The organism is Pseudoxanthomonas sp. 134C1 (assembly GCF_057773065.1).
This window is the reverse complement of the sequence record NZ_JBYMTH010000002.1, coordinates 108,904-224,246: the sequence shown is the minus strand read 5'-3', so window position 1 is coordinate 224,246 and position 115,343 is coordinate 108,904. Positions and strand designations below refer to the sequence as shown.

Genomic DNA, 115,343 nt, shown 5'->3' with positions numbered 1-115,343 from the left:
GCATCGGTGGTTCCGATTTGGGCCCGCGCCTGGTCGCCGATGCCCTGCGCGGACCGTTGCCTGGTCGCTTCCGGGTGCATTTCCTGTCCAATGTCGACGGTGCCGCCGCCCAGCGCGTGCTGGCCCCGCTGGATCCGCGCAGGACCGCGGCGATCCTGATTTCCAAGACCTTCGGTACCCAGGAAACCCTGCTCAACGGCGGCATCCTGCGCGACTGGCTGGGTGGCAGCGACCGGTTGTACGCGGTCAGCGCCAATCCGGAGCGGGCCGCCGCCGCGTTCGCGATCGACGCGACGCGCGTGTTGCCGATGTGGGACTGGGTGGGCGGCCGTTATTCGCTGTGGTCGGCGGTCGGCCTGCCGATCGCGCTGGCCATCGGGTTCGAGCGCTTCGAAGCCCTGCTGGCCGGCGCCTCGGACTTCGACGCGCACGTGCTGAACACCGCACCCGCGGACAACATCGCGGTGCGTCACGCGCTGACCGCCATCTGGAACCGCAATGCGCTCGGCCACGCCGCGCACGGCGTGATGACCTACGACCAGCGCCTGGCGCTGTTGCCGGCCTATCTGCAGCAACTGGTGATGGAAAGCCTGGGCAAGTCGGTGAAACTCGACGGCGGTCCGGTCGGCGTGGACACCGTACCGGTGTGGTGGGGCGGTGCCGGCACCGATGTGCAGCACAGCTTCTTCCAGGCACTGCATCAGGGTACCGGCATCGTGCCGCTGGATTTCGTCGGCACCGTCCGCAACGACGACCCCTACGCCGAGAACCATCTGGCGCTGATGTCCAACCTGCTGGCGCAGACCGAAGCGCTGGCGAACGGGCAGGGCAGCGATGATCCGCACCGCGTGTATCCGGGCAGCCGTCCCAGCACGCTGATCCTGCTCGATGCGCTGACCCCGCAGACCCTGGGCGGCCTGATCGCCATGTACGAGCACAGCGTGTACGCGCAGGCGGTGCTGTGGGGCATCAACGCCTTCGATCAGTTCGGCGTCGAGCTCGGCAAGCAACTGGCCAACGGCCTGCTGCCGGCCTTGAAGGGCGAAGCGCAGGCCAGCGACCCGGTCACCCGGGTGCTGCTGGACGAGTTGCGCAAGCGGAGTTGATTTCTCCGCGCGACCTTCCGTCTTGTGGGAGCGACGTCAGTCGCGAATCGGGCATCGAGAATTTCGCGACTGACGTCGCTCCGACAGGTGGGTGGGCTCAGCCGAGTCCATGCCGCCGTAGCGCCCACATCACGTGTTCGCGCACGAGTGGCGATGGATCCTCGCGGCGTGACGCCAGCGCCGCCAGCACGTCCGGCGTGGCCGGTGCGTTGCCCAGCGCGATGGCGATGTTGCGCAACCAGCGTTCGTGGCCGCTGCGGCGGATCGCGGATCCTTCCGTGCGGCGCAGGAACTCGGCTTCATCCCAGGCGAACAGTTGCGGCAGCGTCGCGGTATCCAGATCGTTGCGCGCGCGGAAATCGGCTTCATCGTGGCGCTTGGCGAACTTGTTCCAGGGACAGACCAGTTGGCAGTCGTCGCAACCGAAGATGCGGTTGCCCATCGGCACGCGCAAATCCTCGGGAATCGCGCCGTCGTGCTCGATGGTCAGGTAGGAAATGCAGCGCCGCGCATCCAGCCGGTAGGGAGCGGTGATCGCCCGGGTCGGGCAGATGTCGATGCAGCGCACGCAGGTGCCGCAGTGCGCGCTGGCCGGCGCATCGACGGGCAACGGCAGATCGACATAGATCTCGCCGAGGAAGAACCAGGATCCGCCGTCCTTGTCGATGAGGCAGGTGTGCTTGCCGATCCAGCCGAGCCCGGCGTTGCGCGCGAGCGCGCGTTCCAGCACCGGCGCGGAGTCGACGAACACCCGGTGGCCGAATGGTCCGAATTCCTCCTGCAGTCGTTCGGCCAGCCGCTGCAGGCGATTGCGCATCAGCTTGTGGTAGTCGCGCCCCAGCGCGTAGCGCGCCACGTAGGCGCGTTCGCCATCGGCCAGCGTCTGCCAGGCGTCGTCACTGTCGTTACGGCCGTAGTCCAGGCCCACCGAAATCACCCGCAGCGTTCCCGGCAGCAATTCCTGCGGCCGGCTGCGCTTGTCGCCATGGCGCGCCATCCAGTCCATCGACCCGTAGAGCCCCTGCGCCAGCCAGTCGCGCAGGTGGTCCTCGTCCGGTCCCAGCTCGATGCCGGCGATGCCGCAACGCTGGAAGCCGAATTCGCGCGCCAGCCCACGCACCCGCGCGGCGAGCGCGGCGGGATCGGGCAGGCGGGCGGGCGCGGTGGAAGACATGCGGCAAGTATAGAATCGCCCGCATGTCCGGCAGCTTTCCCCTGTACGACACCCGTGCCGCGCGCGAACTGGATGCGCGCGCCACCGCCCGCCTGGGCGGTGACGCGCATGTCCTGATGCTGCGGGCCGGGCAGGCCGCCTGGCGCTATCTGTTGGCGCAATGGACGCAGGCGCAGCGGATCGTGGTGGTATGCGGGCCCGGCAACAACGGGGGCGACGGTTATGTGCTGGCGCATCTGGCGCGCCGCTCCGGGCGCATGGCCATCGTGGTGCATCTGGAGGAACACGCGCCACGTACGCCATCGAGCCAGCGCGCCTGCACGGACTACATCGCCGCCGGCGGCAAGGTCGAACTGTTCGACGGCGCTTTGCCTGCAGCGGATCTGGTGGTCGACGCGCTGTTCGGCATCGGCCTGTCGCGCGCGCCGGATCCGGCCACCGCGCGCCTGATCGAGGCCATCAACGCCCAGAGCGCGCCGGTGTTCTCGCTGGATGTGCCCAGCGGCGTGGACGCCGATCGCGGACACGTCCCGGGTACCGCGGTGCTGGCATCGCATACGCTCCAGTTCATCGCCGAACACGCCGGCCTGCGGACCGGCGACGCGCTCGAATACACCGGCGCGTGCGCGCTGGACGAACTCGATGTTCCCGACGAGACCTTCACCGACGTCGCGCCCGTGGCGACCGGCCTGGGCCAGGGCGCGCTCGCGCGCTGGCTGCTGCCACGGCGGCGCAATACCCACAAGGGCGAATCCGGACGGGTGCTGTGCATCGGCGGCGATCATGGCAGCGGTGGCGCGATCGCGTTGTGCGCGGAAGCCGCCTTGCGCGCCGGCGCGGGACTGCTGCGCGTGGCCACCCGCGAACGCCACGTAGGGCCCATCCTGGCGCGTCGGCCGGAAGCCATGGTGCGCGCGGTGGAATCGGGCGAGGAACTGGCGCCGCTGCTGCTGCAGGCCGATGTCATCGCGCTCGGGCCCGGGCTCGGACAGGACGATTGGGGCCAGGGACTGTTCGAGCTGGCGCTGCGTGCGGGAAAACCCTGCGTGCTGGATGCGGACGCATTGAATCTGCTGGCCATCCATCCGCACGAACTGGATGACGCGATCCTGACGCCGCATCCCGGCGAAGCGGCGCGGCTGCTGGGCGTGGAGACACGCGAGATCCAGCAGGATCGCCTGGCCGCCGCGCACGCGCTGGCGGAACGTCATCGCGCCGTGATCGTGCTCAAGGGCGCGGGCACGATCATCGCCGCGCCAGGACAGTTGCCCTGCGTGCTCGATGCCGGCAACCCCGGCATGGCGGTGGGTGGCATGGGCGATGTGTTGACCGGGATCATCGCGTCGCTGCGCGCGCAGGGCCTGGCGGCGTTCGACGCGGCCCGCGCCGGTGCGCTGCTGCATTCGCTGGCGGGGGATGCAGCGGCCGAGGACGGCGAACGCGGATTGCTGCCTTCCGATCTGATGCCGTTCGTACGCCGCCTCGCCAATCCCTGAGCGGATGCGACGAAGGCTAGAATCGCGGCATGGAATCCTTGTCATTGTTTCTTTCCGACAGCGAAGCGACCGATGCGCTCGGACGCACGCTCGCGATGAGTCGGCCGGCGAACGCCGTGGTCCATCTGCAGGGCGATCTCGGCGCGGGAAAATCCACGCTGGCGCGCGCGCTGTTGCGGGCGCTGGGCGTGCAGGGCGCCATTCGCAGCCCGACCTACACGCTGGTCGAACGCTATCCGCTGACGGACGGCGAGGCCTGGCACCTGGATCTGTACCGCATCGGTGACGCCGGAGAACTGGATTTCCTGGGCCTGGACGAGGGCAGCGCCACGCTCTGGCTGGTGGAGTGGCCCGAGCGCGGTGGCGCCGGCCTGCCGCATTGCGACCTGCGGATAGGGCTGGCGGTGGACGGATCCGGACGGTCGGCGAGGCTGGAAGCGGTCAGCGGACCCGGCCAGGCGTGGCTGGCCCAGTTGGCCAAAGATCCCCAGTTGCCTCGATCACCTATCCCGGCGGTGTAGGAAGATCCGGCAGGTCACGGATTATTAAGGGAAAACTTCTTGCATTCCGGCGCAGTTGGTGCTTGAATCCGCCGCATGCGCCTGGGGAATCCTCCATTCCAACGCCTTCGCATCGCCGCCTTCGGGCTGGCGGTGGCGGCAGCGTGCGCCGGAACCGCGTCCGCCGGTGAGGTCAGCGCGGTCCAGTTGAGCAACGGCGCGACCGGCACCCGCGCGGAAATCCAGCTGCAGGGCAAAGGCGAATTCAAGACCCTCGCCCTGCACGGCCCGGAGCGTCTGGTCGTGGATCTGCCCGCGTCCAGCGCTGCACGCGGCCTCAAGCTGCCCCCCGGACAGGGCGTGGTCACGGCGGTACGGACCGGCCAGCCCAGCCCGGGAACCCTGCGCGTGGTGTTCGATCTGGCCGGCCCGATCACGGCATTGAAGCCGCGCGTGGAAAGCGCGGCCGGCGGCGCGCGCCTGATCCTCGAATGGCCGGGCGACGGTCCCGCGAATCCGGTCGCCAAGGCGCCCGCCGCGACGTCTTCTTCGTCCGCGCCCGCGCCCGTGCCCTCGTCCGCGTCCCCGGTGCCGTCGCCGACGGCGGTCACGCCTTCCGCGGGTCAGGCGACCGCCGCATTGGCGGCACAGGTCGCGCAACAGGCCAATGCGCCCGCGGCCCGGCCGCCTGAGCAGACACCGCCATCGCAGGTCCCGTCCCCGCAAGCGATCCTCAACGGCCAGCCCACGACCCAGGTCGCACCCGCGCAGCCGAACGCCGCGGGCGTGACGCCGGGCGGCGTGCCTTACACCATCGCCACCGGGAAACCGGCCACGCCGGCGCCGGAAGCGCTGGCGTCCACGAACGTCGCCCCGCAGGAACCCGCGCCCAAGGTGGGCATGCGCGCGGGCATGCGCCCGCTCATCGTCGCCATCGATCCCGGCCACGGCGGCCAGGATTCGGGGGCGGTCGGGCAGGGGGGCACCTACGAGAAGAACGTCGTGCTGGCGATCGGCCGCGAACTGGCCCGCCAGATCAATGCCACGCCGGGCATGAAGGCCTACATGACCCGCGACAGCGATGTCTTCATTCCGCTCAACATGCGCGCCCGCAAGGCCCGTGCGGCGGGCGCCGACATGTTCGTCTCCATCCACGCGGACGCGGCGGAAAACCGCTCGGCGCGCGGTTCGTCCGTGTACGTGCTGTCGCTGAAGGGCGCGTCCTCGCAACGCGCGCGCTGGCTGGCCGACAAGGAAAACGCCTCCGATCTGATTGGCGGCGTGGCCCTGCAGAAAGTCGACAACACGCTGGGTTCGGTGCTGCTGGATCTGGCTCAGAGCGGGCACATGCGCGCGTCGGAAGACGCGGCCAACCACGTGCTCGATGGCCTGAAGCGGGTCGGCAACAACCACAAACCGAACATCGAACGCGCGAACTTCGCGGTGCTGCGAACCTCCGACATGCCGTCGATGCTGGTGGAAACCGCCTTCATCTCCAATCCGGACGAAGAGAAGCGGCTGAAGGATCCGGGCTACCAGCGCAAGGTCGCCGCCGCCGTGCTGGATGGCGTCAACACCTATTTCACCCGCCAGCCGCCGCCGGGCACGCTGTTCGCCGCGCGCGCGCAGGCCGAAGCCGAAGCGCGCAGCGCCGCCGCGGGCGGAGCCGCCGGCGCGCCCTGAGCGCACCGCGCCGGCCCACCGCTCGGCTATCATCCGCACTGACTTCCCGCGACGGCCAATGCGCCGCCCCGACGTGCCGATCCGCCAACTGCCCGACACCCTCATCAACCAGATCGCCGCGGGCGAGGTGGTGGAACGCCCGGCGTCGGTGGTCAAGGAACTGGTGGAGAACGCGCTGGACGCGGGCGCGCGCCGGATCGACATCGACCTGGAAGAGGGCGGCATCCGCCTGATCCGCATCCGTGATGACGGCGGCGGCATTCCCGCCGCGGAGCTGCCGCTGGCGATCTCGCGCCACGCCACCAGCAAGATTGCGTCGCTGGACGATCTGGAGGCAGTGGCCACGCTCGGTTTCCGCGGCGAAGCATTGCCGTCGATCGCCTCGGTGAGCCGCTTCCTGCTGACTTCGCGGCGCGCGGACGACGCGCATGGCGCGGCGTTGCGCGTGGATGGCGGCCAGCTCGGCGAAGTGGCGCCGGCACCGCATCCGCCGGGCACCACGGTGGAAGTCCGCGATCTGTTCTACAACGTGCCGGCCCGGCGCAAGTTCCTGCGTGCGGGGCGCACCGAGCTGGGCCATATCGAGGAATGGCTGCGGTCACTGGCGCTGGCGCGTCCGGAGATCGAACTGCGGGTGGGCGTGGACGGCAAGCCATCGCGCCGCTATCGCCCGGATGGCATCGATCCGCTGGCGCGGGTGCGCGAAACCCTGGGCGAGACCTTCGTGGACCAGGCCCTGCGCATCGAGCACGCCGCCGCCGGCCTGCGCCTGCACGGCTGGATCGCGCAGCCAGACTATTCGCGGGCGACCGGCGATCAGCAATACCTGTACGTGAATGGCCGCGCGGTCCGTGATCGCAACATCGGCCATGCCGCCAAGAGCGCCTACAAGGAAGTGCTGTTCCATGGTCGGCAGCCGGCCTATGTGTTGTTCCTGGAACTGGATCCCACCCGCGTCGATGTCAACGTGCATCCGGCCAAGCATGAAGTGCGCTTCCGCGATGCACGCCTGATCTACGACTTCGTCCTGCGCACCCTGCACGAAGCACTGGCCGAAACCCGGGCCATGATGGAACAGTCCCTGGCGATGCCGCGTGGCGCCGAAGGACTGGCCGGACACGCGTTGCCGGCGGCGCAGGTGCGTGAAGCGCGTGCCTTCTACGAAGCGCTGTATGGCGATCACGGCGCCTTGCCCTCGCAGACGGCGATGCCGCCACTGCCGGCGTCCCAGGACGGCGCCATCCCCTTGCTCGGGTTCGCGGTGGCGGTGCTGCACGGGCGCTATCTGCTCGCCCAGGACGAGGCGGGTCTGGTCATGGTGGATCTGCCCGCCGCGCATCGTCAGTTGATGCTGGCGCGCCTGCGCGCGGCCCGCGCGGGGATTGGCCTGCATGCGCAGCCGCTGCTGCTGCCGCTGGAACTCGACGTCGCTGTGGAGCATGCGCACTGGGGCGCGCGGCATGCGGCATGGCTGGCGTCGCTCGGGCTGACCGTCGAACCGGTGGGCGGGTCGCGGCTGCGCCTGCGCGCGATACCCGCGCTGCTGGTGGATGCCGAGCCGGAAGCCCTGCTGCATGATGTGCTGGCGGCTTGCGGCGGCGATGACGCGCCGGGCGATGCGCAGGTGGAGCTCGCGCTCGCGGTGATGTCGCGGCACGGTGTGCCGGCGCCGCGGGGCATGACGCTGGCGGAAATGAATGCCTTGCTGCGTGAAGTCGAGCGCATCGAGGCGCGGGAAGGCGAGGCGGGGGGCGTGTGGCGACGCCTCGGTCTTTCGGAGATCGAACAAGGGTTCAAGCGGGGGACGTGATGGGCAATTGGCAACGATATGCCGGCATCGCCGGACTGCTGTGGCTGGCCGCGTGCCAGCGGACGGCGCCGGACAGCCAGGCGACGGCACACAGGACGCAGGACCCCGTCTTCGTGGCGGCGGAACAACAATGGCGCGGCGAGCGGCGCGACGATCTGCTCAAACCGGATGGCTGGACCAGCCTGGTCGGATTGCATTGGATCCAGCTGAAGGCGCACTACATCGGCAGCGGTCCGGACAGCGGCATCCGCCTGGCGGCGGGACCGGCCAAGCTGGGCATGATCACCGACGAAGACGGACGCATCCGCTTCACGCCGGAACCCGGCGTGGCGGTGACCTTCAACGGCCAGCCGCTCAAGGGCGAGGTCGAGATTCCTGGCGATCACGACGAATCGCCCGGCGTCATCGGCTTCGACGATGGCAAGGGCTGGCTGACCGTCATCGAACGCGGTGGCCGCCATGCCCTGCGGGTGAAGCACGCCGACGCGGCCAGCCGACTCCGGTTCACCGGCCTGACGTACTGGCCGATCGATGCGGCATGGAAGATCCAGGCACGCTTCATCCCGCATCCGCCCGGCAAGACCATTCCCATCGTCGACATCATCGGCACCACCACGCCGTCGCCGAATCCGGGCGCGGTCGAGTTCGAGCGTGAAGGACGCCGTTATCGGCTGGAGGCGCTGGGCGATCCCGCGAGCGGCCTGTTCTTCGTGCTGGCCGATCGCACCAGCGGCCATGGCAGCTATCCGGCCGGCCGTTTCCTGGATGCGCCGGCAGTGGCCGACGGCAAGGTGTGGCTTGATTTCAACCAGGCCTACAACCCGCCTTGCGCATTCACCCCGTTTGCGACCTGCCCGTTGCCGCCACCGGAGAACCGCCTGGATCTGGCGATCACGGCCGGCGAACAAACCTACAAACCGGCACCCGTTGCCGCAGCGCTCCCCTCGAAGGCGACCACTCCATGAATCAGAAATCCCGCGGCATGGTGCGCCGCTTGCGAACCGCCGGCCTGGTCCTGCTCGCGGGCCTCGCCTGGCCGGCATTGGCCGATGCGCCGAAAGCGCAGGCGGATGCACCGGTGCCGCTGCTGTGGAAGGTCTCCGACAGCGACAACGCGGTGTACCTGCTGGGGTCGTTCCACATGCTGAAGCCCGCGGACTACCCGCTGGCCAGGGATGTGGACGGCGCGTTCACCGATGCGGAATCGCTGATGTTCGAACTTTCGCCGGAGGAGATGGGACCGGCGTTGTCGACGCAGATGTTGCAGGCGGCTTTACGCAGCGACGGCAAGAGTCTGCGCGATGATCTGGACGAGGCCACCTGGATGAAGCTGGAAGCGTATGCCGGCAGGAACGGAATGCCGATGGCCAATCTCGCCGCGCTCAAGCCCTGGTTCGTCGGCCTGACCATCAGCGTGACGGAGATGATGCGGCAGGGGCTGGATCCCAAGATCGGCCTGGACGCGCACTTCATGGAACAGGCCAAGGCGGCAGGCAAGCCCACCAGCGGCCTGGAGCGCGGCATGGATCAGATCAGCCTGCTGGATGGCATGGACGCGGTGGAACAGCGGCAGTTCCTCACCGAGGTTCTGGAGCAGGCGGAGAAAGGGCCGGGACAAACGGAAAAACTGCACGCCGCCTGGCGACGCGGTGATGCGGCCATGTTGTGGGAGGAAATGGCCGCGGAGATGAAACGCGAGTATCCCCGCCTGTATCAGCGCATCAATGTCGATCGCAACGACGACTGGGTGCCGAAGATCGAGAAGCGGCTGACGGAATCCTCCAGCGACGACACGCTGGTGATCGTGGGAGCGCTGCATCTGCTCGGCGCCGATGGCGTGGTCGAGAAACTCCGGGCCCGGGGTTACCAGGTGGAGCGCGTCTGCTCGGCGTGCAAGGCGCCGCGGAAGTAGCCGGGCGGCAGCGTGGACATCCCGCGCGGTGCAGGGCGCCGGCTACGGAGCCGGCGTCATCACGATGCAATCGACCGGGCAGGCCGGCACGCACAATTCGCAACCGGTGCATAGCGGATCGATGATCACGTGCATGTGCTTGGCGCCACCGATGATGGCGTCGACCGGACAAGCCTGGATGCACTTGGTGCAGCCGATGCAATCGGCCTCGATGACCACCGCGACGGCAGGCGCCTTGTGTTCACCGCGATTGCGGTCATAGGGCAGCGCCGGGCGATCGAGCAGGCGCGCCAGCGCGCGCGCGCCGGCGTCGCCACCGGGCGGACAGCGATCCACATCCGCCTCGCCACGCGCCATCGCTTCGGCATAGGGCCGGCAACCGTCGAAACCGCACTGGCCGCACTGGGTCTGCGGCAACAGCCGATCGAGCCTTTCCACCAGCGCGGGAACGGGTTGGCTCATGCGAGAACGGATGCCGGCCGCGACGGACGGGTCGGGTCGCGTGGACGCGTCTCAGCGGACCGGCATGCCCGGCTGCGCGCCGCTGTCGGCGTCCAGCAGGGCCAGCGCGCCGCCGTCGAAGCCGGCCGACAGGATCATGCCTTCGCTCAGGCCGAAGCGCATCTTGCGCGGGGCCAGGTTGGCGATGAACACCACGTTGCGGCCGACCAGTTTTTCCGGCTCGCCGTAGCTGGCGCGAATGCCCGAGAAAATCTGGCGCTTGCCGAGATCGCCCGCATCCAGTTCGAAGCGCAGCAACTTGTCCGAACCGTCGACGAATTCGCAGGCCAGCACTTTGCCGATGCGCAGGTCGAGCTTGGCGAAATCGTCGATGCCGATGGTGGCGGGCGCGCCGCCGGCGGCTTCTGGTTGAGTGGACGCGGCAGCAGTCGCGGTGGCCTTCGCCGGAGCGGGGGCCGCGGCGGCGGGAGCGAGGGTTTCCTTGGAGGCTTCGGTCATGGCGTCGATCAATTTCGGGTCAATGCGGGTGAACAGGGCGGCGTACGGCAGGATGTTCCGGCGGGTGAGCGGTACATCCAGATCCGGCCAGGCGGTGACGGGCGATGCGAGGAAGGCTTCGGCCTGTTCCGCGGTGCGCGGCAACACCGGCTTCAACGCGGCGGCCAGCACCCGGAACAGGTTAAGGCCCTGGGTGCAGACCGCCTGCAGCTCGGCGTCGGCGCCTTCCTGCTTGGCGATCACCCACGGCTTCCGGTCGTCGATATAGCGATTGGCCTCGTCGGCCAACGCCATGGTGGCGCGGATCGCGGCCGCCGGATCGTTGCGCTCGTAGGCTTCGCGCACCGGTGCGAGCGCGGCGACAAAGCGGTCGTACATCGCGGGATCCGGCAGCGCTTCGGCCAGTCGGCCGTCGAAGCGCTTGTCGATGAAGCCCGCGCAGCGGCTGGCCAGATTGACGAACTTGCCGACCAGATCCGCGTTCACCCGGGCGGTGAAATCGCCCAGGTTCAGATCCAGATCGTCGACGCCGCCGGAAGACTTGGCGGCGTAGTAGTAGCGCAGCGCTTCGGCTTCCAGGCCGGCGTCCAGGTAGGTGCGGGCCTTCACGAAGGTGCCGCGCGATTTGGACATCTTGGCGCCGTCCACGGTCAGGTAGCCGTTGACGTGCAGCCGGGTCGGCGCGCGGTGGCCGGTGCCGTGCAGCACCGCCGGCCAGAACAGGCCATGGAAATTGACGATGTCCTTGCCGATGAAGTGGTGCAGCTCGACCTCGGTGCCGGCGCGCAGATGGGCGTCGAAGTCCAGGCCCTTCTGTTCGCACAGCACCTTGAAGCTGCTCAGGTAGCCGATCGGAGCGTCCAGCCACACGTAGAAGTACTTGCCCGGCGCGCCCGGAATGCCGAAGCCGAAGTAGGGCGCGTCGCGCGAGATGTCCCAGGCGCGCAGGCCGCCTTCGGCATCCAGCCATTCCTTCAGCTTGGCCTTCACGCCCGGCAGCGCCACGTCACCGGCCAGCCACTCGCGCAGGAACGCCTCGAAACGGCCGACCTCGAAGAAGAAATGTTCCGAGTCGCGGATTTCCGGCGTGCTGCCGGACAGCACCGACTTCGGCTCCTTCAGATCGGTCGGCGCATAGGTGGCACCGCACACCTCGCAGTTGTCGCCGTACTGATCCGGCGAACCGCAGTTGGGGCAGATGCCCTTGATGTAGCGATCCGGCAGGAACATGCCCTTGGCCGGATCGTAGAACTGGGCGACGTTGCGGCGCGCGATGTGGCCGCCCGCATCCAGCTTGGCGTAGAACGCTTCGGTCAGCTCGCGGTTGATCGCCGAATTGGTGGAGTCATAGTGATCGAAGGCCACGCCGAACGCGGCGAAATCGCGCTCGTGGCCGGCCTGGACGTCCGCCACGAAAGCCTCGGGCGTCGTGCCGGCTTTTTCCGCCGCCAGCATGATCGGGGTGCCGTGGGTGTCGTCGGCGCAGACGAAATGGGTGGTGTTCCCGGCCAGTCGGCGGGCACGGACCCAGATGTCGGCCTGGATGTAGCCCACCAGATGGCCCAGGTGCAGCGGGCCGTTGGCGTAGGGCAGGGCGGTGGTGACGAGGGCGGTGCGGCTCATGGCGGACGGCTTGCGGGGAGTCAGTCATTATCGCATGGCCCAAAAAGGACAGCCCGGCGGGGCCGGGCTGTCGCGAACGCCGGATGTGACGATGCTTATTCGCGCTGCCAGGTCTGCGCGCGGCAGATGAAGGCGATGCAGCCGGACACATCCAGCTTCTGGCCGCCGGCCTGCAGTTCCATCTTGGATTTGTAGGTCTTGCCGTTGGCCGGATCCAGGATGGTGCCGCCGCTCCACTCGTTGGCGCCGTCGGCCTTCAGGCCCCACAGGATCACCATGCCCTTGACCGGCTTGTCCTTGCGGTCGCCGGTGCACTTGTCGCAGGTGGGGTTGGGGCCGCGATCCGAGTGCAGCACGTCGACCACCTTGCCGGCCAGCGAGCCGTTGGTGGTGGTGTAGATCTCCACGATCGACTTCACCTTGCCGGTCTTGTCGTCGATGGTCTTCCAGCGGCCCACCGCGCCGTCGGCGGCGGAGGCGGCCAGGGATGCCGCCAGCAGCGGCAGGGCCAGCAGGGTGGCGGTCAGGATCTTGCGCATGTTCCCCTCCCAGGGAGTTTGGACGAACCGGCGGAACCCGCCGGAATGGCCTCCTTTATACCGCATCCGGTGGCGTATGGAAGCGGGGCGGGAACGGCGCCCGGATGGCGGTTCAACCGGCCTGCAGCATTCCGCGCCACGCGGACGCGGCCGATGGGTCAGGGCGTGGAGGCATCCGCGCAGAGCGGGCCGAACTTCACCGCTTCCCGCGCGGGTCCAGCGAAATCGATGGACGCCAGCAGTCCGTCGTCGGCCACGTTGTACCAGACCAGGCCATTGGGAAAGAGCGCCACGGTGATTCCGCCGAAGCCGGACATGAAGGGAATCCAGGTGGCGTCGCGGCAGCCCAGCTCCGCCTGCAGGTCGCGGGCCCAGAACCCGTGCTGATAACGATACCGATCCAGATGGGCGACCGGCAGCCCCGGATGCGCCGGGTCGCGTTGCAGGGCCTCGGCGAGTAGAACCGGATCCAGGATCGGGCGACCCGCGACACGCCCACGATCATTGGCCAGGAACCGGCCGAGTTTGGCGATGTCGTCGGCATGCAGCGTCAGGCCCCAGCCCGAGAATGGTTGGCGCGCGGCGTCATAGCTGCGTCTTGTCGCGCGCGCGGTGGGGCTCAGTCCCAGTGGCGCGAACACGTCGCGCCAGAGCAGATCCTCGAACAGATCCGCATTCGCGCGTCCGGTCTGCGCGCGCAGCCGTTGCTGGAGCGCGGTGCCAAGCAGATAGGTGTCGGGCGTGTGATAGACCCAGCGCATGCCTGGCGCCTCGTGGCGCGGATACGCCTCGCAGGCGTAGGCCACGCGGGTGGCGTGATCGGTGGCGCCGAAGAAGGCGTGGATGCGCGGGTCATCCTCGTCGGCCATGTAGGCCGGCGAGTCGTACTGGCCCGTCGTCATGTCGAGCAGGTGCTGGAGGTTCGCGCCAGCCCACTTGTCCGTGCGGCAGCCGCTTGCGGGAATCCAGTCCCTGACCGGAAGGTCGCGGGTGCCCGGGTGCAGCGCTTCCATCCGCATCAGCGCAAGGCCCGCCACCACCGATTTGGCGACCGAGTACGACGGCAGGTCCAGCACTTCGCAGTAAGGGTAATCGCCGTGTCGCGTGGCGCAGGCGGAAAGGTAGTGCACGCCATCGACGACCAATCCGTAGGCGGTGCGGCCCCGCGCCGCGCCGATGGCGAACGCGGCGGGATCGACGCCGGGATGATCGCCGGCGAGTGCCGTCAGCGGCCGGACCGGAAGACGCCCGGCGATTTCGCCGGCGTGTGCCGCCAGAAGGGCGTCCCGCCCGGGTACCGGCTCCGGCAGATAGTCCGCGTCCAGCAGTCCCCACATGTCCAGTTGCAGGTAGTGGCAGGTTTCGCTGCTCACCTGCATCGCCGCCCGCGAAATACTTCCGTCACTCGTGAACAGGAATGTGAGCACGCCGTTGTGGGTGCAGTTGGCGTTCTTCTGCACCAATGCGAACGGAATCGCCGCGCGGCTGTAGCCGTGGTCACCCGGTTCGTCCCACACCCGTCCGGGTTCGAGCACGAATTCCCACCATGGATGGCGGCTCGCGATGGGACCACGGACGACCGGCACGAGCCGGTCGCCGTCCTGGACGAAGGCATGATCGAAATCCTCCGGCAGGGTGCGCGCCTGGGCCGCATCCCGGGGGCCGAGATAGTCGTCCAGCGCGGTCAGCGTCCGCGTCCGCGGCTGGCCGCGCAGCCGCAGGCGCCCTTCGAAGCGATTCGTCGGCGCTCGCGCGTCCGCGCCTGGCGCATAGGCGGACAGATCGATGCTGTGGCGGTAGCGCCCGGAAGTGAGCATGTCGTAGTCGAGCGCGGCGCGCGCGCTCGCGTCGGCCGCCGCCGCCGCAAGGATCAGCAGTCCGATCATCCGCCAGGCGAGGCGGACCAGGATGTCATGCGGCGTTTGGCTCATGCGGTGTTCCTCGAACGATATGGCCGGATGGCCCGGCGCCTGATGGCGCCGGGCCCGTGTGTCACGGACACATCGGCGCGATCTTGTCCAGTTCGATGGCGCTCTTGCCCCAGGTGAGCTGGCCGTTGTCACTGAAGTTGTAATAGACCATGCCGTTGGGGAACAGCGCCACGCTGATACCGCCGTAGCCGGACATGTAGGGCACCCAGCGCGCCGCGCTGCATCCGTAGTCGTGGGTGTCCTGCTTCAGGTCGTAGTACCAGAACCCGTTGTTGTAGCGATCCGCGGCGGAGCCGGCCTGCAGGCCACCGCTGCCCAGATTCAACGTCGCGGCGACCATGCCGCTGTCGAGCGTCTGCACGCCCTGGATCTTGCCCTGCGCCTGGTTGAGGAACTCGGCCAGTTTCACCACGTCGTCGCGCACGTAGACCAGGCCATAGCCGGTGTAGGGCTGGGCGGCGGTGTCCTGGGTCCGCGAACTGACGTAGACCGTCGGGCTGAGTCCCAGAGGGCGGTAGATTTCGTCGACCATCACGTCGTTGAAGAAGTCCGCGCCGCTGCCCGCCAGCGACTTGTGGTACTGGTTCATCGCACGGCCGAGCAGGTAGGTATCGGTGGTGTGATAGACGAACTTCGTGCCCGGCGTGGTCTTGTAGGGATACCCGCACGCGAATCCCGCTTTCTGGGCATGGGTATTGACCCTGAAGAAGCCGTCGGCCATGGCCTGCGAGGCTTCGTCCACGTGCGCGTCGCCGGACGTGTAGTTGCCGGTCGCCATGTCCAGCGCCTGCTCGAACGTGGGCGCGTCCCATTGGCTGCCGGTGCACTCGGAGACCCACTCGTCGATGCCCAGCCCGCGCTGCGTACCGGCGTACTTCTGCTCCAGCCGCATCAGGCCGTAACCGCCGGCCACGGATTTGGCGGTGGAGTAGGAAGGCACGTCCATGACTTCGCAGAACGGATAGGTTCCGTAGCGGGTCTGGCATCCCCCGGAGTAATGGACACCGTTGTAGGCCACGCCGTAGAGCGTCATGTGCGCCGCGGTGACGTCGCTGCCGATGTTCGCGACGACCACGCCGCTGCCCGGGTAGTCCGTCGCCAGCGCCGAAATCGGCTTGACCGGCATGCGGCGGGCGACTTCTGCCTCGTAGCCGGTGCGGATCGCGGCGGCGCCGGTGATCGCCATCGGCGTATATGCCGCGTCCAGTCGCCCCCAGAAATTGACCTTCAGGTAGTAACAGGTCTCGGCCGCCACCTGGTATGCGAGATCCGAGACCGAGCCGTCATCCTTGAACAGGAAGGTCATCACCCCGTTCCACATGCAGTCGCTGCCGCGCTCCTGCAGCGCGAACGGGAAGGCGACGCGCGAATAGCCGTTGTCGCCGTTCTCGTTCCAGACCCGGCCCGGTTCCAGGATCAGCGACCACGAAGGATGGCTGCCGGCGATCTTGCCGCGGGTGACCGGAATGAAATGGGTGCCGTGCTGGATGAAGTCGAATTCGAACTCGGGCAGGTGTTCGGCCTGGGTGTAGTACTGCAGATTGTTGTTGCCGCCGACCTCCGTCGCACTGCCGCTGGTCGCCTCGCCGTAGAGCGTCAAGCGACCCTGGAAGGTGTTGCTCGGGTTGGCGGCGCCGGCGGGCAGGGCGTAGTGACTGTAGTTCATCAGGTTGAGCGTGCCGCTGCCGGTGAGGAAGCTGGCGCTCAGCGCGCTGCGACTGACCGCGCCATTGCCCGTCAGCGGATCGTAGGGCGTGCCGGCGCCGGTGCCGGTGCCGCTGACGGCCACGGCGACGCTGGGGTCGTCCGGGTCGTTGGACGGAATGTTCAAGGTGTCGGTGAAATTGCCGGTCGCGGTGGGCGCGAACCGCACCCCGACGGTGCACGATCCGCCCGCGGTGACGGTCTGGCCGGAGCAGGTGTTGTTGACCAGGCTGAAAGGCGCCGCCAGCCCCGCGAGCGTGCCCAGGACGAGGTTGGCGTCGCCGTCGTTGTGGAGGGTGAGCGTGTTGGTGGCGTTGCTTCCCGTCGTCACCGAGCCGAAGGTTCCGGAACCGGTCACCGCGATCGCGGGGAACGTGCCGCCCGAGACCGGCGTTCCGGTCAGCACGACGTTGTCGCCGTAGCAATAGTGCCCGTACAGCGTATAGGCGCGCAGCCGCACCCGCAGGTTCGGATTGTTGTCCAGGCCTGTTGATACGCTGCCGTGCTTCAACGCGCCGCTGTCCTCGCCGTCACCGACCACGACGACGGTGCTCCAACTGGTCCCGCCGTTGGTGGAGACCTCGGCATGGCAGTAGTCGCCGTAGACCAGGTACAGCGCCGCCATGTCCATGGACAGGGACACGTTGGTGTATCCCTGCGATGAAACGGCCTTGGTACCCTGGCGCAGGCCGTCGATGCGCATCGACCAGTTGCCCTGATAGAGATTGGCGGCATCGTTGCCGGTGCCGCTCAGGGTCCAGCCGGAATAGGTCCCGCTCTGGAAGTTGTCGCTGAAAATCGTGGTGGTCTGCGCCGTGGCATTGATCGCGAACAGGCAACCCCATGCACAGATGGCGCTCAACAACGCGCGTATCGCTTTCATCCTGATGCCCTCCCTTACGTTCTGGTTGATGGCCCGACGGCAGTGCTGGCGGGAGAATCGGTTGACGACATGAACGGTTGAGACAGAAGACCGGTGCGGCGAGCGATATCGCCGGCCGCACGCGGCCGTACGGGCCGGTGCGGGCCCGTGGAAAACGGATGGGGTACGCCCGACGTGGGTCAGGCGCGGGGGATCACGGCGACGAAGGATGTCTTCGGATCATGCGATGCCCCCCAGGCAGACGTACTTCAGTTCGGTGTAGTCCTGCAGTCCGTACTTCGATCCTTCGCGGCCCATGCCGGATTGCTTCACCCCGCCGAATGGCGCGACCTCGGTGGAAATCAGGCCGGTGTTGACGCCGACGATGCCGCATTCCAGTGCTTCCATCACCCGCCAGACGCGCGCCAGGTCGCGGCTGTAGAAGTAGCCGGCCAGTCCCGCTTCGCCGGCATTGGCCAGGGCGATGACCTCCTCCTCGCTGGCGAAGCGGAACAGCGGCGCGACCGGCCCGAAGGTTTCCTCGCTGGCGATGCGCATGCGCGGATCCACATCCAGCAGCACGGTTGGCGTGTAGAAGGTGCCGCCCAGCGCATGCCGCTGTCCGCCGGTCGCGATGCGCGCGCCCCTGGCGACCGCGTCGCTGACGTGCGCTTCGACCTTGTCCAGCGCGTTGGCGTCGATCAAGGGGCCTTGATCCATGGCCCCGGCCAGGCCATCGCCGACGCGCAGCGCGGCGACCCGCTCGGTCAACCGGCGCGCGAACTCGTCATAGACCGCCGTGTGGACGAACAACCGGTTGGCGCAGACGCAGGTCTGTCCGGTATTGCGGAATTTGCTGGCGATGGCGCCCTCCACCGCGGCGTCCAGATCGGCATCGTCGAACACGATGAAGGGGGCGTTGCCGCCCAGTTCCAGCGATACCCGCTTCAGACCGTCGGCGCATTGCGCCATCAGGCGCTTGCCGACCGCGGTGGAGCCGGTGAAGCTGATCTTGCGGACTTTGGGATGGGACGTCAGCTCGGCGCCGATGGCGGCGGCGTCCTGGCCGGTGACGATGTTCAGCACGCCGGCCGGCAGGCCCGCGCGTTCGGCCAGCACGCCGATGGCCAGGGCGGAGTAGGGCGTCTGCAACGCGGGTTTGCAGACCACGGTGCAACCGGCGGCCAGCGCCGGGCCGATCTTGCGACCGAGCATGGCGGACGGAAAATTCCAGGGCGTGATCGCCGCGACGACGCCGACCGGCTGGCGCAGCGTGAGGAGGCGCTTGTCGTCGGCGTGACCGGGAATCACGTCGCCGTACATGCGCTTGCCTTCCTCGGCGAACCATTCCAGGAACGAGGCCGAATAAGCGATCTCTCCCTTGGCTTCGGCGAGGGGTTTGCCTTGCTCGGCGGTCAGCAGCAGCGCCAGATCGTCCTGGTGCTCCATCATCAACTCGTACAACCGGCGCAACACCTGCGCCCGTTCGCGGGCCGTGCGGCGCGACCAGGCGGGGAATGCGCAATGGGCGGCCTCGATGGCGCGGCGGGTTTCGGCCGCGCCCATGTCGGGCACGCTGCCCAGCGATTCACCGGTGGCGGGATTGAGGACTTCGCATGTCGCGCCGTTGTCGGCATCCCGCCATTGGCCCCCGATCAGGCACTGCGATCGCAGCAGCGTCCGATCCAGGATCAGGGGAAAGAAGGAAGATTCCGGCAGGGCATTCACGCGATGGGCTCCAGGAGGTCGATGCGGCGCGCCGCCAGGAACATCGCGACACCGGCCAGGGCCAGTGCGACGATCGCGGCGGCGATCAGGGGATTGAAATCGTTGGCGCGCAGGACGTAGCCGGCGAACAGCGGACCGGATCCCAGTCCCAGCTTGGAGACGAACCCGCCCAGCGTGGCCAGCCGGCCGGAGGCGTCCAGGCGCGACAGCATGCCGAACAGGTAAGGCACGACGAACGACCAGGTGATGGCCGTGCCCACGTTGGCGATGAAGAAGACCGCGCCCAGATCGCTGCGGAAGAACGCCGCGGTGCCCGCCAGCGTGATCAGCGTGGCCACGCAAAGTGGCCGCAACCGGCCGAAGCGGGTGCCCATGACGATCACGAGCACCGCGCCGGCCGCGCCGATCCAGGTGGCCCAGCCCAATGCGTGTCCGATGAAGCCGCGATCCAGCTGGAAGTGTTCTCCCAGCCGGATGATGAACGCGGTGAGCGCCATGTTGCCGGCCTGGAACAGGAACAGTGCCAGCAACGTGAGCGCCGCCGTGTTGCGGGCGGAACGCGTCAGCGGTGCGGGACCGTGGCGGGTGTCCGAATCGGTTCCCGCCAGCCTCGGCAGCGTGAAAGTGACGACGAGCGCGCATGTGCTCAACGCCGCCAACGAGAGGAACAGCACCGCGGTGCCGTAGGTGGGGACCAGGGTCGGCAGGAACATCACGCCCAGTCCGCCCAGTCCGAACTGGACCAGCAGCAGCATGCCGAACGCGCGGTCCGGCGAACGGGTCCGGGCCATGACCGAGTAGGTGACGCCGACCGCCATGCCGCCGAACACGCCATGCAACGCGCGAACGCCGGTGAGCAGCGGTGCCGACGGAACGACCAGGGAAATCAGATCCAGCAGCACCAGCAGTGTCAGCAACACGATCAGCGCCGGTCGCCAGGGCAGGCGACGGACCAGCAGCACCGCGATGAAACTGCCGACACTCGCGCCATAGATGTTGGCCGCGCCCACCATGCCGGCCTGCGGATTGCTGAAGCCCAGTCCGGTGACCAGTCCGTCGACGATCGCCGACATGATGTTGACGTAGAAGAAGCCGGCGGTCGCCAGCAGCGCCAGTCCGGCATACAGCCACAGACTGCCGGATGCCGGGACGACGCGCGGCGCGGGCGTGGCGGAAGCCGCGCGGGTCATGCCTCCACCTCCACGCCGGCATGGGCGAATCGCCGCCGCAGCGGCTCCAGCTCTTCGGCGTAGCGGCGCCACAATCCCACCGACGAGCGATAAATCGGCTGGCGTACCTGCGCGGCGCTGGCGGTGAGGGTGGGGTGCGGGTTGTGCTCGAACGACAGGCACGCGGGTTCCCACGGCAGCCCCGCGTGCGCGATCAGGCGCCGGCTGGCGGCTTCCTGCCCGGTCACCAGATGTTCGTAGTCCAGTTCCAGGAAACGATCCGCCGGCAACCAGCGCCGCCAGTGCGCCATCAGCTGCTGGTAGCCCAGCCAATAGCGGCCCAGATCGTCCAGGTCGTAGGAGAACGGATAGGCCATGCGGAACAGCGTCTTGTACATGGCGTAGCAGGCATCCATCGGGTTGCGCCGCAGGTGGACGATGCGCGCCTGCGGCAGTGCGGCGGCAATCAGCGCCAGGTAGAGGAAGTTGGCCGGGGTCTTGTCGACGATGCGCAGCGCGGGACCGGGGGCGAGCGTGTCGCGGTAGGCGCGCCCCAATGCCGGGAAATCCAGCCGCGCCGCGCGCCGCACGAGTTCGGCCTTGTCGCGGGCCGGGCCGGCGATGCGGGTCAATGCCTGTGCGAGATCGCTGCTTTCGCCCCGGCTGGCGACGGCGCTGTGCGAACCGAGGATGCGATCGACCAGGGTGGTGCCGCTGCGCGGCAGACCGACGACGAAAATCGGCCGCGCGTCCGGATGCCCTTCGATCGGCCGCTGGAAGAAATCCTCGTCGAAGACGCTCTCGATCAGGCGCATGGTCTCCAGATCGTCCTCGACGCGATAGCGCAGGCGCCGGCGCCTCGCGTCCGCGCCCGCGCGCAGCGCGGCGAACGCGGCGGTGTGTTCGCCGAGATCTTCCAGTTCCTTGGCCAGCGCGTACTGCAACGGAATCCGTTCCGGATCGGCGGGCGCCATGCTCGGCAACGCCTGCCGGAGCGCATCCACATGGTTGCGATCCCGTGTCTGCCGACGCAGCGTCGAACGGTTGTACCAGGCGGAACCATCCCGGGGCGCCAGCCGGATCGCCTGATCCAGCGCGGTTTCGGCGTCGTCGACATGGCCCAGCGCGAGCAGGGCGGTGGCATGGTTGTACAGCGCGTCGGGATCGGCCGGAGCGAGACGGACCGCCTGCGCGTAGCAGGCCCCGGCCTGCTCGTGCAGGCCCAGGGCGGTGTAGCGCAGGCCGAGCGCCTGCAACAGCGCCGGATGATCGCCGGCGCCGGCATGCAGCGCGTGGAGCGCCTGACGGCAGGCGTCCGCCTCCCCGCGGGCCTGGCACGCATCGATGCGTGCCAGGGCGTCGCTGGCCTCCACCGGCAGGCGCATGTCGGGCGCGGAGCTCACGTCAGAAGCGGTAGCTGACGGTGAAACCGACGGTGCGCGGCATCGTTATCAATGCCTTGGATCCATTGCCGTAGTACTTCTGCGCGGGGGAGCTACCCATGTATTCCTCGGTGTAGACGCCGGTGATGCCTGCTTCGTTGCCGAGGTTCTTGAGCCACAGGGTCAGATCCCAGTTCTCGATGCCATAGGTGGCCGACAGGTTGAACAGGCTGAAGCCATCCAGCGTGCGCCGGAACTTCGGGCTGAGACTGAGCGCATTCTCGGTCTCGGACTGATAGTAGGCGTCGCCGCGCAGCGTGAGCAGTCCCGCACCCAATGGAATGCCGTAGCTGGCGGCGGCATTGAAACGGTGTTCCGGCGCGCCCGGCAGCGTGGTTCCCTTGTAGCCGTAGACGTAGCTGCCATCCACGGCCACCGCGTCGGCCTCGAGTCGGGCCTTGGTGTAGGTGTAGCCCAGGCTGTAGTTGAAACCGGCCCCCACCGCGCCGGACAGTTCCAGTTCGACGCCGCGCGTGCTGGCCTTCTGCGCGTTCTGCACGGCGAAGAAGCCCCAGACCGTGGTCGCGCTGTTGACCTGGGGATCCTTCCAGTCCACGTAGAACACGTCCGCGTTGTAGGTCAGCGAACCGATGCGGCCCTTCACGCCCAGTTCGTGGTTGCGCACCGTGTCCGCCTTGTAGCTGACCCAGGCCGGATCCTCGGCGAAGTTGCCCGTGGTCGGCGTGCCGTTGGTGCCGCCGCGGCGATAGCCCTCCGACACGGTCGCGTACAACTGGTTGCGCGGGGAGAAGGACCACGACACGTTGCCCTTGAACAACGTGCGGGTGTCGGATTCGTCGCTCTCCGATACCGAACTGTCCACCAGCGCGGTCCAGAAGCCGGTGGTCTGTTCGACCCGGGTCCGGGCTTCGTCGCGGAAGTGGCGGAGGCCGCCGGTGAACTGCAGCGTGTCGGTGGCGTGCCAGGTCAGTTCGCCATACAGCGCGGTTTCCTTGAAGTTCTCGGTCTGGCGGTACTGGAAATCCCGGTCGCTGACCACGGCCGCGGCGAACGCCGGGAACGCGGTATCCCACCAGCGCTTGAAGCCGCGCAGGTAGCTGTTCTGGGTGGAGAAGCGATCCTGATCCTGGTAGTAGGCGCCCAGCACGTAATCGAAGCGCCCGCCCTCGCGGGAGGTCAGGCGAAGCTCCTGGGTGAACGCGCTTTCGCCATAGCCGCGCACCGCCGAGGCCATCGGGCGCGGATAGTTGTAGTAGAAACCGCCGAGCCAGCCGTTGCGCGCGTAGAAGCCGGTGTTCTCGCTGGTGATGTCGCCTTCGTGGTTGTAGTCGGAGGTGCTGGAGGTGAGGGTGGCGAAACCCAGATCGATGTTGGCCTCGAGGCTGGCCAGGTTGACGTGCCGCGCGGACGGTTCGCGCTGCACCGAGCCCAGTTCAAGATCGCCATAGGGATTGCCCCAGCCGTCGTTGCCCAGACTGGTGCCGCGTCGGCCGCCGAACTTGTCGGCCTGCGCCATGTAGCTCAGGGTCAGATCGAAACGGTCGTTGGGCTTCCACAGCAGCGAGGCGCGTCCGTAGGACTGGCGGACGAAATCGGCGTCGCGGACCTTCCGGTATTCGGCGGCGGGATCCAGCACGCCGTTGGGCGCGACCGGGATGCCGTCGTCGTCCAGCCGGTACACGTTGCGGTAGTCGGTGGCGCCGGGGAAGTCGTTGAGGGTGGCGTTGACGCGCAGCGCGAACGTGCTGCCCACGGGCGCGTTGAGGGTGAACGATTCGGACAGGCCGAGGCCGCCGGAGCCTTCCACGCTGGAAACACTCAGGCTGGTGCGCGCTTCCCAGGTCTCCAGTTGCGGCTGGCGCAACAGGAAACGCACCGCGCCGCCCAGCGCGCCGGAGCCGTAGAGCGTGCCCTGCGGGCCGCGCAGCACTTCCACCCGATCGACGTCCGACAGCAGGAAGTTGGCGAACAGCGGCGTCTTGTCGACATAGGTGGCGACCGTTGACGCGGCCGATACGGCGTAGTCGCCCAGCGCCGAGCTGTCCACGTTCAGGCCGCGGATGCGGATGCCGCTGACCACGCTGGAATTGCGCGCGCCGCGATCCACCACGCCGACGCCGGCCACGCCGCGCATCAGTTCGGCGGTATCCAGGATGTTGCCCTGTTCGATGGCCTCGCCCGACACGGCGCTGATGTTGTAGGGCACCGCGAGGATGTCCTGCTCGCGACCCTGCGCGGTGACCGTGACGGTTTCCAGTTGGGTGGCCGCCGGGTCCTGCTTGTCTTCCTGTGCCGCCTCCTGGGCCAGGACCGGCGCGGCCTGCGCCAGCAACCCCGCGACGATGGCGCCTGCCAGGCAGGAACGGCGGGACAGGCAGTGGTGTCGCGGGATGGTGTGATGCGTGTTCATTGTGTGGCTCTCTCCCCAGAACGTATATCAATGAAATGGCGGGTTGTGCGCCGTGCTCACCCGGCGTCGGGCAGGCGCAGCGGTCCCAGTGCCTCCAGCGCCGGCGACGGCGCCCGCGCGGCGCCGTAGGCCGGAAACACCACGGCGTGGTCGCGGAAGCTCTTCAGCGGCTGGCCCAGGCCATGCCAGCCGCGTTCGCGGCAGCGTTGCAGATAGGCGAAGTCGACCTCGAACGCGATCACCTCGCGGCCGGGGCCGGCGCGATGGATGATTTCGCCGCCGGGGCCGCAGATGACGGATTGGCCCACACCCAGATCGCCGGCCACGTTGACGTCGACGAAGTAGCACTGGTTGGTCGCCGCGTTCGAGCGCGCGATGGCGATCTCGACGTCGCGATCGATCGTGTTGGTCATGGTCGGATGCAGGATCACCTCCGCTCCCAGGCTGACCAGCGAACGGGTGGTCTCCGGGAACCACATGTCGTAGCAGATGGAAATCCCGAAACGGCCGGCATCCGGCACGTCGAACACCACGAACTCGTCGCCATGGGCCACGTTGCGCTCGTAGGGCGTGAACGGAAAGATCTTGCGGTAGCGCGCGATCACCTGGCCCGCCGGATCGATGACCGGCGTGGTGTTGTAGACGACGCCGTCGCGGCGTTCGTACAGCGAACCGGGCACCAGCCAGAGCCCATGCCGGCGTGCCAGTTCGCACAGGAAGGACTCGGCGTCGCCGGGCATGCACTGGGCAAAATCCGGATTCGCGCCGAAGCCGCAGAGCTCACCCAGCAGCACCATCCGTACCCACGGGAAACGGCGGGCGACGGCGCCGACCTCCGCGGCAATCCGCTCGAGGTTGTCGCCGGGCGCGTGGGCCAGCTGCAGGCCGGCGATGCCGAAGCTGCGGTTGCGTTCCTTGAGTTCCAAGACGGGTCCTTTGCGACCAGGGCGATGTCTTGACGGTAGTCGCAACCCGTTTTTCCGATTAGGGCCAGTATGGGAGATTCGATGGTGCCAGTCGGGTCATTCGCGGCGGCGGACCGTTGGGGGACGGGTCAACACCGCGGCATCCACCAGGAACCCGTCCTCGCCGTAGAAACGCACCTGCCCGCCGTCGATCACCACCGTGTAGCCGGCCGCCTCGCCATAGGCCCATTCGCGCCATTGCCGGTACCAGCGGTCACCTTCCAGCCACCAATGGCCCTGGTCGCAGTCTTCGCCCGCGTAGCCGGCCACGCCCACCAGATCGCCGTTGGTGCGGATTTCGAGCGTGCAGGGTTCGCCGTACACGGTGCTGTAGAGCAGCGTGGCGCCGGCCATCGCGCGACGCAGCGCCTTGCCCTGCAGGAACGGCACCGCCTCTTCCTCGATGCGGCGGGACGCGGCGGACAGATCGCCACGTATCAGGCGCGACAGATTGCGCACGCCTTCGCGTATCCGCGCCGAGGAAATGCCGGTCACGCCCATGCAGATGGCTTCACGGCCATCGCCACGGCGCATCGGTTCGACCAGGACGCCGATCGCCGCGGCCTGGCGGGCAAGTTCGCGCGCATCCACCCCGTCCGGCATGCTGACCCAGTAAGCGCTGGCGCCGGGAAAGGTCTCGATGCTGACCCGCTCGTGCAGATAGTGATTGAGCGCGTCGCGCAGCGCGGTGCGTCGCTCCGCGAGGATGCGCCCGGCCCGCACCAGCCCGGCCGAGTAATGGCCCAGGCCGATGAAATAACCCCATGCGCGTTGCAGGACCCGCGGCGGCGTCGTTCCCTGGCTGCGTCGAAGCTGGCGCGCGCGTTCGATGAACGCGGCGGGGCCGACCAGTACGCCGGGCGGTTCACCGCAGGTGGCGGCGGGTGCCAGCCCGCCGACATAGACAACCCGGCCTTCGTGGTCGAAGCCCCGCAGCGCCGGCGCGACCCGGCCACCGTCCTGCACGCCCGCGGGCACGTCATGCTCGATCAGCAGGCCATCCGCGGCGACCACCCGTGCAAGCAATTGGCGCGGATAAGCCGAATCGGCGGCGGATCCATGCCTGCCGCTGGTCACCACCACGGCGCCGGCCGGCAGTGGTTCGGCCAACGCCGGATCCAGCATCCGCACGTCGGCCTGGCGCTCGCGCATGCGCCGTTCGAATTCCGGATCCGCGGGATGTTCCAGCAACAGCGGGGTTCCCTTCCGGACCAGCAGCTCGCCGGCTATCTGCAGCGCGTGCCGGCTGGACAGCGTGATCAGCAATTCGTCCGCGCCCGCGTCCACGCCGCGCATCGGCAGGACCTTGCCGCGCATTTCCTCGATCAGCATCGGGTCGTCCACATCGCCGCTTTCCAGCGGCCACTGCATCACCTCATGGCGCGACCCGGCCAGGCGGATGGCCTCGCTCCACTCCGACAGCGGGGTGAGTTCGGCGTCCGCGCGTCCGTCGATGAAGGGAAAGGGATACCGGTGCCAGTGTTGTGGACAGCGGAAGCCGCCATCCTCCATCGGTGCGGGCGGCAGGCGGATCGCCAGCGGTGAATCCGCCGCCAGCTGGCGCTGGGCACGCCCGAGGCGGATGCCGGACGGCGTCGCGGCGACATAGATGCCGCTGCGCGAGCGGCTGGCCAGATGCCCCTCCGCCAGCAGCGCGTCGTAGGCCAGACTGACGGTATTGCGGGACACGCCAATCCGGCTCGCCAGCAGGCGCGAGGAGGGCAGCCGCTGTCCCGGTCGCAGCACGCCGCGATGGATCGCGTTGATCAGCTTCTGCCGCAGCTGATGTTGCAGGCTCAGCGGCGCGGACGGATCCAGGGCGAGATTGAGAAGGTCGGTGGCGCGGGACTCACGTTTCATCGGCCGGCGGGGAATCTGTCCTGACGTCCCAGTATGGCGCATGCGTCGCGTGCGTGGACCGCTTCAATCCGGTCGGCGCAAGGCTTCTTCCAGCAGCGCGAATCCCTCTTCGAAGACGGTCTCGGGAATGGTCAGCGGGAACAGCAGGCGAATCGATTCGCCCAGCCCGCCGCAGCCCAGCAGCATCAATCCGCGGGCGTGCGCGCGCTGCAGCACGTCGCGGGTGGCGGCGGGATCCGGCCCCGCGTCCGTGCCGCGATCCGCCAGCAAATCGAAGGCGATCATCGCCCCCGGGCCGCGCACGTGCCCGATCGGACGCAGGTCCTCGCGCTGCGCGAACGCCTGCAGGCGTTCGCGGGCGCGTGTCCCCAGCAGGTTTGCGCGCTCGATCAAGCCTTCATCCTCGATGACATCCAGCACCGCGAGCGCCGCCGCGCAGGCCACCGGCGAGCCGGCATAGGTGCCGCCCAGTCCACCGGGTTCCGCCGCGTCCATCACGGTCGCGCGGCCGATCACCCCCGACAGGGGAAAACCACCGCCCAACGACTTGGCCACGGTGATCAGATCCGGTTTGACCGCGTGATGCTCGATGCCGAACATGCGTCCGGTCCGCGCGAAACCGGTCTGCACCTCGTCGGCGACCAGAAGGATGCCGTGCCGATCGGCGATGTCGCGCAACGCGGTGAGCAGTTCCGGTGGCGCGGGCAGGAAGCCGCCTTCGCCCTGGACCGGTTCGATGATGAGGGCCGCGACGTCTTCGGGCGGAACATCCGACTTGAACAGGGCGTCGAGCGCTTCGAGCGTATCGCTGACGCTCACGCCCTTGTGCGCGGCAGGGAAGGGCAGGTGATAGACGCCGCCGGGCAGCGGGCCGAAACCGCGCTTGTACGGTACCGTCTTGCCGGTCAGCGCCATGGCCATGAAGCTGCGTCCGTGGAATCCGCCCGAGAACGCGATCACCGCGTGGCGCCGGGTCGCGGCGCGCGCGATCTTGATCGCGTTCTCGACCGCCTCGGCGCCGGTGGAGAAAAGGATGGACTTCGCCGGGCCCTCGATGGGAGCGATCCGGTTCAGACGCTCGGCCAGCTCCAGATAGGGCTCGTACGCAGCCACCTGGAACGCGGTATGCGTATAGCGGTCGAGTTGCGCGCGCGCGGCGTCGAGCACGCGCGGATGCCGGTGACCGACGTTGAGCACCGCGATGCCGGAGGCGAAGTCGATGTAGCGGTTGCCCTCGACGTCCCAGATTTCGGCATTCTCGGCGCGATCCGCGAACACGCCCAGGGCGGTGCTGATGCCACGCGGAATGGCGGCGGCCCGTCGCTGGACGAGGTCTGAATTCTTTTTCATGGAGGACTCGGGGCTGGGAACGAGGATTCCCCCAGAGTGTCGTCCGGCCACCGCCGGGCATAGGGCCAGATGGCGCGGCTTGTTGGTGCCAGATACCCGGCCCCGATGCGGGCGCCAACAGTGTTCGCTTCGGCCCGGGCCGGCGCGGCACGCCCAAAGAAAAAGCCCCGCCTTGCGGCGGGGCTTCCGGTACTGCTGGCGTCCGGCGATTACTTGCCGAACTTGTAGCGCGCTTCCACGAAGAACGAACGACCGTACACGTTGTACAGGGCATTGTTGTACGGCGTGGCTTCGTTGCCGGGGTAGCTGCGGGCCTGGTCTTCCGGGGTCTTGTCCAGGAGGTTGTTGACCATGAACGAGAATTCCAGGTTGTCCATCGGCGCGTAGTTCACGCTCATGTTGTACGTGATGTACGGCGCCCACCAGCCGGCACGCGGATCGGTGAAGCCACGGGTGTTGTACGCGACCCAGTTCGGCGTCTTGCCGATGCGGTTCGCGTAGACCGTGGTGGTCCACTTGTCCTTGTTCCAGGCCACCGACAGATCGGCGCGGGTCTTCGCGTACGCGTCGTACACCCACATCGAGTACGGATCGCGCAGCAGGTCGATCGCGGGATCGCCCGGCAGCGGGGTGACCGTGTGCTTCAGCGTGTTGGTGTAGTTGCCGGCGAACTTCAGCGCGCCGAAGCGGCCGATGTCCAGCAGGTAGTTGACGCTGGCGTTGACCGCGCGCAGCTTCTGCTTGGCGACGTTGACCTTCGGGGTGAAGACGGTCTCGATCGCGCCGGTGCCGTCACGCGTGATCCATGCCATTGCGTTCTGGCAACCCTGCGAACCGGTGTCCATCTGGCCGGTGCGGCAGTAGTACTCCATCAGCGACAGCTGGTCGGTGCTCTGCAGGTCGACTTCGTTCTCGATGTCCCACGCGAAGTAGTCCACCGACATCGACAGGTTGCTGCTCGGCGCCCAGACCACGCCGGCGCTCCACACGTCCGCGGTGATCGGTTCCAGCTTCCGGTTGCCCGCCTGCTGGCCGAAGAACTGCGAGTCGTCGTAGGCGCAGTCGGCGGTGTTGCCCGGCAGATAGCCTTCCTGGGCGCAGCGGTAGTAGTCGGTCACTTCGTCGTAGTAGCCGCTGACACCCTGGAAGGTGTCGGACAGGGTCGGCGCGCGGAACGCGGTACCGTACTTTCCGCGCAGCAGCAGGCTTTCGATCGGACGGTATTCCAGCCCGATGCTGTAGGTCGGCTTGTCGACGGTTTCGCCATAGGCGTCGAACGCGTCATAGCGGCCCGACAGGGTCACGGTCAGCGGTTCCAGCACCGGCAGGCGCAGTTCGCTGGTGACCGCGTAGCGGGTGCGGTGACCGGCGCCGCTGACGGCGGTGGTGCCCCACACCTGCGATTCCAGGGTTTCCGGATCGGCGATCAGGCGGGCGTCGGGCGTGTAGTCCCAGCCCTGGTTGCCACCCTCGACGACCACGGCCAGACCGGCGTCACCGCCCGGCAGCGAGAACAGCGAGCTGTTGGTCACCTGCGCGCGCAGCATGTTGTCCCAGGTCTTGCTGCGCGAAGTCGCGAAGCCGGTGAAGCTGGCGAAGTCCGCCGGCGACATCGGGCTGTAGAACGCCGCATAGTCCGGCCGGAACACCGGGTACAGGCCCTGCACCGGATCCAGGCCCAGCTGCGGGCCCAGCACGTTCTGCTCGAAGTAGTCGTTGATCGGATCCGCCCAGCGGGCGAAGCGACGCTGCTTCAGGCGGTACTCGGTGCGGGTCAGGCCGAGATCCCAGTCCCAGTTGCCCAGCACGCCGTTGGCGCCGAAGGTCACCGAGTAGGAACTGCTGCGATCGGTGTTCATGATGTCGCGGTAGCCCTCGCCACCGATGTCCTCGGGCGAGAACGCGCGCTGCAGGTTGACCAGCGCATCGAGGTCAGGATCGTAGAAGTAGCCGTACTTGGCGCTGGTGCTCCACCAGGTGTAGGCGGAACCGGTGGCGTACTTCACCTCTTCATGGCTGTACAGCACGTCGCCGTAGAACTGCAGGCTGTCGCTGACGTCGAAGGTGGCGTGGCCGTAGGCCTGCGCGGATTCCTTGCCGTTGGTGATGGTGCGGTAGCCCGGCGTGTTGAACGAGCCGCAGTACTGGCCGAAGCCCGGACGGTTCTGCAGGCCTTCGCTGCCGCCGAACTGGCTGCCGACGGTGGAGCAGTTGTTCGGATCCTGGAAGAAGTAGCCGTTGTTGGCGGCCTTGATGCCGCCCTCGGCCGCGTAGTTCTTGTAGCCGGCGATCAGGTAATCGCGGCTGGCCAGCGGCGCGGTGTAGCCGCGGGTGTTGTACTGCCGGGTCAGATCGCGCTGGTAGCCCCAGATCGGATCCTTGGTTTCGGCCTGGATGCCGGCCAGCACGTTCAGGCGGCCGTCGTAGCCGGTGAACCCCTTGGCCAGGCTGAAGCGGAAGCTGTCGCCGCCGCCGTCGCCATAGGCGCCGCCGCGCACGCTGAGCGCGCCGCCGTCCATGTTCTTCTTCAGGATGATGTTGATCACGCCGGCAATGGCGTCGGAACCGTACAGGGAGGACTGGCCACCCGGCAGGATCTCGATGCGCTCGACCAGATCGATCGGAATGCCGCTGATGTTGTTGAAGGTATCGCTGCCGTTGTACAGCGCCGGATAGTTGGCCATCGGACGGCCGTCGATCAGGTACTTGGTGTAGCCCGGATCCAGGCCGAACATGCTGACCGTCTCGGCGCCCTGGGTGAACGAGGCGGAGGTCTGGCCACCCTGGACGCCGCCGGTGGAAAAGGCGGATTGCTGCAGGGCATCGGCGATGCTGGTGAAACCGCGGGTCTTGATGTCCTCGGCGGAAATCGTGGTGACCGGGGTGAAGTTTTCCAGCTGGGTCTGGGGGATCAGCGAACCGGTGACCGTGACCTTGTCGAGGTTGGTGGTATCGCCGGCGGGAGCGGGGGAGGTGTCTTGAGCGAAAGCGGCGGCCGGGGCCAAGAGGACGGCGACCATCGCCGCGGTCAGGCGGCTCCGCTTGATGTTGCGAACTGGCATTGCTTGTTATTCCTTGGAACAGATTGCAAAAGGTGCGGCCCTTCGCGCTGTTCCCTCAGCCAGACCACAGAACTCCCCGAATTCCAGGGGGGCGGCGAACTTAACACGTGTTTAACCTGCGCTGTAACGTTTGTTACGCTTTGTGAAGACGCATGGACAGGCTTGGTTAAGCGGTACCGAAAAGAAGAAAGCCCGGCTTGCGCCGGGCTTTCGATGGTGCAGGTACTTCGATTGGCTCAGTTGAACTTGTAGTCGAACTGCAGGAACACCTCGCGACCGATCGGGCTGTAGGCGCGCCAGAAGTAAGGATAGGTATTGAAGGTGTCGTCGCGCGGATGCAGCTTGTCGAACACGTTGTTGACGTAGACACCCACCGTTGCCTTGTCCGTGATCTTCTTCGCCACGTTGAGGTTCCACAGGATGTATGGCGCGATGCGTCCGGTTTCGGCCCAGTTCGGCAACGAACCCCAGCGTGTGTAGTACGCCGCGGCGCGCCAGTCGTTCTTCTCCCAGCTGACCGTGCCGTTGATGCGGCTGCGGAAGTTGAAGTACTGGGGATGGTCGCGGACATTGATCATGTCGCCACCTTCGAACTCCTGGAAATCGAGCTTCAGCACATGCGTCCAGTTCAGCTGGAAGCCGAACGAGCCCCAGCGATCCGTATCCAGATCGTAGCGCCATGCCGCATCGATGCCGCTGGTCTTGTTGAGCGATTGGTTGATGGGGAACGAACGGAACTGCTCGACCTGCTCGTCGGCCAGTCCGCCGGATCCGGCGCGCTCCACCAGCGCGGTGTAGAACTGGCAGGTGGTGGAGTTGGGATCCACCGGCTGCCCGTCGCGCGTCTGCCCCAGCAGGCAGTCGGCTTCGTTGCGGAACAGCAGGCCGGAGATGTCACCCACCGCATCCTTCAGCTCGATGTTGTAGTAATCAACAGAGATCGACATCTGCTCGCTGATGTCCCAGACGAAACCGACGGTGGTCGATTTGCCGGTTTCGGCCTCCAGGTTCGGATCGCCACGGCGGGTGCCGAACACCTGGTAGTTGTAGTCAGCGCCCGCGCAGGGATTGGGACTCACGCGCGGATCGAAACCATCGCGACGGCACTTGTACTCGTCGAAGATCTGGGTGAAGAAGCCCGATTCCTCGGCGAAGATGTAGTGCATGTCCGGTGCACGGAAGCTGGTGGCGTGGCTGGCACGCAGCAGCAGGCTTTCCACCGGCCGCCATTCGAGGCCGACCTGCCAGGTGCTGGCGCCATCGATCTCGCTGATGTCGTCGAACTTGTCGTAGCGGCCCGCCAGGTTGGCCTTGAAGTTGCTGGTGATGGGCACGCTGAACTCGACGCCGAGCGCGTAGCGCGTGCGATCGCCATGCCCACCGGAACTGGTCAGGTTATAGATGGGCTCCGGGCCGGTATAGGTGGGCGAAGTGCGCGCATCGGGCTTGACTTCGTACTTCTGCTTGGCGCCTTCCAGGACCGCCGCCATGCCGACCGCGCCGGCCGGCAGCTCGAACAGATCGCCCGACAGCACGAAGTTCGCCTGGGTGACGCTGGATTCCGCGCGATCCCTGACCATGGTGTTGAGTGAAGCGAAGGTCGCCGGGTCGATCGGATTGAAGAAGCGGTCGAGGTTGAGCTCGAACGAATCGTAGGCGCCAAAATACGGATCCGGGCCCAGGGAATCGCCCAGGAAGTAGTCGTTCAGCGGATTGGCCAGGAAACGCGGCTGGGACGTGTTGAGTTTGTACTCGGAGCGCGAAAGCGTGGCATCCCAGTCGAAACGGCCATTGGCGAAACTGCCCCGCAGGCCGGCGGCGAAGTCGAGCGACTTCTCCTCGCTGGTGGTCACGAGGTTGCCGCCCGTTTCCGAGGGCGTGAAGATGCGCTGGGGCTGCACGAAGGCGCCGAAGGGAATCTCTTCGGAGGTCACGTTGGGCGCGAAGATGTAGTCCGGCGTGGTCCAGAACTGGGTGCCGGAGGTGAACTGCGCCTTCGCGCGGGTGTAGTTGAACTGCGCCCAGCCTTGCATGCCGCCGTCGAAGTCCCAGGTCCCGTACAGATAAGCCGACTGGTTGCTGTCGGAATTGCGGATCGACTGGGTGGCCGGATAACCGGGATAGCCGCAGCGTGGGCCGGTGTAGACCGAGGATGTCTCGAAGAAGTAGACCTCGAAATCCTTGAAGCGGTCACAGGTCGCCTGGGCGCCATCCGGGAAGATGCGCGAGCTGTTGAAACCGTCGAACAGCAGCAGACCCTCGGTGGGGTTGATGTCGTCACGGGAGCGGCCGGGCTCGTCGTAGAAGGAATCCATGAAGCTGCGCTGGGAGGCGAAGACCTCCTCGCGTTCGAGCGCCTCGAAGGCGTAGGTGAGGCTCCAGTTGTCGCCGGTCTTGCCGCCTACCCACTGGAGCCGGCCGGTGTCGCCGCCGCCACGGGTGGTGGCGCCGGCACGCACCGAGATCTGATCACCCTCGAAGTTGGTCTTCATGATGATGTTGACCACGCCGGCGACCGCGTCGGAACCGTAGATCGCCGATGCGCCGCCCGTCAGTATCTCGATGCGCTCGATGGCCGCGGCCGGGATGTTGGCCAGATTCACCGCGTTGGACTGGCTGTTGTACGGCAGCGGGTAGTCGGCCGCGCGCCGGCCATTGATCAGGATCAGCTGATAGCCGGGACCCAGGCCGCGCAGGTTGAGGAAGCTGGCATTCGGGGTGAAACCGTTCTGGACCAGTTCGTTCTGCACGCTGCCGGTGAACTGGGTCAGGGTATTCAGCGCGTCGTAGACGGTGGAGAAACCTTCCTTCTCGATGTCCGCCGCGGTCACCACGACGACCGGTGCGGGACCTTCGACATCCACGCGTTTGATGCGCGAACCGGTCACCGTCACCTTGTCCAGCGTGCGGGTTCCTTCAGTGGTGGCAGGGGGGCTGGATGACGAAGGAGGCTCTTGCTGGGTCTCCTGGCCATGGGCCAGCACCGGAGCCATCAGGACGGCGAACATGGCAGTCGCGAGACGACTGCGCGGAAAAGAGCGTGTATTGCCATTACGCATAGCACCTACCCCCAAAGCTGATTGAGTGCGAAAAGCGGTTTTTTTTCAGAGTTCCCCAACGGAATTGTTCCGTTAATTCGACGTTAACACGACTGAAATCACATTTCTAGATTCTCAACTTGTTGATTAGAAAGAGTAATTTCAGTTATCTGACGGCCGGTACGCGCGAAAAGTCCCCCGGGCGCCGGTCAGGCTCCGGATTTCCGGTACTTGAAAGTGCCGGGGGCAAAAAAAAAGCCCGACCGGAGTCGGGCTTTTCCTCGAACTGACGTTCGCGCTGGATCAGAATCTCCAGTCGATACGGGCGTACAGCGTACGACCCACCGGATCCGCACCCTTCCAGTAATCGTAGAAGGGGTAGTCGGTGTGCGTCTTGTCGTCGCGGTAGTGCTTGTCGAGCACGTTGTTGACGATGAAGCTCGCCGTTACGTCCTCGCCAAACTTCTTGCTGACCACCCAGTTGTACATCATCAGAGGCTGGATGCGGTGGCTCAGGTCGCGTGACCATGCGGTGCCGTAACGGGTACCGAACACGGTGGTCGACCAGTCGCCCTTGCTCCAGCTCAGGCTGCCACGGGCGCGGCTGCGCTGATTGGCATAACGGCTCGGCTCGTCACGGTAGTCGACCAACTCGTCCTCGCGGAACTGGCGGTCCTTGTCGGTCAGCAGCAGCGAGTAGCCCAGGTCCAGACCGAACACGCCCCAGCGATCCGTATCCAGCTTGTACTTGTACGTCGCATCGATACCGCTGGTTTCAACGTCTGCCGTGTTGTACGGGGCCGTTGCCACGCTCACCAGTCGACCGTCGAGCGAGGGAATGGCCGCCGTCTGACGCGTCACCGCAGCCAGCACGTTCTGGCAGAACTGCGAGTTGATGTCGTGCGGGTAGGGGCGGCCGTTCGCGTCGGTACCCAGTCGGCAACCGGCTTCCTTCTCCAGCACCGAGCTCAGCGATTCGGTACGGGCGGCGTCCTGCAGCTTGATCTTGTAGTAGTCGACGGACAGCGACATGTTGTCCACGATGTCCCAGACGAAGCCGGCGGTGAAGGACTTGCCTTCCTCTTCCTTCAGGCCCGTGTTGCCGGTGCCGATGCCACCGATCTGGTAGGTGGTCGGATCGGTGCCGGATGCCAGGCACTGTGCGGCGGTGCGCGGGCCGGCATTGGCGCCCGGACCGGTACCGGTACGGCAGGCGTACTCGTCGAACGCGTTCGAATAGAACTGGTAGCCCTCGGCGTAGACCATGTGCAGGTCGGGCGCGCGGAAGCTGGTGGCATAGGAGCCGCGCACCAGCAACGAGCTGAACGGACGCCATTCCAGGCCAAAGTTGTAGGTGATGGCATCGTCGACGGCGGTGACGTCGTCATACTTGTCGTAGCGACCGGCCAGCTGGGCGGTCAGGCTCTCGAAGATCGGCACGCGCAATTCCACGCCGGCGGCGTAGCGGCTGCGCTTGCCGTGCGTTTCGCCCGAGTTGACCAGGTTGTACGGGGTCTTCTCGTCCGGGACACGGGTCAGGCTGGCATACGGATCGCTTTCCAGATCCATGGTCTGGCGGGCGTATTCCAGCGTGCCGGCGAAGCCGACGGCGCCAGCGGGCATTTCGAACAGATCGCCGCTGATGTTGAAGTTCAACTGGCTGGACGTGGTTTCACCGCGGTTGACCGAACGCGTGGCCACCGAGCGGTACTGATCCGGGGTGAACGGCGTGTGGTAGCGGTCGAGGTTGAGCTCATAGACCGGATAGACACCGGCATAGCCCAGCAGAGGACCGAAGAAGTAGTCGTGCAGCGCCTTGCCCAGCAGGCGCGGACGGTCGTTCTTGTAGTCGTACTTGGCGTAATTGCCGCCCACTTCCCAGTCGAAGCGATCCGCCAGGGTGCCGCGGAAACCACCGGCGACCTCAAACGCCTTTTCCTTGAACTTGGTGGAGACCGCGGTTTCACCGCCGACTTCCTGCGGCATCAGGAAGCGCTGCAACTGCACCAGCGTGTCGAACTGCGGGTCGTAGTACAGCGGCGACTTGCCACCGCCGAGGTAGGTCATGAAAGGATCACCGCCGGTGCCCCAGAACTCGGTGCCACCGCTGGAGACCGCATCCGTGTTGTACCAGCTTGCGCTGGCCCACAATTGCTTGTTGTCGTCCAGGTTGTAGGTGCCGTAGCCGTAGCCCGAGATGCTCTCGCGCTTGTTCATGATCGACTGGTAGGCGATGTCGTCGTACGAGCCGCAGATCTGGCCGCGCGAGGGGCTGTTGTACGCGACGAAGCCGAACTTCTCGCAGCCGGCGGCGCCCGGGAAGGCGATTTCACGACCGGTGTAGGCATCGAGAACGGCCAGCGCCAGGCCAGGACCCGCCTTCTTGTTCGGACCGTCGCGGCGGTCGTCCATGAAGTCGCGCTGGGAAGCGAAGATCGGCTCGTTGTTGTGGTACTGGAATGCGTAGGTCACGCTCCAGTTGTCGCCGGTACGGCCACCGGTGTACTGCAGATCGACGCTGTCGCCGCCACCGTTGCTGGTGGTGCCCGTGGTCAGCTGCAGGTGGTTGCCTTCGAAGTTCTCGCGCAGCACGACGTTGATCACGCCGGCGACCGCGTCGGAACCATAGATCGCCGACGCGCCGCCGGACAGGATTTCAACGCGCTCGATGATCGCGGACGGGATCGCACCCACGTTCACCGACGAGCGGTCGCCGTTGTACGGCTGCGGGTAGTCGGCCATGCGGCGGCCGTTGATCAGCACCAGGGTGTAGCCCGGGCCGAGGCCGCGGAGGTTCACCACCTGCGCATTGGAGGTGAAGCCACCGGCGGAGGACAGGTCACCCGCATAGTTGATCGTGGTGTTCTGGGTCAGCGTATCCAGCATTTCGGACACGGTCTGGAAGCCTTCGCGATCGATGTCGTCGCGGGTGATGACGGTCACCGGCGTGGCACCTTCGATTTCGACACGCTTGATGCGGGAGCCGGTCACCGTGACCTTGTCGAGCGTGGAAGTCTGCTGTGTCTCCTGCTGCTGCCCGGCATCCTGGCTTGCATTGTCCTGGGCGAGTGCGCCGGCGGCCGGCAGCACGAGCGCTGCGATCAATGCGGTGCACAGGTGGTTGCGCTTCAATGCGCGCGTATTGCGAACTGGCATGTAGTGAATCCCCTTGAGAAATAGATGCAGCCCCCGTGGCCATTCCGTTGGCCTGCCGCATCAATGTGAAATCCTTGTTACGAAACTAACATGACATTAACGAACAGTGTGATTTGCATCGCAGTGAAAGCGTAATTCTTTCAATTTCGTGATGTTCATCACAAATATCCCCCCCCCTTTTTGAGGCGCCGCACAAGAGTCTTCTCTGACAAATTTCTTCTAAATCAATTGTTTATATCGTTTTTGTGGCTGGGCTCCCAGCTGACGTGTCGATCGAAGGAAAGCGGGCTCATCGCAAGCCAGATCCAGCCAGTCCGGGCCATGTGCTGGCGCCAAGGCGCGTGCGCCGATCACCTAAACTGTGCGTGGAGCAGCCCGCCTGCCGTCCCACATTCCTCAAATCAGCCCGCCCGCCGGCACCCATCCCGCAACGGGCATGCTCAACCCCATGCAGAACATGACCCCCAGAACCGTTGTCTCCCACGCCGTACAGGGCTCCCTGAGCCCGTCCCCCCGCGTCAAGAACGTCATCGCCGTCGGCTCCGGCAAGGGCGGGGTGGGCAAATCGACCACCGCCGTCAATCTCGCGCTGGCCCTGAAGGCGGAGGGCGCGAAAGTCGGATTACTCGATGCCGACGTCTACGGCCCCAGCATCCCGGCCATGCTCGGCCTGTCCGGCCGGCCAGACAGTCCGGACAACAAGTCCATCGAGCCGATGCGGGCGTTCGGGGTGGAGGCGATGTCGATCGGCCTGCTGGTCGACCAGGACACGCCGATGATCTGGCGCGGCCCGATGGCGACGTCCGCCCTGATGCAACTGTTCACCGATACCCTTTGGGACGATCTGGACTATCTGCTGATCGATCTGCCGCCGGGCACCGGCGACATCCAGCTGACCCTGGCCCAGAAGATCCCGGTGGCCGGCGCGGTGGTGGTGACGACGCCGCAGGATATCGCCACGCTGGACGCGCGCAAGGCGCTGAAGATGTTCGAGAAAGTCGAAGTGGCGGTACTGGGCATCGTCGAGAACATGGCCGTGCATACCTGTTCCAACTGCGGCCACGTCGAGCATCTGTTCGGCGAGGGCGGTGGTCAGCGGATGGCGGCGCAGTACGGCGTGCCGCTGCTGGGCTCGCTGCCCCTGGATATCGCGATCCGGGAACAGGGCGACGCCGGCCAACCGGTGGTGGTGGCCGCGCCGGACTCCGCCGCGGCCCAGGCCTATCGCCAGGCGGCGCGGGCGCTGGTCGCGCAGCTGGAAACCCGGCCGCGGGCCAAGTCCTCGATCCTGTCCTCGCTGCTCTGAGCCGGCATCGTCCCGGCCAGTCCCCGGTCCGCTCTGGGGAGGGGCCGGGCTGCCCTACAATGGCGGCCCCGTCCGCCCCCCGTCTCCGCAACAGGAACCCTGCATGACCATCAAGAGTGACCGTTGGATCCGCCGCATGTCCGAGCAGCACGGCATGATCGAGCCGTACGAGCCGGGGCAGGTGAAGCAGGTCAACGGTGAGCGCATCGTCAGCTATGGCACTTCCAGCTATGGCTACGACGTGCGCTGCTCGCGCGAGTTCAAGGTGTTCACCAACATCAACTCGACGATTGTCGATCCGAAGCATTTCGATCCCGGCAGCTTCGTCGACATCGAGTCGGACGTCTGCATCATCCCGCCCAATTCGTTCGCGCTGGCCCGTACGGTCGAGTACTTCCGCATCCCGCGCGACACACTGGTGGTGTGCCTGGGCAAGAGCACCTACGCGCGCTGCGGCATCATCGTCAACGTGACCCCGCTGGAACCGGAGTGGGAAGGGCATGTCACCCTGGAGTTCAGCAACACCACGCCGCTGCCGGCGCGCATCTACGCCAATGAAGGCGTGGCGCAGATGCTGTTCTTCCAGTCCGACGAAGTCTGCGAAACCTCGTACAGGGATCGTGGCGGCAAGTATCAGGGCCAGACCGGCGTGACCCTGCCGCGGACCTGACGAACGCCAGTCTTCCCAGGGAGCAACACGGCATGGACGAACAGAATCCTTACCAGAGTCCGGTCAGCACCGTGGAAGCGGTCGTTGTCCCGGGCGATGGCCCGCAACTGGCGGATCGCATGGCCCGTTTGGGCGCCGCGCTCCTCGACAGCATCATCATGCTGACCGTGACGGTGCCCGCCATGTGGTTTGGAGGCTACTGGGATGTGGCGATGCGTGCCGCGATGAGCGGAACGCGCGTGGGCCTGGGAACCACGTTGCTGTGGGGCCTGATCGGATTCTGCATTTTCCTGCTGATCCAGGGCTATCCGCTGCATGCCACAGGCCAGACCTGGGGCAAGCGGGTGGCGGGCGTGAAGATCGTCGATCTGGATGGACGGAAACCGGATTTCCTCCGGCTGCTCCTGCGGCGCTATGTGCCTGTGCAACTGGCTTCTCTGGTCCCGTTCATTGGCAACATTCTGGTTCTGGTGAATGTGCTCTTCATCTTCAGGCAGGACCGCCGCTGCCTGCATGACCTGATCGCGGGCACTCGCGTGGTGCCGGCGCGCTGAGCGAAGGGCGCCGTTCTGCCCGGGCGAGGTGATCAGCCCAGGCGGGCGCGCCAGATACCGGCCTGTTCGAGCAGCATTTCGGGGGAATAAGGCTCCGCCGGCCCATGTCCCCATACCGGGCCAGGCCAGGCCGCATCCCCTTCGTGGCGTCCGATCAGATGGACATGCAGCTGGCGCACGATGTTGCCGAGCGCGCCGATGTTGAGTTTCTGCACCGTGGGGACCGCGCGGATCAACGCGCCCGCCTGGTTGATCTCGGCGAGCAGCAGGCGTTGCTGGCCGCCATCCAGATCCAGCCACTCGCTCACGCCGTCCACGCGAGGCACCAGCAGCAGCCACGGATAGCGCCGGTCGTTCATCAGCCGGACCTGCGAGAGCGGACCATCGGCGATGAACACGCTGTCGGCCGCCAGCCGGGAATCCAGCACGAACCCGCTCATCCGATCTGCTCCACGAGGAACGCGAGGCTGCGCGACAGCGCCAGCTCCGCGCTCTCCGCGTCGTAAATGTCGGGGCTGGCGTCGCGGTTGAAGGCATGTCCGGCGGAATAGGTGAAGACCGGAAGGCCGGGCAGGCGGTCGCGATGAAGCTGCACGGCTTCCGCGGGAATCGAGGCGTCCTGTTCGCCGAAATGGAACATCACCGGCGCCGCAAGCGTCGAGCCGGAAGGCATTTCCTCCAGGAACAGGCGGTTGCGCGAACCGTAATAGCTCACGCCCGGCAGGCCCAGCCGCAGCGCCGACAGGAAGGCGACGGTGCCGCCCCAGCAATAACCGACCGTGCCGACCTTGCCGGCCCAGGCCAGCGCACCGGCGGCGGCGGACACGATATCGAGCGCCGCGTCGAATCCCAGTTTGCCGATGAGTTCGCGGCCGCGATCGTGGGCGGACGGGTCGTACGGCAGCTCGACGCCCGGTTCGACCAGATCGAAGAACGCGGGCGCCAGGGTCGCGTAGCCGGCCTCTGCATAGCGTTCGGCCACGCCGCGGATGTGCGCGTTGGCGCCGAAGATTTCCTGGATGATCACCAGCCCGCCACGCGGCGGTCCCGCCGGTTTCACCTGCCAGGCCGCCACCGGGCCGCGCGCGGTTTCGAGAGTGGTCCATTCGCCCATGGGGAACTCCGGTTGTCCTGCTGCCGAGGGCGTCATTGTCGCCCATCGGAACGAAGCGCCGGGTGACCGCGGACGCCGTTCAGGCCGCGGGCCGGGCCAGGCGGATGGAAGGGTATAATCCGCGGCCCTCGGCGCCGATGCCGTTTCTTCCGTTTCCGCTTCCATGTCCCTGCAGAACCCCAAGGTGGGTTTCGTCAGCCTCGGCTGTCCGAAAGCCCTGGTCGATTCCGAACGCATCCTCACCCAACTGCGCGTGGAGGGTTACGACATCGTGCCCACCTACGACGACGCCGATGTGGTGGTGGTCAATACCTGCGGCTTCATCGACGCGGCGGTCACCGAATCGCTGGACGCCATCGGTGAGGCCCTGGCCGAGAACGGCAAGGTCATCGTCACCGGCTGCCTGGGCAAGCGCCCGGAGCAGATCCGCGAAGCGCATCCGGACGTGCTGGCGATCAGCGGTCCGCAGGACTATCAGAGCGTGATGGAAGCGGTGCATGCCGCGTTGCCACCCAAGCATGATCCATTCCTGGATCTGGTGCCGGACTATGGCCTGAAGCTCACCCCGCGCCACTACGCCTATCTGAAGATTTCCGAAGGCTGCAATCACCGCTGCAGCTTCTGCATCATTCCTTCGATGCGCGGCGATCTGGTGTCACGCCCGGTCGACGAAGTGCTGCGCGAGGCCGAACGCCTGGTTCGGGGCGGAGTGAAGGAATTGCTGGTGGTGTCGCAGGACACCTCCGCCTATGGTGTCGATCTGAAGTATGCCGAGCGCGAATGGGGCGGCAAGACCTACGCCACCCGGATGAAGGCGCTGTGCGAGGGATTGTCGGAACTCGGCGCGTGGACGCGCCTGCATTACGTCTATCCGTATCCGCACGTGGACGACGTCATCCCGCTGATGGCCGAAGGCAAGGTGCTGCCGTACCTGGACATCCCGTTCCAGCACGCCAGCCCGCGCATCCTCAAGCTGATGAAGCGCCCGGGCGCGGTGGACAAGACCCTGGAGCGCGTGCAGCGCTGGCGGGCCATGTGTCCGGAGCTGACCCTGCGCTCGACCTTCATCGTCGGCTTCCCCGGCGAGACCGAGGCCGAATTCGAGGCGTTGCTGGATTTCCTCGACGAGGCGCAACTGGATCGCGTGGGCGCGTTCGCCTATTCGCCGGTGGAAGGCGCCGCCGCCAACGCGCTGCCGGATCCGGTGCCGGAGGCAGTGAAACAGGAGCGCCTGGCGCGTTTCATGGAGCGGCAGGCGGCGATCTCCGCCGCGCGCCTGGAAGCCAAGATCGGCAGCGTGCAGCGCTGCCTGGTGGACTTGCTGGAAGACGGCATCGCGGTCGCGCGATCCCCGGCCGATGCGCCGGAGATCGATGGCCTGGTGCACATCCAGAACGCGGAGGAAGCCGGCCTGCGCGTGGGTGACTTCGTTGACGTGGAGATCACCGAAAGTGACGAGCACGATCTGTTCGGCGACGCCATCGCCAAGTCGGGTGCCGGCCCGGTCGAACTCAAGGTGCTGTGACCGGATTGGCGACGGCCGCGGGTGCGGTGCGTCGCCGCTTTGTCGCACCGGCACGCGGCGATCAGACCGTCGCCGGATTCGCGCATCCGCTGTTCGCGGATCTGTCGGTCCATCGTGATCTGATCGATTCGCCGGAATGGCCGGATATCGACACGCTCAACGCGCGGTTGCCGTTGCCGGACCGGTGTTTCGTCGCCGAGGACGAAGCGCTGGCGGCCGACGGGCTGCATTACGAGCTGCGCGTCGCCAGCGGCCGGATCGCCACCCGTCCGTGCAACTGGCATGACCTGTTCAATGCGCTGGTCTGGGCGCGTTATCCGGTTCTCAAGGCGGCGCTCAATGTGCGCCAATGCCTGCACATCGCGCGCAACGGCACGCAGCGGCGCGATGGCGCGCAGCAGGCATTGACCCAGTTCGACGAAAGCGGCGTGATCGTCCGGGTGCGGGACGCCGCGTTGATTCAGGCATGGGATCGTCACGATTGGTCCACGTTGTTCCAGGGCCAGGCGGAGCACTGGCGGCGGGGCGACCTCGCCGTCGCCGCCGTGGTGGGGCATGCGCTGATGGAGCAGGCCCTGTTGCCGGAACGCCGTCTGGTGGGCAAGTGTCTGGTGGTGCTCGGCGAAATGCCGGAGGAAAGCGTGGCGCGCGTCATCGCGGCAATCCGGGCAGGCGAAGCGCTGCAGGATCCAGGCGGGCTGCGGCCGCTGCCGCTGGCGGGGATCCCCGGTTGGCATCCTCGGCAGGAAGCGGCGTTCTACGCGCAGGCCGACTACTTCCGCCCGTTGCGCGAAGGCCGCGTGTATCCGCCGCCGCTGTGCTGATCAGGCGTTGTAACCGACGTCGATCACCACGAAGCGCGCCAGCCCACCGGGCAGTTCCACCGGAAACTCATCGTCGATGCGCTTCTTCAGCATCGCCCGCGCCAGTGGCGAATCGATGCTGATCCAGCCGCGTGGCGCATCGGTTTCGTCGGGGCCGACGATGCGGTAGCGCGAGGTCTCTCCATTGGCGATGTTCTCCACTTCCACCCAGGCGCCGAAGAACACCGCTTCCGGATCGGAAGGCGCACCCTCGACCACCCGCAGCGCTTCCAGCCGCTTGCTGAGATAGCGTACCCGGCGATCGATTTCGCCCAGTTGTTTCTTGCGGTAGGTGTACTCGGCGTTCTCCGAGCGGTCGCCTTCGGCCGCCGCCGCGGCCAGCGCCTTGACCACCTCGGGTCGCCTGACGCGCCACAGATCATCCAGTTCCGCCTTCAGCCGATCGTGGCCTTCGCGGGTGATCAGGGCGGTGCTCTTTTCGGCAGGGGGGCGCCAGCGGGACATGCGGGTGGGGGAGCCTTGCGGGAGGAACGTGGGAACAGGGTAGATCGGGGCGGGGAGGGCGGAATCAAGCGTGGGCCACGGTCTTCTCGTAACGCCACACTTCCAGATCGAACACGCCGTCCGGCGTGTCCAATCGATTGATCATGTTGCCCACCCGCGTCCAGCCCTGGCGGGTGTAGAACCGGGCTGCTCGCTCGTTGCCGATCGCGCAGGCCAGCCAGGCGCGCGTGACGCCCGCATCGGCAAGGCGGATTTCCGAATCGGCCAGCAACCGCGCCGCCACGCCGGTGCCACGCGCGGCGGCGGCCACGTACAACTGGTACATCTCATCGCTCTGGATCATGGCGAAGCCCAGCGGCTGGCCCAGGGGACCCAGCGTGCGCACCATCGGCAATCCGCCCGCGAGGCGCCTGACGAAGCTGGCGAGCGTGCGATGGCGGGCCAGTTCCACCGGCAGGATCGCGGCGTGCGCGTCCTGCCAGCCGCCATGCCAGAGACGCGCCAGCGCGTCGATCTCGCGGGCGTCGGCCTGCCTCACCTGCATGGTCCACCCCGCGCCATCACGGCATCGCGATCAGCGGCGCCCGCCGAAGATGCTGCCCAGGATGCCGCGCACGATCTGGTTGCCCAGCTTGGTCCCGATGGTGCGGGTGGTCTGCTTGGCCATGGTCTCGATCATGCCCTGGCGACGCTTGGTGCCGAAAACCGCATCCTTGACCGCCTGGCCGAAACCGCCGGCGTCGGGATCGTCCTTCTCGGCCTTGGCGGCCGGCGCGTTGGCGGTCTGCATGGCCGCGTCGGTGCGCTTGGCCAGCATCTCCGCCGCCGACTCGCGGTCGATGCGGTCGTCGTATTTGGCGCCGACCGGGCTGCCGGCGCGCACCTGCGCGCGTTCGGCCTCATTGATGGCGCCCATGCGGCAGCGTGGCGGCGAGATCAAGGTCTGCTGCACGGGCGAGGGCACGCCCTTGTCCTGCAATGTGGAGACCAGCGCTTCGCCCGTGCCGAGCCGGGAAATCGCGTCCGCCACGTCCAGCCTGGGATTGGGCACGAAGGTCTGCGCCGCGGTCTTGACCGCCTTCTGGTCGCGCGGGGTGAACGCGCGCAGCGCGTGCTGCACGCGGTTGCCGAGCTGGCCGAGGATGTTGTCCGGCACGTCGTCGGGGAACTGCGAGCAGAAATACACGCCGACGCCCTTGGACCGGATCAGGCGCACGACCTGCTCGATACGCTGCTTGAGCGCGGACGGGGCGTCGTCGAACAGCAGGTGCGCCTCGTCGAACACGAACACGAGCTTGGGCTTTTCGAGATCGCCGACTTCCGGCAGGGTCTCGAACAGTTCCGACAACAGCCACAGCAGGAAGCTGGAATACAGGCGCGGCTTGAGGATCAACTGGTCCGCGGCCAGGATATTGACCACGCCGCGACCGTCCAGATGGGTGCGCATCAGATCCGCCAGTTCCAGCGCCGGCTCGCCGAAGAACATCTCGCCGCCTTCCTGCTCCAGCCGCAACAGGGCGCGCTGGATGGCGCCGATCGATTGCACGCTGACCAGGCCATAGCTGGTGGAGATGTCCTTGCGCTCGTCGGCGACCAGGCCGAGCAGGGCGCGCAGATCTTCCAGATCCAGCAACAGCAGGCCGCGGTCGTCGGCCAGCTTGAACACGATGTCGAGTACGCCGGACTGGGTGTCGTTGAGCTCCAGGATGCGCGAGAGCAGGGTGGGTCCCATTTCGCTGACCGTGGTCCGCACCGGATGGCCGAGCTTTCCGTACAGATCCCAGAACACCGCCGGGCTGGCGGCGGGAGCGTAGTCGGCGACGCCGATGTCGCGGGCGCGCCGGAGCACTTTTTCGTTGCCGTCTCCGGCTACCGCCAGGCCCGCGACGTCGCCCTTCACGTCGGCCAGGAACACCGGCACACCCAGGCGCGAGAAGCCCTCGGCCAGGGTCATCAGGGTGACCGTCTTGCCCGTGCCGGTGGCCCCGGCCACCAGGCCGTGGCGGTTGCCGAACTTCGGCAGCAGGGTGACGGGGATGTTGTCGGTGGTGCCTTTGCCCAACAGAATCGGATCCATGAGGTGTCTCGCGGTCTGGTCGGGTGATTCTAGCGATCCGGCATGTCTGCGGGCGTAATGTCGTGACGGATTCGGCTTGCCCCGGGATCCGGGCGCCGCTACCCTGCCGCGACCGTTTTCGATTGCGCGTGCTGATGTCCCTGCCGAAGTCCTTGTTGCGTCCCTGGCCCCTGCTGGCCATTCTCCTGCCCCTCCTTGTGCTGGCCCCCGCCGCGCATGCCCAACGGGTTTCGGCCAAGGACAAGGCCGCCGTCGAAGTGCTCAACGCGCGCATGGCCGCGGCCGAGAAGCGCTACCGCGACGGCCTGGTGCGGGTGGCCAACAGTGATCCCAAGGGCACCGCCGAGACCGACGCCGCGCTGGAGGACATGGAGGACGTACTGGACGCCTGCATCAAGCAGCGCGGGTGCCAGACCCACACCCTGCTGACCACCTACAAGCGGTTGCTCAAGGATGCCTCCGACGGCGGCGGCGAGGCCGAGGAGGAAGCGACCACCGTCGATCCGCTCGACGATGGCAGCGATCATTCCGCGCTGGCACAGGCCATCCCGGAAGCCCAGCGCGCCGCGTCGCTGCTGAACGACCAGCGCCACGCCTTCGACAAGATGGTCGAATACAACCCGGCCGTGCAGGCGGGCATCCGCCGCTGGCTGACCGACATGCGCAGCGCGCTGATCACCAGCTACGAGAACTACCAGAACATGCGCGCGGAGATGTATCCGGACTGGGAGCGCAGCAAGCTGCCGGAAGCGCTGCTGTTCGGCATCATGGCCAAGGAATCCAACGGTCGCGTGCACGCGACCTCGCGCGCCGGCGCTGCCGGCCCGCTGCAGTTCATGTACGCGACCGGCAAGCGCTTCGGCCTGGGCCCGGACGGGACCGGCTTCGACACCCGCTACGACCCGGCGTTCGCCGGCGAGGCCAGCGCCGCCTACATGAACGAGCGCATGCGCGAACTCAACAACAACATCGAGTTCGCGCTGGCCGCCTACAATGGCGGCGAGGGCCGCGCGGGGCGCGTCTACCGGCAGTATCCGGGCCGCAGTTTCTGGGACGAAGTGGTCTACAGCCAGTTCCCCGGCGAGACCCGCGACTACGTGCCGATGGTGATCGCCGCGGCCTGGCTGTTCCTGCATCCCAAGCAGTACGGCCTGGAGTTCCCGAAGGTCGACGTGCACCCGGCGTCGTTGAAACTGGCGCGCGACAGCTCGATCTACGAGCTGACCATCTGCCTGGGCAACGGCGGTACCCGCGAAGGCTTCATGCGCGCGCTGCGCAACCTCAACCCGCGCTACGAGGCCGAGGCATGGATTCCGGCCGGCACGATGCTCAAGGCCAACACACGCATCGTCAGCCTCTACAACCGTTACTGCGTCAGCGGCCCGCGCGCCGATCTGGCCCGCACCCTGGTGCGCGCCGACGTCAACGCCGCCATCAAGCGCACGGCCTTGACCGGCACGGTCGCGGTGGGCGATGTGACCCCGGTGGCCGGCGTGCCGACCACGGTCGCTTCCGGCGAGCCCAAGCCCGCCGAACCCAAGGCGAAGCAGGCGCGCGAGTACCGGGTCGCCAAGGGCGATACGCTGGGCCGGATCTCGCAGCGCTACCAGTGCGATCTGAAAAAGCTCGCCCGTGCCAACGGCCTGAAGGGGCCTGCCTACAGCGTGCGGCCGGGCCAGTCGATCCAGTTGGAAAGCTGCAGGAAATGATCTGAAGCAACAGGGGCGGGGAACGATGCAAAGGAATGCAATCTGGTTGTCCGCCGTCGCCGTCAGCGCGGCGCTTGCCATCGTCGGTGCCGAAGTGGATGGCCTGCGTGTCCTGCACTACCTGTTCAAGCCGCTGACCACGCTGCTGATCGCGGCCATGGTGTGGCGGATGGCCACGAGCGGACACGGCTATCGGCGCGCGGTGCTGGCGGGACTGCTGCTGTCGCTGCTGGGCGATGTGTTCCTGATGCTGCCGGGTGACTGGTTCGCGTTCGGGCTGGGCAGTTTCCTGCTGGCGCACCTGTGCTATCTGCGGGCGTTCCGCTTGCGCGGCGATTGGTTCCGCCCGATCTGGCCGGTCCTCGCATACGGTGTGGTCGCCGCGGTCGTCCTGGCCTGCCTGTGGCCGCATCTGCCCACGGAACTGAAGATTCCCGTGATCGTCTACGTGGCCGCGCTGGCGGGCATGGCCGCGCAGGCGGCCTGCGCCTGGCGTCAGCATCCGGACAGGGCCGCCGCGGCGGCTGCGATGGGCGGCGCCTGTTTCGTGCTGTCCGATGCGTTGCTGGCGATCGACCGCTTCGCGATGGCGATTCCCCTCGCGAGCGTGTGGGTGCTGCTCAGCTACTGGGCGGCGCAGTGGTTGATTGGGCGATCCGCGATGCCGTTTTCCAGCGCGCCAGGAAGCTGATTTCCTGACGAAAAATAGGAGCAGGCAATCATAGAATGTGATTTGATTGAGACTGAAAAGAGGTTGCGCCTTTTCGTGGGAAACCATCGTTAGACTGCGCGCTCACCGCAGACTCGGGTTTCAGATGAAGACAGTTCCGTTGACGTTCTCCTTGTGCGTTCTCACGCTAGTGTCCTGTTCCGGCGACAAGGCCGAACAGGCGACGTCGAGCGCGGTGGCGAAGGCCGTGGAAGTCGCCAAGGGCGTTGCGACCGGTGTCAGCAATGGCGTGGAAGATGGGCGCAAGGCGAGCCCCAGTACCGATGGCGCACGTATTGTCGGCGATGGCGCGGAATTGCGGGCGGCATTGGCTGTACAGGTTCTGGCGGTCAAGCCCGTCGAACCATCATCCGAAGCTGACGTTACGGTCGCCGGAAGTCCTCCCGTGCGGGTGATCATGGCCTTCGAGAACACGCACGAGCAGCCGGTGCGAGTGACCGAAATGAACTACAACGACCATGTCACCGCGCTGGATGAGAAAGGTTTTGCCTGTATCACCCGGCGAGCCGACAACGCCAATGAGCTCACCGTGCCTCCGTCCTCCAAGCTCAAGGTGGAGTTGGCTTTCAATTGCGATGCGCGGGTGAAGCACGTGCGGCTTTATGGTGTGGAGTTCGGTGTGCCCGGAGCGTGACAGACGGGCATGGCGCCCACCACCTATGGCGTAACATGTGTCCGCCTCGCCAGCGCCTGACCCAGCCGCACCGGCGATTCCGCGCGCAGTTCCGGCGCCAACGCCGCCACGCCGGGCGGCAGCAGGACGATCACGGTCGAGCCGTAGTTGAAGCGGGCCATTTCCCCGAAGCGATCCAGGGTGATGCCCTGGCCGCGATAGTCCTTGCGGGTGATGCGATCCCCGTAGGCGGGAATCTCCACGCCGCTCCACACCGTCTCCACGCCGGACACCAACAGCGCGCCGACCATCACCGACACCATCGGTCCGAAGTCGGTGTCGAAGTGGCAGACCAGACGCTCGTTGCGCGCGAACAGGGCCGGCACGCTGGCGACCGCGTCCGTGCCAACGCTGAAAAGGCGGCCGGGGACATGCACGGTTTCGCGCAGGGTGCCACGCCAGGGCATGTGCACCCGGTGATAGTCGCGCGGCGACAGGTACACGGTGGCGTACAGCCCGCTGCGGAACGGTTCGGCGTCGGCCGCGTCACCCAGCAACTCGGCGGCGGTGAACGATTGGCCCTTGGCCTGGAAGATGCGGCCGTCCTGGATCGGCCCGCATTGGCTGATGTGGCCGTCGGCCGGCATCAGCAGGACACGCGGGTCCGGATCGGCGACGCGCGCGCCCGGCTTGAGGGCGCGGGTGAAGAAGGCGTTGAAGCTCGGATAGGCGCGCGCGTCGGGTTCGGCGGCTTCGGACAGATCCACGCCGAAGCGGCGCACCACCGCGTCGATCAGCCATTGCTTGACGGCTGGCGAGGTGGAGTAGGCCAGCCTGCGCGCCAGCGAGGACAACAGCCGGTGCGGCAGGACGTAGGTCAGCGCGGTGACCGGACTCATCGCGCGGCGGCCTCGGTCAGCGCCTTCATGTCGGTCGCGATCGCGTCCGGCCGGAACGGCGGGCGGATCAGGCCGGCCAGGCGGCCCTGCGGATCCAGCACGGCGATGGCCGAGGAGTGATCCATCGAGTAATCGTTGGGATTCTGCTCGAAGCCCTTGCCCGGCACCTTCATGAAGACGAAGCCCAGCGACTTGGCGAAGTTCTCCAGGGTCGGCGCGTCGGCGGTCGCCGCGAGCGTGTCCGGATGGAAGGCGTGCGCGTACTCGCCGACCTTGTTGGGGGTGTCGCGTTCCGGATCCACCGAGACGAACAGCACCCGCGGGCGGGTCGAGTCGGGCAGGACGCGCCACTGGTTCTGCGACTGGGCCAGTTCGGCCAGGGTGGTCGGGCAGACGTCGGGGCAGAAGGTGAAGCCGAGGAACACCAGGGTCCAGTGGCCCTTCAGTTCGCCGGAAGCCAATTGCGTACCATCGGACTGGCGCAGCGAGAATTCGGGCAGCGGGCGCGCCTGCGGGAACATCGTCACCGCCTGCGTGGCCGGCCAGGCCTGGGCGGGGCGGGCGGGACCGAAGAACTTCTGCGCGGCCAGCAGGCCCAGGCCGGCGACCAGCGCCAGCAGCAGGATGATCCCGAACTTCTTGTTGAACATGGCGGGTCTCGCGGGAGGGCCGGCGTGGCCGCGGGTTCGGGGCTTGCCGGCGGACCCGACATGATACCGGCGCAACGCCTATAATCGGGAACCGGACCCCACCGGCCATTTCCCCCGCCTTTACGCCATGACTGCCGACGCAGCCGCAGAACTGCATACCCTCATCGACCTGATCCGTTACGGCGCGAGCCGTTTCAACGCGGCCGGCCTGACCTTCGGCCACAGTTACGACAACGCCCTCGATGAGGCGACCCATCTGGTGCTGCACACCCTGCATCTGCCGCCGGACCTCGGTCCCGCCTACGGCCAGGCGCGGGTGACCGGTGCCGAAAAGGCGGAAATCCTGGCGCTGTTCAAGCGCCGCGTGGAGGAACGTGTGCCGGTCGCCTACCTGACCGGCGAGGCCTGGTTCGCCGGGCTGAGCTTCAAGAGCGACGCGCGCGCGCTGGTGCCGCGTTCGCCGATCGCCGAACTGATCGAATCCGGCTTCGAGCCGTGGCTGGGCGGTCGCGAGGTCAACCATGCGCTGGATCTATGCACCGGTTCCGGCTGCATCGCCATCGCCATGGGCCACTACAACCCGGACTGGCAGGTCGACGGCGTCGACATCAGCGACGACGCGCTGGCGCTGGCGGCCGAGAACAAGGCGCGCCTGCACGCCGGCAACGTGCAACTGGTGAAGTCGGATCTGTTCGCCGGCCTCGGCGGTCGCCACTACGACCTGATCGTCACCAATCCGCCCTACGTCACCAACGACGAGACCGACGCCCTGCCGAAGGAGTACTCCTTCGAGCCGGAACTCGGCCTGCGCGCGGGCGACGATGGCCTGGATCTGGTGCTGAAGATCCTGCGCGACGCGCCGCTGCACCTGAGCCAGGAAGGCCTGCTGATCTGCGAGGTCGGCGAATCCGAACACGCGCTGGTGAAGCTGCTGCCGGATGTCGAATTCGCCTGGATCGAGTTCAAGGTCGGGCAGATGGGTATCTTCGCGGTGGAATGCGCGGAACTAATCCGGCACAACAAGCACATCCGTGCGCTCGCGGACGCGCGAAAATGAAACCCGCTTCCGGTGGCGTCGCGCCATCCCGCAGATAGCGCCGGGCCCGCTCGGCGATGATGTCCGGGCATGTCCGGAACAGCGGAGCCCGCCCCGCTCCACATGAGAAATCGCCTTGAGCAGCAACAGTTTCGGAAAACTCCTCACCGTCACCACGTTCGGCGAATCGCACGGACCGGCGATCGGCTGCGTGATCGACGGTTGCCCGCCCGGGCTGGCGATCGCGCCGGAGGAGTTCCGGCATGACCTGGAGCGTCGCGCCACCGGCAAGAGCCGGCACACCTCGGCGCGGCGCGAAGCCGATGAGGTGGAAATCCTCAGCGGCGTCTACGAGGGCCTGACCACAGGCACGCCCATCGCGCTGCTGATCCGCAATACCGATCAGCGCAGCAAGGACTACGCCAACATCGCCAGCCAGTTCCGTCCCGGCCATGCCGACTACACCTATTGGCAGAAGTACGGCATCCGCGATCCGCGCGGCGGCGGACGTTCCTCGGCGCGTGAGACGACCATGCGCGTGGCGGCTGGCGTCATCGCCAAGAAGTGGCTGGCGCAGCGCCACGGCGTGACGGTGCGCGGTTACCTGTCGCAACTGGGCCCGGTCACGCCGGAAGGCTTCGACTGGAATGTCGTCGAGGACAATCCCTTCTTCTGGCCGCATGCGGCGCAGGTGCCCGGACTGGAAAGTTACATGGACGCGCTGCGCAAGTCCGGCGATTCCATCGGCGCGCGCGTGAACGTGGTCGCCGACGGCGTGCCGCCGGGCTGGGGCGAACCCATCTACGGCAAGCTCGACGGCGATCTGGCCGCAGCGCTGATGAGCATCAACGCGGTCAAGGGCGTGGAGATCGGCGACGGCTTCGCCGCGATCACCCAGAAGGGCACCGAGCACCGCGACGAGATGACGCCGCAAGGGTTCCTCTCCAACCATGCCGGCGGCATCCTCGGTGGCATCTCGACCGGCCAGCAGGTCATCGCTTCGATCGTGCTCAAGCCCACCTCCAGCCTGCGCCTGCCCGGCCGCACGGTGGACGTGGACGGCCAACCGGTGGACGTGATCACCACAGGTCGCCACGATCCGTGCGTGGGTATCCGCGCCACTCCGATCGCCGAGGCGATGATGGCGCTGGTGTTGATGGATCACGCGTTGCGCCATCGCGCCCAATGCGGCGACGTGGGCGAAGTGCCGCCCCGGGTGCCGGGACAGGCCGATGGCTGAATCCCGCCGCCGCGTCTGGGTCTCGCAGCCGCTGTTCGATGACGTCATCGGGCGGCTGGGCGAGTACTTCGACGTGCGCGGCACCGCCGAGGTGCAGGCGTACACGGCCAAGCAGATCGCCGCGCACCTGCGCGAAGTGGACGGCGCCGTGGTCACCCTCAACGAACACATCGGCGCCGTCGAGATCGCGGACGCGCCGCGGCTCAGGGCCATCGCCAACGTCGGCGTCGGCTACAACAATCTCGATATCCCCGCGCTGGACGCGGCCGGCATCGTGGCGACCAACACGCCCGACGTACTCACCGAGACCACCGCCGATTTCGGCTTCGCCCTGCTGATGGCCACCGCCCGTCGCATCACCGAGGCCGAGCGCTGGCTGCGTGACGGCCAATGGCGGCAATGGTCGTTCAGCAGCATGCTCGGCGTGGATCTGCACGGCAGCACGCTGGGCATCCTCGGCATGGGAAGGATCGGACAGGGCATCGCCCGCCGCGCGGCCGGTTTCGGCATGCGTGTGCTGTACCACAACCGCCATCGCGTCGATGCCGCGATCGAGCGCGAATGCCACGCCGGGTACGTCGATTTCGACACGTTGCTGGCCAGTTCCGACCATCTCGTGCTGGTGCTGCCGTATTCGCCCGCCGTCCACCATCTGATCGACGCCGCCGCGCTGGCGAAGATGAAGCCGACCGCGACCCTGGTGAACATCGCCCGCGGTGGCCTGATCGATGAATCCGCACTGGCGCAGGCGCTGTCGCGGGGCCGTCTGGCCGCGGCCGGACTGGATGTCTACGAGGGCGAGCCGGACGTCCGCCCGGAACTGCTCGCGCTGCGCAACGTGGTGCTGACGCCGCACATCGCCAGTGCCAGCCTGGCGACCCGTCGCGGCATGGTCAGCCTGGCCGTGGACAACCTCATCGCCGCGCTGGGTGAAGGCCCGGATGCCGGTCGTCCGGCCAACCCGATCAATCCGGGTGTGCTGGCGATCGCCGGCGGCGACCGCAAAACCACCGCGATTAAACGATAGGGAGCCTCTGGCTTTCCCGGAGGTTCCCCGAACACAGCCCCCCATTGCTGTCCGCTGTCTCCCTATCTTCATTCTTTTCGCGAACCCCATTCCATGAGCAATCAGAACCGCAGTTTCAACGTCGCCGTCGTGGGCGCCACCGGCGCCGTCGGCGAAACCATGCTGGCCATCCTCGCCGAGCGCGATTTCCCGATCGGCAAGCTGGTGGCGCTGGCCTCCGAGCGTTCCGCCGGCGGCGAGGTCGAGTTCAATGGCCAGAAGATCACCATCCAGGATCTGGCCACCTTCGAACCGGCCGGCATCGACATCGCCCTGTTCTCCGCCGGAGGCGGCGTCTCCAAGGAGTACGCGCCGAAGTTCGCCGCCGCGGGCGCGGTGGTGATCGACAACTCATCGGCCTTCCGCTACGACGACGACGTGCCGCTGGTGGTCAGCGAGGTCAATCCGGAGCAGGTGCAGAACCGTCCGCGCGGCATCATCGCCAACCCCAACTGCTCGACCATGCAGATGCTGGTCGCGCTGGCGCCGATCCATCGCAAGGCCGGCATCGAGCGCATCAACGTGGCGACCTACCAGTCGGTATCCGGTGGTGGCCGTTCGGCGCTGGAGGAACTCGGCCGCCAGACCGGCGCGCTGTTGAACTTCCAGGATCCGGATCCGCAGCGTTTCCCGGTCCAGATCGCCTTCAACCTGATTCCGCACATCGACGAGTTCCTCGACAACGGCTTCACCAAGGAGGAAATGAAGCTGGTGTGGGAGACCCGCAAGATCCTCGGCGACGACAGCATCCAGGTGAACCCGACCGCGGTGCGCGTGCCGGTGTTCTACGGTCACTCCGAGGCGGTCAACGTGGAGACCAGGGTCAAGCTGAGCGCGGCGGAAGCCCGCGCGCTGCTGGAGAACGCCCCCGGCGTGGAAGTGGTGGACGAGCGCGCGCCTGGCGGCTATCCGACCCCGGTGACGCACGCCTCCGGCACCGATCCGGTCTATGTCGGCCGCATCCGCGAGGACCTCTCGCATCCGCGCGGCCTGAACCTGTGGATCGTCTCGGACAACATCCGCAAGGGCGCGGCCCTGAACGCCGTGCAGCTGGCGGAACTGGTGGCGAAAAACGGTTGAACCGTTATAGTCGGCGCCATCGTGGCGAAGGGGACGGCTTGATGCCGAGGGCGGGATACCGATGGCGTGGCCTGGCCGCGCTGGCGCTGCTGTTGATCAGCAGCACGGCGCTGGCGCTGGGGCTGGGCGAGATCCGGGTGAAATCGGCGCCCGGACAGCCGCTGCTGGCCGAGATCCCGATCATCTCCAGCGAACCGGGCGAACTGGAACAGTTGCGTGCCCAGCTCGCTTCCCCGACCACCTTCGAGCGGGTCGGCCTGCCCAGGCCGACCGGTCTGGTCGGCAATCTCGATTTCGCGGTGGCGCTGGACGAGGCCGGACGGCCGGTCATCCGGGTGACGACGCAGGAGCCGGTGACGGTGCCGGTCCTGAATTTCCTGGTCGAAGTGGATTGGGGCCAGGGGCGGCTGGTGCGCGAGTACTCCGCCATGGTCGATTCACCCGGTACGGCCGCCGCCGCCGCGCAACCGGTCATCGATGCCCCGCAGGCCGCGTCGGACGACACCATCGCGCGTCCGGTCGAGCCGATTGCCGCGACCGAGCCCCCTCCGTCCGCCGAAACGGCGGGTGGCACACCGGCACGCAGCCCCGCGGCCGCTCCACCGACGCGCGCGCCGACGCCCGCGCCGCCCGCACCGGGTGCCGTGGCGCAGGCGGGTGATCAATTGACCGTGGCCCGCGGCCAGACCCTCTCCGGAATCGCCCGCGACATCGCGGGTGGAAACAGTCTGGACCAGACCATGATCGCGCTGCTGCGCGCCAATCCCGAGGCCTTCATCGGCGGCAACATCAATCGCCTGAAACAGGGTGCGGTGCTGCGGGTTCCCGCCTCGGGCGAAGTCGCCGGGCTTGGACAGGCGGAGGCGGCCGCGCTGGTGCGCAACCAGATTGACGAATGGCGACAGGCACGCCGCCCGATTCCGCAACCGGCGGCGATCGCGGCGACGCCGGCGCCATCGCCCGCGGGCGCGTCGGCACGCACGACGGAAGCCCGCCTTGAAATCGCGCCGCCGCTGGCGAGCGCGGCGGCGCGGGCAGGCACACAATCCGGCGTCGAAGCCGGTGGCGAGGGCGACATGCTGGCGAACCAACAAGCACAACAGAGCAAGGAAGACCTGGCCGCCCGCGAGTCGGAGGTGCAGGAGTTGCGTGCGCAGGTCGCCGAACTGGAAAAACTGAAGCAGCAGCAGGACAAGCTGATCGCGATGAAGGACAGCGATCTGGCCGCCGCGCAGCAGCGCCTGGCGCAATCCAATGACCCGGCATCCTCCGGGACCCCGCTGTGGGCGTGGATCGGCTGGGCCCTGCTGATCGCCGGGGCGCTGGCCTGGTTGCTGACCAGCCGCCGCCAGCGCGTCGCGCCGCCCAGGCCGGCGTCGCGCAAACCCTTGTTCGAGACGCCGGTGGTCGCCGCGCCGGCACCCGTGGTCGTCGACGAGCAGCCAGCCGAAGTGGCCGCGCCGCCGGTGGCGGCGCCCGCGGAAACCGCGTCCGTCCGACCGACCTGGCATTCGGGCGAGCCGGTGGTCGACGCCGTCGCCAGCGTCGCGCCGCTGAATCCCGCGCCGGCCGGCCGCGAACGGCTGGAACTGGCGGTCGCGTATCTGGATCTGGGCGACACCGTCACCGCGCGCGACTTGCTGAACGAAGTGGCGGCCGGCCATGACGAGTCCGCCCGCCAGGAAGCCCTGCAACTGCTGCGCGATCTAGGCTGATGCGGGCAGGGAGTCGTTGATGCGGTACGCGCTGGGCGTCGAATACGACGGCAGCGGATTCCAGGGCTGGCAACGCCTGAGCAAATCCGGTACGCCGGACGAGACCAGCGTGCAGTCGGTACTGGAAAGCGCGCTGTCGCGAGTGGCCAACGCACAGGTCGACACGATCTGCGCGGGCCGCACCGATGCGGGCGTGCATGCGCAATGCCAGGTCGTCCATTTCGACAGCGACGCGTCGCGCGATCCGCGCAGCTGGGTGCTGGGCACGACCGCCAATCTTCCGCCCGCGGTCTGCGTGCGCTGGTGCCAGCCGGTTCCGGATGACTTCAACGCGCGTTTCTCCGCGCGGGCACGTCGCTACCGCTACCGCCTGGTCAACCGCATCGTCCGTCCCGCGCTGGATCGGCACACCCTGAGCTGGGAACGGATTCCGCTGGATGCGGACGCGATGCATCGCGCCGCGCAGGCACTGCTCGGCGAGAACGATTTCAATGCGTTCCGGACCGTGCATTGCCAGTCGCCGCACGCGTTCCGCGATCTGCAGGCCATTTCGGTGCGGCGCGAGGGCGAACAGATCCGGGTGGACGTGCAGGCCAATGCGTTCCTGCATCACATGGTGCGCAATATCGTCGGTTCGCTGCTGGTGGTCGGGCGCGGCGAGAAGCCGGAGCGCTGGATCGCCGAACTGCTCGCGGGCCGCGACCGCACCGTCGCCGGTCCGACCGCGCCGCCGGATGGTCTGGTGTTCGTCAGCCCGTTGTATCCGGCGCATTGGCAATTGCCCGACGAAGTGACGCTGCCCGGCTGACGATGGGTCCGGCCCTGCCGTCACGCAGCGGACCTTGCGTGAAGGGTAGGGTGCGCGGAAGCTCTTTCCTCGATTCCCGATTCCCGATTCCCGATTCCCGATTCCCGATTCCCATGCCCACCCGCATCAAATTCTGTGGACTGACCCGAGCCGAGGACGTGCGTGCCGCGGTGGAACTGGGCGTTGACTATGTGGGCCTGGTGTTCGCGCCGCGCAGTCCGCGCCGCCTGCTGATCGGACAGGCGCGCATGCTGCGCGATCTGGTGCCGGAAGAGATCGCGGTGGTCGCGCTGATGATGGACAACCCCGCGAGCGACGTGGAAAGCGTGATCGAACACGTGCGTCCGGACCTGCTGCAGTTCCATGGCGGCGAGGAGGATGCGTTCTGCGCCGGATTCCCGTTGCCGTTCCTGAAAGCCATCGCGATGGGCGGCGCCGGCGAGGGCGCATTCACCACGGTCGCGCGCTATCCGTCCGCGCATGGATTCCTGTTCGACGGCCACGCGGCGGGCGAACAGGGGGGCAGTGGCAAACGCTTCGACTGGAAGCAGATGCCGCAGGCGGTGGAGCGTCCCTACCTGCTGGCCGGCGGGCTGTCTCCGGACAACGTGGCGGTCGCGATCCGGACCGCGCATCCCTGGGGCGTGGACGTGTCCAGCGGGGTCGAATCGGCGCCCGGGGTCAAGGACATCGAAAAAATGCGCCAGTTCGTCGAGGAAGTCCGCCGCGCCGATCAGCGCGCGCAACCGGCCTAGCTCCAGGCATCCAATCCCGATGGGGAGTCCGGCGGCGACATTCCGGCGGCGAGTTCCCGTTCCAGCCAGTCGCCCAGGCGATCCACGCGCGGATCCGGCGCACCGCGCCGGGTCGCCAGAATCCACGCGCCTCCGGTCGCGCTGAACCCCCAAGGTGCCAGCAGGCGACCGGCGGCCAGGTCGGCGGCCACCAGCGGTTCCGGGGCGATCGCCACGCCGATGCCGGCAAGCGCGGCTTCCAGCAGGTAGTAGAGATGCTCGAACCCGCTGCCGTAGCGCAGGCGGGCCGGATCGATGCCGTGCCCGGCGGCCCAGCTCGGCCAGGCCTGCGGACGGGAGGTCGTGTGCAGCAGGGGTTCTTCCAGCAGGCGGACCGGGTCGCCGGCGGCGGGGTGGCGCGGGCTGACGACCGGGCCGATCCGCTCCGGCGCCAGTTCGCGCACCTGCCAGCCGGCCGGCCAGGGCGCTTCGGCCAGCAGGAACGCGGCGTCCAGCCCCGCCAGGTCGGTATCGAAGCCGTCTTCCTGGGCGGCCAGATGCAGGGTCAGCCCCGGCAGATCGCGCCCCAGGCGTTCCAGTCGCGGGATCATCCAGCGCGCCAGCAGGCTGCCGGGGCAGCCGAGGACCATGGCCGACGGCGTGTCGCGGCGTAGCCGCGCGGTGGCGTCCTGCAGCCGCGCGAACGCGGAAGCGGCGGCGTCCTGCAACTGGCGGCCGGCCGGGGTGAGCCGCAGGCCACGCCCTTCGCGGGAAAACAGGGCCTGGCCGAGGTCCGCCTCCAGCAGCCGGATCTGGCGGCTGACCGCGCCGTGGGTGACGTGCAGTTCCCGCGCGGCCTGGCCGACGCCGCCCAGCCGGGCGGTGGCCTCGAAGGCACGCAGGGCATTGAGCGGTGGAAGGCGTGAGCTCATGACGTGTGAGTTTATCTCACCAATGATGCAGAAATAATCGATTCTTGCGCGCGCATGTGTGCGCTAAGCTCAGCACTCCCTGCCATGCGCCCGCCGCTGTCGTCCATGTCCGAATCCCGCCCCGCCGACTTCCATGCCTTTCCCGACGCCCGTGGCCATTTCGGCCGGTACGGCGGCCGCTTCGTCGCCGAGACCCTCATCGGCCCGTTGCAGGAACTGGCCACCGCCTACGACGAGGCGCGACGGGATCCGGCGTTCCTGGCCGCCTTCGACCACGACCTGAAGCATTACGTCGGCCGGCCCAGCCCGATCTACGAGGCCACCCGGCTGTCCCGCGAGGTGGGCGGCGCGCGCATCCTGCTCAAGCGCGAAGACCTGAACCACACCGGCGCGCACAAGATCAACAACACCATCGGCCAGGCCCTGCTGGCCAGCCGGATGGGCAAGCCGCGCATCATCGCCGAGACCGGCGCCGGCCAGCACGGCGTGGCCAGCGCGACCGTCGCCGCCCGGCTGGGCCTGGAGTGCGTGGTCTACATGGGCGCCACCGACATCGAGCGCCAGAAGATCAACGTCTACCGGATGAAGCTGCTGGGCGCGACCGTGGTGCCGGTGACGTCCGGTTCGGCGACCCTGAAGGATGCGTTGAACGAAGCGATGCGCGACTGGGTGACCAACGTGCACGACACCTTCTACATCATCGGCACGGTGGCCGGCCCGGACCCGTATCCGCGCATGGTCCGGGATTTCAACGCCGTGGTTGGCCGCGAAGCGCGCGTGCAGATGCTGGAGGACTACGGCCGGCTGCCCGACGTCATCACCGCCTGCGTCGGTGGCGGCAGCAACGCCATCGGCCTGTTCCACGCCTTCCTCAACGATGCGGATGTGGAGATCGTCGGCGCGGAAGCGGCCGGCGACGGTATCGACAGCGGTCGCCATGCCGCCTCGATTGCGGCCGGCCGACCCGGCGTGCTGCACGGCAACCGCACCTACGTGCTGTGCGACGACGACGGCCAGATCATCGAGACCCACTCGGTTTCCGCCGGGCTGGACTATCCGGGCGTCGGGCCCGAACACGCTTTCCTGGCCGACACCGGTCGCGCCCGCTACGTGGGCGTCACCGACGAGGAAGCGCTCGCCGCCTTCCACCAGCTGGCCCGCACCGAGGGTATCCTTGCGGCGCTCGAGTCCAGCCACGCCGTGGCGCAGGCCGTCAAGCTCGCCCGGGATCTGCCGCGCGATGCCCTGGTCCTGTGCAACCTGTCCGGACGGGGCGACAAGGACGTGCATACCATCGCCGCGCGCGAGAACCTCCATTTCTAAGGCAGTGCAATGACCGAACAGCAGAACGATCCGCAGACCCCGCAGAATCCGAGCCAGCTCGATCCGGCCTTCTTCACCTGCGTCAACGAATACCTGGAACTGACCAACCGCCAGGCCCAGCAGCAGGGCCTCAAGCGCATCAGCGTGGCGTCCCTGTATGCCGCCGCGCGCTTCAACTCGCATGTCTATCTGTCCTTCGAGGGCGATGCGGCGGCTTCGCGCAAGGACTTCCTCGACTACATGACCAACATGTACCGGCGCATGCTCAACGAGCATCTGGATACCCTGGGCGCCGAACGCGGGCTCAACGTGGGCGAGTCCGAACTGGCCGCCGAATATGCCGCCTTCAACGAAGCGCAGACCGCCGACCAGGAAACCAAGCCGGAATGAGCCGATTCGACCAGCGCTTCTCGGAACTGCGCGCCGCCGGACGCAAGGCGCTCATTCCGTTCATCACCGCCGGGGATCCCTCCCTGGAAGCCACCGTGCCGGTGATGCACGCGCTGGTGGAGGCGGGCGCCGACGTCATCGAACTCGGCGTCCCGTTCTCCGATCCCATGGCCGACGGCCCGACCATCCAGCGCAGTTCCGAACGCGCGCTGGCGCGCGGCGCCGGTCTGCGCTACGTGCTCGACGCCGTGGCCGGGTTCCGCAGCCAGGACGCGGCCACCCCGGTCGTGTTGATGGGATATCTGAATCCGGTCGAGATCCATGGCACCGAGCGGTTCGCGCAAGCGGCCACGCAGGCCGGGGTCGATGGCGTGCTGCTGGTGGACCTGCCGCCGGAAGAGGCCGACGAAACGCGCGCCGTCTTCAACCGACATGGCCTGGCCCTGATCATGCTGGCTTCGCCGACCACTTCCGACGAGCGCCTGGCCATGCTCTGCGACGAAGCGCAGGGCTATCTGTACTACGTGAGCTTTGCCGGTGTGACCGGCGCCTCCGAGCGCCTGGATACCCGTGCCGCGGGCGACCGGCTGCGCCGCATCCGCGCCCTGGCCAAGGCGCCGGTCGCCGCCGGATTCGGCATCCGCGACGCGGCCAGCGCACGCGCCATGGCGGTCGATGCGGATGGCGTGGTGGTGGGCAGCGCCCTGGTCAGCGAACTGGCCCGGATCGACGCCGATGACACGCCGCCCGTGCGCGCCGCCGCCTTCCTGGCGCCGTTGCGGCAGGCGCTGGACCGGCCTTGAGCCAGCCGGCCGGCCCGGGTGACAGGCCGCCGCGGGCGGCCTGCTAAACTGCCCCGTCTGCCCATCCGCGGGATGGGCACCTGAACGGGATTGTCGATAACGCATGAGCTGGCTCAGCAAACTGATGCCGTCGGGCATCCGCACCGAGGGCGGTGGCGCCAAAAGCAAACGCAGTGTGCCCGAGGGGCTGTGGGAGAAGTGCGACCGCTGCGGCGCGGTGCTCTACCGGCCCGAACTGGAAGAAAACCTGGAGGTCTGCCCCAAGTGCGGCTTCCACATGTCCATCCGCGCACGCGCGCGCCTGCTGGCCTTGTTCGACCCCGACGGCACCGAGGAAATCAGCGTCGGGCTGGCGCCGGTCGACGTGCTCAAGTTCCGCGACCAGAAGAAGTATTCGGACCGCTTCAAGGCGGCGCAGAAGGCGACCGGCGAGCATGACTCGCTGGTGGCGATGAAAGGCACCCTCAAACAACGCCCGCTGGTGGCCTGCGCGATGGATTTCGCCTTCATGGGCGGCTCGATGGGCTCGGTGAGCGGCGAGAAGTTCGCCCGCGCCGCCGAGCGCGCGCTGGCCGACCGCGTGCCGCTGGTGTCGTTCGCCGCCAGCGGTGGCATGCGCATGCAGGAAAGCCTGTTCTCGCTGATGCAGATGGCCAAGACCTCGGCCGCGCTGGCGCGCCTGCGCGAGCAGGGCATCCCCTACATTTCGGTCAGCACCCATCCCACCTTCGGCGGCGCTTCGGCCTCGTTCGCGATGCTGGGCGACATCAATATCGCCGAGCCGGAAGCGCTGATCGGTTTCGCCGGCCCGCGCGTGATCGAACAGACCGTGCGCGAAACGCTGCCGGAGGGCTTCCAGCGCGCCGAGTTCCTGCTGGAGCACGGCGCCATCGACCAGATCTGCGATCGCCGCGAGATGCGCGACCGCCTGGCCGATCTTCTGGCCCTGTTGCTGAACCAGTCGCGGCCCCAAGAAGCCGAAGTCATCGCCTGAGCAAGGAGGCAAACCGATGAGTCGCAAGTATTTCGGCACCGACGGCATCCGCGGGCGGGTCGGGCAGGGCCCGATCTCGGCCGATTTCGTCCTGCGCCTGGGCAACGCCCTGGGCCGGGTGCTGGCCGGGCACGACGACGGGCATCGTCCGATCGTGGTGATTGGCAAGGACACCCGCATTTCCGGCTACATGTTCGAGGCCGCGCTGGAAGCCGGGCTGGTGGCCGCCGGCGCCGACGTGCAGTTGATGGGACCGATGCCGACTCCGGCGGTCGCCTTCCTGTCGCGTACCCTCGGTGCCGACGCGGGCATCGTCATCAGCGCCTCGCACAACCCGCATTACGACAACGGCATCAAGTTCTTTTCCGCCGAAGGCGAGAAGCTGGATGACGCCACCGAGGCGGCGATCGAAGCGGCGCTTGACGGTGATTTCGTCACCGTGGAATCGGAGAAGCTGGGCAAGGCCATCCGCAGCCGCGACGTGGTCGGCCGCTACATCGAATTCTGCAAGGCCAGCGTGCCGCGCGGATTCGACCTGCGCGGCATGAAGATCGTGCTGGATTGCGCGCATGGCGCGACGTACCACATCGCGCCGCTGCTGTTCCGCGAACTGGGCGCGGAGGTCGTCACCATCGGCGCCGAGCCCAACGGCCTGAACATCAACGACGGCGTCGGCTCGATGCACATCGACAACCTCGCCCGCAAGGTACGCGAGACCGGCGCCGATCTCGGCATCGCCTTCGATGGCGACGGTGATCGCGTGCTGATGGCGGACGACCAGGGCAACCCGGTCGATGGCGATGATCTGCTGTACGTCCTGGCTACCGCCTGGCAGCAGAGCGGACGCCTGAAGGGCGCGGTGATCGGCACGCTGATGACCAACTACGGCCTGGAACGCGCGCTCGCCGAACGCCAGGTGCCGTTCCTGCGGGTCAAGGTCGGCGACCGCCATGTCCACCAGGGCCTGGTCGAGGGCGGCGGCGTGCTGGGCGGAGAAACCTCCGGCCACCTGCTGTGCCTGGATCGCGCGACCACCGGCGACGCCATCGTCAGCGCGCTGCAGGTGCTGGAAGTGCTCAAGCAGGGGAATCATTCCCTGCGCCAGGCGCTGGCGGGTCTGTCCAAGGTGCCGCAGAAGACCATCAACGTGAAGCTGGCCAACGGTGGACGCCCGGCCGAGGCCGCGAGCGTGCAGGCCGCGCTGGCCGAGGCGCAGGCCGCGGTCTCCGGTCGCGGCCGCGCGTTCCTGCGTCCCTCCGGCACCGAGCCGGTGGTGCGGGTGACCGTCGAGGCCGACGACGACGCGCTGATGCAGGCCACGCTGGAGAAGCTGGCCGAGGCCGTGCGCGCCGCCGCGGCTTGAGGTCGATCAATGCAATCCCGGCGCCGGTCGGCTGCAATGTCGCCGTCGCGCCTCCCTGGAGCAAGTGAATGAGTGCCCGTATTCCCACCCTGGACATCACCCGTTTCGACACCGATCGCGAAGCCTTCGTGGCCGAGCTGGGCGCGGCCTACCGCGAATGGGGATTCGCCGGCATCCGCAATCACGGCATCCCGCAGGCCGACATCGATGCCGCCTACGATGTGTTCAAGCGTTTCTTCGCACTGCCGGAAGAGACCAAGCGCAAGTACCACGTGCCGGGCAGCGGCGGGGCGCGCGGCTACACGCCGTTCGGCGTGGAGACCGCCAAGGACTCCAAGCATTTCGACCTGAAGGAGTTCTGGCACGTCGGCCGCGAGATTCCCGATGACTCGAAGTACCGCGATGTGATGCCGCCGAATCTGTGGCCGGACGAAGTGCCCGGTTTCCGCGAGCACGGCTATGGCCTCTACGATGCGCTGGACAGGCTCGGTGCGCGGGTGCTTTCGGCGCTGGCGCTGCACATCGGCCTGGCCGAGGACTACTTCGCCGACAAGACCCAGTCGGGCAATTCGATCCTGCGGCCGATCCACTATCCGCCGATCACCGCGGACGACATTCCGAACGTGCGCGCCGGCGCGCACGAGGACATCAACCTGATCACCCTGCTGGTGGGCGCCAGCGCCGCCGGACTGGAAGTGAAGTCCAAGCAGGGCGAGTGGGTGCCGTTCACCTCGGACGCGGACACCATCGTGGTGAACATCGGCGACATGCTGCAACGGCTGACCAACCATGTGTATCCGTCCACCACCCACCGGGTGGTCAACCCGCCGGGCGAGGAGGCGCGCAAGCCGCGCTATTCGGTGCCGTTCTTCCTGCACCCGAATCCGGATTTCCTGATCGACGTGCTGCCCTCGACGATCACCGCCGGCAATCCCAAGCGCTACCCCGAAGCGATCACCGCCCAGGGCTATCTCGAAGAGCGATTGCGCGAAATCAAGCTGAAGTAAGGCGGGTCCAGCCCGCTCCCGCGACGACCCCCGGTCATCGGGGGCCACGCGGAAAACTCAATCCGCCTTGCGTATGCGCGAGGAGTTCCGGCTCATCAGCCGGAACCGAACATGATCCGACAGATGCCGGGTGACCCCGTGCAACAGGCGGTAACGCCAGCCCGGCACCACGATCACGCGCCCGCGCTCCAGACCATCGATACCGGCGCGGGCGACCGCATCGGCCTGCAGCCAGAGCTTGTTCGGCAGCTTGTCCATCATCGCCCGGGTGCCGGTCACGTCGTGGAATTCCGACCAGGTGAAGCCCGGGCACAGCACGCAGACCTTCATGCCGCGATCGGCGTTTTCCTGCGCCAGCGACTCGCTGAATTTGATCAGGAACGCCTTGGCGGCGGCATAGAGGGTCTGGCCGTTGGACCCCGGCATCAGTCCCGCGAAGGAGGCGACGTTGAGGATGCGGCCGTCAGGGAAACCGCGCAGCGATGGCAACAATCGCCAGGTCAGCTCGCATACCGCGTTGATCATCACCTGCAGGAACGCGGCGTGGTCCGGCCATTCGCGGTTCTGGTAGCGGCCGGGCACGCCATAGCCCGCGTTGTTGACCAGCGCGCGCACGGCCAGGCCGCGCGCCTGGATGGCGTCGCACAGGCGGGCAACGCCATCGGTGGCGGCGAGATCGGCGGCGATCACTTCCACGGGGATCCGCGAGCGCAATTCCGTCGCCAGCGCTTCCAGGCGGTCCTGCCGGCGCGCGGTCAGGATCAGCGGCACGCCACGCCGCGCGTATTCGCGCGCGATTTCCGCGCCGATGCCGCTGGAGGCGCCGGTGATCAGGGCGTAACCGGAAGGCGAGGTGGACATGCGCGGGCTCCTGTCGATGGCGAAACCGGACTCCGCCGCATGGTAAAGGGTGTGGCCGCGCTTGCCGGAAATCCCACATCGGCTATCCTTGCGCGCCCACTGGACAGGAATTGGTCTTATGCGCCGCAAGATCGTGGCCGGAAACTGGAAGCTCCACGGCGACCGCCAGTTCGCCTATGCCCTGATGGACGAAATTGCCGCGGGCCTGCCGCTGGCGGGCGTGGACGTGCTGATCCTGCCGCCGCTGCCTTATCTGGGCGAACTGGTCGAAGACTACGCGCCGCAGGGCTTCGCGCTGGGATCGCAGGACGTGAGCAGCAACGAGAAGGGCGCCTATACCGGCGAGGTGTCCGCTTCGATGCTGGTCGACGTCGGCGCAACCCACGGCCTGGTCGGTCATTCCGAGCGCCGCCAGTACCACCACGAGGACAACGCGCTGGTCGCGCGCAAGTTCATCGCCGCCCGCAACGCCGGCCTGGTGCCGGTGCTGTGCCTGGGCGAGAGCCTGGCCCAGCGCGATGCGGGCGAGACCGAATCCATCGTCGGCGGGCAGCTGCGGGCGGTGCTGGACGCGGCCGGGGTGGAAGCGTTCGGACAGGCCATCGTGGCCTATGAACCGGTCTGGGCCATCGGCACCGGCCGCAACGCGACGCCGGCCCAGGCCCAGGCCGTTCATGCATTCATCCGTGGCGAAGTGGCCGGGCGCGATGCTAGAATCGCCGATTCGCTGCCCATCCTGTATGGCGGCAGCGTCAAGCCCGACAACGCCGCGGAACTGTTCGCGCAGCCCGATGTCGATGGAGGGCTGGTGGGTGGTGCGTCGTTGGTGGCGCGCGATTTTCTCGCCATCGCGAAAGCGGCGGCGGAGCGGGGCTGACCCCCCGCGGGTCCGGCCATGGCCTGACCTTTCAACCTGTTTCGGGACGAATTCGAAATGATGCTGATCCTCAATGTGGTCTACGTGCTGATCGCCATCGCGATCATCGCGCTGGTGCTGATGCAGCGCGGCTCGGGCGCGCAGGCCGGGTCCGGCTTCGGCGCCGGTGCTTCGGGCACGGTGTTCGGTGCGCGCGGCGCGTCCAACTTCCTGTCCAAGAGCACCAAGTGGCTGGCGATCGCCTTCTTCGGCATCACCCTGTTCATGGCCTGGCATGCTTCGCACAGCGCCCGCCCGACGACCCAGCAGAACCTGGGCGTGATGACGACACAACAGCAGGGTCCCGCCGCCGCGACGCCGGCCGCGGGCGAACTGCCGGCACAGCCGACTACCGTGCCCGCGACGCCGGCCACGCAGCAGTCCGCGCCGACCACGGTGCCGAGCGCCGCGCCGGCACCGGCGGACGCCGCCGGCCAGCCCGCACCGGTCCAGCCGCCTGCGCAGGCACCGGCACAGGGCGGTTGAACCGGGATACAATACCGGCCCGCAATCGGTGACCGGTTGCGAAGTTTCAAAGCCCAGGTGGCGGAATTGGTAGACGCACTACCTTGAGGTGGTAGCGGCGAAAGCTGTAGGGGTTCGAGTCCCCTCTTGGGCACCAATCGAAGCGGTGGGACCGGCGCATGCCGGTCGGTCGTGGAGTCGGAAAGCGAAGCCTGCGCAAGCGGGCTTTTCTTTTGCCCGTGAAAAGCGCCGCATACAGCTTCGTAAACGTTTACTAGTCAGTTCACTAACCGGTACAATTCCGCCGATCCATTCCAGGCCAGGTACGAACTGCGGAAGGGCCAGGATCGGGTCGGTCACCGCCGCCTGCGGCGGGACACGGTGGATGCCGCGGCCGGGCCCGAGTCACCTCGACCGCTGCTCCTTGCGCACCCGCGCAAACCGCGCGTACCACGCGGTCCCACAGCGGAATGCAGTGCCCCACCCAAGGCGACGCGTCAAAAGGCGTGCAGGCCGGACGCGGGGCAAGTAGGACAAGAAGAGAAACGCGAGTGCTGGCCAACTATCTGCCGACCCTGTTGTTCCTGATCGTCGCCACCGGCATCGGCATCGCGCTGATCCTGGCGGGACGTTTCCTCGGCCCGCGGCGCCCCGACGCGCAGAAGCTGTCGCCGTACGAATGCGGCTTCGAGGCCTTCGAAGACGCGCGCATGAAGTTCGACGTGCGCTATTACCTGATTGCCATCCAGTTCATCGTCTTCGACCTGGAAATCATCTTTATCGTCCCGTGGACCCTGGTCTTCCAGGAGCTCGGCGCCCGCGCACTGGTCACCATGGGCCTGTTCGTCGGCATGCTGTTCCTCGGGTTCATTTACGTTTGGAAGAAGGGAGCGCTCGAATGGGAGTGATCCAGACCCTCGATCGCCTGATGACCAACCCGATCCCGGAAGGGCGGGTGGACGACATCCTGCGGCCGGAAGGCGACAACCCGCTGCTGGAAAAGGGCTACGTGACCACCAGCGTCGACGCGCTGATGAACTGGGCGCGCACCGGCTCGATGTGGCCGATGACCTTTGGCCTGGCCTGCTGCGCGGTCGAGATGATGCATGCCGGCGCCTCGCGCCTGGACCTGGACCGCTACGGCGTGGTGTTCCGCCCGTCGCCGCGCCAGTCGGACGTGATGATCGTGGCCGGCACCCTGGTCAACAAGATGGCCCCGGCGCTGCGCAAGGTCTATGACCAGATGCCCGATCCCAAGTGGGTCATCTCGATGGGCAGCTGCGCCAACGGTGGTGGTTACTACCACTACTCGTACTCGGTGGTGCGCGGCTGCGATCGCATCGTGCCCGTCGACGTGTACGTGCCGGGTTGCCCGCCGACCGCCGAAGCGCTGGTCTACGGCATCCTGCAGTTGCAGAAGAAGATCTGGCGCACGCAGACCATCGCGCGCTGAGCGCGCGGGCCTGCTTCCCGTTCCATCCGTTTTCCTTTCCGAGAGCACGCTACGCCCCATGGCCGAGCAAGCTGCAAATTTCACCGACCGGTTGCGCGCGCGCTTCGCCGATGCGGTGATCACGGTTGCCGGAATCCGCGAAGAGGTCACCCTCGAGGTGCCTTCCGCGTCCTGGCATGAGGTCTGCCGCGCCCTGCGCGACGAGTTCGGATTCGAACAGGCCGTCGACGTCTGCGGTGTCGATTACCTGGGTTACGGCAGTGCCGAGTGGGATACCTCGGACGTGTCGTCAGAAGGGTTCAGCCGTGGCGTCGAGGGCTTCGGCCCGGGTCGCTTCGACTGGGAACAGCGCCCGCGCGGCGCCGGTCCCGAGCGCCGCTTCGCCGTGGTCCTGCATCTGCTGTCGTACCAGCACAACCAGCGCCTGCGCGTGCGCTGCTTTGCGCCGAACGATGACCTGCCGGTGGTGGCCTCGGTCACCGACCTGTGGCCGGGCGCCAACTGGTTCGAGCGCGAGGCGTTCGATCTGTACGGCATCGTGTTCGAGGGCCACCCGGATCTGCGCCGCATCCTGACCGACTACGGTTTCGTCGGCCATCCGTTCCGCAAGGACTTCCCGCTGATCGGCAACGTCGAAGTGCGCTACGACGAAGAGAAGAAGCGCGTGATCTACGAGCCGGTGACCTCGGTCGAGCCGCGCGTCGGCGTGCCGCGCGTGATCCGCGACGACGCGCGCTACCAGACCGCGATCGGCGAAGCCGCCGCGGGCGAGGGCAGCAAGTGATGAGTACGCAACAATCCCCCATTGCGTTTGCGAGCAATCCTGAAGAGTCCAAGCAGGAGATCCGCAACTACACGATGAACTTCGGCCCGCAGCACCCCGCGGCGCACGGCGTTCTCCGCCTGATCCTGGAAATGGACGGCGAAACCATCATGCGCGCCGATCCGCACGTCGGCCTGCTGCATCGTGGCACCGAGAAGCTTGCCGAGTCCAAGCCGTTCAACCAGTCGATCGGCTACATGGATCGGCTGGACTACGTGTCGATGATGTGCAACGAGCATGCCTACGTGCGTGCCATCGAGACCCTGATGGGCATCGAGGCGCCGGAACGCGCGCAGTACATCCGCACGATGTTCGACGAGATCACCCGCATCCTGAATCACCTGATGTGGATCGGTTCCAACGCACTTGATCTGGGTGCGATGGCGGTGATGCTGTACGCCTTCCGCGAGCGCGAGGAGCTGATGGACTGCTACGAGGCGGTCAGCGGCGCGCGCATGCACGCGACGTACTACCGTCCGGGCGGCGTCTACCGCGACCTGCCGGACCGGATGCCGAAGTACAAGGAATCCCCGTGGCGCAAGGGCCGGGCGCTGAAGCGCCTGAACAACGCGCGCGACGGATCGATGCTGGACTTCCTGGAAGACTTCGCCCGCGAGTTCCCCAAGCGCGTCGACGAGTACGAAACCCTGCTCACCGACAACCGCATCTGGAAGCAGCGCACCGTCGGCATCGGCGTGATCTCGCCGGAACAGGCGCGCGCCTGGGGCATGACCGGCGTGATGCTGCGTGGCTCGGGCATCGCCTGGGATCTGCGCAAGAAGCAGCCGTACGCCAAGTACGACGCGGTCGACTTCGACATCCCGCTGGGCGTCGAGGGCGACTGCTACGACCGCTATCTGGTGCGCGTGGCCGAGATGCGTGAATCCAACCGCATCGTCGCCCAGTGCGTGAAGTGGCTGAAGGCCAATCCCGGCCCGGTGATGGTCAAGAACTTCAAGGTGGCCCCTCCCAAGCGGGAGGAGATGAAGGACGACATGGAAGCCTTGATCCATCACTTCAAGCTGTTCAGCGAAGGCTATTGCGTGCCGGCCGGCGAGACCTACGCGGCGGTGGAAGCGCCCAAGGGCGAGTTCGGCTGCTACCTGGTGTCCGACGGCGCCAACAAGCCGTTCCGGGTGAAGCTGCGCGCGCCGGGCTTCGCCCATCTTTCTTCCATGGATGCCATCGTCCGCGGCCACATGCTGCCGGACGTGGTCGCCATGATTGGTACTTACGATCTGGTTTTCGGTGAGGTGGACCGATGAGGGCCACAGGCAATTTCGAGGCGACGCAGAACGTCGATCCCCTGGTGGCGCTGAGCGACAAGACGCGCGCGCATATCGATCATTGGCTGACCAAGTTTCCGCCCGACCGCAAGCGGTCGGCGGTGCTGCAGGGTCTGCACGCCGCGCAGGAACAGAATGGCGGCTGGTTGAGCGACGAGCTGATCGCAGCGGTCGCCAAGTACCTGGACATCCCTCCGGTGTGGGCTTACGAGGTCGCCAGCTTCTACTCGATGTTCGAGACCGAGAAGGTCGGCCGCAACAACGTCGCCTTCTGCACCAACATCAGCTGCTGGCTCAACGGTGCCGAGGATCTGGTCAGGCACGCGGAGAAGAAGCTCGGTTGCAGGCTGGGCGAGTCCACCGCCGACGGCCGGGTGTTCCTGAAGCGGGAAGAAGAGTGCGTCGCCGCCTGCTGCGGCGCGCCGGTGGTCGTGATCAACGGCCATTACCACGAGAAGCTGACGCCGGCCCAGGTCGACGAATTGCTGGACGGGCTGGAGTAAGCGCATGGCACATCATCCGCACACATCCGAAGGTTACGGCCCGGTGGGCCCGGCGCCGAAGGAGCACCAGGTCGTCTACACCACGCTGCATTTCGACAAGCCGTGGTCGTACGAGAACTACCTGAAGACCGGTGGCTACAGCGCGCTGCGCAAGATTCTCGAAGAGAAGATCCCGCCGGCCGACGTGGTCGAGATGGTCAAGCAGTCCGGCCTGCGCGGCCGCGGCGGCGCGGGCTTCCCGACCGGCCTGAAGTGGAGCTTCATGCCCAAGGGCGACATGCAGAAGTACATCCTCTGCAACTCCGACGAATCCGAGCCCGGCACCGCCAAGGATCGCGACATCCTGCGTTTCAACCCGCATGCGGTCATCGAGGGCATGGCGATCGCCTGCTACGCGACCGGTTCCACCGTCGGCTACAACTACCTGCGCGGCGAGTTCCACCACGAGCCGTTCGAGCACCTGGAAGAAGCCACCGCCGAAGCCTACAAGCACGGTTGGCTGGGCAAGAACATTCTCGGCTCCGGCATCGACATCGAGATCTTCAACGCGCTGGGCGCGGGCGCCTACATCTGCGGCGAAGAAACCGCGCTGATGGAATCGCTGGAAGGCAAGAAGGGCCAGCCGCGCTTCAAGCCGCCGTTCCCGGCCAACTTCGGCCTGTACGGCAAGCCGACCACCATCAACAACACCGAGACCTACGCCTCGGTGCCGGCGATCATCCGCAACGGCGCCGAATGGTTCCTCAACCTGGGCAAGCCCAACAACGGCGGCCCGAAGATCTTCTCGGTCTCCGGCCACGTCGCCCGCCCGGGCAATTACGAAATCCGCCTGGGCACGCCGTTCGCCGAACTGCTGGAAATGGCCGGCGGCATCCGCAACGGCCACAAGATCAAGGCGGTGATCCCGGGTGGTTCCTCGATGCCGGTGCTGCCGGGCGAGACCATGATGGGCCTGACCATGGACTACGACAGCATCCAGAAGGCCGGTTCCGGCCTGGGCTCGGGCGCGGTCGTGGTCATGGACGAGACCGCCTGCATGGTGCGCGCCTGCCAGCGCATCGCGCGCTTTTATTTCAAGGAAAGCTGCGGCCAGTGCACGCCGTGCCGCGAAGGCACCGGCTGGATGTACCGCATGCTGACCCGCATCGCCGAACAGAAGGCGACGCTGGATGATCTGCACATGCTGAAGGCGGCCGCCGGCCAGATCGAGGGCCACACCATCTGCGCCTTCGGTGAAGCCGCGGCATGGCCGGTGCAGGGCTTCCTGCGCCACTTCTGGCATGAATTCGAGTACGCGATCGTCAACAAGCGTTTCCTGGTCGACGACCAGCGCGCCGGCACGGTCATTGAAGGCAAGGTGGCCGCATGAGTGCGCAGCCCGTCAACCCGAACCTCCCGCCCGACCACGTCACCGTCTTCATCGACGGTGTCGAGATGGCCGCGCCCAAGGGTTCGATGATCATCCAGGCGGCGGACAAGGCCGGGATTCCGATTCCGCGCTTCTGCTACCACGAGAAGTTGCCGATCGCGGCCAACTGCCGCATGTGCCTGGTCGACGTCGAGAAGATGCCCAAGCCCGCGCCGGCCTGCGCCACGCCGGTGATGGATGGCATGAAGGTCCAGACCCGCAGCGAGAAGGCGCTGAAGTCGCAGCGCAACGTGATGGAGTTCCTGCTGATCAACCATCCGCTCGACTGCCCGATCTGCGATCAGGGCGGCGAGTGCGAACTGCAGGATCTGTCGCTGGGCTACGGCCGCTCCGTGAGTCGTTTCCAGGAACGCAAGCGCGTGGTGCCCGACGAGGACATCGGTCCGCTGGTCGCCACCGAGATGACCCGCTGCATCCAGTGCACCCGCTGCGTGCGCTTCACCGCGGACATTGCCGGCACCTACGAACTGGGCGGCATGTACCGCGGCGAGAACCTGCAGATCGGCACCTACGACGGCAAGCCGCTGACCACCGAAATTTCCGGCAACGTCATCGACGTCTGCCCGGTGGGCGCGCTGACCAACAAGGTGTTCCAGTTCCGCGCCCGTCCGTGGGAACTGATCGCGCGCGAATCCGTCGGCTACCACGACGCGATGGGCTCCAACCTGTTCGTGCATTCCCGCCGTGGCCAGGTGCTGCGCACCGTGCCGCGCGAGAACGAAGCCGTCAACGAATGCTGGCTGTCGGACCGCGATCGCTATTCGCACCAGGGCCTCTACAGTGATGACCGCGCGGTCAAGCCGCTGCAGAAGGTCAATGGCGAATGGCGCGAAGTGTCCTGGTCCGAGGGCCTGGCCGCCGCCGCCGAGATCCTGCGCGGCAACGCCGGCGACGATCTGGGCGTGCTGGTGCATCCGGCGACCTCGAACGAGGAGGGCGGGCTGCTGGCGAAGCTGGCCGCCGGCCTTGGCAGCGGCAATGTCGATCACCGCATCAACAACCGCGACTTCTCCGATGGCGCCGTGGCCGAGCCGTTCGCGCTGCCGCTGGCGGACATCGAGAAGGCCGATGTCATCGTGCTGTTCGGCACCAACATCCGCCACGAGCTACCGCTGCTGCACCAGCGCATCCGCAAGGCCCAGCGCAAGGGCGCCCGGGTGCACGTGGTCAACCCGGTCGACTTCGACTTCGCGTTCGGCATCGCCGGCAAGTACATCGTGCCGCCGTCACAGCTGGCCGGCGCGCTCAACGAGGCGTCCCTGCGCGAAGCCGCCAAGGCCGGCAACCATGCCGTGCTGCTCGTCGGCGGGATCGCCGAGAACCATCCGCAGGCCTCCGCGCTGCGCCAGGCTGCCGGCGAGTTCGCCGCCGCCACCGGCGCCTTGCTGTGCCGCATCCCGCAGGGCGCCAACGCGGTGGGTCTTGCCCGCCACGGTGTGTTGCCGTCGCGCCGCGACGTGGCCGGCATGTTCGCCGAGCTGCGCAAGGCCTACGTCATTTACGGCATCGAGCCGGGCCTGGACTTCGCCGATACGCCGGCCGCCGCGCGCGCGCTGTCGTCGGCCAAGGTCGTGGCGTTCAGCCATTTCGCCTGCAAGTCCACCCGCGACGTCGCCGACGTGATCCTGCCGATCGGCGCGCTGCCGGAAATCGAAGCCACCCTGACCAACCTGGACGGTGCAGATCAGCGCACCCAGGCCGCCGGCAAGCTGCCGGGCGAGGCCCGCGAGGGCTGGCGCGTGCTGCGCGCACTGGGCGGCGAACTGCAACTGCCGTCGTTCGAGTTCACCGATCTGGCCGGCCTGCGCGCCGCCATCGCCGGCACCGCGCCGGTGACCGTCGCCCGTTCGGCGGCGCCCGCCACGGCGGGCGAGGGTTTGGAGTTGGCGGTCAGCGCGGCCATCTATCGCACCGACGGCACGATCCGCCGGGCCGAGGCGCTGCAGGCGCACCCGCTCAACGTGGGCGCGCGTATCGTGCTGAACCCCGCTGACGCCCAGTCGAGCGGCGTGGCCGACGGCGCGATGGCCAAGGTCGGTTCGGCCAACGGCACCGCGACCCTGCCGGTGGTGGTGGATGCCCGCGTGGCCCGGGGCGGTGCCTGGATTGAGAGCGGCTACGGCGCGACGGCGCCGCTGGGCGCCGGACGTGTCACGGTGGTGAGCGCATGAACGAGCTGTTGATCAATGCCGTTGGACCGCTCCGCGAGTGGTTCTTCGCGCTGGGCGACATCGGTGTCGCGTTGTGGATCGTGCTGAAGATCCTGGCGATCGCCATGCCGGTGATCATCTCGGTGGCCTTCTACGTGGTCTGGGAGCGCAAGCTGATTGGCTGGATGCATGTCCGTCACGGACCGATGTATGTCGGCATGGGCATCTTCCAGGCCTTCGCGGACGTGTTCAAACTGCTGTTCAAGGAAATCATCCAGCCCAGCAGCGCGCAGAAGGCGATGTACATCATCGCCCCGCTGATCACGCTGGCGCCGGCGTTCGCCGCCTGGGCGGTGGTGCCGTTCGACGCCAAGCTGGTGCTGTCCAACGCCAACGCGGGCCTGCTGTACCTGCTGGCGATGACCTCGCTGGGCGTGTACGGCATCATCATCGCGGGCTGGGCGTCCAACTCGAAGTACGCGTTCCTGGGCGCGATGCGCTCGGCCGCGCAGGTGGTCAGCTACGAAATCGCGATGGGCTTCGCCCTGGTCGGCGTGCTGATCGCCGCCGGCAGCCTGAACCTGAGCGACATCGTGATGGCGCAGGCCGGCAACAACGGTTTCTTCGAGTGGTTCTGGCTGCCGCTGTTCCCGCTGTTCATCGTGTACTGGGTGTCCGGCGTGGCCGAAACCAACCGCTCGCCGTTCGACGTGGTGGAAGGCGAATCGGAAATCGTCGCCGGCCACATGGTGGAGTATTCGGGCGCGGCGTTCGCGCTGTTCTTCCTGGCCGAATACGCCAACATGATCCTGGTCAGCTTCCTGGTGGCGCTGTTCTTCCTGGGTGGCTGGCTGAGCCCGCTGCAGGGCTGGATCACCGCCGACGTGTCGCCTTGGGTCAACTGGATCTGGACCGGCGGCTGGCCGTGGCTGCTGCTGAAGGTCCTGTTCTTCGCCAGTGCCTACATCTGGTTCCGTGCGAGCTTCCCGCGCTACCGCTACGACCAGATCATGCGCCTGGGCTGGAAGGTGTTCATCCCGCTGACCATCGCTTGGATCGCGGTGACGGCGGTGATGGTGTTCTTTGGCGTGTTCGAGAAGGGTGTCTGACGCAATGAACAAGGTCATCCATTACTTCAAGAGCCTGATGCTGCTCGAGCTGCTGGGCGGACTGTGGCTGACGCTGAAATACGCGTTCAAGCCCAAGTACACCGTGATGTATCCGATGGAGAAGTTCCCGCAGTCGCCGCGTTTCCGCGGCCTGCACGCGCTTCGCCGCTATCCCAACGGGGAAGAGCGCTGCATCGCCTGCAAGCTGTGCGAGGCGGTCTGCCCGGCGCTGGCCATCACCATCGACTCGGCTCCGCGCGAGGACGGCACCCGCCGCACCACCCGCTACGACATCGATCTGTTCAAGTGCATCTACTGCGGCTTCTGCGAGGAAAGCTGCCCGGTGGACTCGATCGTCGAAACGCACGTGCTGGAGTACCACTTCGACAAGCGCGGCCAGAACATCGTCACCAAGCCGCAGTTGCTGGCGCTGGGCGATCGGCTGGAAGCCGAGATCGCCGAGCGTCGCGCCGCCGACGCCGCATTCCGCTGAGGTCCATGAGATGGATTGGGTAAATATCGCTTTCTGGATCTTCGCCGCCATGGCGGCGGTCGCCGCGGGCGCGGTGATCAGCGTGCGCAACCCCGTGCACGCCGTGCTGTGCCTCATCCTGACCTTCTTCTCGGTGGCCTGCATCTGGCTGCTGGTCGGAGCCGAATTCCTCGGCGTGGCGTTGATCCTCGTCTACGTGGGCGCGGTGATGGTGCTGTTCCTGTTCGTGGTGATGATGCTGGACATCGACGTCGCCAAGATGCGCGAGGGCTGGGTGAGGTTCCTCCCGGTCGGCGTGGTGGTCGCGGTCGCCATGCTGGTGCAGATGCTGACCCTGATCGGGGTCAAGGCACGCACCGCCGCCGCGTTCCCGGACAATGCCGCCGCGGCCGCAGCCGACGTGTCGAACACGGCCTGGCTGGCGCGCAGCCTGTTCACCGAGTTCCTGCTGCCGTTCGAGTTCGCCGCCGTGATCCTGACCGTGGCCGTGGTCGCCGCGGTGATGCTGACGCTGCGTCGCCGCGCGGGCGCCAAGCACCAGGACCCGTCCGAGCAGTCGCGGGTCAAGGCCGGCGATCGCATCCGCATGGTCAAGATGGCGGTCGAGAAACCGTTCCGCGTGTCCGGCGATGAAGCTGCCGAAGGGGAGGGCAAGGCATGATTACCCTGGGTCATCTGCTGGCGCTGGGCGCGGTGCTGTTCTGCATCAGCCTGGCCGGCATCTTCCTGAACCGCAAGAACGTCATCGTGCTGCTGATGTCCATCGAGCTGATGCTGCTGTCGGTGAACATCAACTTCGTTGCGTTCTCGCGTGAGCTGGGTGATGCCGCCGGCCAGATCTTCGTGTTCTTCATCCTGACCGTGGCCGCCGCCGAGGCCGCCATCGGCCTGGCCATCCTGGTCACCCTGTTCCGTACCCGGCGCACGATCAACGTCGCCGAAGTCGACACGCTCAAAGGCTGATGCACCCATGACAGGTCTGGAAGTCGCAATTTCCAAGAACGTGCTGCTGGCCATCGTGCTGGCGCCGCTGCTGGGCAGCATCATCGCGGGCCTGTTCGGCCGGCAGGTCGGCCGCGCGGGTTCGCACGTCGTCACCATCCTGGGCGTGGCGGTCAGCTGCGCGCTGTCGGGCTGGGTGCTGTATCAACTGGTCGGGCAGGGTGCCTCGCCGTTCAACCAGAACGTCTACACCTTCTTCGAGGTGGGCAACTACAGCGCACACGTCGGCTTCATGATCGACAAGCTGACCGCGATGATGATGGTGGTCGTCACCTTCGTCTCGCTGCTGGTGCACATCTACACCATCGGCTACATGGCCGAGGATCCGGGTTACCAGCGCTTCTTCAGCTACATCTCGCTGTTCACCTTCAGCATGCTGATGCTGGTGATGAGCAACAACTTCCTGCAGCTGTTCTTCGGCTGGGAAGCGGTGGGCCTGGTGTCCTACCTGCTGATCGGCTTCTGGTTCAAGCGGCCCTCGGCCATCTTCGCCAACCTCAAGGCGTTCCTGGTCAACCGCGTGGGCGACTTCGGCTTCCTGCTGGGCATCGCCGCGGTGCTGTTCATGTTCGGCACGCTGGACTACGCCACCGTGTTCGCCAACGCGCCGATGCTGGCGGGCAAGGCGATTCCGGTCTGGTCCGGCGCCATCACGATGTTCGGCCAGACCTGGCAGGTGCTCGACCAGCCGCTGATCTGGTCGATGGCCACCCTCATCTGCATCTGCCTGTTCATCGGCGCGATGGGCAAGTCGGCGCAGGTGCCGCTGCACGTCTGGCTGCCGGACTCGATGGAAGGTCCGACCCCGATCTCGGCGCTGATCCACGCCGCGACGATGGTGACCGCCGGCATCTTCATGGTCGCGCGCATGTCGCCGCTGTTCGAGCTGTCGCAGACCGCGCTGGATTTCGTGCTGTTCATCGGTGCTACCACCGCGTTCTTCACCGGCCTGATCGGCATCGTGCAGAACGACATCAAGCGCGTGGTCGCGTACTCCACGCTCTCCCAGCTGGGCTACATGACGGTTGCGCTGGGCGTGTCGGCCTACTCGGCGGCGGTGTTCCACCTGATGACCCATGCCTTCTTCAAGGCGCTGCTGTTCCTGGCGGCCGGCTCGGTCATCATCGGCATGCACCACGAGCAGGACATGCGCAAGATGGGCGGCCTGCGCAAGTACATGCCGATCACCTGGATCACCAGCCTCATCGGTACGCTGGCACTGGTGGGCACGCCGTTCCTGTCCGGCTTCTATTCCAAGGACACCATCATCGAGGCGGCCAAGCACCACCAGGAGCAGGCTGGCGAGTTCGCCCACAAGGTGGCCGAACTGGGCACGATGGCGCAGGGCATCAACGGTCCCAGTGAATGGGTGGCCACCTACGGGTACTGGGCGGTGCTGCTGGGCGTGTTCGTCACCAGCTTCTACAGCTTCCGCCTGCTGTACCTGACCTTCCACGGCAAGGAACGCTTCCGCGATGTCCATGCCGATCACGCTCATGACGCGCACCACGGCGACGCGCACCACGACGATCACCATGGCGACGACCACGGCCATCACGGCGCGCACGAGCCGCACGAATCGCCGTGGGTGGTGACCGTTCCGCTGATCCTGCTGGCGATCCCGTCGATCCTGATCGGTTACTTCACCATCGGGCCGATGCTGTTCGGCACCGACTGGAGCGGCCACCACGAGCAGTTGCCGTTCTTCCTGGGCGCGATCGATTTCATCAATCCGGCTTCGGACACGGTGGGACAGCTGAAGGAAACCTTCCACGGTCCGTTCGAGTTCGCCCTGCACGGCATGCAGGCGCCGCCGTTCCTGCTGACCGTGGCCGGCTTCATCCTGGCGACCTTCCTGTATCTGTTCAAGCCGGAACTGCCGGGCAAGCTGCGCCGGATGTTCGCGCTGCCGGTGCGCATCCTGGAAAACAAGTACGGCATGGACGATCTGTGGATCGGCGGCCTGGCCGGTGGCAGCCTGAAGCTGGGCAAGGCTTCGCGCGCCATCGACACCCATCTGATCGACGGCGTGGCCGTGAACGGCAGCGCCCGCATCGTGGACCTTGCCGCCAACCTGTTGCGCCGTACCCAGTCGGGTTTCCTCTACCACTACGCCTTCGCGATGATCCTCGGCCTGATTGCCTTGCTGGCCGTGCTCATCCGGTTCTGGCAATGACCGCCCTGGCGCTGAATTAACGGATACCACTCGTGTCGAACTGGCCTTTGCTTAGCATTCTGATCTGGCTGCCGATTCTCGGCGGCGCGCTGGTCCTCGCCCTGGGCAATCGTCGCGCCAGTGCCGCCCGCTGGGTGGCGCTGGGTGTGGCGCTGCTGACCTTCCTGGCGAGCCTGCCGCTGCTGACAGGCTTCGACTTCGCCAACCCCGGCATGCAGTTCGCCGAGAAGCGCGCCTGGGTGCCGGCCTTCAACATCTGGTACGCACTGGGCGCCGACGGCATTTCGGTCGCGCTGATCGTGCTGACCACGCTGACCACCGTGCTGGCGCTGATCGGCGCCTGGTCCGCGGTCGAGAAGCGGGTCAGCCAGTACGTGGCGGCGTTCCTGTTCCTGGAAGGCCTGATGATCGGCGTGTTCTGCGCGCTCGACGCCATCCTGTTCTATGTCTTCTTCGAAGGCATGCTGATCCCGATGTTCCTGATCATCGGCGTATGGGGCGGCCCGCGCCGCATCTACGCGTCGATCAAGTTCTTCCTGTACACCTTCCTCGGGTCGGTGTTCATGCTGGTCGGTCTGATCTACCTGTACCTGAAGAGCGGCAGCTTCCAGCTGACGGACCTGTACACACTGCCGCTCAGCGCCAAGGAGCAGACCTGGTTGTTCTTCGCCTTCCTGATCGCCTTCGCGGTCAAGGTGCCGATGTTCCCGGTGCATACCTGGTTGCCGGACGCGCACGTGGAGGCGCCGACCGCCGGTTCGGTGATCCTGGCGGCGATCATGCTGAAGATCGGTGGCTACGGCTTCCTGCGCTTCACCCTGCCGATCGTGCCGGATGCGGGCTTCGAGTGGGCCTGGCTGGTGATCCTGCTGTCGCTGATCGGCGTGGTCTACGTTGGTCTGGTGGCGCTGGTACAGGACGACATGAAGAAGCTGATCGCGTATTCGTCGGTCTCGCACATGGGCTTCGTCACCCTGGGCATCTTCATCGCCTTCGGTCTGGTCCGCGACTACGGCAACCTGGACGGCGCCCGCCTGGGCCTGCAGGGCGCGATGGTGCAGATGATTTCGCACGGCTTCGTTTCCGGCGCGATGTTCTCCTGTGTCGGCGTCCTGTACGACCGCATGCATACCCGCATGATCAAGGACTACGGCGGCGTCGCCAACGTGATGCCCTGGTTCGCGGTGTTCTTCGTGCTGTTCGGCATGGCCAACTCGGGCCTGCCGGGCACCAGCGGTTTCGTCGGCGAGTTCATGGTCATCGTCGCCAGCTTCCAGAAGCATCCGCTGATCGCGCTGGTCGCCGCGCTGACCCTGATCATCGGCGCCGCCTACACCCTGTGGCTGATCAAGCGGGTGATGTACGGCGAAGTGGCCAACTCGCACGTGGCCGAGCTCAAGGACATCAACGGGCGTGAAACGCTGGTGCTGGGCGTGTTCGCCATCGGCGTGCTGGTGCTGGGCGTGTATCCCAAGCCGCTCGTCGATCTGATGGAACCGTCGATTGCGAACCTGGCGATGCAGCTCGCCAACAGCAAGCTGTAAGGAAGAATGATGACCACGTCGATGCTCCCCACCGCCGCCGACCTGCTGCCGCTGTTGCCGGAAGTCGTGCTGATCGCCGGCGCGTTCGCGCTGCTGATGCTGGACCTGTTCCTCAGCGACCGTCAGCGGATCATCACCCACCTGCTAGCCCTCGCCACGCTGGCGGCATCGTTCTTCATGATCCTCGCCGACGTCGGCGGCAGCGGAACCGTGTTCAACGGGATGTTCGTCCGCGACGTCATGGCCAATGTCACCAAGCTGGCGATCCTGCTGGTCAGCGGCCTGTCGCTGGTCTACGCCTGGCCATACCTGCGCGAGCGCAAGCTCTATCCGGGCGAAGTGCCGGTGCTGGTGATGCTGGCGACCGCCGGCATGATGATGATGGTCTCCGCCGGCAGCCTGGTGATGGTCTACCTGGGCCTGGAACTGCTGGCGCTGTGCTCCTATGCGCTGGTCGCGCTGAACCGCGAGGACGGTCTGTCCGCGGAAGCGGCGATGAAGTACATCGTGCTGGGTTCGCTGGCCTCGGGCCTGCTGCTGTACGGCATGTCGCTGATCTACGGCGCCACCGGCACGCTGCACCTGGACGGCATCCACGCGGCCATCACCTCGGCGTCCGACCGCACGCTGCTGCTGACCGGCGTCGTGTTCATGGTGGCCGGCGTGGCCTTCAAGCTGGGCGCCGCGCCGTTCCACATGTGGCTGCCGGACGTCTATCAGGGCGCGCCGACCCCGATCACGCTGTTCATCAGCTCCGGCCCCAAGCTGGCCGCGTTCGGCATGGCCTACCGGTTGCTGGAAACCGGCGTCGGCCCGGTCGCCGAACAGTGGCAGTGGCTGCTGGCGGGGCTGGCCGCGGCATCGCTGGTGATCGGCAATCTGATCGCCATCGCCCAGACCAACCTCAAGCGCATGCTGGCGTATTCGACGGTGTCGCACGTGGGCTTCCTGCTGGTCGGTTTCGCCGGAGGCGGGGCGACCGGCTATTCGGCGGCGCTGTTCTACGCCATCAGCTACGCGCTGATGTCGGCCGCCGCCTTCGGCGCGATCGTGGTGCTGTCGCGGCAAGGCTTCGAGGCGGACAAGATCGACGACTTCAAGGGCCTGAACGCCCGCAACCCGTGGCAGGCCGGACTGGTGCTGTGCGTGATGGCCTCGCTGGCCGGTGTGCCTCCATTCCTGGGCTTCTGGGCCAAGCTGGTGGTGCTGGGCGCCGCGCTGAAGGGCGGTTTCACCTGGCTGGCCATCCTGGGCGTCGTCTGCGCGGTGATCGGCGCCTTCTACTACCTGCGCGTCATCAAGGTCATGTATTTCGACGAGCCGGTGGGCGAGCGTCAGCCGGTACGCCAGGACCGCGTGGTTCCGGTCGTGTTCGGCGTCAACGCGCTGGCCCTGCTGGTGCTGGGCATTTTCTGGAACCCGATCATGTCGTGGTGCCAGCAGGCGTTCGCGGGCTGAGGCCTGTGGACGCGCCGTCGCCCGGACGGTTTTTTCTCCGGACAATAGTTTTTGTTGATGGGAAGGCTTGCAAGAATCCGCGCGAGCCTTCATAATTCCGCTTCTGCTGCGGGGTGGAGCAGTCTGGCAGCTCGTCGGGCTCATAACCCGAAGGTCGCAGGTTCAAATCCTGCCCCCGCTACCAAGCTTTGCGGTCGAGGAAGTCTCCTGACTTCCACGTCCGAAGCTCGGGCTCGTGAAAGCGCATGCTTCCGCTTTCACACCGAAATCCAGCGTTATCGGACAAGGGGCCCATCGGGCCCCTTGTTGTTTTCTGCAACCAGAATCTCCTGGCAAAAGGTCATTCCGTGAGCGACAAGGCTACTCAAATCTCGGAACTCCTGGCCCCGACGGTCCAGGCACTCGGGCTCGAGTTGCTGGGCATCGAGTATCTGCCCGCACCGGGCAGCGCCACCCTGCGGCTGTACATCGATGTGCAGGACGCCGAGCGGGACAGCCGGTCGGTCCACATCGACGACTGCGAGGCGGTCAGCCGCGAAGTCTCGGCCCAACTGGACGTGGAAGACCCGATTTCCGGCAACTACACGCTGGAAGTCTCGTCGCCGGGCGTCGACCGCCCCCTGTTCACCCTGGCCCAGTTCGCCCGCCACCAGGGCGAGAGCGCCAAGGTGGTGCTGAAGCTGCCGCAGGACGGCCGCCGCCGCTTCCAGGGCGCCATCACCCGGATCGAGGGCGATCAGATCGTTTTCACGGTCGACGGCACGGCACTGTCCGTGGCCTCCGATAATATTGACAAGGCCAGGCTGGTCCCCGACTGGGCGGCGCTGGGCCTGGCCCCCGAAAAACCCAGGGGTGGCGGTCGCAAGGCCGGCACCGGTGGCGGAGCCGCAGCCGGGAAGGGCGCGGCGAAGCAGGAATCCAAGCAACAACCCAACAAGCCGGCGGCTCGCAAGCCGCGCGCGGAGTAAATGATGAGTAAGGAACTTTTGCTGGTGGTGGATGCGGTCGCCAACGAGAAGGGCGTGCCGCGCGAGGTGATCTTCGATGCCATCGAAGCCGCTTTGGCCTCCGCCGCCAAGAAGCGCTACCTGGATCAGGACGTGTCGGTGCGTGTGTCGATCGACCACAAGGACGGCAGCTACGAGACCTTCCGCCGCTGGGAGGTCGTGGCCGACGACGTGGTGATGGAATCGCCGGATCGCCAGCTCCGCCTGATGGACGCCGTCGACGAAGCCGAAGGCGTAGAGGTCGGCGACTGGATCGAGGAGCAGATCGAGAATCCGGACTTCGGGCGCATCGCCGCGCAGGCCGCCAAGCAGGTGATCGTGCAGCGCGTGCGCGAAGCCGAGCGCCAGCAGGTGGTCGATGCGTGGAAGGATCGCGTGGGCGAACTGGTCACTGGAGTGGTCAAGCGCGCGGAGCGCGGCAACATCTACGTGGATCTGGGCGGCAATGCCGAGGCCTTCATTCCGAAGGACAAGGGTATCCCGCGCGACGTGCTGCGCGCCGGCGACCGCGTGCGCGGCTACCTGTACGACGTGCGTTCCGAGCCACGCGGCCCGCAGCTGTTCATCAGCCGCGCCGCGCCGGAATTCATGATCGAGCTGTTCAAGCTGGAAGTGCCGGAAGTGGGCCAGGGCCTGGTCGAGATCAAGGCCTGCGCGCGTGATCCGGGCGACCGCGCCAAGATCGCGGTGCTGGCGCACGACAGCCGCACCGATCCCATCGGCGCGTGCATCGGCATGCGCGGTTCGCGCGTGCAGGCCGTGTCGAACGAGCTGAACGGCGAGCGCGTCGACATCGTGCTGTGGAACGACAACCCGGCCACCTTCGTCATCAATGCGATGGCGCCGGCCGAAGTGCAGTCGATCATCGTCGACGAGGAAAAGCACTCGATGGATCTGGCGGTGGCCGAGGATCGGCTGGCCCAGGCCATCGGCAAGGGCGGCCAGAACGTGCGCCTGGCCAGCCGCCTGACCGGTTGGCAGCTCAACGTCATGACCCAGGACCAGGTCGCCGCCAAGTCCGAGGCCGAGCAGGCCGTCGCCCGCCAGCTGTTCATGGACAAGCTGGAAGTGGACGAGGAAATCGCCGCCATCCTGGTCAGCGAAGGCTTCAGCACGGTCGAGGAAATCGCCTACGTGCCGGTCGGCGAACTGCTGGCGGTCGAAGGCTTCGACGAGGACATCGTCGAGGAACTGCGGGCCCGTGCCCGCGACGCCCTGCTGAACGAGGCGCTGGCCGAGGAGGAGGGCCTGGAGGAGAACCAGCCGGCCGCCGACCTGCTGGCGCTGGAGGGCATGGATGAGGAAACCGCCTACGCGCTGGCCGCGCAGGGCGTCCGTACCAGCGAGGACCTGTCGGACCTGGCCGCCGACGAAGTGGTGGAATTTGGCATCGAGGGGCTGGACGAGGGACGCGCCGCGGCGCTGATCCTGGCCGCCCGTGCCGAGGAGATCGCGCGCCTGGAGCGTGGCGAATGATCCACCGATGAGCACCGCCCTGGCACCCGCAGGGCTTAGAATCCCCAACCTTGAAATGGGGCGCTCCTTCGCAGACGGCAGAGGGGCGCTACAAAGAAACTAGGATCCGAATGTCGCAGCAAACCACCATCCGCAAGCTGGCTGAACTGGTCAATACGCCGGTCGAGAAACTGCTGGAACAGCTGGCCGAGGCCGGCATGAAGTTCAGCGGTCCCGACCAGGTCGTGACCAGCACCGAGAAGATGAAGCTGCTCGGCTTCCTGCGCCGTACCCACGGCAAGACCGAGAAGCCGGCGGACGAGACGGCCGCGCCGAAGAAGATCACCCTGAACCGCCGCAAGGTGCAGGAAGTGACCGTCGCCGCCGGCCGCAGCAAGACCACGGTGAACGTGGAAGTGCGCCAGAAGCGCACCTACGTGAAGCCGAACGAGGCCGAGGCCCCCGTCGTCGCGACCACCTCGCACACGGAAACCGATCCGGTGCGCGCCGAGATCCTGCGCAAGCTGGAGGAATCCAAGCAGCGCAACCTGCAGGAACAGCAGCGCCTGGCCGAGGATGATCGCCGTCGCGCCGATGAACTCGAGCGCAAGCGCAAGGAAGAGGAAGCCGCCCGCGCGGCCGCCGAAGCCGTCGCGCGCGCCGAGGCCGAAGCCAACGCCGCCAATGCCGGCGAATCCTCCGGTGAAGAGCGTCCCGCCCGTGCCGGTGGGCACCACGTGCCCAAGCAGGTGGTCCGCAAGGATCCGCCGCGTGTCGACGACCGCAACGGCGCCGCCGCGGCGGCGAACAAGCACAAGACCCGCGGCTCGCATGCGATGGTCAGCGGCATCGAGGACGACGACGCGGCCAGCCGTTTCGCCGGCCAGTTGCACCTGTCCGCCGCCGAGCGCGCGCGCCGCACCACCTCGCGTGGCAAACCCAAGCCGCGCCGGCAGATGGAGCAGAGCCGCAGCGGCGGCGGTGGCGCGCATGGTTTCGAGCGCCCGACCGCGCCGGTCGTGCGCGAAGTCGCCATCGGCGAAACCATCACCGTGGCCGATCTGGCGCAGAAGCTGGCGCTGAAGGGCGGCGACGTGGTGAAGGCGATGTTCAAGATGGGCGTGATGGCGACCATCACCCAGACCATCGATCACGATACCGCCGCGCTGGTGACCGAAGAACTGGGCCACAAGGCGATCCGTGCCGAGAACAACGACGCCGAAAGCGAACTGCTGGCCCACACCGAGGAGCAGCAGGGCGACAAGGTGGCGCGTCCGCCGGTGGTCACCATCATGGGCCACGTCGATCACGGCAAGACCTCGCTGCTGGACTACATCCGCCGCACCAAGGTCGCCACCGGCGAAGCCGGCGGCATCACCCAGCACATCGGCGCCTACCACGTGGAGACGCCGAAGGGCGTCATCAGCTTCCTGGATACCCCGGGCCACGCCGCGTTCACCGCGATGCGCGCCCGCGGCGCCAGGCTGACCGATATCGTGGTGCTGGTGGTGGCTGCCGATGACGGCGTCATGCCGCAGACCAAGGAAGCCATCCAGCACGCCAAGGCGGCCAAGGTGCCGCTGATTGTCGCGGTCAACAAGATCGACAAGTCCGACGCCGATCCGATGCGGGTCAAGAACGAGCTGCTGGCCGAGGAAGTGGTCGCCGAGGATTTCGGCGGCGACACCCAGATGGTGGAAATCTCGGCCAAGAGCGGCCAGGGCATCGACGAACTGCTGGACGCGATTTCGCTGCAGGCCGAATTGCTGGAGCTGAAGGCAGTGGAAGACGGCCGCGCCAGCGGCGTGGTCATCGAATCCTCGCTGGACAAGGGCCGCGGCCCGGTCGCGACGGTGCTGGTGCAGCAGGGCACCCTGAAGAAGGGCGACTACCTGGTGTGCGGTATCCAGTACGGCCGCGTGCGTGCGCTGTTCGACGAAACCGGCGGTCAGCCGGCCTCGGCGGGCCCGTCTATTCCGGTGCAGGTGCTGGGCCTGTCGGGCGTGCCCGACGCCGGCGACGATTTCGTGGTGGTCGAGGACGAGCGCCTGGCCAAGGACGTGGCGCAGCAGCGCGACGCCAAGCGCCGCGAATCGCGCCTGGTCAAGCAGGCCGGCAACCGCATGGAGGACATCCTGGCGCAGATGGGCCAGGGCGAAGGCCAGCAGGTGCTGAACCTGGTGATCAAGGCCGACGTGCAGGGTTCGGTGGAAGCGCTCAAGCAATCGCTGGTGGGCCTGTCCAACGAACTCATCCGCATCAACGTGATCAACGCCGGCGTCGGCGGCATCACCGAGTCGGACGCCAACGCCGCGGTCACCGCCAAGGCCACGGTCATCGGCTTCAACGTGCGCGCCGATGCTTCCGCGCGGCGGATCATCGAGACCAACGGCGTCGACCTGCGCTACTTCTCGATCATCTATGACGTGATCGATCAGGTGAAGCAGGTGGCTTCGGGTCTGCTGGGCAAGGAAATCCGCGAAGAGATCATCGGTACCGCCGAGGTCCGCGACGTGTTCCGCAGCTCCAAGTTCGGCGCGGTCGCCGGCTGCATGGTCGTGGAGGGTGTGGTCAAGCGCAACAAGCCGATCCGCGTGCTGCGCGACAGCACCGTCATCTTCGAAGGCGAACTGGAATCGCTGCGCCGCTTCAAGGAGAACGTCGAGGAAGTCCGCAACGGCACCGAATGCGGTATCGGCGTGAAGGCCTACAACGACATCAAGCCGGGCGACCAGATCGAGTGCTTCGAGCGCATCGAGGTGGCGCGGACGCTCTGACGGGAATAGGGAATCGGGAATGGGGAATCGCAAGACGGTTTCCCTTCTCCCGATTCCGCCCGCAGCACGACCGCGATTCCCGATTCCCGATTCTCCATTTCCGATTCCCGTTTAGATGCCCACCAAATCCTTCCACCGAACCGACCGCATCTCCGCACAGCTCCGCCGCGAACTGGGCACGCTGGTGCACGAGGCCGTGCGCGAGTACGGCCTGCCGTCGGTGAGCGTGTCCGATGTCGAGGTCTCGCGTGACCTGGCGCATGCCCAGGTCTACGTGACCGCGTTGATGCCGGAACGTTCGGCGGATGCGATCAAGGGGCTGCGCGAATTGGCGCGCGAACTGCGCATGGAACTGGCCCGCCGGGTCAAGCTGCGCCACGTGCCGGAGCTGCACTTCCACTACGACGATTCGGTGGATCGCGGCGAGCGCATCGATCAGCTGCTGCGTGACCTGCCGGAACACGATTCCGGCGACGGCCAGGACTGACGGCCGGGTCCCCGGCGCACACCGCGCCGGCGCCATTTTTCGTTGATACTGGGCGGGCATGGCCCCGCCGACCATCGTGCCGCCACGGCCGCCCATGCAGGTGCTGGCCGTGCCCGATGACTCTGAAAGGAACCCGGAGAGGGATGCCCCCGAAGATTCGCTTCCGTCCGCTGGATGGGCTGCTGCTGCTGGACAAGCCGCAGGGCCTCAGCTCCAACGCCGCCCTGCAGGCCGCGCGTCGCCTGTTCCGCGCGGAGAAGGGCGGCCACACCGGCAGCCTCGACCCGCTCGCCACCGGCCTGCTGCCGCTGTGCTTCGGCGAGGCCACCAAGATCGCCGGCCTGCTGCTGGGTTCGCGCAAGGCCTACGAGACCACCGCGGTGCTGGGCGTGACCACCGACAGCGATGACGCCGATGGCGCGGTCCTGCGCGAGCGGGCGGTACCGGCGCTGGCGCCCGCCGAGCTGGAAACCGCGTTGGCGCCGCTGCGCGGGCACATCCGCCAGCGCGCGCCGATCTATTCGGCGCTCAAGCAGGGCGGCGAGCCGCTGTACGCCAAGGCCCGGCGGGGCGAGGCCATCGAGGCGCCGGAGCGCGGGGTCGAGGTCCATGCCATCGAGGTGCTGGCCGTCGGGCGCGACCGGATCCGCCTGCGGGTGGAGTGTGGCTCCGGCACCTACGTGCGCAGCCTGGTCCGCGATCTCGGCGAGACGCTGGGATGCGGCGCCCACGTGGCCGAACTGCGCCGCCTGTGGGTGGAACCGTTCCTGGCCCCGCGCATGTACACCCTGGAGGCGCTGGACGCGCTGGCCGGGCAGGGCGACGAGGCCCTGCTGGCCGCTCTGCTGCCGGTCGAGGCGGGCCTGGCGGGCTTTCCCCGCCGCGACCTGGATGCCGACGGCGTCCGCCGTTTCGGCATGGGGCAGCGCCTGCGCGGGCAGGGCGAGCCGACGGGGATGGTGGCCGTGTACGGACCCGATGGGCGGGTGCTGGGCCTGGGCAGCGTGGACGGCGAGGGGGTGCTGGTGCCCCAGCGTCTGTTCAGCTGGGCGGTCCTCAACACGCCGGCCGCGGCGCGGCCCAAACATTAAAACCTTGTTTCAAAAGGCTTCGGCGGCTACACTACGCCGCCGGTTTTGCACCGGTATTTCCTTTCGTTCACGGCGAGCCACGCGGTGCTCCGGTCTACTCCGGTATCTCCCGGCGTTCCTGCAGGCCTCGCATCTCCAGAGAAAACAGCATGTCCATCGATACCCAGAAGATCATTGAAGAAAACAAGCGCGGCGCCGCCGACACCGGTTCGCCGGAAGTGCAGGTCGCCCTGCTGACCGCCCGCATCGAGCAGCTGAGCGGCCACTTCAAGGTCCACAAGAAGGATCACCACAGCCGTCGCGGTCTGCTGCAGCTGGTCAACCGCCGCCGCAGCCTGCTCGACTACCTGAAGAAGAAAGACAACGAGCGCTACAAGAGCCTGATCGAAAAGCTTGGTCTGCGTCGTTGATGTAATACCCCACCGCGGCGCAGCAATGCGCCGCGGTTTGCATTTGAGGGAAGGAAACCTCGCGGCGTGCCCCTGAACGGCATGTGCCTTCCCCGCAAGACCCCGGCCGGATACTCCGGCCAACCGCCGACGGCAAGGGCCGCGGGCGGCCCAGAATCCGAACAGGCAATATTCAAGGAAACCACGTGGCAAAAATCACCAAAACCTTCCAGTACGGCAAGCACACCGTCACCCTGGAGACCGGCGAAATCGCCCGCCAGGCCAGCGGCGCCGTCATCGTCAAGATGGACGACACCGTACTGCTGGTCAGCGCCGTCGCCGCCAAGTCCGCCCGTGAAGGCCAGGACTTCTTCCCGCTGACGGTCGACTACCAGGAGAAGTTCTACGCCGGCGGCCGCATCCCGGGTGGCTTCTTCAAGCGCGAAGGCCGCGCGACCGAGAAGGAAACCCTGATCTCGCGCCTGATCGATCGCCCGATTCGCCCGCTGTTTCCGGAAGACTACAAGAACGAAGTCCAGATCATCGCCACGGTGATGTCGCTGAACCCGGAAGTCGACGGTGACATCCCGGCCCTGATCGGCGCCTCCGCCGCACTGGCCCTCGCCGGCACCCCGTTCATGGGTCCGATCGGCGCCGCCAAGGTCGGTTACAAGAACGGTGAGTACATCCTCAACCCGACCGCCAGCGAGCTGAAGGAATCGCAGCTGGAGCTGGTCGTCGCCGGTACCGCCAACGCGGTGCTGATGGTCGAATCCGAAGCCGCCATCCTGTCCGAGGACGTGATGCTGGGCGCGGTGATGTTCGGCCACCGCGAGATGCAGAAGGTCATCAACGCGATCAACGAGCTGACCGTCGAAGCCGGCACCAAGCCGTCCGAGTGGACCGCCCCGGTCAAGAACACCGCGCTGATCTCGGCACTGAAGGAAGCCATCGGCACTCAGCTGGCCGAAGCGTTCCAGGTCCGCGACAAGCTGCAGCGCCGCGACGCCATCGCCGCGATCAAGAAGGACGTGGTGGAGCGGCTGGCCGGCCGCGTCGAGGCCGAAGGCTGGAGCGGCGCCGAGCTGTCGAAGGAATTCGGCGAGCTGGAATACCGCACCATGCGCGACTCCGTGCTGGCCACCAAGGTCCGCATCGATGGCCGCGCGCTGGACACCGTCCGCCCGATCGCCTCCAAGGTGAGCGTGCTGCCGCGCACCCACGGCTCCTCGCTGTTCACCCGTGGCGAGACCCAGGCGATCGTGGTCGCCACCCTCGGTACCGCCCGCGATGGCCAGATCATCGATGCGGTCAGTGGCGAGTACAAGGAAAACTTCCTGTTCCACTACAACTTCCCTCCGTTCTCGGTGGGCGAGTGCGGCCGTTTCGGCGCGCCGAAGCGTCGTGAAATCGGCCACGGCCGCCTGGCCAAGCGTGGCGTGCTGGCGGTGATGCCGACCATCGAGGAATTCCCGTACACCATCCGCGTGGTGTCGGAAATCACCGAATCCAACGGCTCCTCGTCGATGGCCTCGGTCTGCGGCAGCTCGCTGGCGCTGATGGATGCCGGCGTGCCGGTGAAGGCGCCGGTCGCGGGCATCGCGATGGGCCTGGTGAAGGAAGGCGAGAACTTCGTCGTGCTGTCGGACATCCTGGGTGACGAAGATCACCTGGGCGACATGGACTTCAAGGTGGCCGGTACCGCCGATGGCGTGTCCGCGCTGCAGATGGACATCAAGATCGAAGGCATCACCGAGGAAATCATGAAGCAGGCGCTGCAGCAGGCCAAGGCCGGCCGTCTGCACATTCTGGGCGAGATGGCCTCGGCCATCACCAACCCGCGCGCCGAGCTGAGCGACTACGCGCCGCGTCTGCTGACCATCAAGATCCACCCGGACAAGATCCGCGAAGTGATCGGCAAGGGTGGCGCCACCATCCAGGGCATCACCAAGGAAACCGGCACCCAGATCGACATCCAGGACGACGGCACCATCGTCATCGCCTCGGTCAACGCCGCCGCCGCGCAGGCCGCCAAGGCCCGCATCGAGCAGATCACCTCGGACGTCGAGCCGGGCCGCATCTACGAAGGCAAGGTCGCCAAGATCATGGACTTCGGTGCGTTCGTCACCATCCTGCCGGGCAAGGACGGCCTGGTGCACGTCTCGCAGATCTCCAGCGAGCGCGTGGAGAAGGTCAGCGACAAGCTGAAGGAAGGCGACGTGGTCAAGGTCAAGGTGCTGGAAGTCGACAAGCAGGGCCGCATCCGCCTGTCGATCAAGGCCGTCGAGGAAGGCGAGGGCGTGCCGGCCGAATAAGCCGGTCCTTTCCCTTCACGGACAGCAGAAAGCGGGCTTCGGCCCGCTTTTTGTTTGCCCGTCATGCCGCAGCGCGGCAAACCGGCCCCGACTTTCGCCATAGGCGCGGCGAGGGTGGCGGGTGGTATTAGTGCGGCTTCCCCTGGCCACACCACCACCCTGGAGCCATCCATGACCAGCCGCCGTGATCTGCTCAAACTCAGTGCGCTCGCCGCCGCCACCGCCGCGATGCCCTCGCTTGCCTGGGCCGCCGGCCAATCCGGCAAGGTCGGCAAGGCCGCCAAGCCGTTGAACATCCTCATCCTCGGCGGCACCGGCTTCACCGGGCCGTTCCAGGTCGCCTACGCGCTGGAGCGCGGCCACAGGATCACCCTGTTCAATCGCGGCAAGCGGCCCTCGCCGGAATGGCCGGGCGAAGTCGAGCAGTTGCACGGTGACCGCAACACCGGCGACCTGAAGGCGCTGGAGGGACGCAAGTGGGACGTCTGCATCGACAATCCGACCAGTCTGCCGTTCTGGGTCCGTGACGCGGGCAAGGTGTTGAAGGGCAATGTCGGCCACTACCTCTTCATCTCCACGATTTCGGTCTATGCCGATGGCAGCAAACCCGGCATCAGCGAGGGTGACGCGCTGGCGCAGTACAAGGGCAAGGACGCGATGGCGGAAACGCAGGAGTCGCTGCGCGCCGACATCGAGGGCCTGTACGGCCCGCTCAAGGCGCTCAGCGAGGCCGAGGCGCACAAGCAGTTCGGCGAACGGGTGACCATCGTGCGCCCGGGTTACATCGTCGGTCCGCGCGACGAAACCGATCGCTTCACTTATTGGCCGCATCGTGTCGCCGAGGGCGGCGAGGTGCTGGTGCCGGGCGATGGCAAGGATCCGGTGCAGGTCATCGACGGGCGCGATCTGGGCGAGTGGATGATCCGACTGGCCGAGGCGCGCACCTATGGCGTGTTCAACGCGGTCGGCCCGAAGGACCTGCTGCCGATGGATGCGATGCTGCAGGCTTGCGCGAAGTCGACCGGCGGCAAACCCACCTACACGCATGTGACGCCCGAATTCCTGGAAGCGCAGAAGGCCGAGGAGTTTCCGATCTGGGTATCGGCCAAGAGCGGTCCCTATGCCGGCTATGGCGCGGTGAGCAACGCCCGCGCGGTGGCGGCCGGCCTGAGCTATCGTCCGCTGGACACCACCATCACCGATCTGATGACCTGGTTCCGCAGCCAGCCGGCCGAACGCCAGGCCAAACTGCGCGCGGGTGTCAGCCGCGAGAAGGAAACCGAACTGTTGAAGGTCTGGCACGCACAGCAGGGATGATGCCCGTGTCGGCTCCCGTCCGCGGCCGAGTCAGCCAGCCGGGCCGCCTGCGGGAGCCGCGCATTCGGTGCGTGCCGCATCGGGGGTTCCTCCCTGCATGCCCAACGGGGAGGAAGACCCGGGTGCCCATGAATGGCGTGTCCATTCGCGGGCGTAACCGGCGGCCAGTTCCCGCGCGCGTGAGCGCGCGTCGGGCGCCAGGGTCGCCGACAGTTCGCCCACCTGCTGCGCCACCTGCTCGCGCAATGGACCCATCGCGGCGGGCGCGTCGCCCAATTGCCGCTCCAGGTGCAGATAGAGCGCGAGCGCCTTGACCTCGTCGGGTCGCACCGCCTGGGCCAGGAAGTACCGGCGAAACTCGTTGCGGCGTGGCGAAAGGGCGGAGGCGAGCGCCAGCGACGTCTGCAGATCGCCCGCGGATGCGCCCCGCCACGCCATGGCTTCGGCTTCGCGTCGATAGACGGCCAGGGCATCCAGATTGTCGAGTGTTTCGTTGAGCCGGAACGCATTGCCGACGGCGTAGTGGCGCAGTGCCGGTGTGCTTCCTCCCAGCGCGGCCTGCCGCCAGTAGTGAATGCGTTCGGCGGCCGTCGCCGGCGGCACGCCTTCGCAATGCTCGCTTTCCTTGAGCAGACGCTCGCTGTTGGCGGCCATCATCTCGCGCATGTTCTGCAAGGCGTCGGGCGGCAGTCCGGAAGCGGGATTGCGTTTGAGTGTTTCCTGTTCCTGCAGGGCTTCCGACGCCGCCATCAATCGATGACGGATCTGGTTGCAGTACTCCATCTCGGCGGCGAGCCGGCATGCCGCGGCGGGCTCGCCTGCGTCCGCGCGTTGTCGCAGCAGCGGCAGCGCGTCCCGCAGGGGCGTCTGCAGGGAGGGCAGTGGCGATGCGGAAGCGGGACCGGCGAAGCGCCGCGCCACCGGGGTTTCGGGCGCACTGTTCGCGGCGGGGAGCGGGATGTCGCTGGAGGCGACCACGGTGGCGCGACCCTGCCGCCAGCCCAGATAGGCGGCCACCGGAAGCAGCAACAGGATCAACGCGAACCCTCCCCACCGTCTGCCAGGCATCGTGCCGGTTCTCCTTTGAAGCATCGGCACATCATTGCATGGGAACCGCGCCGTGCATCCGCGCATGCCGGTGCGGTATTCGGGGTCCACTCCGCGTCAATCAGGCGAATCCGATCGCCAACCCTGCGGATGCGACGCGCTCCGGGTTCCGCCATCCGCACGGACGTCGCACGGGAAACCTCCACATTCCGATCGCGTCAGGCTCGCCTTGCGGAGTGCTCCCCTGTTTCAAGCCGGAGCCGTGACGGATGGATGCCTAGCGCTCCCGGCGGGTCATGAGTCGATCGACCGGACCGCGACGCTGCCAGTCCGGAGCGGCGGTTCCCGTTTCGACGGCCGTGTCTGGTGACGGAAGCGGGCTCGAAGCGGTGAGGCCCGGCAGCGCGACCGCGGCGGCCGTCACCGCGAGATCGCTGCCCTGCACGATGCCCAGCGGCGCGTAGCCGGCATAACCGGGAAACACCTGCGACAGGTTGGCGTTGCCCATCCGCCGGATCAGGATTTCCGAGATCACCCGCCGGTAGTCGGTGGTCACCGGCACATCGCCGAACGTCGGCGACAGGGTTTCCGGGTTCAGGCCGGGCCAATTGCCGTAGAAGCGGCGCCCGTTGACCGGGCCGCCCAGCACCAGCAGCGGATTGCCGTAGCCATGGTCGGTGCCGCCATTGGCATTCGCGCGCACCCGCCGGCCGAATTCCGATTGCACCACCACGGTGACCCGCGCCATCTCGCCGCCGGCATTGAGTTCGTTGAAGAACGCCTGCAACGCCGAGGACAGTTCCGCGATCTTGTTCTGGTAGTAGTGGTAGCCGCTGCCGGCGGTTCCCTGGCCCTCGTGGGTGTCCCAGCCACCGAGATCGAGCGTGGCGTAGCGGAGGCCGAGGTTGAACCGGATCGACTGCGCGATCGTCCACAACTGCTGCGCGAACGTGCCGGCGGGCCAGCCCGCGGGCGGAGTGCCGTAACTCTGCTGGGCGATCAGGCGCAGCGAGGCATCGGCGCGCTGTCCGCCCAGTTGCAGGCCGGTGCGTCCGCTCCACAGATCGGCGAGGGTTTCGTTGACGCCGCGGAACCCGGCCGGTGAATCGGCGCGTCGTTCCTGCCAGGCATAGGCGCCGGCGTTGAGCCGGAAGTCGCCCGCACTGCCCATGGTCAGCGCGGCGGTGGAGCCGAGCAGGCCGGCCGGCTGGGTGGTGCCGATACCGAGCGCGGGCAGCGCGGCGGCCGGCGTGGCGGCGGGCCGGGTGTCCCAGGCGCGGGTCATCCAGCCGCTGCCGGTGCCGAACTTGCCGGGTGTTCCGAGATCGATCGACAGCTGCGCATCGAAATGGCTGCGGGTGACCGAAGTCGCCATGCCGGCCGCATGCACGATGCCGAGGTGGCCGCTGTCCCAGAGATCGCGCAGCCCGGTCGCGGACGGGTGCAGCCCGAATCCGGTGCCGGCGCCGCCGGCCAGGGTCAATGGCAGCGCCGCGTAGGCGCCGCTGATCGGAATCGACAGATCCGGCCGCGCCTGCTCGTAGAAGCCGCGGTCGTCGCCGCTGATCGGCACGACCAGGTTGAGGCCGTCCATGCCACCGCGCAGGAACAGATGCACGACCGTGTCGTAGGCGTTGGCGGCGGCGTTCGCGTCCTCGGAAAAGGCGAGGATCGAACCGGTGGCGCCCACCACGGCGGCGCCGCAGCAGCCTTTCACGAATTCACGGCGGGTCAGGGTGAATCGGCTCATGCGGTCACCTCAGCGGGCCATGAATTCGGGAGACATCAGGATCAGCGAGACCAGGCTGCGCAGGCGCTGATGGTTGTAGTGGCGCTTCAGATCGTTGACGGCCCACGCGTCGGTATCGGTGATCACATAGCTCGCCGGATCGCCGTTCTGGGCCATGAAGTTGATCAGTACCTGCCGGCGCGCCGGCTCGGGCTGGTAGCCCAGCAGGCGGTCGCACCAGAACGTCACCAGCGTGTTGGCGGTCCATTGCGAGGCGGGAACACCGCCGCGGGTGGCGGCCACGATGGGACTCAACGGCACCCCGGTCTCGCTGGTTTCGGTGAGCCAGTTCAACAGTTTCCAGGTCATCGCCAGCGAGTTCGCGCCGGACCAGGCGACTCCCGTGTCCGGATAACCATTGGGCGCGGCCCAGTTGTAGGGCAGGTGGCCGGTGAAGCCCATCCGCCACATGAATTCGTCGCTCTTGTCGTGGCCCACCCGCAGCGTCCAGTCCTGTTCCAGCACGCGCATGGCCGCCACGGCCGCATCGAACGGACGCCGGTTCTTCCAGCCCCAGCTGTTGATGAAGTCCTCGGAATTGAGGATATGGCGCAACACGATCTCGATCTGATCCGGGCGTTGCCAGTTGGCCCGGAACAATGCGGCGGCGCTGTCGACCAGCGCCTGTCGCGGCGTGTCGGTGACGAAACGGCGGATTAACTTGCGGCAGATGAACTTCGCCACCCGTGGATGGCTGGCCAGCCGGTCCAGCACGTCGCGCCCGTCCTTCATCGCCGGCTGTTCCGGGTACAACATGCGCCCGAGCAGGAACTTGGGGCCCGCATCGTGCCAGGACTGCCGGTAGACGAAGCTGCCGTCATTCTCGCTGGGGAATTCCCAATGCCCGTTCCTGGCCGACCAGCCGGTGAACGCGGCGGCGGTCTCGTAGACGTCGATGTCGGTGTAGCCGATCGGGTAGGACGGATCCTCGGGGCAGGGGGGCACTTCGAACGGATCGGTGAAGCCCAGATAGTTCTCCGCGCCCAGGGTATGCAGCTCCAGCAGCTCGCGCGCCCAGTTCTCGTTGGGGCCGGAGCGCGAATTGTTGATGTTGTCCAGGAAGTACAGCATCGAGGTACTGGTGGCGACGGCCTCCAGCAGGGTGCGGAAGTTGCCCTTCGCGTTGGCCCGGATCACGTCGCGGGTGTAGTGCGGGAACAGCGGACCCGCGCTGAATTCGGTGACCAGCACGTTGAAGTGGTCATGCCAGAAATTGACCAGCAGCTCGCGCAGCTGGCGGCGCGAGTACACCGCGCGGACGAACGCGGCGCGCTGTACCTCGTTGGCCGGGCGCATGCGGATCGCGTAGTCGGGATCGGGCGCGACGTGATCGGCCCACAGCTGCGGCAGGGACTTGCCCAGGGTGGTGTAGCCCGCGCTGGCGAGCCGGTTGTCCACCGCGCTGTCGTCGATCGCGTTCCAGTCCAGCTGCCAGTCGACGTAGTTGGCCAGGCGCTGGCGGTCGTTGCCGCCCAGCGCGTTGAATTCGGCCAGCGTCGTCGGGGTGGCGCCGTAGCTGAGCCGGTTCAGCATCCGGACCGCGAACGGCGGCGTTGGCAGGGTCAGCAGCCGGGGCTCGCTCATGTCCTGCGCGACCTGCCCGGTCCGCGCCTGATCGCGTTCACCCCCCGTCGGCAGCACGGCGCGTTCTCCGCCCCGCAAACCGTACAACCGCCGATGGCGCTGGCGCACGGATGCGCGCAGCGATTCGGCGGTGGGCATGGCATCGACGCCGCCGGAATCGCCGGATGGGGCCGACCAGCGGCCGCGCTGCGAGGCCAACGGGGCGCGGGTACGGAACTGGGTCCGGCGGACCATGAGGGTTCGGCGTGTCATCGTGATGGCTGGTTTCCCCGGAATCACCGCCAGTATTCGGCAAGCGGGGCGAACGCGACTGCGACCGCGCGCACAGGCCGGCACGCCGGCGTGGCGCGCTGCTCGAAGGCGTGGATGAAAACGCGCCGCGGTCCGGTTTCCTCCGGGCGCGCGCGCGGGTATCCCCGTGCGCCGCGCCCCCGCCGGGCCGGGAACGAACGGCTGCCGTCCGGCCGGCTCAGACCCAGCCGGTCAGGTAGAACAGGGCGATGATGAAGAACACCGCCATCGTCTTGATCAGGGTGATGGCGAAGATGTCCTTGTAGGACTGGCGATGGCTGAGTCCGGTCACCGCCAGCAGGGTGATGACCGCGCCGTTGTGCGGCAGCGTGTCCATGCCGCCCGAGGCCATCGAGGCGACCCGATGCAGCACGTCCATCGGGATGCCCGCGGCGTTGGCGTTGGCGATGAAGCTGTCGGCCATCGCCGCCAGCGCGATGCTCATGCCGCCGGAGGCCGAACCGGTGATGCCGGCCAGCGCGGTCACCGAGATGGCCTCGTTGACCAGCGGATTGGGAATCGCCTGCAGGGCGTTGGCGACCACCAGGAAGCCGGGCAGGGCGGCGATGACCGCGCCGAAGCCGTACTCGGAGGCGGTATTCATCGAGGCCAGCAGCGCGCCGCCGATGGCGCTCTTCGTGCCTTCGGCGAACCTGGCGAACACCGGTTTCCAGGCGAACAGCAGCACGCTCACGATGCCGACCAGCAGCGCGCCCTGCACGGCCCAGATCGCGGCCACCTTCGACACTTCCTGGACCACCGGCGCGGGATTGCCGATCACCGCCGGCACGAACGACTGGCTGTCGCCGTACCAGCCGGGAATCCAGCGGGTGAACAGGAAATTGGCCACGCCCACCAGCAGCAGTGGCAGCACCGCGACCAGCGGATGGGCCAGGCGATCGCCGCGGAAGGGTTCGGGTTCATTGCGCAGATCGCTGCCATAGCCTTCGCCCGCGCGCAGCGCCACCCGCCGCCGCCATTCCAGATAGGCCATGCCCAGGATCAGGATGAACACCGCGCCGAGCGTGCCGAGCGCGGGTGCGGCCCAGGCGGTGGTGCCGAAGAACGAGGTGGGAATGATGTTCTGGATCTGCGGCGTGCCCGGCAGCGCGTCCATGGTGAAGGTGAAGGCGCCCAGCGCGATGGTGCCCGGCACCAGCCGCTTGGGGATGTCGCTCTGGCGGAACATCTCGGCGGCGAACGGATACACCGCGAACACCACCACGAACAGCGACACTCCACCATAGGTCAGCAGCGCGCACACCAGTACGATCGACAGCATCGCCCGCTGGCGTCCGACCACACGGATGGTGCCCGCGACAATCGCCTTGGAGAATCCCGAGATCTCGATCAGCTTGCCGAACACCGCGCCCAGCAGGAACACCGGGAAATACAGCTTGAGGAAGCCGACCATCTTCTCCATGAACAGGCCGGTGAACATCGGCGCCACCAGTGAAGGGTCGGTCAACAGGACCGCGCCCAGCGCCGCGACCGGCGCGAACAGGATCACGCTGTAGCCCCGGTAGGCCACGAACATCAGGAAACACAGCGCGGCCAGTACGATCAGAAAGGACATCCGTGGCTCCTCGGCGCCGGGGACGGTGGAATCACCGGCAACCGCCGGCAGGTGGCGGGAGTATCGACAGCGTCCCGGCGCCGGCCCACTGTACGAAGGTACGATGCCGGTCCGCCCGGTCCGCCTCTAGCCTTCTCCAGCATCGGCGACAACCGTCCGCCGCACGCATTCCCGGGAGGAGGGGAGATCCATGAAGCGCAAGCATTTGAGTCTGGCGATCGGCACCGTGTTGCTGGCGTCGGCACCCTGCGCGTTCGCGCAGGACACGGGGACCGACAGTGGCCAGCCGGCCAGCCGCGCGACCACGCTCGATTCGGTCACGGTGACCGCGCGCAAGCGCGAGGAAACCCTGCAGGATGTACCGGTGGCGGTCACCGCGTTCACGTCCGAAAGCCTGGACAAGATGAACATCCGCGACATCGGCGATCTGGATGCGCAGGTGCCGAACCTGACCATCTACGCCGCGCGCGGTTCGACCAGCACCGTCACTGCCTACATCCGCGGCATCGGCCAGGCGGATCCGCTGTGGGGTGTGGATCCGGGCGTGGGCATCTACCTGGATGACGTCTACATCGCCCGTCCGCAGGGTGCGTTGCTGGACGTGTTCGATGTCGAGCGCATCGAGGTGCTGCGCGGCCCGCAGGGCACGCTGTACGGCAAGAACACCATCGGCGGCGCCATCAAGTACGTCTCGCGCGGCCTGCCGACCGAAACCCAGGGTTTCGCCTCGATCACGGTCGGCAACTACAACCAGCTCGACGCCAAGGCGGCCATCGGTGGCGCCATCGGCGGCGCCGACAGCGGTCTGCGCGGCCGGGTGGCGGTGGCGAGCATGAATCGCGACGGCTACGGCGAGAACACCTATAGCCACCAGGACGTCAGCGACAAGGAAATCAACGCGGCTCGCCTGCAACTGGGCGCCTATGCCGGCGACAACTTCGACGTGCAGTTCGCGTTCGACTGGATGGACGATCAGTCCGGCGTGCGCGGCGCCAGGATGCTGGCACCCAATCCGATCGCACCGGCGTATCCGCCGACCTCCGATCGCTACGACATCCGCAGCGCGATGCGCAATGTCAACGACACCACCATGAAGGGCGCCTCGGCCACCTTCAACTGGCGGGTCAACGATGACTGGGCGCTCAAGTACGTGGTCGCCAAGCGCGAATCCGACACCGAGACCAACATCGATTTCGACACCACGCCGCTGACCCTGGTGGACGTGCGCGCGTTCTACAACGACAGCCAGGTCAGCCACGAAGTCCAGGCCAATTACGACGGCGGTGGTCGCGCGCGCGGTGTGATGGGCATCTACGCGTTCGACGGCGACGCCGGCGGCCAGGTGCTCAATCATTTCTGGAACCCGTTCCTGCCGCCCGCGTTGACCAATCCGCTGTATGGCGACACCCAGGGCGTGGTCAACACCGAGAGCATCGCGGTGTACGCGGACTGGACCTTCGACCTGACCGAACGGCTCAAGCTCGATGTCGGTGCGCGCTATACCGACGAGGACAAGCACGCGATCGCGCTGAACCGCTTCTACACCGGGCTGGACTACAACACGGCCTGGGGCACGGCGGCCAACTTCGACAAGACCGTCAACTTCAAGAACTTCTCGCCCAAGGTCTCGCTGGACTACCAGATCACTCCGGACATCATGATCTACGGGCTGGCGTCGCGCGGCTTCAAGTCGGGCGGTTTCAACATCCGCGCCAACACCACCGCGGTGCCGCGCTCGGGCGAGCCGTTCGACGACGAGAAGGTCGACAGCTACGAAATCGGCAGCAAGATGTCGCTGCTGGATCAGCGGCTGTTCCTGAACCTCGCCTACTTCCACAACAAGTACGAGGACATCCAGTTGTCGGTGTTCACGTCGTACACGTTGCCGGGCGGCGCGCAGAGCTTCTTCGGCGACTTCACCAACGCCGGCAAGGGCACGGTGCAGGGCCTGGAAGTGGAGTACCAGTGGCTGCCGACCGCGCACTGGCTGATCAGCGGCAACCTGGCCTGGCTGGACGCCAAGTACGACGAGTTCATGGATCGCGGCGTCAACGTCGCCGACCAGCAGAAGTTCACCAACGCACCGGAGTTCTCCGGCGCGCTGAACGTGGAATACCGCACCGATCTGGCCAACGGCGGCAATCTGTCCGCGCGGGTGGGCTATGCCTACCAGAGCGAGGTCTGGCCCACCACTGATCTGAGTCCGCTGATCAAACAGGACGGCTACGGCCTGCTCAGCGCGGGCGTGATCTGGAAGGCCAACGATGCCTGGTCGTTCTCGTTGCAGGGCAGCAACCTGGCCGACAAGGAATACCGCACCACCGGATACAACATCGCCGCCTATGGCGTGCTGACCGGCTTCTACGGTCCGCCGCGCCAGTACTCGCTGACCGCGCGCTACGACTTCTGAGGCGGATGGCGGCAAACCCGGGGAAAACGGCGGCGGCGGGCGGAAGCCCGCCGCCGCTGCGTTATGCTCCGCCGATGTCGCCAACGCTTCCGCCACGCCGAATGTTTGCCGGCATCGCCGTCGATACCGGCGCCGATCCCGGTGCCGGTTCCGGCGGGAGCGGGGATGCTCCGGCGACCGCCCGGACCATCGCATGCTGAGCCTGTGGGTGGTGGCGCTGGCCGGACTGGCCTGGCTGGCGCTGATGTTCGGCACCGCCCTGTACGGCGAGCGGCGCCCGACCGTGCTGGCGCGCCATTGGCAACACATCTACGCGCTGTCGCTGGCCGTCCACTGCACGTCGTGGACCTTCTACGGCACCATCACCCAGGCCGCCCGCTATGGTTGGCCGCTGCCGCCGACGTTCCTGGGCGCGATCCTGTTCTATGCGCTGGCGGTCGCGTTCCTGATGCGGCTGGTGCGGCTGGCACGCGAGACCAACGCCACCTCGCTGGCGGATCTGATCGCCACCCGGCTCGGCCGCGACGCCTGGCTGGCCGGCACCGTCACGCTGGTCGCCGCGCTGGGCCTGATTCCCTACATCGCGTTGCAGTTGAAAGCGGTGGCGATGAGCTTCGCCACACTCACCCTGGAGGCCGGCGAGGCCCGCCAGGCGCTGCCGTTCTGGCGCGACAGCGGCCTGTACGTGGCGCTGGCGATGGCGCTGTTCGCGATGCTGTTCGGCACCCGCCGGGCCAGCGCGGCCGAGCACAACCGCGGCCTTGTGCTGGCGATGGCGTTCGAATCGATCTTCAAGCTGGCGGCGATGCTGGCGCTGGGCGCGTTCGTCTGGCTGGGCCTGCGTGAATGGCCCGAGCTGCCGGCCGCGCCGTTGCCGCCGCAGCCCTCGGGCGGTTTCGCGCCGTTCGTGCTGCTCGGCGCCCTGGCGATGTTCATCCTGCCGCACCAGTTCCATGTCGCGGTGGTCGAATGCCGCGATGAGCGCCACGTGCGCACGGCGCGCTGGCTGTTCCCGCTGTATCTGGTGCTGATCGCGTTGCCCGGTCTGCCGCTGGCGCGCGCGGGCATGGCGCTGCTGGGCGGCGCGGTGCCGTCGGACATGTATGCGCTGGCGCTGCCGTTCTCGCAGGGCCACGAGGGGCTGGCGCTGTTCGCCTTCCTCGGCGGCCTGAGCGCGGCCACCGGCATGGTGGTGGTCAGCACGCTGACCCTCAGCCTGATGATCGGCAACCACTGGTTCGCGCCGGGACTGCTGCGCGGCGCCTGGTCGCGCCGCGATGGCGGCGATCAGCGTGGCGCGCTGCTGGCCCTGCGCCGGACCGGGATCGCGGTGATCATGCTGCTGTCATGGGCGTACAGCCGGCTGGTCACCGGCAGCGACGCGCTGGCCGACGTCGGCGCGGTGTCGTTTTCGGCGCTGGCCACGCTGGCGCCGGTGCTGGCGTTCGCGGTGTGGCGGCCACAGACGCCGCCACGCGCGGCGATCATCGGTGTGGCCGCCGGTTTCCTGGCATGGGCCTGGGTGCTGCTGGTTCCGACCCTGCTCTCGGCGTCCGGCAGCGCGCCCGAATGGCTGCGCGAGGGACCGCTCGGGCAGGCCTGGCTGTCGCCGCGGGGCATGTTCGGGTTGACCGGCTGGAGTCCATTGGGACGCGCGGTGGGTGTAAGCCTGTTCGTCGGCACCATCGGCACCTTGCTGGCGATGGCCTGGCGGCGGGAGGCGCCGCACCAGCGCCAGCGCAATCTGGATCGGCAGAGTCTGGGCGAGGCGGGCCGGCGCTTCCTCTCGCGGGAGCGGGTGGAGGAACTGCTGACCGGCGCGCCGCGCAACGGCCCGGTGCCGGCGGCCATGGAGGCGCGGCTGGAACGGGAACTCTCGGCGGTGTTGGGTTCGGCCTCGGCGCGTCTGCTGCTGGACGCGGCGCGTCGCGAAAGCCGGGATCTGGACACCGTCGCGGCCATCGTCGGCGAGGCCTCGCAGGATCTGCGCTTCAACCAGCAGGTGCTGGAAGCCGCGCTGCACAACATGAGCCAGGGCATCAGCGTGGTCGATCGCGAGCAGCGGCTGGTGGCCTGGAATCGCCGCTATGAGCAGATGTTCGGGTTTCCACCGGAACTGCTGCAGGTCGGCCGTCCGATCGCCGACCTGACCCGCTGGGCGTTGCAGCGCATGCCGCATCGCGGCCAGGACGAACGCGCGCTGCAACGGCGCATCGCCTTCATGCGCGCCGGCACGCCGCATCTGACCGAGCGCGTGTTTCCCGACGGCAGCATTGTTGAGATCCGCGGCAACCCGATGCCGCGGGGCGGCTTCGTCGCCACCTATACCGACGTCACCGCCTCGCGCCACGCCGAGCGCGATCTCAAGCGCGCCAACGAGACCCTGGAACAGCGCGTGGCCGAACGCACCGCGCTGCTGGAGACCGCCAAACGCGAGGCCGAACATGCCAACGACGCCAAGAGCCGTTTCCTCACCGCGATTGGCCACGACCTGTTGCAACCGTTGCATGCGGCGCACCTGTTCACCGATGCGCTCGCGCAGCAGTTGCACGACGACGGCGCGCGCCAGTCCGCGCGGCAGATTCGCGGCGCCCTGGATTCCACCACCGATCTGCTGACCGGCCTGCTCGACATGTCGCGGTTGGAAGCGGGGGGACTGGTGCCCGAGCCGCGCGACTTCCCCCTGGCCGAGGTGCTGGAACCGCTGGCGTCGGAGTTCGGGGTGCTGGCGGCCGAGCACGGTCTGCGTTTCCGCTATCGACCGACGCGTGTCTGGGTGCACTGCGATCCGCAACTGCTGCGGCGAATCCTGCAGAACTTCCTCGCCAACGCCGTCCGCTACACCGCACGGGGCGGCGTGCTGCTGGGCGTCCGGCGCGGCGCGAAGGGACGCCTGCGCATCGAGGTGCTGGATACCGGCCCGGGCATCCGCGAACCCGAGCGGCGGCTGATTTTCGACGAGTTCCGCCGTGGCGAGGATGCGGCGGGGCAGGGCCTGGGGCTGGGCCTGTCGATCGCCGACCGCATCGCGGCGTTGCTGGAGGCGCCGCTGGGCCTGCGCAGCCGCGAAGGACAAGGCTCGGCGTTCACGGTGGAACTGGCGCGCGTCCAGGCGCCGGCCATCGCGCACGCATTCGCGGGCGGACCGCGCACCGGACTGACCGGGTTGCGCATCCTGGCGGTGGACAACGATCCGATCGCGCTCGACGCGTTGCGCCAGACCCTGGCGGGATGGGGATGCGAGGTGGCCTGCGCCGCCGATGGCGCAGGCGCGGAATGGCAACTGGCGCAGGCGCCGGCCGATGCCTGGCTGTTCGATTTCCATCTCGACGCGGGCGACACCGGGGTGGCGTTGTGGCAGCGGCTGTCGGCGCGGTTCGGCGCGCGTCCCTGCCTGCTGTTGTCCGCCGACCAGACCGAAACGGTGCGCCACGCCGTGCGCGAGGCGGATCTGTCGCTGCTGGTCAAGCCGGTGCGCCCGCTGGCCCTGAAGTCGGTACTCGATCGCCTGCTGGCGGCGCGCGCGGGGCGTGCGATGGCGGCGCCGTGAGTGATCGCACGGGGAAGCGGCCGCGCGTGCGGCGCTAGAATGGCGGCTTTCCGCCTGATCGCCCGTCATGCCCTATACCCCCATCGTCGCCACGCTTGGCTATGTCCTGTCCCCGGATCGGTCGCAGGTGCTGCTGATCCATCGCAACGCGCGGCCCGATGATCAACATCTGGGCAAGTACAACGGCCTGGGCGGAAAAGTCGAGGCGGACGAGGACGTGGTCGCAGGGATGCGTCGCGAAATCCAGGAGGAAGCCGGTATCGACTGCGATGAGATGTCGCTGCGCGGCACGATCAGCTGGCCGGGTTTCGGCAAGCATGGCGAGGACTGGCTGGGATTCGTCTTCCTGATCACCCGGTATTCCGGCACGCCGCACGAGCGCAATCCCGAAGGCGCGCTGGAATGGGTGCCGGTGGAGCGGATTCTCGAACTGCCCCTGTGGGACGGCGACCGGCATTTCCTGCCGCTGGTGTTCGACGCGGATCCGCGCGGGTTCCACGGGGTCATGCCTTACCGGGACGGACGGATGGTGTCCTGGAGCTACTCCCGCATCTGAGCACGCCGGCGCACCGCGTCATCCGCATTACGTGCGACGACGCGCGCGCGTTGTCCACATCCGGTGTGGACCGATTCCGGAGAAACATGTGGATAAGCCCCGGCGCGCCTTGCGGGCCAAGGCTGTCAAGCGGTTGGTGAAAAAATGACCATTGCGTTTCACGTTCGTGAAACGAAGGTTGCAGGTTTTCCACAAGCCGTGTGGATGGTTTGCCGACAAACATGTGGATAAGCCTGCGCGGCCCTTGTGCCATGGCGCTGTCAAGATGGATGGCGAAAAAATGACCAGGACCCGCGCCTTGACCATTTTCCGGATTTCGCGGCCATCGAACGCTTCGTCCTTCCAGCGCAAGCTGGAATCCATGTCCGCGCGGATCCGGGGATTCAGCATGGCGCGCCTTCGTGGAACATGAACTGCGGCCGTTGCCGGAACGGGAATGACGATGGGCGGGATCCGGGCCTCCCGCGCATCCGCATCGGCTAGAGCTGCCGCCGATAGACGTGCTGACTCTTGATGCGGGTGAACCCCAGACGCTCATAGAACGGATGCGACTCCGCCCGGACCACGTTGGAACGCACGACAAGACGCGAACCGCCACGTGAGCGGGCCCAGTCCACGACGGTGGCGACGAGTGTCGAGCCGATACCGGCTCGATGGGCGTCGCGGTCCACCACCAGGCCCACGATTTCGAAGCTGTCGCCGGTTTCCAGCAACAGGCGTTGTTCGGCGGCGAGCCAGCCGACCAGGCGCGGGCCGTCGGCGACCACCCGGATGAAGTGATCCTCGCGCGGAAGTAGCTGCCGCAACCGGTTCGCCATCGAAGAGGTGTCGACGGGATAGCCCAACTGCATGGACAGGCGGGCGATCCCGGCGGCATCGTCGGGCGTGGCGGCGCGGGGTGCGAAAGCGGCGTTCATGCGGGCATCCGGGGATGGCACGCTGTCATCGTCTCACGCTTCGATCTGACGGGCCGGATCGCTGAGTTCGAGTTCGCGCAGGATCACGCTGGCCTGGGTGCGGTTGCGGACGCCCAGCCGATCGAAGATGGCCGACAGATGCGCCTTGATGGTGCGTTCCTGCACGTCCAGGCGATCGGCGATCTGCTTGTTGAGCAGGCCTTCGGCGACCAGTGTCAGCACCCGGAACTGCTGCGGCGACAGGCTGGCCAGGCGCGCGGCCAGTTCGGCGTCGTGGCGGGACGACTGCGCACGCGCCACCGAGGCGCGCAATGCCGGCGGCAGCCACTGTTCGCAGGCCAGCACGCTGCGGATGGCATCGCGCAGATCCTCCAGCCCCGCGCTTTTGGGCAGGTAGCCGGCGGCGCCGTGATCCAGTGCGCGCCGGACCACGCGCGGGTCGTCGTTGGCGGAAACCACGATGACCGCCACCGCCGGGAACTGCGCGCGGATCGCGGCCAGACCGGCCAGTCCGTGATTGCCGGGCATATGCAGATCCAGCAGCACCAGATCCACGTCGTCGTGGGTTTCCAGCGCGGCGATCACGCCTTCCAGCGATTCGGCCTCCAGCACCGACATCCGCGCCACCGCATCGGCCGCCGCGCCACGCAGCGCGGCCCGGAACAGCGGATGATCATCGGCGATCAGCAGGGTAGGCATGTGGTTGCCGGGAATCGGGAATGGAGATTCGGGATTCGTGGAAGCGTATTGCCACAAGCGCGGAAACAAGGCGAGCGGAGCACTTTGCTCTTTCGATTCTCCATTCCCGATTCCCGAATCCCGGCCTTCACTGCACCGTCCAGCCGCCGTCCACCACCAGCGTCTGTCCGGTCATGTTGCGGGCCGCGGGCGAGCACAGGAACGCGGTGATGCCGGCCAGTTCGTCCATTTCGATGAACACGCCCTTGGGCATCGGCTTGAGCATGATCTGGCTGACCACCTCCGCTTCCGGAAGGCCGCGGGTGCGCGCCTGGTCGGCGATCTGCTTGTCCACCAGCGGGGTCTTCACGTAGCTGGGGCAGACCGTGTTGATGGTGATGTCGGTGTCGGCGGTCTCCAGCGCGATGACCTTGGAGAAACCCACCAATCCGTGCTTGGCGGCGACGTAGGCGCTCTTGTACGGGCTGGCGACCAGCGCGTGGATGCTGCCGATGTTGACGATGCGGCCGAATCCGCGCTGGCGCATCCCAGGGAGGACCGCGCGGGTCAGTCGCGCCACGCCCACCAGCATCACCTGGATCAGGAAATCCCATTTGCCCAGCGGGAACTCCTCCAGCGGCGAGACATGCTGCAGCCCGGCGTTGTTGACCAGCACGTCCACGGGGCGGGAGATCGCGGCCAGCGCGGCGGCGACGCTGTCGTCGGAGGTCACATCCAGCGCGACCGCCTCGGCGGAACCGCCGCTGGCGCGGATGCCGGCGGCGACCGCTTCGGCCGCGCCCGCATCCAGATCGCTGATGACGAGGTGATGGCCGGCCTCGGCCAGACGGATGGCGACGCCGGCGCCGATGCCGCTGGCCGCGCCGGTGACGAGGATCGAAAGGGTCTGCATGGGGGCCTCCTGGGAAGTGCTAGGTTAGCAGCCGCCGCCTGCGGCCTCGTGGTACCAAAGTACGATGACGGCATCCGCCGCCGCGTTTAGCTTGGTGGCCTCACCCGGACCCTTGGATCCCTCCGATGGCGCGAATCGCATTGGCCGCGGCCCTGACGGTGGCGCTGGCCGCCTGCGGCAGCTCCCCGACCCGAACCATGAACCCTGACCTCGTGATCGAACCTCAGCGCGTCACCGAACATCGCGGCAGCGACGATTTGCTGACCGCGGGGCTGGGCCTGGCCGGATTGCAGGCGATGACCCCGCCGGGCTTCGCCGATGCCGCCCATCCGACCTCGGCGGAGCTGCGTCGGCGCGCGTTGTGGAACAACTGGCGCGGCATCGCCGATCTGTCCGCCACCGGCGGCTATGGCGATATCTACGGCAGCACCGCGGCGGTGCCGGGGCGCGAGTACAGCGCGCTGGCGAAACTGCCGGGTGCGAAGCAGCCGCACCGCGTGCTGGTGCAGGTGCCCGATGGTTTCGATCTGAAGCGGCGCTGCGTGGTGGTCACGGCTTCGTCCGGCTCGCGGGGCGTCTACGGCGCCATCGCGGTGGCTGGTGCCTGGGGCCTGCCCAAGGGCTGCGCGGTCGCCTACACCGACAAAGGTGCCGGCACCGACTACTTCGACCTGGACACGCGGACCGGCATGCGCGAAGACGGCACCGCGGGTCCGCTCGGCGAAACGCAGGCGTTCGCGCCTGGCGCACCCGCGGGCGCGACCGGCGTGGCGGTCAAGCACGCGCATTCGCAGGACAATCCGGAGGCGGACTGGGGCCGGCACGTGAAACAGGCTGCCGGCTTCGCCCTGGCGGCCCTGGATCGCGCTTTCCCGCAGGCGGCGCCGTTCCGCTTCGACAATACCCGCGTGATCGCGGTGGGCATCTCCAACGGCGGCGGCGCGGTGCTGCGTGCGGCGGAACTGGAGGGCGACTGGCTGGATGCGGTGGTGGCCGGCGAACCCAACATCCACGCCGAAGGAAGCGGCGCGCGCTCGCTGTACGACTACACCACCGAGGCGGCGCTGCTGATGCCGTGCGCGCTGCTCGCGTTGCCGGCCGACAGCCTGCCGCAGCCACCGCTGCGCGCGCAGGCCGAACCGCTTTGGCAGGCGCGCTGCGCCTCGCTGAAGGCGGCCGGCCTGATCGAGGGTGCCGATGTGGCGGCGCAGGCGCGTTCGGCGCACGCGAAGATGCGCGAAGGCGGCTGGACCGATCAGGCGCTGACCGCCGGCGCGCTGAGCGTCGGTTTCGACCTCTGGCGCGCGATCGCGGTCACCTACGCGTCGGCCTACGGCCGTTACGGCGTCGGTGCGCATCCTTGTGGCTATTCGTTCGCCGCCCTGAATCCGGATTTCAGCGCACGCGCGGCGGCTCCGGCGGAACGCGCGGCATGGTGGGCCGATGGCAGCGGCATTCCGCCGGGCGCCGGCGTCGGCATCGTCGACACCCGCCTGGCCGCGCCCGATTTCACCTTGCCCGGCTTGCAATGCCTGCGCGTGCTCAACGACGGCCAGGACGAGGCGGCGCGGCGCGTGCAGCGCGGCATCGCCGAACTGCGCGCGGCGCCGCCGCGCGCGGGCCTGCCGGTGATCGTGGTGCACGGCACCGACGATGGCCTGGTGCCGCCGGCCTTCAGCAGCGCGCCGTACGTGGCGCAGGCGAGGGCGGCCGGCCGCGAGGTCGCGTATTGGCAGGTGCGCAATGCGCAGCATTTCGATGGTTTTCTCGCGTTGCCTGCATATGCCGCGCGTTACGCGCCGCTGCTGCCGCACGTGTATGCCGCGCTGGATCGGGTATCGGCGCAACTGGACGGACAGGCGGCGCGGGCGGCCGACCAGGTCATCGAGGCCCGGGGCCGCGGTGCGGGCAAGCTGGAAGCCGGCCAACTGGCGTTGCCGCGCTGAGCGTCGCCATCCGCGTCCGGGCCTGAATCCGGACGCGCCGGAACGCGTCAGGGCATGGCGGGAACACCGCGCTCCCGGCGGGTTGGGCTAACCTGTGCGCCGGTCTTCGCCAGGTGCGTCCGTGTCCCGACATTTTTCGATGCTTCGCGATTTCCAGTTGGCCGATTGGTTCACGCTGGGCAATGCCTTCTGCGGCACTGGCGCGATCTTCTCCGCCATGCGCTTCCTGCAGGACGGGGTGATCCGCGATCTGATGATCGGCATGGCCCTGATTCCCCTGGCTTTCATCTTCGATGCGCTGGACGGTCGGGTGGCGCGCTGGCGCAAACAATCCTCGGTGCTCGGGCGCGAACTGGACTCGCTCGCCGACGTGATCTCCTTCGGTGTGGCGCCGGCCGCGCTCGCCTATGCCTGTGGCATGCAGGGTGGCTGGGACTGGCTGGTGCTCTCCTATTTCGTCGCCTGCGGGGTCAGCCGGCTGGCGCGCTACAACGTCACCGCCGAGACGCTGGCGGACGGCGGCGACAAGGTGAGGTACTTCGAGGGCACGCCCATCCCGACCAGCCTGGTGCTGGTGGTGGTGTTGGCGGTGGCCGCCTATCTGGGTCACATCGGCGACGCCCTGTGGCTGGGCGGTTTGCGCATCGGCCCGTGGCTGCTGCATCCGCTGGTGTTGCTGTACGCCCTGTCGGGCACGCTGATGATCAGCAAGACCCTGCACATCCCCAAACCCTGATCGGCCGCGGTGATCCGCGCCCGTCACCCATGCGTCCCGGCGCGCGGCTAGAATCGGGACGACAGGAGGATTTATGGCCGAGCATGTACCACCGGGCGCGGGCGACTTCGAAGCGATGGCCCGCCAGTTCTGGAATCTGTGGGGCGACGCCCTGCGGCAGGCATCCGGCGCGACTGCCGCGCCGACGCCTGCCTGGCCGCAGGCGCTGGATTGGTGGAGCCGGCTGATGCCCGGCGGCGGCGGCGTGGGGCCGGCGGCGGACGTTCTGCAGCGCTTCCGCCAGCAGAGCGGCGACTGGTATGGCCTGATGCAGCAGGTAGCCGCGCGTTTCGCCGGCCAGGACGCCGCCGCCGGCGACGTCGCCACCGCCTGGAAGCAGGCGCTGGGCGTGGAAGCCGGACGTGGTCCGTGGATGGATTTCTTCCGCGGCCTGCAGGGCGGCGGCGGCGGTGGTTTCGAGCATTGGTACCGGCAGGTGGCGCCGTACATGGACAATCTGCGTCGCGAGAACGAGCGCTGGCTGCATCTGCCCGCGTTCGGTCCGGCGCGCGAACATCAGGAACGCTGGCAGGCGCTGGCGCAGGCCCAGCAGGATTACCAGCAGGCCCTGGGCGAGTACGAGCGGGTGATGCTGAAGGTCGCGGTGCAGGCGTTCGAGCGGTTCGAATCGCTGCTCGAGGCGCGGGCCGAGCCTGGACAGCAGGTCACCAGCGCGCGCGCGCTGTTCGATCTGTGGATCGATGCCGCCGAGCAGGCCTATGCGGAAGTGGCGCTGTCGCCGGAATTCCGCCATGTCTATGGTCACCTCACCAACACCCAGATGCGGTTGCGCCAGGGCGTGCAGAAGGAAATCGAACAGATCTGCGTGGCGCTCGGCATGCCGGGCCGTACCGAGGTGGATTCGGCGCATCGCAAGATCGCCGAACTGGAGCGGCAATTGCGCCGGATGACCCGCAGCCGCGACACGCTGGACCCGGGCGATGCGGCCAGGAGCGGGACCCGCCAGGCGTCTTCGCGCAACCGGGCCGGCAACGGCGAGGCGGTCACGCGCCGGGAAGCGCCCACAGGCCGCGGCGTCCGGCCGGCCAAACCGCGCGGCGGCGCGAAACCGTCCGGCGAACCCTCACCAACTACCGCCAAGGCCGCAAAAACCGTAAAAGCCGCGAAGGCGACGCGGAGCACCTCGCGCGCGAAGCCTGAAAAGACCGCCAAGGCCGCGCCGGTCGCGCGTTCCACGCGCATGGCGACGGGCGAGGGCGATGTGGTTTCGATGAAGGACTGGGTCGCGCGCTACGCCGGTGACGCACCCGCCGGCGCGGGCCGCGGCAAGGGCAAGCAGGGAGGACGCAAGTGAACGGTCCGCTCGATATCAGCGTGGATGAACTCGCCCAGGAAACCCTGCGGGCGCAACAGAAACTCGCGGCCGGGCTGAAGACCCTGCCGGAAGTCGAGAATGTCGACTATGGCGCCACGCCGCGCCAGGAAGTCTGGCGTGACGGCCGGGTGGTGCTGTACCGGTTCATCGGCGAGAAGGCGCCGACCGCCCGGGTGCCGCTGCTGATCGTCTACGCGCTGGTCAACCGTCCCTACATGGTCGACCTCCAGGACGATCGCTCGCTGGTGAAAGGCCTGCTTGCGCAGGGCGAGGACGTCTACGTGCTCGACTGGGGCTATCCGGACCGTTCGGATCGCTTCCTGACCCTGGGCGACTACATCAACCGCTTCATCGACGGCGCGGTCGAGCATCTGTGCCGGCAGCATGGTCAGGACGCGATCAACGTGCTCGGCATCTGCCAGGGCGGCGCGTTTTCCCTGTGTTACTCGGCATTGCATCCCGAGCGGGTGCGCAACCTCATCACCATGGTCACGCCGGTGGACTTCCACACGCCGGACAACATGCTCTCGCACTGGACCCGCGAGATGGACGTGGATCTGTTCGTCGACGCCATCGGCAACGTGCCGGCCGACATGATGAACGCCTGCTACCTGATGCTGAAGCCGTTCCGGCTGAACCTGCAGAAGTACGTCGGCCTGGTCGACATCCTGGATGACAGGAAAGGCATCGAGGATTTCCTGCGCATGGAGAAATGGATCTTCGATTCGCCGGATCTTGCCGGCGAGGCCTTCCGCCAGTTCATCAAGCAGTTCTACCAGGGCAACGGCTTCGTCAACGGCGGCATCGACATCGACGGCGACGAGGTGCACCTGGGCGATGTCGACATGCCGGTGCTGAACATCTACGCCGAGCAGGATCACCTGGTGCCGCCGAATGCCTCGCGCGCCCTGCGGGATCTGGTCGGCACCGAGGATTACACCGAGCTGAGCTTCAAGGGCGGGCACATCGGCATCTATGTCTCCAGCCGTGCCCAGCGCGAGGTGCCGAGCGCCATCCACCAATGGCTTGCGCAGCGCCAGTGAGGAGAGCGGGCAGGGGCGCCTGCGCCCGATGCGACAATCGGCAGGCGGTTGTGCCCGGTTAACCCTCCGACCCTTAGGCTGCGCGGCTCGATTGAACCGCAGGATCCGCAAGATGCTCAAAGGAATATTTTTTGCACTGGTGTGCGGCGTCGGAACGCTGGCGACGGCCGCGTCGGCGGCACCGTCCGAGCAGGCCAGGCGCGAGATCACGCAGTTGATGGATGGCCTGTCCAACTCCAGGTGCGAGTTCCAGCGCAATGGCAAGTGGTACGGGCGCGCGGATGCGCGTGCGCATCTGCAGCGCAAGTACGACTACCTGCTCAAACGTGATCTCGTCGATACGGCCGAACAGTTCATCGAGCGCGCGGCCAGCAAGAGCAGCCTGAGCGGGCGCGCCTATCGGGTGCGTTGTCCGGACCAGTCCGAACAGGATGCCGGTGCGTGGTTCATGGCCAGGTTGAAGGCGTTGCGTGGTTCAGGCGCGCCGCCGCGCTGAGCGCTAGACTTGCCGGGACGACCGTGGGGGAGCCGATCACCATGAACACCGCGTCCAAGTCGCTGTCCCGTTCCCTGAACGATCGCATGATCGCCGGCGTCATGGGCGGCATCGCGCATCGATTCGGCTGGAACGCCACGCTGCTGCGTGCGGTCTTCGTGATCGTGTCGATCGCCTCGGCGGCGTTTCCCGGCATCCTGGTCTACCTGATCCTCTGGCTGCTGATTCCCAACGAGGCGGATTGAACGCCCTTCCGCGCCGGCATCCGCTCTGGTGGCGGCCCGTTCTGGGCGCGCTGGGCATTCTCTGGACCCTGCCGAACACGCTGGTTGGCCTGCTGGCCGGTGGACTGGGGCTGGCATTCGGCGCGCGCGTGCGCTGGAGCCGGCGCGACTGCGCGCTGGTGTTCCACCACTGGCCGTGGGGACCGGGCGGCGCCATCACTTTCGGAAACACCATCCTGCACACCGGCGACAGCCTCGATTCGGCCTGCATCACCTACGAACAACGCGCCGGCTACTGCGAGCATCCGCCCATCCGGTTGGGCGACCATGAGCGCGCGCATGTCTTCCAGTACATGGTGCTCGGACCGCTCTTCCTGCCGGCTTACCTGCTGTGCGGCGGCGTCAGTGTCCGCAATCCGTTCGAACGCGCCGCGGACAGCTACGCGCTGACCGGACGCGGCTGGTGGCCGGGCAGGGCGACGATGTGGCGTCCGCCCGCCGTATCGAAGAATACCCATCGCGCCGACCCGGGGCGGCATCCGGATCCGCGCTGATCCGGTCTGCGTGGCCTGGATGCGAGGTTCACGTCATCCACTGTC

The 115,343-nt window shown here is 67.1% G+C and carries 95 protein-coding genes and 2 tRNA genes (1 of these 97 running past the window's edge); 64 read left to right on the top strand and 33 right to left on the bottom strand.

All coding sequences use genetic code 11. The features are described 5' to 3' along the window. A protein-coding gene (gene pgi, locus AC3DEZ_RS04895; protein ID WP_488387226.1) for a glucose-6-phosphate isomerase crosses the window boundary here: on the top strand, positions 1-1,106 show its 3' portion. It extends 412 nt beyond the left edge of the window; only the last 1,106 of its 1,518 coding nucleotides appear in the window; its start codon lies beyond the left edge, outside the window; the stop codon is at positions 1,104-1,106. Positions 1,107-1,203: 97 nt separating this feature from the next. Here pgi and queG read toward each other — a convergent pair whose 3' ends face one another. Next, positions 1,204-2,280: a tRNA epoxyqueuosine(34) reductase QueG gene (gene queG, locus AC3DEZ_RS04890; protein ID WP_488387225.1), complete on the bottom strand. Its 1,077-nt coding sequence runs from the start codon at positions 2,278-2,280 to the stop codon at positions 1,204-1,206. A 23-nt stretch (positions 2,281-2,303) separates the two neighbouring features. Between queG and AC3DEZ_RS04885 the strand changes: the two genes are divergently transcribed. The 6 genes from AC3DEZ_RS04885 (at position 2,304) to AC3DEZ_RS04860 (ending at position 9,681) form a co-directional block, all read left to right on the top strand. Further along, positions 2,304-3,776 (top strand): NAD(P)H-hydrate dehydratase, encoded by a 1,473-nt coding sequence (locus tag AC3DEZ_RS04885; protein ID WP_488387224.1) that lies wholly within the window; start codon positions 2,304-2,306, stop codon positions 3,774-3,776. A 29-nt stretch (positions 3,777-3,805) separates the two neighbouring features. Continuing rightward, the gene (gene tsaE / locus AC3DEZ_RS04880) at positions 3,806-4,297 is read left to right on the top strand and encodes a tRNA (adenosine(37)-N6)-threonylcarbamoyltransferase complex ATPase subunit type 1 TsaE (RefSeq protein WP_488387223.1); all 492 of its coding nucleotides are present in this window, start codon (positions 3,806-3,808) and stop codon (positions 4,295-4,297) included. Between the two features lie 75 nt (positions 4,298-4,372). Continuing rightward, on the top strand, positions 4,373-5,959 hold the full coding sequence (locus tag AC3DEZ_RS04875) for an N-acetylmuramoyl-L-alanine amidase (RefSeq protein ID WP_488387222.1): 1,587 nt from the start codon (positions 4,373-4,375) through the stop codon (positions 5,957-5,959). 73 nt (positions 5,960-6,032) lie between these two features. Beyond that, positions 6,033-7,769 (top strand): DNA mismatch repair endonuclease MutL, encoded by a 1,737-nt coding sequence (mutL, locus tag AC3DEZ_RS04870; RefSeq protein ID WP_488387567.1) that lies wholly within the window; start codon positions 6,033-6,035, stop codon positions 7,767-7,769. Then, on the top strand, positions 7,769-8,734 hold the full coding sequence (locus AC3DEZ_RS04865; protein WP_488387221.1) for a DUF1684 domain-containing protein: 966 nt from the start codon (positions 7,769-7,771) through the stop codon (positions 8,732-8,734). The genes mutL and AC3DEZ_RS04865 overlap by 1 nt, the downstream gene beginning before the upstream one ends. Beyond that, positions 8,731-9,681 (top strand): TraB/GumN family protein, encoded by a 951-nt coding sequence (locus tag AC3DEZ_RS04860; protein ID WP_488387220.1) that lies wholly within the window; start codon positions 8,731-8,733, stop codon positions 9,679-9,681. Before AC3DEZ_RS04865 ends, AC3DEZ_RS04860 begins: the two co-directional genes overlap by 4 nt. Before the next feature lie 42 nt (positions 9,682-9,723). Here AC3DEZ_RS04860 and rnfB read toward each other — a convergent pair whose 3' ends face one another. The 15 genes from rnfB to AC3DEZ_RS04785 all read right to left on the bottom strand — a co-directional run bounded on the left by rnfB (position 9,724) and on the right by AC3DEZ_RS04785 (position 37,441). After that, positions 9,724-10,143, bottom strand: a complete 420-nt coding sequence (rnfB, locus tag AC3DEZ_RS04855; RefSeq protein ID WP_488387219.1) for an Rnf electron transport complex subunit RnfB — start codon at positions 10,141-10,143, stop codon at positions 9,724-9,726. A gap of 51 nt (positions 10,144-10,194) precedes the next feature. Next, positions 10,195-12,264 carry a methionine--tRNA ligase gene (metG, locus tag AC3DEZ_RS04850; RefSeq protein WP_488387218.1) on the bottom strand — a complete coding sequence of 690 codons (2,070 nt, stop codon included), beginning with the start codon at positions 12,262-12,264 and terminating at the stop codon, positions 10,195-10,197. 95 nt (positions 12,265-12,359) lie between these two features. Further along, positions 12,360-12,803 carry a DUF2147 domain-containing protein gene (locus AC3DEZ_RS04845; RefSeq protein WP_141453335.1) on the bottom strand — a complete coding sequence of 148 codons (444 nt, stop codon included), beginning with the start codon at positions 12,801-12,803 and terminating at the stop codon, positions 12,360-12,362. Between the two features lie 158 nt (positions 12,804-12,961). Beyond that, positions 12,962-14,734, bottom strand: a complete 1,773-nt coding sequence (locus AC3DEZ_RS04840) for a hypothetical protein (RefSeq protein ID WP_488387217.1) — start codon at positions 14,732-14,734, stop codon at positions 12,962-12,964. A 61-nt stretch (positions 14,735-14,795) separates the two neighbouring features. Next, positions 14,796-17,321: a choice-of-anchor D domain-containing protein gene (locus AC3DEZ_RS04835; RefSeq protein WP_488387216.1), complete on the bottom strand. Its 2,526-nt coding sequence runs from the start codon at positions 17,319-17,321 to the stop codon at positions 14,796-14,798. Between the two features lie 219 nt (positions 17,322-17,540). Next, positions 17,541-19,028, bottom strand: a complete 1,488-nt coding sequence (locus tag AC3DEZ_RS04830) for an NAD-dependent succinate-semialdehyde dehydrogenase (RefSeq protein WP_488387215.1) — start codon at positions 19,026-19,028, stop codon at positions 17,541-17,543. Then, positions 19,025-20,218 (bottom strand): MFS transporter, encoded by a 1,194-nt coding sequence (locus AC3DEZ_RS04825; RefSeq protein WP_488387214.1) that lies wholly within the window; start codon positions 20,216-20,218, stop codon positions 19,025-19,027. Before AC3DEZ_RS04825 ends, AC3DEZ_RS04830 begins: the two co-directional genes overlap by 4 nt. Next, entirely contained in the window at positions 20,215-21,600 is a 1,386-nt protein-coding gene (locus AC3DEZ_RS04820) for a sulfotransferase family protein (protein ID WP_488387213.1), read from the bottom strand. The genes AC3DEZ_RS04825 and AC3DEZ_RS04820 overlap by 4 nt, the downstream gene beginning before the upstream one ends. 1 nt (position 21,601) lies before the next feature. Beyond that, the gene (locus AC3DEZ_RS04815) at positions 21,602-24,010 is read right to left on the bottom strand and encodes a TonB-dependent receptor (protein ID WP_488387212.1); all 2,409 of its coding nucleotides are present in this window, start codon (positions 24,008-24,010) and stop codon (positions 21,602-21,604) included. A 56-nt stretch (positions 24,011-24,066) separates the two neighbouring features. Next, positions 24,067-24,936, bottom strand: a complete 870-nt coding sequence (locus AC3DEZ_RS04810; protein ID WP_488387211.1) for a carbon-nitrogen hydrolase family protein — start codon at positions 24,934-24,936, stop codon at positions 24,067-24,069. A gap of 96 nt (positions 24,937-25,032) precedes the next feature. Next, positions 25,033-26,835, bottom strand: a complete 1,803-nt coding sequence (locus AC3DEZ_RS04805; RefSeq protein ID WP_447101730.1) for an aminotransferase-like domain-containing protein — start codon at positions 26,833-26,835, stop codon at positions 25,033-25,035. Positions 26,836-26,898: 63 nt separating this feature from the next. Beyond that, positions 26,899-28,185 carry a 4-aminobutyrate--2-oxoglutarate transaminase gene (gabT, locus tag AC3DEZ_RS04800; RefSeq protein ID WP_488387210.1) on the bottom strand — a complete coding sequence of 429 codons (1,287 nt, stop codon included), beginning with the start codon at positions 28,183-28,185 and terminating at the stop codon, positions 26,899-26,901. 209 nt (positions 28,186-28,394) lie between these two features. After that, positions 28,395-31,247, bottom strand: coding sequence for a TonB-dependent receptor domain-containing protein (locus tag AC3DEZ_RS04795; protein ID WP_488387209.1), 2,853 nt, complete (start codon positions 31,245-31,247; stop codon positions 28,395-28,397). Positions 31,248-31,483: 236 nt separating this feature from the next. Continuing rightward, positions 31,484-34,255, bottom strand: coding sequence for a TonB-dependent receptor plug domain-containing protein (locus AC3DEZ_RS04790; protein ID WP_488387208.1), 2,772 nt, complete (start codon positions 34,253-34,255; stop codon positions 31,484-31,486). A 333-nt stretch (positions 34,256-34,588) separates the two neighbouring features. Beyond that, a complete protein-coding gene (locus tag AC3DEZ_RS04785; protein ID WP_488387207.1) occupies positions 34,589-37,441 on the bottom strand; it encodes a TonB-dependent receptor plug domain-containing protein in 2,853 nt (950 codons plus the stop codon). Positions 37,442-37,898: 457 nt separating this feature from the next. Here AC3DEZ_RS04785 and apbC point away from each other — a divergent pair, with 457 nt between their 5' ends. From apbC to AC3DEZ_RS04770, 3 genes are all read left to right on the top strand, one after another. Beyond that, entirely contained in the window at positions 37,899-38,747 is an 849-nt protein-coding gene (gene apbC, locus AC3DEZ_RS04780; RefSeq protein ID WP_488387206.1) for an iron-sulfur cluster carrier protein ApbC, read from the top strand. A 103-nt stretch (positions 38,748-38,850) separates the two neighbouring features. Continuing rightward, entirely contained in the window at positions 38,851-39,417 is a 567-nt protein-coding gene (gene dcd, locus AC3DEZ_RS04775; RefSeq protein ID WP_488387205.1) for a dCTP deaminase, read from the top strand. Between the two features lie 32 nt (positions 39,418-39,449). Next, the gene (locus AC3DEZ_RS04770; protein WP_488387204.1) at positions 39,450-39,971 is read left to right on the top strand and encodes an RDD family protein; all 522 of its coding nucleotides are present in this window, start codon (positions 39,450-39,452) and stop codon (positions 39,969-39,971) included. Positions 39,972-40,003: 32 nt separating this feature from the next. On the opposite strand, the gene AC3DEZ_RS04765 is transcribed toward AC3DEZ_RS04770, so the two are convergent. Continuing rightward, on the bottom strand, positions 40,004-40,411 hold the full coding sequence (locus tag AC3DEZ_RS04765; protein WP_488387203.1) for an HIT domain-containing protein: 408 nt from the start codon (positions 40,409-40,411) through the stop codon (positions 40,004-40,006). Next, the gene (locus AC3DEZ_RS04760; protein ID WP_488387202.1) at positions 40,408-41,085 is read right to left on the bottom strand and encodes a dienelactone hydrolase family protein; all 678 of its coding nucleotides are present in this window, start codon (positions 41,083-41,085) and stop codon (positions 40,408-40,410) included. Before AC3DEZ_RS04760 ends, AC3DEZ_RS04765 begins: the two co-directional genes overlap by 4 nt. A 163-nt stretch (positions 41,086-41,248) precedes the next feature. Between AC3DEZ_RS04760 and rimO the strand changes: the two genes are divergently transcribed. After that, on the top strand, positions 41,249-42,610 hold the full coding sequence (gene rimO / locus AC3DEZ_RS04755; RefSeq protein ID WP_488387201.1) for a 30S ribosomal protein S12 methylthiotransferase RimO: 1,362 nt from the start codon (positions 41,249-41,251) through the stop codon (positions 42,608-42,610). After that, positions 42,607-43,434: a DUF3025 domain-containing protein gene (locus tag AC3DEZ_RS04750; protein ID WP_488387200.1), complete on the top strand. Its 828-nt coding sequence runs from the start codon at positions 42,607-42,609 to the stop codon at positions 43,432-43,434. The genes rimO and AC3DEZ_RS04750 overlap by 4 nt, the downstream gene beginning before the upstream one ends. Here AC3DEZ_RS04750 and greB read toward each other — a convergent pair whose 3' ends face one another. The 3 genes from greB to AC3DEZ_RS04735 all read right to left on the bottom strand — a co-directional run bounded on the left by greB (position 43,435) and on the right by AC3DEZ_RS04735 (position 46,015). After that, positions 43,435-43,938, bottom strand: a complete 504-nt coding sequence (gene greB, locus AC3DEZ_RS04745) for a transcription elongation factor GreB (RefSeq protein ID WP_488387199.1) — start codon at positions 43,936-43,938, stop codon at positions 43,435-43,437. It abuts the gene before it with no gap. 64 nt (positions 43,939-44,002) lie between these two features. Continuing rightward, a complete protein-coding gene (locus AC3DEZ_RS04740; protein WP_488387198.1) occupies positions 44,003-44,482 on the bottom strand; it encodes a GNAT family N-acetyltransferase in 480 nt (159 codons plus the stop codon). Between the two features lie 30 nt (positions 44,483-44,512). Then, the gene (locus AC3DEZ_RS04735) at positions 44,513-46,015 is read right to left on the bottom strand and encodes a helicase HerA-like domain-containing protein (RefSeq protein WP_488387197.1); all 1,503 of its coding nucleotides are present in this window, start codon (positions 46,013-46,015) and stop codon (positions 44,513-44,515) included. Between the two features lie 134 nt (positions 46,016-46,149). Here AC3DEZ_RS04735 and AC3DEZ_RS04730 point away from each other — a divergent pair, with 134 nt between their 5' ends. From AC3DEZ_RS04730 to AC3DEZ_RS04720, 3 genes are all read left to right on the top strand, one after another. After that, positions 46,150-47,724, top strand: a complete 1,575-nt coding sequence (locus AC3DEZ_RS04730) for a transglycosylase SLT domain-containing protein (protein ID WP_488387196.1) — start codon at positions 46,150-46,152, stop codon at positions 47,722-47,724. 46 nt (positions 47,725-47,770) lie between these two features. Next, the gene (locus tag AC3DEZ_RS04725) at positions 47,771-48,415 is read left to right on the top strand and encodes a lysoplasmalogenase (RefSeq protein WP_488387195.1); all 645 of its coding nucleotides are present in this window, start codon (positions 47,771-47,773) and stop codon (positions 48,413-48,415) included. Positions 48,416-48,539: 124 nt separating this feature from the next. Then, the gene (locus AC3DEZ_RS04720) at positions 48,540-49,088 is read left to right on the top strand and encodes a hypothetical protein (protein ID WP_488387194.1); all 549 of its coding nucleotides are present in this window, start codon (positions 48,540-48,542) and stop codon (positions 49,086-49,088) included. 23 nt (positions 49,089-49,111) lie between these two features. On the opposite strand, the gene asd is transcribed toward AC3DEZ_RS04720, so the two are convergent. Then, positions 49,112-49,966 carry an archaetidylserine decarboxylase gene (asd, locus tag AC3DEZ_RS04715; protein ID WP_488387193.1) on the bottom strand — a complete coding sequence of 285 codons (855 nt, stop codon included), beginning with the start codon at positions 49,964-49,966 and terminating at the stop codon, positions 49,112-49,114. Next, positions 49,963-50,616 carry an SCO family protein gene (locus AC3DEZ_RS04710; protein ID WP_488387192.1) on the bottom strand — a complete coding sequence of 218 codons (654 nt, stop codon included), beginning with the start codon at positions 50,614-50,616 and terminating at the stop codon, positions 49,963-49,965. Before AC3DEZ_RS04710 ends, asd begins: the two co-directional genes overlap by 4 nt. A 127-nt stretch (positions 50,617-50,743) precedes the next feature. On the opposite strand from AC3DEZ_RS04710, the gene prmB reads away from it, so the two are divergent. The 7 genes from prmB to AC3DEZ_RS04675 all read left to right on the top strand — a co-directional run bounded on the left by prmB (position 50,744) and on the right by AC3DEZ_RS04675 (position 58,316). Further along, on the top strand, positions 50,744-51,673 hold the full coding sequence (gene prmB / locus AC3DEZ_RS04705; protein ID WP_488387191.1) for a 50S ribosomal protein L3 N(5)-glutamine methyltransferase: 930 nt from the start codon (positions 50,744-50,746) through the stop codon (positions 51,671-51,673). 115 nt (positions 51,674-51,788) lie between these two features. Then, positions 51,789-52,892, top strand: coding sequence for a chorismate synthase (aroC, locus tag AC3DEZ_RS04700; protein WP_488387190.1), 1,104 nt, complete (start codon positions 51,789-51,791; stop codon positions 52,890-52,892). After that, positions 52,885-53,919 (top strand): 2-hydroxyacid dehydrogenase, encoded by a 1,035-nt coding sequence (locus AC3DEZ_RS04695; RefSeq protein WP_488387189.1) that lies wholly within the window; start codon positions 52,885-52,887, stop codon positions 53,917-53,919. Before aroC ends, AC3DEZ_RS04695 begins: the two co-directional genes overlap by 8 nt. Positions 53,920-54,012: 93 nt before the next feature. Continuing rightward, positions 54,013-55,038, top strand: a complete 1,026-nt coding sequence (locus AC3DEZ_RS04690; RefSeq protein WP_488387188.1) for an aspartate-semialdehyde dehydrogenase — start codon at positions 54,013-54,015, stop codon at positions 55,036-55,038. A gap of 41 nt (positions 55,039-55,079) precedes the next feature. Continuing rightward, complete coding sequence (locus tag AC3DEZ_RS04685; protein WP_488387187.1) at positions 55,080-56,753, top strand: FimV/HubP family polar landmark protein; 1,674 nt, start codon at positions 55,080-55,082, stop codon at positions 56,751-56,753. 19 nt (positions 56,754-56,772) lie between these two features. Beyond that, the gene (gene truA, locus AC3DEZ_RS04680) at positions 56,773-57,561 is read left to right on the top strand and encodes a tRNA pseudouridine(38-40) synthase TruA (protein ID WP_447101754.1); all 789 of its coding nucleotides are present in this window, start codon (positions 56,773-56,775) and stop codon (positions 57,559-57,561) included. A 113-nt stretch (positions 57,562-57,674) separates the two neighbouring features. Further along, on the top strand, positions 57,675-58,316 hold the full coding sequence (locus AC3DEZ_RS04675) for a phosphoribosylanthranilate isomerase (RefSeq protein WP_488387186.1): 642 nt from the start codon (positions 57,675-57,677) through the stop codon (positions 58,314-58,316). On the opposite strand, the gene AC3DEZ_RS04670 is transcribed toward AC3DEZ_RS04675, so the two are convergent. Further along, entirely contained in the window at positions 58,313-59,227 is a 915-nt protein-coding gene (locus tag AC3DEZ_RS04670) for a LysR family transcriptional regulator (protein WP_488387185.1), read from the bottom strand. The two genes, AC3DEZ_RS04675 and AC3DEZ_RS04670, sit on opposite strands and share 4 nt — an antisense overlap. Before the next feature lie 105 nt (positions 59,228-59,332). Here AC3DEZ_RS04670 and trpB point away from each other — a divergent pair, with 105 nt between their 5' ends. The 6 genes from trpB to AC3DEZ_RS04640 all read left to right on the top strand — a co-directional run bounded on the left by trpB (position 59,333) and on the right by AC3DEZ_RS04640 (position 65,107). Beyond that, the gene (trpB, locus tag AC3DEZ_RS04665; RefSeq protein WP_488387184.1) at positions 59,333-60,550 is read left to right on the top strand and encodes a tryptophan synthase subunit beta; all 1,218 of its coding nucleotides are present in this window, start codon (positions 59,333-59,335) and stop codon (positions 60,548-60,550) included. A gap of 9 nt (positions 60,551-60,559) precedes the next feature. Beyond that, positions 60,560-60,940 carry a DUF3144 domain-containing protein gene (locus AC3DEZ_RS04660; RefSeq protein ID WP_488387183.1) on the top strand — a complete coding sequence of 127 codons (381 nt, stop codon included), beginning with the start codon at positions 60,560-60,562 and terminating at the stop codon, positions 60,938-60,940. Beyond that, positions 60,937-61,743 carry a tryptophan synthase subunit alpha gene (gene trpA / locus AC3DEZ_RS04655; RefSeq protein WP_488387182.1) on the top strand — a complete coding sequence of 269 codons (807 nt, stop codon included), beginning with the start codon at positions 60,937-60,939 and terminating at the stop codon, positions 61,741-61,743. The genes AC3DEZ_RS04660 and trpA overlap by 4 nt, the downstream gene beginning before the upstream one ends. A 103-nt stretch (positions 61,744-61,846) precedes the next feature. After that, entirely contained in the window at positions 61,847-62,737 is an 891-nt protein-coding gene (gene accD / locus AC3DEZ_RS04650) for an acetyl-CoA carboxylase, carboxyltransferase subunit beta (RefSeq protein WP_488387181.1), read from the top strand. A gap of 16 nt (positions 62,738-62,753) precedes the next feature. Then, positions 62,754-64,100, top strand: coding sequence for a phosphoglucosamine mutase (gene glmM, locus AC3DEZ_RS04645; protein WP_488387180.1), 1,347 nt, complete (start codon positions 62,754-62,756; stop codon positions 64,098-64,100). Between the two features lie 68 nt (positions 64,101-64,168). Further along, positions 64,169-65,107 carry an isopenicillin N synthase family dioxygenase gene (locus tag AC3DEZ_RS04640; protein WP_488387179.1) on the top strand — a complete coding sequence of 313 codons (939 nt, stop codon included), beginning with the start codon at positions 64,169-64,171 and terminating at the stop codon, positions 65,105-65,107. Between the two features lie 57 nt (positions 65,108-65,164). On the opposite strand, the gene AC3DEZ_RS04635 is transcribed toward AC3DEZ_RS04640, so the two are convergent. After that, a complete protein-coding gene (locus tag AC3DEZ_RS04635) occupies positions 65,165-65,968 on the bottom strand; it encodes an SDR family NAD(P)-dependent oxidoreductase (RefSeq protein ID WP_488387178.1) in 804 nt (267 codons plus the stop codon). 118 nt (positions 65,969-66,086) lie between these two features. Here AC3DEZ_RS04635 and tpiA point away from each other — a divergent pair, with 118 nt between their 5' ends. From tpiA to AC3DEZ_RS04505, 26 genes are all read left to right on the top strand, one after another. After that, complete coding sequence (tpiA, locus tag AC3DEZ_RS04630) at positions 66,087-66,845, top strand: triose-phosphate isomerase (protein WP_447101764.1); 759 nt, start codon at positions 66,087-66,089, stop codon at positions 66,843-66,845. A 57-nt stretch (positions 66,846-66,902) separates the two neighbouring features. Next, the gene (gene secG / locus AC3DEZ_RS04625; RefSeq protein WP_488387177.1) at positions 66,903-67,370 is read left to right on the top strand and encodes a preprotein translocase subunit SecG; all 468 of its coding nucleotides are present in this window, start codon (positions 66,903-66,905) and stop codon (positions 67,368-67,370) included. 51 nt (positions 67,371-67,421) lie between these two features. Further along, positions 67,422-67,506: transfer RNA gene (locus AC3DEZ_RS04620), tRNA-Leu, on the top strand. 394 nt (positions 67,507-67,900) lie between these two features. Continuing rightward, positions 67,901-68,257, top strand: coding sequence for an NADH-quinone oxidoreductase subunit A (locus tag AC3DEZ_RS04615; RefSeq protein ID WP_183642358.1), 357 nt, complete (start codon positions 67,901-67,903; stop codon positions 68,255-68,257). Beyond that, positions 68,248-68,802 carry a NuoB/complex I 20 kDa subunit family protein gene (locus AC3DEZ_RS04610; protein ID WP_141453300.1) on the top strand — a complete coding sequence of 185 codons (555 nt, stop codon included), beginning with the start codon at positions 68,248-68,250 and terminating at the stop codon, positions 68,800-68,802. Before AC3DEZ_RS04615 ends, AC3DEZ_RS04610 begins: the two co-directional genes overlap by 10 nt. A 58-nt stretch (positions 68,803-68,860) precedes the next feature. After that, a complete protein-coding gene (locus tag AC3DEZ_RS04605) occupies positions 68,861-69,586 on the top strand; it encodes an NADH-quinone oxidoreductase subunit C (protein WP_447101766.1) in 726 nt (241 codons plus the stop codon). After that, positions 69,586-70,890: an NADH-quinone oxidoreductase subunit D gene (locus AC3DEZ_RS04600; protein ID WP_488387176.1), complete on the top strand. Its 1,305-nt coding sequence runs from the start codon at positions 69,586-69,588 to the stop codon at positions 70,888-70,890. Before AC3DEZ_RS04605 ends, AC3DEZ_RS04600 begins: the two co-directional genes overlap by 1 nt. Then, positions 70,887-71,414: an NADH-quinone oxidoreductase subunit NuoE gene (gene nuoE / locus AC3DEZ_RS04595; RefSeq protein ID WP_488387175.1), complete on the top strand. Its 528-nt coding sequence runs from the start codon at positions 70,887-70,889 to the stop codon at positions 71,412-71,414. Before AC3DEZ_RS04600 ends, nuoE begins: the two co-directional genes overlap by 4 nt. 4 nt (positions 71,415-71,418) lie before the next feature. Continuing rightward, positions 71,419-72,783 carry an NADH-quinone oxidoreductase subunit NuoF gene (gene nuoF / locus AC3DEZ_RS04590; RefSeq protein WP_488387174.1) on the top strand — a complete coding sequence of 455 codons (1,365 nt, stop codon included), beginning with the start codon at positions 71,419-71,421 and terminating at the stop codon, positions 72,781-72,783. Then, a complete protein-coding gene (gene nuoG, locus AC3DEZ_RS04585) occupies positions 72,780-75,014 on the top strand; it encodes an NADH-quinone oxidoreductase subunit NuoG (protein WP_488387173.1) in 2,235 nt (744 codons plus the stop codon). Before nuoF ends, nuoG begins: the two co-directional genes overlap by 4 nt. Next, positions 75,011-76,102 carry an NADH-quinone oxidoreductase subunit NuoH gene (gene nuoH, locus AC3DEZ_RS04580; protein ID WP_447101770.1) on the top strand — a complete coding sequence of 364 codons (1,092 nt, stop codon included), beginning with the start codon at positions 75,011-75,013 and terminating at the stop codon, positions 76,100-76,102. Before nuoG ends, nuoH begins: the two co-directional genes overlap by 4 nt. 4 nt (positions 76,103-76,106) lie before the next feature. Then, positions 76,107-76,595 carry an NADH-quinone oxidoreductase subunit NuoI gene (gene nuoI, locus AC3DEZ_RS04575; RefSeq protein ID WP_141453293.1) on the top strand — a complete coding sequence of 163 codons (489 nt, stop codon included), beginning with the start codon at positions 76,107-76,109 and terminating at the stop codon, positions 76,593-76,595. A 10-nt stretch (positions 76,596-76,605) separates the two neighbouring features. Continuing rightward, complete coding sequence (locus AC3DEZ_RS04570; protein ID WP_488387172.1) at positions 76,606-77,256, top strand: NADH-quinone oxidoreductase subunit J; 651 nt, start codon at positions 76,606-76,608, stop codon at positions 77,254-77,256. Then, a complete protein-coding gene (nuoK, locus tag AC3DEZ_RS04565) occupies positions 77,253-77,558 on the top strand; it encodes an NADH-quinone oxidoreductase subunit NuoK (protein ID WP_141453291.1) in 306 nt (101 codons plus the stop codon). Before AC3DEZ_RS04570 ends, nuoK begins: the two co-directional genes overlap by 4 nt. A gap of 7 nt (positions 77,559-77,565) precedes the next feature. Further along, positions 77,566-79,773 (top strand): NADH-quinone oxidoreductase subunit L, encoded by a 2,208-nt coding sequence (gene nuoL / locus AC3DEZ_RS04560; protein ID WP_488387171.1) that lies wholly within the window; start codon positions 77,566-77,568, stop codon positions 79,771-79,773. 32 nt (positions 79,774-79,805) lie between these two features. Continuing rightward, positions 79,806-81,317: an NADH-quinone oxidoreductase subunit M gene (locus tag AC3DEZ_RS04555; protein WP_488387170.1), complete on the top strand. Its 1,512-nt coding sequence runs from the start codon at positions 79,806-79,808 to the stop codon at positions 81,315-81,317. 6 nt (positions 81,318-81,323) lie between these two features. Further along, a complete protein-coding gene (gene nuoN, locus AC3DEZ_RS04550) occupies positions 81,324-82,775 on the top strand; it encodes an NADH-quinone oxidoreductase subunit NuoN (protein WP_488387169.1) in 1,452 nt (483 codons plus the stop codon). Positions 82,776-82,882: 107 nt separating this feature from the next. Next, positions 82,883-82,959, top strand: a tRNA-Met gene (locus tag AC3DEZ_RS04545). A gap of 163 nt (positions 82,960-83,122) precedes the next feature. Further along, a complete protein-coding gene (gene rimP / locus AC3DEZ_RS04540; protein ID WP_488387168.1) occupies positions 83,123-83,743 on the top strand; it encodes a ribosome maturation factor RimP in 621 nt (206 codons plus the stop codon). Between the two features lie 3 nt (positions 83,744-83,746). Beyond that, on the top strand, positions 83,747-85,258 hold the full coding sequence (gene nusA, locus AC3DEZ_RS04535) for a transcription termination factor NusA (RefSeq protein ID WP_447101776.1): 1,512 nt from the start codon (positions 83,747-83,749) through the stop codon (positions 85,256-85,258). Positions 85,259-85,368: 110 nt separating this feature from the next. Then, positions 85,369-88,014 carry a translation initiation factor IF-2 gene (infB, locus tag AC3DEZ_RS04530; RefSeq protein ID WP_447101777.1) on the top strand — a complete coding sequence of 882 codons (2,646 nt, stop codon included), beginning with the start codon at positions 85,369-85,371 and terminating at the stop codon, positions 88,012-88,014. Positions 88,015-88,129: 115 nt separating this feature from the next. Beyond that, the gene (rbfA, locus tag AC3DEZ_RS04525; RefSeq protein ID WP_447101778.1) at positions 88,130-88,501 is read left to right on the top strand and encodes a 30S ribosome-binding factor RbfA; all 372 of its coding nucleotides are present in this window, start codon (positions 88,130-88,132) and stop codon (positions 88,499-88,501) included. A gap of 143 nt (positions 88,502-88,644) precedes the next feature. Beyond that, entirely contained in the window at positions 88,645-89,592 is a 948-nt protein-coding gene (gene truB, locus AC3DEZ_RS04520; RefSeq protein ID WP_488387167.1) for a tRNA pseudouridine(55) synthase TruB, read from the top strand. A gap of 149 nt (positions 89,593-89,741) precedes the next feature. Further along, on the top strand, positions 89,742-90,002 hold the full coding sequence (gene rpsO, locus AC3DEZ_RS04515) for a 30S ribosomal protein S15 (RefSeq protein ID WP_183642316.1): 261 nt from the start codon (positions 89,742-89,744) through the stop codon (positions 90,000-90,002). Positions 90,003-90,187: 185 nt separating this feature from the next. Beyond that, complete coding sequence (gene pnp, locus AC3DEZ_RS04510) at positions 90,188-92,296, top strand: polyribonucleotide nucleotidyltransferase (RefSeq protein ID WP_447101780.1); 2,109 nt, start codon at positions 90,188-90,190, stop codon at positions 92,294-92,296. 171 nt (positions 92,297-92,467) lie between these two features. Further along, positions 92,468-93,613 (top strand): NAD-dependent epimerase/dehydratase family protein, encoded by a 1,146-nt coding sequence (locus AC3DEZ_RS04505; protein ID WP_488387166.1) that lies wholly within the window; start codon positions 92,468-92,470, stop codon positions 93,611-93,613. Between the two features lie 30 nt (positions 93,614-93,643). Here the strand turns inward: AC3DEZ_RS04505 and AC3DEZ_RS04500 are convergent, their stop codons facing one another. The 4 genes from AC3DEZ_RS04500 to AC3DEZ_RS04485 form a co-directional block, all read right to left on the bottom strand. Further along, entirely contained in the window at positions 93,644-94,681 is a 1,038-nt protein-coding gene (locus AC3DEZ_RS04500) for a hypothetical protein (protein ID WP_488387165.1), read from the bottom strand. A 256-nt stretch (positions 94,682-94,937) separates the two neighbouring features. Then, the gene (locus AC3DEZ_RS04495) at positions 94,938-96,410 is read right to left on the bottom strand and encodes a DUF1501 domain-containing protein (RefSeq protein ID WP_488387164.1); all 1,473 of its coding nucleotides are present in this window, start codon (positions 96,408-96,410) and stop codon (positions 94,938-94,940) included. Positions 96,411-96,419: 9 nt separating this feature from the next. Continuing rightward, complete coding sequence (locus tag AC3DEZ_RS04490) at positions 96,420-98,285, bottom strand: DUF1800 domain-containing protein (RefSeq protein ID WP_488387163.1); 1,866 nt, start codon at positions 98,283-98,285, stop codon at positions 96,420-96,422. Between the two features lie 217 nt (positions 98,286-98,502). Next, positions 98,503-99,900 (bottom strand): GntP family permease, encoded by a 1,398-nt coding sequence (locus tag AC3DEZ_RS04485; RefSeq protein WP_488387162.1) that lies wholly within the window; start codon positions 99,898-99,900, stop codon positions 98,503-98,505. Positions 99,901-100,090: 190 nt separating this feature from the next. On the opposite strand from AC3DEZ_RS04485, the gene AC3DEZ_RS04480 reads away from it, so the two are divergent. The 3 genes from AC3DEZ_RS04480 (at position 100,091) to AC3DEZ_RS04470 (ending at position 106,416) form a co-directional block, all read left to right on the top strand. Further along, complete coding sequence (locus tag AC3DEZ_RS04480) at positions 100,091-102,310, top strand: TonB-dependent receptor (protein ID WP_488387161.1); 2,220 nt, start codon at positions 100,091-100,093, stop codon at positions 102,308-102,310. Positions 102,311-102,503: 193 nt separating this feature from the next. After that, positions 102,504-105,860 (top strand): hybrid sensor histidine kinase/response regulator, encoded by a 3,357-nt coding sequence (locus AC3DEZ_RS04475; protein ID WP_488387160.1) that lies wholly within the window; start codon positions 102,504-102,506, stop codon positions 105,858-105,860. A gap of 67 nt (positions 105,861-105,927) precedes the next feature. After that, positions 105,928-106,416 carry an NUDIX hydrolase gene (locus AC3DEZ_RS04470; RefSeq protein ID WP_488387159.1) on the top strand — a complete coding sequence of 163 codons (489 nt, stop codon included), beginning with the start codon at positions 105,928-105,930 and terminating at the stop codon, positions 106,414-106,416. 27 nt (positions 106,417-106,443) lie between these two features. Here the strand turns inward: AC3DEZ_RS04470 and AC3DEZ_RS04465 are convergent, their stop codons facing one another. From AC3DEZ_RS04465 to AC3DEZ_RS04450, 4 genes are all read right to left on the bottom strand, one after another. Further along, the gene (locus AC3DEZ_RS04465; protein ID WP_488387158.1) at positions 106,444-106,806 is read right to left on the bottom strand and encodes a hypothetical protein; all 363 of its coding nucleotides are present in this window, start codon (positions 106,804-106,806) and stop codon (positions 106,444-106,446) included. Positions 106,807-106,895: 89 nt separating this feature from the next. Continuing rightward, the gene (locus AC3DEZ_RS04460) at positions 106,896-107,333 is read right to left on the bottom strand and encodes a GNAT family N-acetyltransferase (protein ID WP_488387157.1); all 438 of its coding nucleotides are present in this window, start codon (positions 107,331-107,333) and stop codon (positions 106,896-106,898) included. 33 nt (positions 107,334-107,366) lie between these two features. After that, positions 107,367-108,032: a response regulator gene (locus AC3DEZ_RS04455; protein WP_447101790.1), complete on the bottom strand. Its 666-nt coding sequence runs from the start codon at positions 108,030-108,032 to the stop codon at positions 107,367-107,369. 127 nt (positions 108,033-108,159) lie between these two features. Next, positions 108,160-108,924 carry a 3-hydroxybutyrate dehydrogenase gene (locus AC3DEZ_RS04450; RefSeq protein WP_488387156.1) on the bottom strand — a complete coding sequence of 255 codons (765 nt, stop codon included), beginning with the start codon at positions 108,922-108,924 and terminating at the stop codon, positions 108,160-108,162. Positions 108,925-109,049: 125 nt separating this feature from the next. Between AC3DEZ_RS04450 and AC3DEZ_RS04445 the strand changes: the two genes are divergently transcribed. From AC3DEZ_RS04445 to AC3DEZ_RS04415, 7 genes are all read left to right on the top strand, one after another. Further along, positions 109,050-110,870 carry a 3-hydroxybutyrate oligomer hydrolase family protein gene (locus tag AC3DEZ_RS04445; RefSeq protein WP_488387155.1) on the top strand — a complete coding sequence of 607 codons (1,821 nt, stop codon included), beginning with the start codon at positions 109,050-109,052 and terminating at the stop codon, positions 110,868-110,870. A gap of 139 nt (positions 110,871-111,009) precedes the next feature. Continuing rightward, entirely contained in the window at positions 111,010-111,606 is a 597-nt protein-coding gene (gene pssA / locus AC3DEZ_RS04440) for a CDP-diacylglycerol--serine O-phosphatidyltransferase (RefSeq protein WP_488387566.1), read from the top strand. Positions 111,607-111,679: 73 nt separating this feature from the next. After that, positions 111,680-112,960, top strand: coding sequence for a class III poly(R)-hydroxyalkanoic acid synthase subunit PhaE (gene phaE / locus AC3DEZ_RS04435; protein WP_488387154.1), 1,281 nt, complete (start codon positions 111,680-111,682; stop codon positions 112,958-112,960). Continuing rightward, positions 112,957-114,024 (top strand): class III poly(R)-hydroxyalkanoic acid synthase subunit PhaC, encoded by a 1,068-nt coding sequence (locus AC3DEZ_RS04430; protein ID WP_488387153.1) that lies wholly within the window; start codon positions 112,957-112,959, stop codon positions 114,022-114,024. Before phaE ends, AC3DEZ_RS04430 begins: the two co-directional genes overlap by 4 nt. Before the next feature lie 112 nt (positions 114,025-114,136). After that, entirely contained in the window at positions 114,137-114,520 is a 384-nt protein-coding gene (locus AC3DEZ_RS04425; protein ID WP_488387152.1) for a YfeK family protein, read from the top strand. A 41-nt stretch (positions 114,521-114,561) separates the two neighbouring features. Next, positions 114,562-114,765 carry a PspC domain-containing protein gene (locus AC3DEZ_RS04420; protein WP_447101797.1) on the top strand — a complete coding sequence of 68 codons (204 nt, stop codon included), beginning with the start codon at positions 114,562-114,564 and terminating at the stop codon, positions 114,763-114,765. Beyond that, a complete protein-coding gene (locus AC3DEZ_RS04415) occupies positions 114,762-115,298 on the top strand; it encodes a hypothetical protein (protein WP_488387151.1) in 537 nt (178 codons plus the stop codon). The genes AC3DEZ_RS04420 and AC3DEZ_RS04415 overlap by 4 nt, the downstream gene beginning before the upstream one ends. Positions 115,299-115,343 lie beyond the last annotated feature (45 nt).

Bases quoted from the DNA above. Each gene is read 5' to 3' on its own strand.
- queG (WP_488387225.1), bottom strand. From the start codon at position 2,280: ATGTCTTCCACCGCGCCCGCCCGCCTGCCCGATCCCGCCGCGCTCGCC.
- AC3DEZ_RS04885 (WP_488387224.1), top strand. From the start codon at position 2,304: ATGTCCGGCAGCTTTCCCCTGTACGACACCCGTGCCGCGCGCGAACTG.
- tsaE (WP_488387223.1), top strand. From the start codon at position 3,806: ATGGAATCCTTGTCATTGTTTCTTTCCGACAGCGAAGCGACCGATGCG.
- AC3DEZ_RS04875 (WP_488387222.1), top strand. From the start codon at position 4,373: ATGCGCCTGGGGAATCCTCCATTCCAACGCCTTCGCATCGCCGCCTTC.
- AC3DEZ_RS04865 (WP_488387221.1), top strand. From the start codon at position 7,769: ATGGGCAATTGGCAACGATATGCCGGCATCGCCGGACTGCTGTGGCTG.
- AC3DEZ_RS04860 (WP_488387220.1), top strand. From the start codon at position 8,731: ATGAATCAGAAATCCCGCGGCATGGTGCGCCGCTTGCGAACCGCCGGC.
- rnfB (WP_488387219.1), bottom strand. From the start codon at position 10,143: ATGAGCCAACCCGTTCCCGCGCTGGTGGAAAGGCTCGATCGGCTGTTG.
- metG (WP_488387218.1), bottom strand. From the start codon at position 12,264: ATGAGCCGCACCGCCCTCGTCACCACCGCCCTGCCCTACGCCAACGGC.
- AC3DEZ_RS04845 (WP_141453335.1), bottom strand. From the start codon at position 12,803: ATGCGCAAGATCCTGACCGCCACCCTGCTGGCCCTGCCGCTGCTGGCG.
- AC3DEZ_RS04840 (WP_488387217.1), bottom strand. From the start codon at position 14,734: ATGAGCCAAACGCCGCATGACATCCTGGTCCGCCTCGCCTGGCGGATG.
- AC3DEZ_RS04835 (WP_488387216.1), bottom strand. From the start codon at position 17,321: ATGAAAGCGATACGCGCGTTGTTGAGCGCCATCTGTGCATGGGGTTGC.
- AC3DEZ_RS04825 (WP_488387214.1), bottom strand. From the start codon at position 20,218: ATGACCCGCGCGGCTTCCGCCACGCCCGCGCCGCGCGTCGTCCCGGCA.
- AC3DEZ_RS04815 (WP_488387212.1), bottom strand. From the start codon at position 24,010: ATGAACACGCATCACACCATCCCGCGACACCACTGCCTGTCCCGCCGT.
- AC3DEZ_RS04805 (WP_447101730.1), bottom strand. From the start codon at position 26,835: ATGAAACGTGAGTCCCGCGCCACCGACCTTCTCAATCTCGCCCTGGAT.
- gabT (WP_488387210.1), bottom strand. From the start codon at position 28,185: ATGAAAAAGAATTCAGACCTCGTCCAGCGACGGGCCGCCGCCATTCCG.
- AC3DEZ_RS04795 (WP_488387209.1), bottom strand. From the start codon at position 31,247: ATGCCAGTTCGCAACATCAAGCGGAGCCGCCTGACCGCGGCGATGGTC.
- AC3DEZ_RS04790 (WP_488387208.1), bottom strand. From the start codon at position 34,255: ATGTTCGCCGTCCTGATGGCTCCGGTGCTGGCCCATGGCCAGGAGACC.
- AC3DEZ_RS04785 (WP_488387207.1), bottom strand. From the start codon at position 37,441: ATGCCAGTTCGCAATACGCGCGCATTGAAGCGCAACCACCTGTGCACC.
- apbC (WP_488387206.1), top strand. From the start codon at position 37,899: ATGACCCCCAGAACCGTTGTCTCCCACGCCGTACAGGGCTCCCTGAGC.
- dcd (WP_488387205.1), top strand. From the start codon at position 38,851: ATGACCATCAAGAGTGACCGTTGGATCCGCCGCATGTCCGAGCAGCAC.
- AC3DEZ_RS04770 (WP_488387204.1), top strand. From the start codon at position 39,450: ATGGACGAACAGAATCCTTACCAGAGTCCGGTCAGCACCGTGGAAGCG.
- AC3DEZ_RS04765 (WP_488387203.1), bottom strand. From the start codon at position 40,411: ATGAGCGGGTTCGTGCTGGATTCCCGGCTGGCGGCCGACAGCGTGTTC.
- AC3DEZ_RS04760 (WP_488387202.1), bottom strand. From the start codon at position 41,085: ATGGGCGAATGGACCACTCTCGAAACCGCGCGCGGCCCGGTGGCGGCC.
- rimO (WP_488387201.1), top strand. From the start codon at position 41,249: ATGTCCCTGCAGAACCCCAAGGTGGGTTTCGTCAGCCTCGGCTGTCCG.
- greB (WP_488387199.1), bottom strand. From the start codon at position 43,938: ATGTCCCGCTGGCGCCCCCCTGCCGAAAAGAGCACCGCCCTGATCACC.
- AC3DEZ_RS04740 (WP_488387198.1), bottom strand. From the start codon at position 44,482: ATGCAGGTGAGGCAGGCCGACGCCCGCGAGATCGACGCGCTGGCGCGT.
- AC3DEZ_RS04735 (WP_488387197.1), bottom strand. From the start codon at position 46,015: ATGGATCCGATTCTGTTGGGCAAAGGCACCACCGACAACATCCCCGTC.
- AC3DEZ_RS04730 (WP_488387196.1), top strand. From the start codon at position 46,150: ATGTCCCTGCCGAAGTCCTTGTTGCGTCCCTGGCCCCTGCTGGCCATT.
- AC3DEZ_RS04720 (WP_488387194.1), top strand. From the start codon at position 48,540: ATGAAGACAGTTCCGTTGACGTTCTCCTTGTGCGTTCTCACGCTAGTG.
- asd (WP_488387193.1), bottom strand. From the start codon at position 49,966: ATGAGTCCGGTCACCGCGCTGACCTACGTCCTGCCGCACCGGCTGTTG.
- AC3DEZ_RS04710 (WP_488387192.1), bottom strand. From the start codon at position 50,616: ATGTTCAACAAGAAGTTCGGGATCATCCTGCTGCTGGCGCTGGTCGCC.
- prmB (WP_488387191.1), top strand. From the start codon at position 50,744: ATGACTGCCGACGCAGCCGCAGAACTGCATACCCTCATCGACCTGATC.
- AC3DEZ_RS04695 (WP_488387189.1), top strand. From the start codon at position 52,885: ATGGCTGAATCCCGCCGCCGCGTCTGGGTCTCGCAGCCGCTGTTCGAT.
- AC3DEZ_RS04690 (WP_488387188.1), top strand. From the start codon at position 54,013: ATGAGCAATCAGAACCGCAGTTTCAACGTCGCCGTCGTGGGCGCCACC.
- AC3DEZ_RS04685 (WP_488387187.1), top strand. From the start codon at position 55,080: ATGCCGAGGGCGGGATACCGATGGCGTGGCCTGGCCGCGCTGGCGCTG.
- truA (WP_447101754.1), top strand. From the start codon at position 56,773: ATGCGGTACGCGCTGGGCGTCGAATACGACGGCAGCGGATTCCAGGGC.
- AC3DEZ_RS04675 (WP_488387186.1), top strand. From the start codon at position 57,675: ATGCCCACCCGCATCAAATTCTGTGGACTGACCCGAGCCGAGGACGTG.
- AC3DEZ_RS04670 (WP_488387185.1), bottom strand. From the start codon at position 59,227: ATGAGCTCACGCCTTCCACCGCTCAATGCCCTGCGTGCCTTCGAGGCC.
- trpB (WP_488387184.1), top strand. From the start codon at position 59,333: ATGTCCGAATCCCGCCCCGCCGACTTCCATGCCTTTCCCGACGCCCGT.
- AC3DEZ_RS04660 (WP_488387183.1), top strand. From the start codon at position 60,560: ATGACCGAACAGCAGAACGATCCGCAGACCCCGCAGAATCCGAGCCAG.
- trpA (WP_488387182.1), top strand. From the start codon at position 60,937: ATGAGCCGATTCGACCAGCGCTTCTCGGAACTGCGCGCCGCCGGACGC.
- accD (WP_488387181.1), top strand. From the start codon at position 61,847: ATGAGCTGGCTCAGCAAACTGATGCCGTCGGGCATCCGCACCGAGGGC.
- glmM (WP_488387180.1), top strand. From the start codon at position 62,754: ATGAGTCGCAAGTATTTCGGCACCGACGGCATCCGCGGGCGGGTCGGG.
- AC3DEZ_RS04640 (WP_488387179.1), top strand. From the start codon at position 64,169: ATGAGTGCCCGTATTCCCACCCTGGACATCACCCGTTTCGACACCGAT.
- AC3DEZ_RS04635 (WP_488387178.1), bottom strand. From the start codon at position 65,968: ATGTCCACCTCGCCTTCCGGTTACGCCCTGATCACCGGCGCCTCCAGC.
- tpiA (WP_447101764.1), top strand. From the start codon at position 66,087: ATGCGCCGCAAGATCGTGGCCGGAAACTGGAAGCTCCACGGCGACCGC.
- secG (WP_488387177.1), top strand. From the start codon at position 66,903: ATGATGCTGATCCTCAATGTGGTCTACGTGCTGATCGCCATCGCGATC.
- AC3DEZ_RS04610 (WP_141453300.1), top strand. From the start codon at position 68,248: ATGGGAGTGATCCAGACCCTCGATCGCCTGATGACCAACCCGATCCCG.
- AC3DEZ_RS04605 (WP_447101766.1), top strand. From the start codon at position 68,861: ATGGCCGAGCAAGCTGCAAATTTCACCGACCGGTTGCGCGCGCGCTTC.
- AC3DEZ_RS04600 (WP_488387176.1), top strand. From the start codon at position 69,586: ATGAGTACGCAACAATCCCCCATTGCGTTTGCGAGCAATCCTGAAGAG.
- nuoE (WP_488387175.1), top strand. From the start codon at position 70,887: ATGAGGGCCACAGGCAATTTCGAGGCGACGCAGAACGTCGATCCCCTG.
- nuoF (WP_488387174.1), top strand. From the start codon at position 71,419: ATGGCACATCATCCGCACACATCCGAAGGTTACGGCCCGGTGGGCCCG.
- nuoG (WP_488387173.1), top strand. From the start codon at position 72,780: ATGAGTGCGCAGCCCGTCAACCCGAACCTCCCGCCCGACCACGTCACC.
- nuoH (WP_447101770.1), top strand. From the start codon at position 75,011: ATGAACGAGCTGTTGATCAATGCCGTTGGACCGCTCCGCGAGTGGTTC.
- nuoI (WP_141453293.1), top strand. From the start codon at position 76,107: ATGAACAAGGTCATCCATTACTTCAAGAGCCTGATGCTGCTCGAGCTG.
- AC3DEZ_RS04570 (WP_488387172.1), top strand. From the start codon at position 76,606: ATGGATTGGGTAAATATCGCTTTCTGGATCTTCGCCGCCATGGCGGCG.
- nuoK (WP_141453291.1), top strand. From the start codon at position 77,253: ATGATTACCCTGGGTCATCTGCTGGCGCTGGGCGCGGTGCTGTTCTGC.
- nuoL (WP_488387171.1), top strand. From the start codon at position 77,566: ATGACAGGTCTGGAAGTCGCAATTTCCAAGAACGTGCTGCTGGCCATC.
- nuoN (WP_488387169.1), top strand. From the start codon at position 81,324: ATGATGACCACGTCGATGCTCCCCACCGCCGCCGACCTGCTGCCGCTG.
- nusA (WP_447101776.1), top strand. From the start codon at position 83,747: ATGAGTAAGGAACTTTTGCTGGTGGTGGATGCGGTCGCCAACGAGAAG.
- infB (WP_447101777.1), top strand. From the start codon at position 85,369: ATGTCGCAGCAAACCACCATCCGCAAGCTGGCTGAACTGGTCAATACG.
- rbfA (WP_447101778.1), top strand. From the start codon at position 88,130: ATGCCCACCAAATCCTTCCACCGAACCGACCGCATCTCCGCACAGCTC.
- truB (WP_488387167.1), top strand. From the start codon at position 88,645: ATGCCCCCGAAGATTCGCTTCCGTCCGCTGGATGGGCTGCTGCTGCTG.
- rpsO (WP_183642316.1), top strand. From the start codon at position 89,742: ATGTCCATCGATACCCAGAAGATCATTGAAGAAAACAAGCGCGGCGCC.
- AC3DEZ_RS04505 (WP_488387166.1), top strand. From the start codon at position 92,468: ATGACCAGCCGCCGTGATCTGCTCAAACTCAGTGCGCTCGCCGCCGCC.
- AC3DEZ_RS04500 (WP_488387165.1), bottom strand. From the start codon at position 94,681: ATGCCTGGCAGACGGTGGGGAGGGTTCGCGTTGATCCTGTTGCTGCTT.
- AC3DEZ_RS04495 (WP_488387164.1), bottom strand. From the start codon at position 96,410: ATGAGCCGATTCACCCTGACCCGCCGTGAATTCGTGAAAGGCTGCTGC.
- AC3DEZ_RS04490 (WP_488387163.1), bottom strand. From the start codon at position 98,285: ATGACACGCCGAACCCTCATGGTCCGCCGGACCCAGTTCCGTACCCGC.
- AC3DEZ_RS04485 (WP_488387162.1), bottom strand. From the start codon at position 99,900: ATGTCCTTTCTGATCGTACTGGCCGCGCTGTGTTTCCTGATGTTCGTG.
- AC3DEZ_RS04480 (WP_488387161.1), top strand. From the start codon at position 100,091: ATGAAGCGCAAGCATTTGAGTCTGGCGATCGGCACCGTGTTGCTGGCG.
- AC3DEZ_RS04475 (WP_488387160.1), top strand. From the start codon at position 102,504: ATGCTGAGCCTGTGGGTGGTGGCGCTGGCCGGACTGGCCTGGCTGGCG.
- AC3DEZ_RS04470 (WP_488387159.1), top strand. From the start codon at position 105,928: ATGCCCTATACCCCCATCGTCGCCACGCTTGGCTATGTCCTGTCCCCG.
- AC3DEZ_RS04465 (WP_488387158.1), bottom strand. From the start codon at position 106,806: ATGCTGAATCCCCGGATCCGCGCGGACATGGATTCCAGCTTGCGCTGG.
- AC3DEZ_RS04460 (WP_488387157.1), bottom strand. From the start codon at position 107,333: ATGAACGCCGCTTTCGCACCCCGCGCCGCCACGCCCGACGATGCCGCC.
- AC3DEZ_RS04455 (WP_447101790.1), bottom strand. From the start codon at position 108,032: ATGCCTACCCTGCTGATCGCCGATGATCATCCGCTGTTCCGGGCCGCG.
- AC3DEZ_RS04450 (WP_488387156.1), bottom strand. From the start codon at position 108,924: ATGCAGACCCTTTCGATCCTCGTCACCGGCGCGGCCAGCGGCATCGGC.
- AC3DEZ_RS04445 (WP_488387155.1), top strand. From the start codon at position 109,050: ATGGCGCGAATCGCATTGGCCGCGGCCCTGACGGTGGCGCTGGCCGCC.
- pssA (WP_488387566.1), top strand. From the start codon at position 111,010: ATGCTTCGCGATTTCCAGTTGGCCGATTGGTTCACGCTGGGCAATGCC.
- phaE (WP_488387154.1), top strand. From the start codon at position 111,680: ATGGCCGAGCATGTACCACCGGGCGCGGGCGACTTCGAAGCGATGGCC.
- AC3DEZ_RS04425 (WP_488387152.1), top strand. From the start codon at position 114,137: ATGCTCAAAGGAATATTTTTTGCACTGGTGTGCGGCGTCGGAACGCTG.
- AC3DEZ_RS04420 (WP_447101797.1), top strand. From the start codon at position 114,562: ATGAACACCGCGTCCAAGTCGCTGTCCCGTTCCCTGAACGATCGCATG.